This window comes from Ralstonia sp. SA306, assembly GCF_054792405.1.
The window spans coordinates 2847955-2963297 of the sequence record NZ_CP096451.1 but is presented as its reverse complement, the minus strand read 5'-3'; the positions used below and the strand labels follow the sequence as shown (position 1 = coordinate 2963297).

The following is a 115343-nucleotide window of genomic DNA, read 5'->3' as shown; positions in this document are numbered from 1 at the left end:
TACGCGCTCTCGTCTGCATCCTGGAAGCGTCCCCAACGGCTGATGTCATAGACAAGGATCGCTTGGAAGTCTGGGCGACCGGCCGTGACATCTCGGATGAGGCCTTGTAGTGCCTCCCGTCCGTCGATCCGCAGGCCACTCTTGCCTTCATCGGCGTAGGTACGGACAACCTCAATACCTCGTGAGGCGGCGTACTCGCGGATCTTGTCGCATTGGTTTTGCGTCGAGTACTGCTGATGCTCGGTCGACATGCGCACGTACTCCGCAGCCCGAAGCGCTGAAGGCGCGATCGGCGTAGTGCTGGTGTACGGATCGATTGCCATGGCGGAGCACCGGCTAACGAGTGGCGTTGCTCTTCCATGTCGGGAAGCAAGGTTTGCTCCCCCCGGGGCAGCGCACAAGACCAAGTTAGCAGGTGGCCGCAGACCATGCCTCACATCATCTCTTTGCAATCAGCTCTTGAAGGCGCGCGCGGTGGCGGCAGCACTACGATCTGTACCCTCCAGACGTCCATCTTTGCAATTCCATCTTCCGACGCGCGCTGGAGCACATAAGTGCCTGAAGGCAGGAGAGTTTGTGGAGTTGACGCGTACATCTTTGCAATCGCTCGTCGTCGATCGTTTCTTGCCCGTTGCAGAACCCGATTGCGCTCGGCATAGGCCGGATGGGTTTTGCGATAGCTGCGCCAGTAGTCGCGGTGACGTTGCGCCCACCTGACTCGAGCCCTAGCTTGGTTGTCCCGATAGTCGGTGTCCGCACTGAGCTGCCGTTTCTGCCATCGCCGTCGGCGTTCACGCTGGCACGAGGCGGCCGAGCAGAATCGTTGCTTGGGCACTTGAGGGCGTGCAAGAAAGAGGTGGCCGCACGCAGCGCATAAACGGGCAGGTCTCATGACATCACTCCAGATGTCGGGTGAGTATGCCGCCGCAGGCGTCGGCGCTATTAAGCAGGCGTAGAAGACTCGCTGCCCATGCAAGCACGTGCAGGTTCACAAGGATCTGGCGATTTAAAAGCCGTCATGCTTTTCATTGTGGGGCGTGGATAAGAAATTTCCATCTTTTTGGAAATTTTCTGGAGCCCCTATCATGGGCAATTGCAAGGCGGGCGCTAAGAATTCGGAGCGCCCCACCCGCCAGATGACCCGCCGCAACAACTTTGGCGCTGCTGAAGGTGAGTCGCAGTAAGTCTGTCGCGATCGTGTCGACTTCTATGGCGCGAGACTCTGCAAGTCTTTGATTTTTATGGATTCGCAGATGCGCTTTTTGTGGCGGCCTACGGTAGATAGATGTAGGATCCCAAAATAGTTGAGGAAAGTCACAAATAAATGACTCGGCTACGTATCGCATCGGCGCAATCGTAGTCCGCGGCTTGGGCACCTGGGGCCCTGAATTGCTGTATTCCCGGTGCTCACTGCCGTGCTCCGCGAAACATGGGAAGCTCAGAAGAAGGTGTTGACGTCGTCCCGGAGAACCGAGTGGGCCATGCTGAGCAGCATGGCGTCGACGAAAGCACCAGAGCACTATCGCGGATCGCCATTCAATCCCAAGAACTGACCGATGCACTAAAGCGCTTCCCTTGAGGGTGCGGATTCGATGATTTGGTCGCGATGCCGATCAGTGAGGTGGATCAGTCTGGGCGATCTGGCTCCAGCCTCGATCGAACGTGAATGTCCGGGCCTGAGCAACGGGATCTTGAATCCTGAGCACCCGAGCCTTCATCGGGTTAGTCGCATGTTCAACAACGTACAACCAGTAGGCGGCACCGCGCTCGCGGGCCAACTCGAACTGGGTGCGCGATAGTCCCACCGGCCGGTCTTCTAGGCTAGTCGGATGCCGGGGCGAGCGAAGTCAAGGCGTGGCAACAGGTAGTAGACCGTGCCTCACATCATCTCTTTGCAATCAGCTCTCGATGGTGCGTGCGGTGGCGGCAGTACTACGATCTGGACCCGCCAGACGTCCATCTTTGCAATCCCGTCTTCGGACGCGCGCTGGAGCACATAAGTGCCTGAAGGCAGAAGCGTTTTCGGAGCTGACGCGTACATCTTTGCAATCGCTCGTCGTCGCTCGTTTCTTGTCCGCTGCAAGAGCCGATTGCCCTCGGCATAGGCAGGATGGGATTTGCGATAGCTGCGCCAGTAGCCCGGGTGACCTCGGGCCCACCTTGCTCGAGCGCGCGCCTGGTTGTCCCGATAATCGGTGTCTGCCCGGAGATGCTGCTTCTGCCATCGCCGCCGGCGCTCCCGCTGGCACGCGGTGGCCGAGCAGAAGCGTTGCTTCGGCACTTGGGGGCGTGCGAGGAATAGGCGGCCGCACGCGGCGCACAAACGGGCAGGTCTCATGACTCACTCCAGATTTCAGGGCGAGTATGCCGCTACCGGCTGGAGCGCTATTAAACGGGCGTAGAAGACTTGCTGCCCATGCAAACACCCGCATCCGGGAGTCAGTCGATGAAGACCTAAAGGACCTATCAAAGGCGCCATGTCATCTATTGTGTGACGCCGATAGGAAATTTCCATCTTTTCGGAAATTTCTTGAAATCTCAGTCGCAAAAAAATTGCGCAAGCCTTTGATTTGTATGGAGGGGCCAATCAGCTAATTTGTGGACCTACAATAGACGCGTAACCTGAGAAAAAAAGCCTCATAAGTTGAGAAACTTATGGGGTTTTTTTTATGGTAGTTCTGATTTATCGACGTGTGCCTGTGCTTATTGGATTCCGAAACCGCCTTCGTTGAAGGCTTCAGTTCAAAGTTAACAAAACGTGGAATCTGGCAAAGTCGGTGACGGTAGCCTCGTCAACCAGGGCGGCACGCTTGCCGCCGCGGGGAATGTCACTGCAAGCGTGGCCAGCCTGGACAACACCTCGGGCGTGCTCGGCTCTAGCAGCAGCACCTTGAACGTCAACAGCACTGGCGCCATCACGAACGCAGGCGGCAAGTTGGTCGCTGCGCAGGATGTGACGCTCGCGGGCGCGAGCCTTGGCAATCAGGCTGGCGCGGTTTCGGCGCGCAATCTGGCGGTCAACACGGGTGCGGGTGCTGTAGACAACACGGGCGGTTCGATGGCCGTCTCAGGCTCGGCCAACGTCCAGGCTGGCAACCTCGTCAACCGTGGCGGCACACTCGCCGCTACCGGCGATGTGACCACGACGGTCGCCAGCGTGGACAACACCGGCGGTGCGCTAGGCTCCAATACCGGCAACCTGACCGTCAACAGCGCAGGTTCAATTGCCAACGCGAACGGTGGCAAGCTCATCGCCGCGCAGGATGTCACGCTGAATGCAGCAGCGATTGGCAATCAGGCCGGCATCGTCTCTGGCCGCAATCTGTCGCTCAACGCCGGAACAGGGGCCATCGACAACACCAACGGCACGGTGTCGGCATCGGGCGTGGCGAACGTTCAAGCCGGCAGTCTGGTCAACCAGGGCGGCACACTTGCCGCCAATGGCAATGTGCACGCTACCGTAGCAAGCCTGGACAACACCTCGGGCGTGCTTGGCTCCAGCACAGGCAATCTGAAGGTCGACAGCAGCGGTGCCATCACGAGCACGAACGGCAAGCTGATTGCCGCACAGGACGCGACATTCAATGCCGCCAGCTTGAGTAACCAGGGTGGTGCCATCTCGGCGCGCAACCTGTTGGTGAACACAGGCGCCGGCATGGTCGACAACACCAATGGGCAAGTCTCCGCCTCCGGCACGGCAGACCTGACAGCAGGCAGCCTCGTCAACCGTGGCGGTACGCTCGCTTCCGCCGGGGACATGACGGCCACCGTGGCGAGTGTGGACAACACCGGCGGCGCACTCGGTTCCAGCAGCAACAACCTCGTCATCAACAGCGCGGGCAACATCGCCAGCGCAAACGGCAAGATTATTGCCGGGCAGGATGCGACCCTCAACGGTGCAGCCGTGGGTAACCAAGGCGGCACCATCTCCGCACGCAATCTCACGGTCAACACCGGCACGGGAACGGTCGACAACACCAACGGTACGGTGTCCGCCTCCGGCGCGGCCAATGTGACGGCTGGCAGCTTGGTGAACCAACTGGGCACGCTGGCCGGTGCAGGCAATGTCACTGCAAATGTGGCGAGCCTGGATAACGCCTCCGGCGTACTGGGTTCCAGCGCTGGCGCCCTGAACGTGACCAGCACGGGCAACATCGGCAACGCGGGCGGCAAGCTGCTCGCGGCCCAAGACGCTACGCTCGCTGCGGCCAGCATGGGCAACCAGGCTGGTACGGTCTCTGGTCAGAACGTCACCCTCAACACGGGCACGGGTGCACTCGACAACACATCAGGCAAAGTTTCCGCCGCGAACACGCTGCAATTGACTGCCGGCGCGGTAACCAACCAGGGCGGCACGCTGGCCGCGACTGGAGATGTGCGCGCCACGGTAGCGAGTCTGGGCAACACCGCCGGTGGCATTCTCGGCTCCGGCCAAGGCGGGCTGACGCTCACCAGCACAGGCAACGTCGCCAACGCTGGCGGCAAGCTTCTCGCTACGCAAGACATCCAGCTTCAGGCCGCGAGTTTGGGTAACCAAGCCGGCACGGTGTCGGGCCGCAACGTGACCGTCAACACCGGCACTGGGGCGCTGGACAACACCGGTGGTGCTATCGCCTCCACGGCGGCGCTCGATGCAACAGCGGGTGTCATCACCAACGCCAATGGCGGCGTGATGCAAGCCGGCACGACCCTGACGACCCACAGCCAATCGCTGGCCAATACCAAAGGCGCGGTGATTGGCAACGCGGTGTCGGTCAACGCCAATACGCTGACGAACCAGCAAGGCACGATTTCGTCGAACACGACGCTGGACGTGCAAAGCCAGACCTTGACCAACGACCAAGGCAAACTGGTTTCCAACGGTGTGCTGACGGTCAATACCGGCACGCTCACCAACGCCGGCGGCCAGGTCGCCTCCAACAGCGACGTGACGGTAAATGGCGCGACGGTCGACAACTCTGCCGGCCTGATGCACTCCGGTGGCACGCTCGCCGTGTCCGGTGCCAACCTGCTTAACAAGAACACCAACACGGCCACGACCGGCATGGAAGGCGCAAATGTAGCGCTCACCGCCACGACGTCGCTCGACAACACGGCCGGTGTCATTCGCTCGGATCTGAACACGCAGCTCACGGCGCCGTCCATCAACAACACGCAGGGCTCAATTCAGTCGGCTGGGACGGTTGGAGCCAAGGCGACCGCCGCGTTGACCAACACCCAGGGCAACCTGAACGGCACCAAGAGCGTGGGCGTGACGGCTGGCCAGATGAGCGGTGACGGTACCGTGCAGTCGCAAGGCAGTGTGTCTCTGAACCTGCAATCGGACTACAACAACAGCGGCACGCTGGCTGCTGGGCAAGACGTGTCCGTTACGACCACGGGCAACGTCACCAACTCGGGCACGATGTCCGCAGGCCGCAACCTGGCGGTGTCGGCCAACAACATCACCAACACGCAGAGTGGCCAGCTGATTGGCACCGTATCGAACACGCTGACTGCGCAGGGCACGCTGTCCAACGACGGTCTCATCGATGGTGGCGCGACCGTCGTGCGTGCGAACAACGTCGTCAACACGGGCCGCCTGTACGGGGATTCGGTTTCGATTTCTGCCAACACGCTGACGAACACCGTCAACGGCAGTGGCGTGGCGGGCGTCATCGCCAGCCGTGGCGACATGGACCTGGGTGTGCAGACGCTCAACAACCAGGAACATGCGCTGATCTATGCGATTGGCAACATGCGTGTTGGCGGGGCGCTCGACGCGAGCAACCACGCGACTGGTTCGGCTCAGAACGTGACCAATGGCTCGGCCACCATCAACGCCGATGGCAACCTGACCATTGCAGCCGCGCAAATCAACAACCAGAACAATCACTTTGCGACGACCGACCAGACGTCGCCGGGCACGCACGTCGTGTCGTATCGGCTGAATGGGTCGACGCAGGAAATCGACCCGTCGACCATCCGCCTGTTCCACCAGAACACGGGTGAAGCCCAGGCCGGCGCCAACTGGCAGTGGCTCGGAGACGACGACTACAAGGTGATGCTGCTGCCCTCTGCACAGTACCCCTTCGAGCGCTACGGCCCGCCGTTCGACTACAGCTACTACGCCGGCGGCGCGGTTGGCATCGCTTACAAGCCGGAGCAGCCCTGCTGGCAGGACTCTTGTACGGTGTCCAGCTATCCGGAAGAGTTCCTATACAAGACCACGGACCGCATCTGGAGCGTGTTCGGTGTCACGCCGCCGCAAGAGATTGGCACGCAGCCCGACCCGACCACGTACCAGCCCAGCCAGTACCCGCAGTATCAGGCGGATTTGGCTGCGTGGCAGCAACGGCACGATGCCGCCGTGGCGCAATACGGGGTGTTGAACAACGCGATTACCGCGTTCAACGCGAACATACGTAGTCGGCAGGTGGATGCTTTCACCATCTACGACGGCACGCAGCAGGTTACCCGCACCGTAGTCACGCAAAGCGACCCGGGCATGATTACGTCGGGCGGCAGCATGACGCTGAATGCCGGCGTGGTGAACAACGTGGCCAGCCAAATCGTGGCGGGCGGCGACCTGACAGGCAGCAACGTCATCGGTACCCGTCCGAACAACGTCGGCATGACGGGTACGCAGACCGTCACCACCACCGGCACGGCGATGTACACGTACGTCGACGGACGCGATCGCGCCTACAACACCAGCCCCTGGGCGGGGCAAACCATCCAGACCAACTACCAACTGGATGTGAGCCCCACCAACGGCACGGGCCCGAACAGCCAGCCCACGGTTCAGTCCGTTGCTGTGACGACCAAGGCCGGCCTGGGTAATGGCAGCGGCGCGGCCCTTGCTGACTACAAGGCCATTGGCGGCGACACGGTGCAGCCCGGCAGCGCGTCGGTGACGGTGCCGAACAGCGGCATCCTCCGTATCCAGACATCGTCGGTTGCCACACCCGCTGCCGGATCCATTAGTGCCGCGACGACGTCCGTGACGCTGCCCGGCAACGTTGTCATCCGCACCGTGGTGCCAAACCTGACGCTGCCGAACAATGCCCTCTACCGCATCATCAGCGACCCGGGCAGCAGCGTGCTGGTCGAAACCGACCCGCGCTTCACCAACTTGCGCCAGTGGACATCGAGCGACACGATGCTGTCGCAGTTCCGCAGTGACCCGGGTGCCACGCTCAAGCGCATTGGCGATGGCTTCTACGAGCAGCAACTCATTCAGCAGCAAATCATCCGCGCGACGGGGCAGCGCTTTATTGGCGACTACACCAGCAACGAAGATGAGTACAAGGCGCTGCTGGCCAACGGTGCCGCTGCAGGCAAGGCGTTTGGCTTGAACGTCGGCACGGCGTTGACAGAAGCCCAGATGGCGCAGCTCACCAGCGACATCGTCTGGATGGTCAAGCAGACCGTGACGCTTGCCGATGGAAGCAAGCAGGAGGTGCTGGTACCCCAGGTCTACCTGCGTGCCAAGGACACCGACATCACCGGTGGCGGTACGTTGATGGCGGGCAACAACGTGAGCTTCAACGCCAAGGGCGACGCAACGAACAGCGGCACCATCGCCAGCCGCAGCGTGACGGTGGTCACCGCAGACAACATCGTCAACACCGGCACGCTGGCGGGCAGCACGCTGCTGGCGCAGTCTACGCAAGACATCAACAACCTCGGTGGCCATATCCAGGGCGACCAGGTGCTGCTGTCTGCCGGCCGAGACGTGAACCTGACCAGCACGACGGTCCAAACGAAGAACATCACCACCACAGGTACGAACATCAACCAGGTGGCGAGCATCGATGCCGGTGCGCTGTCCATCCAGGCCGGGCGTGACGCAAACCTGGCGGCCGTTGCCGTCAACACGGCGGGCAACGCCACCATCACGGCCAACCGCGATGTCAACCTGACTGCGGTGCGCCAGTCGAATGAAGAGCACGTCGTCTGGGGTGACAAGAACCGCTCGGACCGCTCGTCGTATGCCGATGCGGGTACGCAAATCCAGACCGGTGGGAATCTCGCCATCGGTGCGGGCCAGGATGTGAACGCTACAGCGGCCTACGCGAACGCCACCGGTGGCATCCAGGTGGCAGCGGGCCGTGATGTGAACCTCAATGCCGGCCAGAGTCATCAGGATGTACGTGATGAGCACTACCAGGTGGAGAAGGGCTTCCTCTCCAGCAAGACCACGCACACCATCGACTCGGCTGGGCAGACGAACGCTGTCGGCACGACGCTGTCAGGCGATACGGTGACCGTGGCGGCAGGCCGCGACCTGACGGCCAAGGCAGCCACCATCGCCGGCACAGGTGATGTGAATCTGGCCGCCGGCAACAACCTGACCATCACGACGGCAGATACGGCCACCAGCGAATCCCACTTCAAGGACGTCAAGAAGAGCGGTCTGGGCAGTGCCGGTGCAGGCATCTCATATGGCACTAACCAGACGACCGACACGACCAACGATACGGTGCGCGGCTCGCAGGGCAGCCTGATTGGTAGCACGGACGGCAGCGTCCACATGCAAGCTGGCAAAGACTTGCATATCACGGGCTCCGATGTGGTGGCTGGCCAGAACGTGACCGGCATCGCGCAGAACGTGACCATCGATGCGGCGACCACGGACCGCCATCACGACGAGACCCACGAAACCAAGAGTTCAGGCTTTACGCTCGCGGTGAAGTCGCCGATTCTCGATGCCATCCAGAACGTTCAGCAGCAGGCGGAAGCGGCCGGCAACAGCCAGGACAAGCGTGCGGCGGCACTCCATGGGATTGCCGCTGCCAGCGCGGTTGCGGACCTCGGCGCGACGGCCGGCGCGATGGCAACCAACCCGGAAGCCAAGATTGAACTGAGCTGGGGCTCGCAGTCGAGCAAGACCACCCAGACCGAAGACAGCACCCAGCACAACGGCAGCAACATCAAGGCTGGCGGCACGGCGGCGTTCGTGGCGACCGGTGATGGCACGCCGGGCAGCGGCAATGTCAACATCGTCGGCTCCGACGTCAACGCCAAGAACGTGCTGTTGCAGGCCAACAATCAGGTCAACCTGCGGAACAGCACGGACACGGACAGCACGCGCAGCACCAACGAATCCAAGAGCGCGAGCTTTGGCGTTTCGTACGGTACGGGTGGCTTTGGTGTGTCGGCATCGATGTCGAAGGCGCACGGTGATGCGAACTCGGATGCCCAGACGCAGAACAACACCCACATCAACGCGAGCGACACCGTCACCATCGTCAGTGGCGGTGACACCAACATCGTGGGTGCCAACGTCAATGCCAACAAGGTGCTGGCCGACATTGGCGGCAACTTGAATGTCGCCAGCACACAGGACACCAGCCACAGCACCTCGCATCAGGAGAGCACAAGCGGTGGCTTTAGCGCGAGCATGGGCGGCGGCAGCGCAAGCTTTAGCCACAGCAGCGGCAATGCAAGTGGCAGCTACGCCGGCGTTAATGAGCAATCTGGTATCCAGGCGGGTGCAGGCGGGTTCGACATCAACGTCAAGGGCAATACGGACCTCAAGGGCGCAGTCATAGCCAGCACGGCAACGCCTGACAAGAACCAGTTGACCACGGGCACGCTAACCTTCTCGGACATCCAGAACCATTCTGACTACAACGCGAGCAGTAGCGGTTTCAGCCTGAGCGGCTCGCTTGGCAACGGTGGTGACAACTACAAGAAGCCCGGAGAGACGAAGAGCAGAAATGTCGGCGGGGGTGCGCCGATGCTCAGCCAGAACGACAGCGGCAGCGAGAGTGCCACGACGCGCAGCGCCATCTCGCAGGGCACCATCACCATTACCGATAAGGCAAACCAAAAGCAGGACGTGGCTGGCCTGAGCCGCGATACGACCAGTACGAATGGTACGGTCAGCAAGACGCCGGACCTGCAGAACTTGCTGAATAACCAAGCTGACATGATGTCGGCCGCACAGGCGGCGGGCCAGGCAGTGGCGCAGCGCATCGGGGACTACGCTGACGGCAAGAAGCGGGAGGCTGAAGGACGTCTGGACGCCGCCCAGAAGGCCTATCAACAAGACCCGTCTGATGCGAATCAGGCAGCAATCAACGCAGCACAGTCGGATATCAACAATTGGAAGGAAGGCGGCCTCGCTCGTGCCGGTATGCAGGCTGCAGGCGCTGCTGCGGTGGCGGGGTTGGGCGGAGGCAATGCACTCGCTGCTGGTGCAGGGGCTGGGCTGAGTTCACTCGCGGCGGGCAAGCTCAACGAGTTGTCGAGCGCAATTGCAGGCTCTAGCCCGACAGGCAACAAGAATGTGGACGAGGCGTTGGGCAACATTGTGTCCAACGCTTTGGCGACCACAATCGGCGGAGCGGTTGGCGGGAATGCTGGAGCGTTCTCGGGCTACAACGTGGATCGCTTCAACCGGCAGATTCACCAGAACGAGCAGACACTTGCCAAGAAGCTTGCCGATCAGAGCCACGGTCAATACACCGAATCGCAGGTCGCGGATGCGCTGCGTCTCGCGAACAACAAGGCGCTTGGCGAAAACGCTGGCTCGAATGTGAGCGTTGATATCAGCCAGAATCCGAATGGCTACTATGACGGTGCATACATGCACACGTCGGACGGCAAGACCTTTGTGCAGGATACCAATGCGATTGCCAAGCCCTCCACCGATTTGATGAACTACATTTCGTCGATGACCGGCGGGAACTACACGTGGGACACGATGCCAGCGACGGCTACGAAGCCACTGGGCAGTGGGCAAGTGTTCTCGACAAGTAATCCGTTGCCCGGTAGTGGATGTGCGACTGCGGAATGTCTGGCGGGCGTCGGACCGGCGAATGTCGTGACGACGGCTCCCACAAGAGCGCAACTGGCAGACGTGACGGATAAGGGAGGGACCGCATTGGCATTGGCATCACCTTGGTTGCCTCCTCCCTTCGACGTGGGTGCAGCTGCGATGGCGGGCGCATTCAAGGCAACGAACTATCTATTGAGCCCCCCAACCCTGGGGGCAGTCGCATATGACACAGCAACGATCGTTATAGGCGCGCGCTTGCCTGCAACGGCTGTACCGCAGACTATCTCTGGCATGTTCGGGGCATTGCTACAGCCGGTTGTTGTTCCAAAACTGGACGACTCCATAAAGAAATAATCACCATGTCTAATGAGTGTGTGCAATGTCAATTTTTTTAGATCAAAAACAGAAGCGGGACAATTTGACGAAATTTGAACTTAAGGCGTATGGAATTTTCAGCTACGGATCGGCATTTCTTGCTCTTTCGTGCTTGTACGTCTTCACCATAGTCCCTACTCATCAATTGCAAATATTTGTTGTACTCGTATCGTTTGTTTTGTCGACTGTCAGTGGGATTTTCGGATTTGCAATCAAGCACGACGTTCGCGTTCTTGATTTGAGGCGGTTTGGGAAGAAGTGAGCTGGTTCGATCGACAGCTCCATCCAGATGAACAGGGGTGGACTAAGGAAAATGCGAGGCGCTTTGCTCAGCGACAAGGTATTAGCCAGCAGGGTGCCGAGCAACGGCTGGCCCAGCAAGGCTTTAGGCGGGTAGCACGCCCCATCGTTTTCCCCAATCCTCTTCAGCCAAATGTACCAGCAGTGCTGCAAGGATTTAGCAACCCTATGCTTGGTCTGGCAGGTGCCACCGGCGGCTCGATAGTTCAAGGCACGACTTCCTTTGTGCCTAGCTACGAAAACAAATAGTCGAAAAAAGAAGAGCGTTATGAAGGCGAGAGAGAGCAAAATTGATGCGGCTATTCGAGTACCAGGGCTTCGCGGTGCCGTTGTCCGTATCGGTGGAGTATTGGTTATCTATCTTTTGGTTACCGTCCTCCCCCAGATTTTTTCCTATATGGCGACACACGCCAAATGGAATGCGCTTTCCGAGACGCAGCTTGCGCGGCATCACTCAATCGAAGTTATTTTCCGCGCAATTGTTTTTCTAACGATTGCAGTTGAGCTCGTCCGAGCGGTTCTCGGTTATCTACGACAACGCCGTCACGACGTTTGAGATTGGCTTCATGTGCAAGACATTTCTGGACTCCAACTCTTCTTGCACCTCAACGCAATAGTGTCACGATCGTAAACAGGAAGCCGGCAATTGAGGCGAGGTGTGCCTTGCGGATGAGTGCGACCCACAGCAGTTCGATTTTTTTCCTAGTCAAGTCAATGAACAAGAAGGACTCTCTGTACATCGCAGCGGCACTCCTCACCACCGCCTGCACCGTTCTCCCGCAGCCGACTCATGATGTCACTGTCGAGAACCCAACCTACGACCCAGCCGTCTCCGCCCGTGTCCGTTTTCTGTCGAGTAACGGAGGCGCCGGCGCATCGTTCCGTCCGGGCGAGGGCTGCTACAAAGAAGGCTACGTCGAGGACGACAAGCGTGTGAGCGTCATCGACGGTTTCTGGGCTGCCTGGAAATATTCCTCGCGCAGCGTGACGATCGGCATGCCCCAAAGCCCGCGCCCCGACATGCGCGTGGAAGGTTTGCAGTTTAAGGACTTCATCAAGGAATACGTCGTCCCTGCAGCGAAGCCAATCACCGTCACGATGTCGGTCTCCAACTGTACGCCGCCTGCGGTCACGTTCGTGCCTGAGCCTGGCAAGAACTACGACATCTTCATGCAATTCGGCAACAGGCAGTGCTGGGTTTCGGTAAAACGCATTGATGACAAGGGCACGGACGAGACCGTTCCACTGGCACGTGCGCCGAAATGTCCGGCGTCTTGAGGGCTTGTTGCCGGCCACACGACTGACGCAAGTCCTTCGTTGCCACTGGCCGCTTCGAACGAGAAGCCAACAGGCCGAAATCCCACCGACCCCGTATCCATTTACATCGGCATTCGCTCCCGGGAAGCGAGCGCGATGCTGTGCGAAGCATTTTTAGTAGAAGGAACTGAAGAAGATGCAAGAGAAATTCCGAACCTACCTGTTGGCAGCAGCAGCGGCGGCAATGACCGTCGCCTGCGGCGGCGGTGGAGACGACGGCAGCACCGGCAATAGCGCGACTTCGCAAGGATCTGCAACCACGTCCGATGCCTCCTGCTTCGTGCTCCCCGCTACCGGCAAGACCGCGACCGTGACAGCAACCTCGACAATCCCGGTCCAGGTTGAGATCGCCACGCTGACCGGGCTGGGTACGCAAACGTTCGAGGGCCAGTCTTACCCTGCGCTGGACGAGCGCAACCGCATCGATCAAGTGACCGGTAGCGACGAGCACCACACCCTTTACATGCTGCCCGGCGCCCCGTTCCTGCCGGCAGGGGCTGTAAGCTTTCTGTCCGCTGGCGATACTGACCCGTCGTATCGCTATGCCTACACCTATACGCGGATGACGCTGGAGCAGTTGCGCAACGCAGTGCTCGGCGGCAAGGCGACCTACAACTTCTCGCAGGGGCTGACCTATTCGGGCCTGACTTCGACAGTCCCAACGGTGTCGGACTTCCAGTTGAACACGCCCGTCACGCTGCTGATGCTCGAGCAACGCGCCGGTGGCACCGATCCGCTACCGTCATCCTTCTCGCCACGGTACATGAAGGAGTTGACCATCACTTACGCCGGCCGCGAGGACGTCACGGTAGGCAGCACGACGTATGCACAGGCATGCAAGCTCAATGTCACCGTGCGCCGGTCCAACTTCAGTACTGTTGGCCTGCCTTTCGACATTGACAACGTCGTAACGGGCTCGTCATGGTTCGCCCCAGGTGTTGGCTTGGTGAAGACATCCGTACCCGCGCCGATTCTGGGCAGCGCTGGTTCGCTTTCCGCGAACGTGGCGCCAGCACAGTAACGACCTCGCTAGACAGCTTCGTGCGGCGGCAACGGGCGGTATTGCTGCCATTCCTTGCCGCGCACGAAGCCGCACTCATTGAGGCATTTTCTCTCTCAACGCGTCCACATCATGCTGTCTGCTGTTTCCCGCGCTGCCGCTCTGTTCGTCGGCTCGCTGAGTTCGATTGCGCTTGCGCAGGTCGCAGCTCAGCCCCTTACCGGCCCTGGCCCGGAAGTCCAACGCCTGCAGGAGCAGCAGGCCGAGCAGGCGCGTGAGCGTGCCAACGCACGCCCAGACGTCTTCACGCCACCCGCGTCCGCCCAGGCTATTTCCCTGTCCGCGCTGCCGAAGGAAACGCCATGCTTCCAAATCCAGGGCATCACGCTGGAGGACAACGTCTTCTCGTGGTTGCCGGACCTGCTCAAGCCCGTCAATGGCCAGTGTGTTGGCAAGCAGGGACTGGAGGCTATCGAGCTGCAGGCAAACAACGCTCTGATTGAGAGGGGCTACGTCACCTCGCGGGTGCTTATCCCGAAGCAGAACTTGGCTAGCGGTACGTTGCAACTCAAAGTGTTGGCAGGGCGCATTGGTGCCATCCGCAATGCCTCTGACGACAACATCGGCTGGGCACGGATGGTGTTGCTCGCCGGCCCGGGAGACTTGCTGAACCAGCGCGACTTGGACCAGGCGCTGGAGAGCATTCGTCGCCTGCCAGGTCAGTCGCAGACGAGCTTTGACATCGTTCCCGGCGAACGCGTTGGGGAATCGGACATCGTGCTCAAGCCGGGTACGGACAAGCGCTGGCACGCGTCGCTGTCAGCGGACAACACGGGCCTGAAGTCAACCGGCAAGTACCAGATGAGCGGCTCGCTGGTCATCGACTCGCCGCTGCACCTCTACGACCAGCTGTCGATTTCCGCATCGTCTAATACGGACCGAGGCTCGACCGCCGCTGGCACGCGCTCCTACTCCATCAACTGGAGCGTGCCTGTGGGCTACGCCACGCTATTCGTCGGTGCCAATCGCTCGCGCTACAACCAAACGGTGGCAGGTTTTGAGGAGCCCATTGTCTACAGCGGCAATAGTTCCGAGGTGAATGCCGGTATCAGTGGCGTGCTGCATCGCGACGCGACATCGCGTACCGGCGCGCAGTTCAAGCTCTTCCGCAAAATCAACCGCAACTATCTGGAAGACACGGAGATTGCCGTCCAGCGTCGCGACGTTGTTGGCTATGAGGCCTCGATGTCGCACCGTCACTATCTTGGCCCGGTGGTGCTCGATGGCGGCGTTGCGTGGCGAGAAACATTGCCCGACCACTCCAACGTGCCGGGCGTAGTCGTTGGTGACCCTGGCTACGGTGGTCGCTCACAAGTTGAGACGGCCAACGCGAGCTTGTATTGGCCGTTCAAGCTGGCGAGCCAGGTGTTCGAGTACACCAGCAACTGGTCTATCCAGCACGCTCGCACGCGTGTGCTGCCCAGCGACTACTTCACCATCGGTAACCGCTACACCGTGCGCGGCCTCGACGGCCAACTAACGTTGGCGGCGGAGGATGGGTGGTTCTGGCGCAACGAGCTGGCGTGGCGCGTGGCCGGCCAAGCCGTCTATGCCGGCGTCGACATGGGTAAAGTGCACGGCCCTAGCGCGGAATTCCTGCTGGGCGACAAGTTGGTGGGTGCCGTTGTTGGTGTGCGCGGACGCGTGCCGTCCGGGCCCTACATGGCCTTCAACTACGACGTGTCGTTTGGTTGGCCGCTGTACAAACCGGCGGGCTTCCGCAGTCAACAGCCAGCAGTAATGGCGCAGGTCGGCGTGGAGTTTTAGGAGCCGGCGTCATCAATGAGTTGCGCTTGCCCACTGCACGAGAGCCATAGCCGCAACGAATCGGGCGGGCGCCCGGCATCCTCCGTCGCGTGGGAATCAGCTAACGGCCATGACGCCCATCTATCCGGTACCCGGGCACCCAAGTTACCGTTGCCGGTGCCAGCTCCTGCTCGATCGACGCTTTGTGCTTCTGGCCCAGGTAGTCGTCTTCAATCAAAAACGCGATGGCAGCCGGAAACAACTCCCGCAGCCGTTTGCATGCGTGCGTTTCAGAGAACCACGCTTGCGCTTCTTCTGCGTCGATTACCAGTTTGATGACATCCAGCGCGACGGGCGCTGACTGCGCGATGCCCCGATGCGGTTGCGGGCTATAGGGATAGAAGGTCGGAGTCGTCGCCATGCGCCTAAGTTGTCTATCTCGCCTATCGCGGTCACGTTTCTGGTGAAGCAATATAGCACCGCTGCGCTACCGCTGGTGCATGGCAAGCAGGGGCACGTTCCGCCAAGCAACTGCATGTCCTAAATCGGTGCGACCACGCACCAAGTCCAAGCGCCGCTGCCCTTCCATCCAGCAGCGCACGCCTCGCCCAAGCGCACAGCCCAGGCAACCAACCACCCGCAGCACAGCCAAGAATGCCGCTGGATGCTGCATGGCACAAAACTCGCATAAGCCGTGGGCGACCGGTCAGACCACGACCGTGTCTTTCTCCAATTTCGGCCCATGCACAGCATTCCTTCCTCCGTCGCGCAAGCACTCCAGCAACGCATCCTGAGCGGCGATTACCCCAGTGGCAGCCGCCTGCCGCCGCAGCGTGAGCTGGCGGAAACGCTGGGCGTGAGCCGCGCGTCGTTGCGCGAGGCGCTGACGGTGCTTGAGACGCTGGGCCTGGTCGACATCCTCCCCAGCCGTGGCGTGGTGGTGCGCGGCCAGAAGTTTGGCGCAGAGCGGGCCAGTGCCGAGCGCATGCATCGGCCGTTTGCCACGCCGGCGCTGGGCACGTTGTCGCCGCGTCAGTTGATTGAGCTGCGTCTGGTGCTGGAGCCCGGCTGGACAGCGCTGGCCGCCGCGCGCATGCATGCCGCCGGTCTGCGCCACCTGCAATGGCTGCAGCAGCAGTTGGCCCATGCGCTAGAGCGCAACGATTTGCTGAGCGCGGCAGAGGCGGACTTGCACTTCCACGTGCTGCTCGCGCAGTTGTCCGGCAACCCAGGCTTGATGGCGATGGCGGGGCAGTTGGAGCACGCCATTGGCCACAGCCTGCGCCTGCCCTTTGCCCGCAACGGCGCAGACGACCACCCCGCGCACGAGCACGACGCCATCGTGCAGGCCGTTGCCGCGGGTGATGCCGTCGCCAGCGCAGAGGCCATGCGCGCGCATTTGTTGTCGGCCGCGCGCCGCAGCGGCATTGATTTGAGCGCGCCGCCTGCCACGCCCGAACCTATGCAGCACGAACCGGTTTCCTTTCGCCTCGCCTCGATTTCCTGAATTTCCTGAAGGAGTTTTTTGAATGATCCGCACCCTTGCTCTGCACCTGTCGCGTCACACCTCGCGACGCACCTTCTTCCACGCCGTCATGGCGGCCAGCGCGCTTGTCGCGTTGTTGCCGGGCCGCCCGGCCCATGCCGATACGCTGGCCAACATCCAGAAAGCCGGCGTGATCCGCGTGGCGATTCCGAATGACTTCCCGCCGTTCGGCTCGCTCGGTCCGGACTTGAAGCTGCAGGGCTATGACATCGACATGGCCGGCCTCATCGCCAAGGAACTCGGCGTCAAGGCAGAGCTGGTACCCGTCACCAGCACCAACCGCATTCCGTTCCTGACCACGGGCAAGGTGGATGTCGTCATCTCCAGCCTGGGTAAGAACGCCGAGCGCGCCAAGGTGATCGACTTCTCGCAGGCGTATGCACCGTTCCCCAAGAGCGTGTACGGCCCGAAGGAGGCGTCGATCAAGGCGCCCGCTGACTTGGCTGGCAAGACGATTGGCGTCACGCGCGGCTCGACGGAAGACCTGGCCCTCTCGGCCCTGGCTCCGGCCTCGGCCACCATCAAGCGCTATGAAGACAACAACGCCACCGCGCAGAGCTACCTGATCGGTCAGGTGCAGTTGGTCACGCTCGGCAACATCGTTGCCAACGCGGTGAACGAGCGCACGAAGCTGCGCCAGCTCGATGTGAAGTTCCCCGTGGAAGACACGCCTTGCTACGTGGGTGTGGCCAAGGGCGAGCCCGCACTGCTGGACAAGGTGAACGCCATCATCACCAAGCTAAAAACGGACGGCCGCCTGAACGATCTGTCGCAGCGCTGGATCAAGATGCCGCTGCCGGCCAAGATGTAAGAACCGCGCACGCCTTCGCAACACAGGCCCGGCGCGCGCTTAGGTGTGCCGGGCCACGGATGACATCCATGGCTTATCAATTCGACTTTGGCGCTGTCTTCAGTTACAGCGGCCAACTCGCGCAGGGCGCGGCCTTTACGCTCGCGCTCACGGCGGCGGGCGCGGTGCTCGGTGGCGCCATCGGCATTGCCGGGGGTGTGTGCCGCGCCTGGCGCATCGCCCCGTTTAATGCGCTGTTCAAGGTGTATGTGGAGGGCATCCGCAACACGCCGTTCCTGGTGCAGTTGATGTTCGTGTTCTTCGGCTTGCCCTCGCTGGGTGTGCAGATCAACGAATGGCAGGCGGCGTTGCTCACGGCGGTGGTCAACCTGGGCGCGTACATCACAGAGATCGTGCGTGCCGGCATTCAAGAAACGCCGCGCGGCCAGTTGGAAGCGGCCAATGCGCTGGCAATGAGCCGCTGGGCCATCTTCCGGCATGTGGTGCTGCGCCCGGCGCTGCAGAAGGTGTGGCCGGCGCTGAGCAGCCAGATCGTGATCGTGATGCTGGGCACGTCGGTCGTCTCGCAGATTGCCGCACAGGATCTGACCTTTGCCGCCAACTTCATCCAGTCGCGCAACTTCCGCGCGTTTGAAACCTACCTGGTGGTGACGGCGCTGTACTTTGCGCTGGCGCTGTTGCTGCGTCAGTTGCTGGCCTGGATCGGGCAGCGCTTTGTCGTGGGGCGTCGCGCGCCTGCAGCATCGGCAGCACCGCTTGCCACCACCAACGCAGCGACCACCACCGGAAGTGCAGCATGATCTCCGACATCCCTCTGTTGCCCATTCTCCTCAAGCTGGGGGAAGGGCTGCTCGCTACGCTCATGCTGTCGCTCATGGCCTTTGCGCTGGGCGGCACGGCTGGCCTGGTGGTGCTGTTTGCCCGCGTGGGCCGCAACGCCACGCTGCGGCGCGTGAGCAAGGCTTACATCCAGCTCTTCCAGAACACGCCGCTGCTCATGCAGATGTTCATCGTGTTCTTTGGTGCGTCCATGGCGGGGTTCGACATGTCGCCCTGGACTGCCGCCGCCATCGGCCTGACGCTGTACACCAGTGCCTATCTGGCCGAGGTGTGGCGCGGCTGTGTGGAGGCCATCCCGCGCGGCCAATGGGAGGCGTCTTCCAGCCTGGCGATGGGCTACTTCCAGCAGATGCGTCACGTGGTGCTGCCGCAGGCGGTGCGCCTGTCGATTGCGCCCACCGTGGGGTTCTCCGTGCAGATCGTCAAGGGCACGGCGGTGGCCTCCATCATCGGGTTTGAAGACTTGTCCAAGCTGGGTTCGGTGCTGGCCAATGCCACCTTCCAGCCGTTCCTTATCTACGGGCTGGTGGCCGTTGCGTACTTCGCGCTGTGCTGGCCGCTGTCTCTCTGTGCCTCTCATCTGGAAAAGAAGCTCTATGCCGCTCGTTGATCTCTGCGCCGTACACAAGCATTACGGCAACAACCACGTTCTCAAGGGCGTCGACCTGCGCGTTGAAAGCGGCCAGGTGGTCGCCATCATCGGGCGCAGCGGCTCGGGCAAGAGCACGCTGCTGCGGTCCATCAACGGGCTGGAGGCCATCGACGACGGCCAGATCGTTGTCGACAACGCGGTGCTCAAGGGCTCGCAGGCCACGCCCGCGCAACTGCGCGCGCTGCGCCTGAACGTGGGCATGGTGTTTCAGCAGTTCAACCTGTTTCCGCACCTGACGGCGGGCGAAAACGTGGCGCTGTCGCCCGTGGTGGTCAAGGGCATGAAGAAAGCCGATGCCAACGACCTCGCCCGGCAGATGCTGGTCAAGGTGGGGCTGGCCGATAAGTTCGATGCGTACCCAGACCAGCTCAGCGGCGGCCAGCAGCAGCGCGTGGCCATTGCGCGGGCGCTGGCCATGCAGCCCAAGGTGCTGCTGTGCGACGAGATCACCTCCGCGCTGGACCCTGAACTGGTGAACGAGGTGCTGGCCGTGGTGAAGCAACTGGCGGCCGAAGGCATGACGCTCATCATGGTCACGCACGAGATGCGCTTTGCGCGTGACGTGGGCGATCAGCTCGTGTTCATGCATCAGGGACTGATCCATGAAAGCGGGCCGGCCAAGGAGGTGTTTGCCAACCCCAAGACGGCGGAGCTGGCAGCGTTCATTGGGGCGGTGCAGTAGGCGGCCCTATGCCATTTCTTGCAGCCATTTAGGATTAGGCAGTTTCTAATCACCCCGCCTGGTGCCTTCTGACTATTTTGTTGGTGCGCTCAACATAATGGTTAGGGGCGCCAAATCGGTAATCTGTTCAGTAAGTTTTCTCTCCATCTGTGCTTCATATATCTCAGCAGCGGCAGGAATTTTATTTGCTTATGCTACCGAAGCCCTGAATTTGGGCCGTAGTGAATGCCGTGAAAATCGCACCGCATTTGCTGCGTTGATATTGAAATCACATTCTGGAGATAAAACATGTCGAACGTTCAGACCGCTGCCACGTCGTGGGGGACAGTGCCGTCGATCCGTGTGTACACGGCCAATGGTGGCAAGATCACCGAGCGTTGCTATGACGGGAAGGGGTGGTACACGGGCGCTTTCAACGAGCCCGGCGATAACGTCTCCGTCACCAGCTGGCTGGTCGGCAGCGCTATCCATATCCGCGTGTATGCAACCAGCGGCAGCAATACCACCGAGTGGTGCTGGGACGGCAACAGCTGGACAAAGGGCGGCTACACCGCCACCAACTGATTTTCTGCAGGCTTGATCGTGCGGAATCCTGAAAAGGGGGTTCCGCATAGGTTGGCGTAAAACGAGAGCGTTCGTTTTGCGCCGATTTGCGTTTTGTATGTTCGATGCGCTGGGTTTTTAAAATCTTGGTTGATCGGTATTTGAAAATAATCGAACCATAAAATACTGCCTGCCGCCGCAGGGCATGTCCTGCGTGCAGGCAATGCATCCGCCGTGATGCTGGCGCGCGCCTCCCGGCATTGCGCCGCGCAACTCGGCGCCGAGCCGCACGTAGCGTAAATGCACCCCACACGGGTGTCAGACGCCCGGGGTGCTCTGCGATAATCGCAGCCACTCCAGCTCCCGCCTCACCCTCCCCATGGTTGTCCGCCCCCATCTGCACTGGTTCCGCATGCTTCTGGCATGGCGCGGTTCGGTGCTGCCGCAGCTTCTGCCGCGCCTGTTCCTGATCTTCTTCGTGTCCTTGGTGGCCATTGCGGTGCATGCGCACCTGCTGCCCATCTCGGTCAACCTGAGCACGACGCCGTTCTCGCTCGTCGGCATTGCGCTGGCGGTGTTCCTGGGCTTTCGCAACAACGCGAGCTACGACCGCTATTGGGAGGCGCGCAAGCTCTGGGGCCAGTTGCTCAACACGGCGCGCTCACTCACGCGTCAGGCACTGACGTTGCCGCGTGGCGACGGCCCGAATGGCATGAACGGTGCCGTGGCCGATGCCGACGTGCGCGAGTTCGCGCAGGTGCTGGGTGCGCTGCCGCACGCGCTGCGCCATCAGTTGCGCCACACCGATGCGCGCGAAGACCTCGCCGCGCGCCTGCCTGCGCCGTTGCTCGAACGCGTGATGGCCTCGCGCTACCGGCCCATCGTCATCGTGCAGTGGTTGAGTGAATGGGTGCAGCGTCGCGCGCAAGCCGGCGCACTCGATGGGTATGCCGCCCTGGCGTTCGATCGCAACCTGAACGAACTGTCCAACAGCATCGGCGGGTGCGAGCGCATTGCCGGCACGCCGCTGCCGTTTGCGTACTCCGTCATGATCCACCGCACGGTGTACTTCTTCTGCGCGGCACTGCCGTTCGGGCTGGTGGAAAGCATCGGCAGCTTCACGCCCGTGTTTGCAGTGTTCGTGGCGTACACCTTCATGGCGCACGAGGCCATTGCCTCGCAGCTCGAAGACCCGTTTGGCACGGAAGACAACGACCTCGCGCTCAATGCGCTCTCCAACACGATTGAAGACGCCGTGCGCGACATGCTTGGCGAGCCCAGCCTGCCGCCACGTGCGGGCGTGCGAAGCGGGGTGATCCTGGATTGATGCCGCGGTTGCGGCGCAGCGCTTAAACGGCCATCGCCAGCGGCTGCGCCCACCGCTCCAACGGGGCGGCACTACCGTGAACCGCACCGCAGGCCGAATCTGCGTTGCGCGCCAGCAGGGCGCCCAGCTCCACTCCGAACAGGCTTGCGCATGTTTCGTTCAAGGTGCGTACGTTGCGCAGGCCGGCCCGCCGGGCCACCGCATGCAGCGCTTCGGCTTCACCTTCGGGCTCGGCATTGCCGCACATCAGCGCCAGCTGGTACAGCGCCCACGCGGCGCGTTGCTCGCGCACCAGGGCATGCAGCGCTTCACCTTCAGCAAACAGACGCGCACGCACCTGACGCGGGCAGGCCTGCCAGCACTCGCTGAGCAAGTCCGCTTTCCATGCCTGCGCGGGGTGTTCGAACACCAGCGTGGCCAGTGCGCGTGCCCAGGGCTTGTCATGCTGGATGGCGGCCATGCGGGGGCAGCCTGCGTCGGGCACGGCCTTGAAGCTGATGGCGCATGGCTGCCACACAGTGCCCGGTATCTCGCAGCCGAAATGCGCGAAGGCAGGCACCACAAAGGGGTCACCCGGGCGCACTTCGCGCCGCCCATTGGCATCGCGCAGGCACGCGCTGCCCCGGTCGGCCTGCACGCGCACCGCAAACGGAAAGCGCAGGCGCGAGAGACGGACATGGGCACGGCTGATGAGTGGCATGGCTGACCGATAAGGCGGCGGGTGAAGCGCGACTGTCGCAGGATTCTAAGACTGCGCGCAACAGGGGCAATGTCGCCCGGGTGACAGAGTCCGGCGGCGCTTACAGCTCCGACAAGCCGAAGAGCCGCAGCCGCTCAAGGTCGGTCACGCGGATGGTCTGGTATGACAGCGCAATCATGCCGCCTTCGGCCAGACGCTGCAGCGCGCGGTTGACGCGCTGGCGCGACAGTCCCGTCAGCAGCCCGATCTCTTCCTGCGACAGTTCCAGCACGGTGCTCGTGCGCGGGTACAGCGCGGGGTGGAACAACTGCGCAATCGCTTGCGCCACGCGCGCATCGGCGCTCAGCAGCCGGTCGTTCTGCACGGTGGCAATGAACTGGCCCATACGCTCGTTGAGCTGGCGCACGACAAAGCTGGCAAAGGGCAGGCTCTGGGCGAGCAGCGTGTTGAACACGGGTTCCGGCACCAGCAGCACTTGCGAGGCGCGGATGGCGATCACGTCATAGCGGCGGTCTTCGCGCTTGATGACGCTGCCCTCGCCGCACCAGCCGCCCGCGGGCACGCCCGAGAACGTGCAGCCGCGCCCGTCGGAGGTGTACACCGCCAGCTTGATGAGGCCGGTGTCGACGCCGATCCAGTAGCGAGACGGCTCACCGCGCCGGGCAATGAAGGCGCCGGGCTCGAATGCCTGCAGCACGGTTTCTCGCGCGGCCAGGGCCTGGTGTTCAGGCGCCAGCGCGGTGAACCACGCATGGCCTTCCAGTTGTGTGGCGGGCGTGGGGGCGCGGGTTGCGTTCATGGCAGGCGTGGGCACTCGGTCAAAGGGTGGCGGGGGCGCGTGGGGCTCTGCCGTCGCTTTGTAAGAAACCCGTCAGCCTTGGTGTGGCGCGGGTTTCCGGGCGGTTTGTCATCCAAGTGACAGAGTGCGGGAGCTGGCAGATGATAGCGTTGCCCAACAAAAAGCAACAGCGCCCGGCGCACGGAGACACAGCAATGCCCACGGATTTTGATAGCGGTCTGGCCCGCAACGCGGCCAACTTCGTCCCGCTCACCCCGATCGAATTTCTTGCCCGCGCGGCAGACGTCTATGGTGACCGTCTGGCGATCGTGCACGGCGCCGTGCGCCAGAACTGGCGCGACACCTATGTGCGCGCGCGCCGCCTGGCCAGTGCGCTGGCGCTGGCCGGTGTGGGCCGTGGCGACACGGTGGCGGCGCTCTTGCCGAACACACCGGCCATGGTGGAGGCACATTTCGGGGTGCCGATGGCCGGCGGCGTGCTCAACGCGCTCAACATTCGCCTGGACGCCGCCAACCTCGTCTTCATGCTGCGCCATGGCGAAGCCCGCGTACTGTTGGCCGACACCGAGTTTGCCGACGTGGCCCGTCAGATGGCGCTGGAGATTCCCGGCCTGAAAGTGATTGCCGTGAACGATGCCCTGGGCCCGCAGGCCGAGCCGTTTGGCGACACCGATTACGAATCCTTCCTCGCCTCGGGCGACCCACACTACGCCTGGCAGATGCCGGCCGATGAGTGGGATGCGATCGCGCTCAACTACACCTCGGGTACCACGGGTGACCCGAAGGGCGTGGTCTATCACCATCGTGGCGCCACCATCAACGCGGTATCGAACATCCTGGAGTGGGATCTGCCCAAGCATCCGGTCTATCTCTGGACGCTGCCGATGTTCCACTGCAATGGCTGGTGCTTTCCGTGGACGATCGCGGCGCGCGCGGGCGTGAACGTCTGCCTGCGCAAGTTCGAGCCGAAGCTGGTGTTCGACCTCATGCGCGACGAGGGCGTGACGCACTACTGCGCAGCGCCCATCGTGCACACCGCGCTGGTGAACGCACCGCCGTCGTGGCGTGAAGGCCTGCGCGGGCCGGTGCGCGGCATGGTGGCGGGCGCACCGCCGCCGGCGGCAGTGCTGGCGCAGATGGAAGCCATGGGCTTCGAGCTGACGCACGTCTACGGCCTGACCGAGGTGTACGGCCCCGCCGCCGTCTGTGCCGAGCAGGACGAATGGCGCACGCTGCCCGAGCACGACCGCGCCACGATGAAGGCGCGCCAGGGCGTGCGGTACCACCTGCAATCGCAGGTGGCGGTACTCAACCCGGAAACCATGCAGCCCGTGCCGGCCGATGGCGAGACCATTGGCGAGATCATGTTCCGCGGCAACATCTGCATGAAGGGCTACCTCAAGAACGAGAAGGCCACGCGCGAGGCCTTTGCCGGCGGCTGGTTCCACACCGGCGACCTGGGCGTCTGCATGCCCGACGGCTACATCAAGATCAAGGACCGCAGCAAGGACATCATCATCTCCGGCGGCGAGAACATCTCAAGCGTCGAGGTGGAAGACGCGCTGTACCGCCACCCCGCCGTGCTGGCTGCCGCCGTGGTCGCCCAGCCCGACGCCAAGTGGGGCGAAACACCGTGCGCCTTCGTTGAACTCAAAGACGGAGCCACCGCCACCGCAGAAGACCTGATCGCGCATTGCAAGACATTGCTGGCCGGCTTCAAGGTGCCCAAAGCGGTGTTCTTCGGGCCGCTGCCCAAGACGTCGACAGGCAAGATCCAGAAGTACGAGCTGCGCCGCAAGGTGAACTCCACCTCGGCGATCGACGTGTGAGCCTGTTGCGGGCGACCGCGTGCGCCCGCAACAAGAAGGCCACGGCCAGCGGCTGCACCCACCGCGGCTGGGATGGCGCTACTGGGCGCGCCCGAGCGGGTTGCATTCCGGCCGGGCGGCCGCCTCTGCCGTGTCCCGCACGTTGGACAGACGCAGTACCGAAAACGGGCCGAAGTAGCGCTGCGTCCGTACCAGGCATTCATAGCCCTGCGCTTGGGCATCGTCCGGGGCGTAGGCTTCAAATGTGTCCAGCGTGCCCAGCAGGGCGGTGTGATCGCCGCGCCAGACAACGCGGCTCGGCCTGCCCTCAACGGACTCAACCGGTGCGGAAGCCGCATTCCGCTCGATGCGGGGGCCGGGCAGGGCCCGGAATCCGTGGAACGCGTACGTAGTCTCTTGCGTGGTGCCAACCGGCTCCGGTTCGTCGCTCGTGTTGGTTGCAGCGTCTCTCAGGTGAACGTGCTCAATGCTCACGTTGTCCGGCGCGATGGCCAGCACCAGCAGCGCCACTGCGGCAGCAAGCGCAACACCAACCTGCCGATACATCCCGCCGCGCACTCCCGGCCCGCGCGTCACCCATAGCGAGTAAGCGAGTTGCGGCAGCATCAACAACCCGCCCAGCCACAGCAACGCAGTGCCCGCAGCGTCATAACCGAGATGCCAGTTCAGCGCGGCCAGCCAGCCGATGTCTTTGGACTGGCCCAGCGCGAGGCACAGACCGCCGGTGATGAGCAGCAGGGCGACAACGGCGCTGTACCGGCGCAGGGGTTGGCGGGAGGGTGGGTTGGAAAGCGCGTCCATGGTGTTGTGTCGGGTGTGTTCTTAGAGTTTGCGAAAGAGTTCGCCCCAGATGTCGATCAGAAACGACTGGAAGGCAATGTGGAATGCGAATGCCCAAGCGCTCGCGCCCAGCGCGATGCACACGGTGCATACGATGCCGATGATCCAGGTCGCTTTGCGGCGTCCCGCGCGCTCGTGAGGCGCCTTGCTGCGGATGCGGTATGGATTGGCTTCATCGGCGGTGGGCGCTTCATCGGCTATCCACGCTGTGGGTAACTGTGCTTCGCGACGGAATCGTTCGTACAGAATGGTCGACAGCGGTCCGGGCCAGAAGATGATCCACCAGAAGATGCGGAATGGTCCGATGGCCGGCCACCAGTTACGCTTGCGCAGGCGGCCGATGACGCCCGCCGCAATGTCTTCTGACGAGTCGGTGGGGCTGATTTCCCGCATCGGTCCGAAGTCCAGCAAGGCGTTCTGCCACGTGCGTCCGCCGGGCACGACCTCAAGTTCGGGGAGCGCCTCGGGCGCCTCGTCCATGTAGCGGCGAATGAGTTCCCATAGGCGCTGGCATGCATCCCGGCTGGGGAGGATGCCCTGCACACGCATACGTTGTATCGGCCGGGGGGATGGCCCGGTACTGAATTCCACTAGCACCAACGCCCAGGCCGGGGTTGCACCCATGGTCAACGGGCCGGGCACGGCTGACGCAAATGGGCGCACATGGTTCCAGTCGAGCCGGACGGCCGCCTTGCCTTCCTGTGTGTAGATGCTGCGCGTCCTGCGGTTGAAATGCAGATTTGCGTATCGGCTGAACAGGCTGATCTTGAGCAGGTACACGATGCCGACAAGGCACGCCGGAATCAGTACGGCCGATATCACGCCCGTGACGATCTGCCCGGACAGCGGCTGGTTTTTTTCAAAGAACCCAAGCACCGTCATCGGCACAAGAACGGACAACCCGAACAACAGCGCGAGCGCCATGAACGGGCTGAGCGCTTCAACATCGGACGCGATCTCGTCATAGGCCCACACCATGGAGCGCGTATCGAGCTTGATGATGCTGCGCGGGGGCGGCTCGGGCGCCGCATCGCTATGCTGGGGCAACTCACCTTGCAGCAACGCTTCGGCGCCGCCAGCTGCGCTGGAGGGCGACGGCTGATGCGGCGACAGGTGAGACGGGTTACGCATGCCACCTCTCAACCATGGGCGGGCTCCTTCTCCTGGGCTTCAGCGACCTCGTCAGCGGAACGGCCGTCCACGACGAAATCTTTGTATGCGGCACGATTGGGCCAGTACTGTACCTCCGCGTCGGGCACGCCCTGGATGAGTGCCTTGCCTGTCCGGAAGAGGCCGGCGCCGGGCACCAGCACGTCTGTGATGGCATTCTTCCATCGGCCGGCTTCATAGTTGTCGCCTCCACCAAACCAGATCAGGATGGAGAGCCCCTCGCCTTCCACACTGGCGCGGGCATGCACCTGCTTGGAGGCTTCAGTGTGGATCACGTTTTCCAGATGGAATTCCTTGGCGGTCACTTTGGAACGCCCTGTGCCATCGAGCAGATATCGGGCTATCACGCCGTGCCCGGAAGACTTCGGTGCCTTGATCTGAATGTCCATTTCGGTGGCATCGCCAAACACCGGAATCTCGATCTTGATGGCGTCGGGGTTTCCAAATGCCGAGGCCTTCTCGAGTTTGACCGAGTAGAACAGGCGTAGCAGCGCGTCCAGTTGCTGGCGCGTACTGGAATAGGGGCGCCCCCAGTCGTGCGAACGGACGCCGAGCAAACTACGGTCGGCCCATTTTGCAAACGGGCTGGTGACAAGGTGGTCCGACCAGAAGCCGAAGCCCCACGACGCTACGGTCAACACGCCGGAGGCGATGCCGATCCACATGGCAACCGGGGGCACTTCAGCAGAGACTTCCGCGCCCACTGCCGCGGTTTCTCCCGCCACAGCCAAGCCGGCGGCAACTTCGCCTGCGGCCGTAGTTGCCGCGCGCTTGGCCAGACCCTCCAACGCCGCCTTGGCCACCATGCGTGTGTAGGCGTAGTAGGCAACGCCGCTGGCGATGCCGGCCACGCCGGAAGCGGTCTTCGCCCTGGCGGCGCCGTGGTCGCCTTCTTTCCAAAGCTTGGTCGCATCCCAGATGCCCAGGCTGCCTTCGATGATGGAAACGGCCATCACCAGCCGGCCTGCAGCGGCGGTCAGTCGATAGAACTCCGCCGTCTTGACCCCTTTGTTGGCGATCTGGCTGGCCACATATCGGAGTTCATAGCTCGCCTGCCAGATGGCGACCGCAGATGCCGAAGCTTCCGATATGTCTTTGACTAGAAGCCCCCAGTTGGCATCTCCATGCTGAGCCTCGCTGATATCCACGCCAAGCTCATTCAGGCTCTGACCCAGCGAAGAGATCCGCAACGCCGCAAGGCCCGCAGAGAATGCCCCGTAACCCTTGACGCCTTTCAACGAGGGCGCTTCCTCAAACTTCAGGATTTCACTCTCGGGTATTGCATGCGTTGCGTCTGCCAGTTCGGCCACCTTGCCAAACTGCGCCGGCATAGGTTTGCCCTTGGGCCACTGTTCTCCAAGCACCTCCAGGTACTCGTCGAGTTGCTTGGCCGTCTTGGGTACCGTCGTCATCACCTTGCCGCCGGGTTTGCCCTTCAGGTTGTCGGGCAGCGTTTCTGCGGGAAGCGGACGGTTGTAGGCCGTTTTGGTCGTGCCGACGCTCAGGCCTTTGCCGTCGCCATTGGCGCGTCGCAAGTGGGCAAGGAAACCCGCTGCACCGCCTTTGACCTTGACCTGCAGGATGGCCACGTCTTCCGCAGTCAATGCGGCGGCCTGAATACGCCGGAATGTCTGCCGATACAGCTTGGGGTCCGCCTTGAGCAACTGGCGCATGCGACCACTGACGACTTGCATCAGGCGCTTTGCGTTTTCCGAGTTCAGATGTGCGGCTTCGTTCTTGAGCTCGCGTATTTCCTTGAGATAGGCAATCTGATCGCGCGCCTCAATGTACATCTTGCTGCCTTCGCCAACCTTTCCCTTGTGAGGCAGCAGCTTGTCGAGCAGGTCTTCCTGATTAGCGGCGACGCCTCTCCAGAAAAGCCGCTTGCTGTCGACGGTGTCGAGCTTGAGTTGCGGCAGCAAAATTTTTTGGAATTCGTCGTTGTTGATGCCGCAGCCTTCAAACATGTTGGCAACGCAATGGCCCAGGTGCGCGGCCATCGTCGTGTCCTTGGCGTCGAATACATCCGGGTGGCGCCGTGCCGGCAGGAACTGCATCCAGGCAACGTAGTCGGCGGATCGCTTGTCGAAGTCGGCAGCGGCGTCGGTGCAACGGCGATACTTGGAGAGGTAGTTGGCGTAGTTGTCCTTGTTCAGCTTGCTCTCGACTTTTTCTTTCTGTTCGCCGAACGGTGTGCCTTCAATCAATCCCGCCGTTGCCATCAGATCGCGCTCAGCATCGGTGTACGGTTTTCCTTTCCCGTCCGTATTCCCCATGATGTCGGCCAGCGCGCAGTTGCGGTAGTAGTTCAACTGCGTGGCGATGCCAATGTCATCTTCCAGCGGCAAAAGAAGCCCCTCAATCTTGTACGGAGCATTGTTGCGCTTCATGACGTTCAAGAGCGAGGCTTCCGTGCACGGCGTGGGCCGGCTGTAAGCCTCCACCAGCAAGGTGCGACGATCAACGCGCTGCTGGAACCCCATCACCTGGTTCTTGAGCACGCCGTCGCCAATCAGGCTCAACGGTCCCATGTTGACCATCACGGTCGACTCGCACACCTTCTTCGGCATGATCTTCTTCATGTGGAAGGCAGCGGGGTCCTTGGCCACGTTGTCGCGCACGCGCTTCGTCCAGCGTGCATCCGAGAAGCCGATCCAGGCGGTAGGACGCCTCGTTGGCTCGGCGATGGTGAGCAGCAGTGCATCCGGGGTGTTGGCCAAGCGGGAGCATGTTGCAGGATGACCGCCCATTGCCCCGGCCAAGTCCGGCGCCATGCGTTGCATACGCCCATCGGGCTGCACGGTGTAGATTTCCCACGAGGGGTCTTCCGGATAGTAGACATAGAGCCACCCGGCGCGCATGCGGCGCAGCACATATTGCGATGCTTGCAATGGCCGGCCGGCAAGGTAGCCCTGCTGATCGAGCATGCCAGCTTCCTGTATCCAGTCGGACTCTCCTGGCCGAAAGTACTGTGGCGGCAGGGCAGCGTACAGCGTCACGAGCATCGTCAGGCCCGACTTGTCGCAACTCGGGCACTCGGGCGGCTGCACTGGCAGATTGTTCTCTTTGGCCGCTGCGATGGCCTTTTGCAGCTTGGCGTGGTCAGGCATGGCTGTGTCGCTCCCAGAACGCTGCGTCGAAGCCGGCGAGTGCCGCGATGGGTGAGTCACCCTGGGCACGCGCGGCGAGCATGGCCTCGCGCACGTTGGTGTCTTGATCGAACTGCGGGGAAATCAGAACGCCGTACAAGGCGTAGATGATGCGGTCGAGCTCGTTAGTGAGGCTCCACGCGCTGCTTGCGCGTTCGAGCAACGACAGAATGGCGGCGGCCAATGGAGGCTGCACGACGTTGTGTTCGGCGTCCTGTAATGCGTTCAGTACGGCGTTGATGGTGCCGCTGTTGCGCAGCATCGCCTTGGCGGTCTCCGGCCATGTTGCGTCGGCCAAGGGCGTAGTCGGTGCCGGCGCTGGGTAGCGCTGCAACGCGCCTGCACGGTTCAGCCACCACACGCCGTTGGTGCTGGCTGCGTAGCGCACCAGTGGTTCGGCATCGCCCAAGCCGGTGAGCAGTTCAAATACGCGCGGGTCCCACAGGCGCAGATAGCGTGCGTGTGATCCGGGCCAGCGGTGCTTGGTCTGCATCGCCATCTCGTGCGCAACGTGTCGAGCCTGCTCTGCCGGAAAGACCAGCCATGCGCAAACCGATGAGCCCCGGGTCTCCCTGTCGGGATGGCGGGTGGCTTCGGCCCAGGCGAGGTCGAGCGTGAAATCGATCGTGTCATCGCGACCGAAGCCGCCGAGCGGGAGCAGGTAAGGGCGCTGCTCGGGCCGCATGATGTCAGGCGCGATGGGTAACGGTACTGCTTCGCTGCGACGGCGTGCGTTCGCAAGCGGGTCCGTGATCTGCGGGCTGATCAGTACCCACAGTGACGATGGCGGTGGGCCGTCGAGCAGCGGGTCCACTTGCGCAAACAGGTGGTCCCCCAGGTGTTGGAGCGTGGTGGCGTCGGCCAGGGCAGTGCGCTGGGGGCTCGGGCGTGCCGCCATGCTTTGTGCCAGTTCCTGGAGGATGCTGTTGGCCACGTTACGGTTCCTTGGGCGGCGTCGCGCCCATGTCGTCGAGTGGGGTCAACACGATGGGCGGCGGTATCGCGAACGCGCTCTGCCGGTGTTCTCGCATCACTCAAATGAAGCGTCATTCGAGGTGCCGCCGGTCTGGGCTAGGCGATGGTATTGGAATCGCGCACTGGGCTGGATTAAGAGGTGTTAATAAACCGCAGAAATAGCACCTTTCAGGCGCTGCAGGGCCCAATGGGTGAACGCCGGAATACAAAAAAAAGCCCCTCGCCATCGCGAGGGGCTTTGCATTCGCGCAAACCGATTCAGCTCACCCTCAAGGCACCGCCACAATCGCCATCCCGCGCGGGATGTTGCCGGTGGCGGCTGACCCGCTTGCCACGGCGGTCAGCTTGCCGGTGGTGCTGTTGATGCTGTACGCGCTGACGCTGTTGTCTACGGCGTTGACCACGTAGGCGAAGGTGCCGGCGGGGTTGACGAGCACGGTCACGGGCGCGTTGCCGGTGGGCGTGGTGTCGACCAGCGTGAGCGCGCCGTTGGCCGGGTTGATGCTGAAGACGCTGACGGTGTTGGCCAGCACGTTGGTCACATACATGAAGCCGCCCGACGGTGCGATGGCGATGTAGTACGGGTTGGTGCCTGCCGCCACCGGTGTGCCCGATGCGGTGAGCGCCCCGGTGTTGCTGATGCTGTAGACGTTGATGGTGTTGTCTGCGGCGTTGGTCACGTAGGCGTAGGTACCTGCCGAGTTGACCGCGATGAACTGAGGCGTATTGCCCGTGTTGACCGTGGTGCCCACCTGCGTGAGTGCGCCCGTGGTGGTGTTGATGGCAAACGCCATGGCCGTGCCCGGCGTGGCGCCGCTGTTGGCATTCACCACGTAGGCGAAGGTGCCTGCGCTGTTGATGGCGATCGTGTACGGGTTGGCCCCGGCCGTGATGGGCGCGAGGGCGGTAAGCGCACCGGTGCCCGTGTTGACGGAGAACGCCGACAGCGTGTTGTCTCCATAGTTGCTCGTGTATGCGAACTTGCCGTTGGGCGTGCGCGCAATGCTGTACGGCTGCATGCCCGTTGGCGTGGCAGAACCCACGACCGTGAGCAGCCCGGTATCGGCATTGATGGAGAGCGTAGTGACGGTGTTGTCGATGGCGTTGGCCACGTAGACGTACTTGCCCGCCGGGTCGATGGTCAGCGACAGCGGCCCTTGCCCCACAGGCACCGATGCACCAATGGCCGTGGGCATGCCGGTGGTCAGGTCCAGCGTGAAGGCGGAGATCGTGCCGTCGTTCGAGTTGACCGCATAGCCGAACAGCGGCCGCGGCGCGCAGGCCACCGCAATGGTGGTCACGTTGCTGGTGCCCACAATGCCACTGCCGTTGGTGACAGTGCAGTTCTCACCCGACGGACGCGTACCGACCGTGGCTGCATAGGGCTTGCCCTGCGCGAGCTTGGTCGGAAAGTTGAAGCTGCCGTTGGCATTGACGACAACCGCATCGCCGCCGTTGTCCAGCAGCGTGACGGATTTGCCCGTGGCCAGGCCACTGACGGTGCCACCCACGGAGTAAGTTGCCGGGGCAGGCGCAGGGGCCGGTGTGGGTGACGGCGTAGGCGATGGCGCGGGCGCGTTGTTATTCGTCGGTGGGGTCGTGGCGGTTGCATCGTCGCCGCCACCGCAGGCGGTGAGCCCGAGCGACAGCGCGGCGGCCATCACCAGCGCGGCGCCGTGCATGCCACGTGTGTGCCTGGGAGCGTCGGGTGGGATCGGTGCCGGTGTCGGCTGTGTGTGTGCGCTGTTGCTGCGTTGCGCGTGGGCGATCAAAAGCTCGGCCATGGCTTCCCCCGTTTCTGGTTGTCGCGGTTTGTTGACTCGCGTTTCCTCGAAGCATAGGTACCCGGGTTCGCACGCCGACATAGGCCAATTGACGGACAACGCCCTCGGCTTCATGGACGGAGGCTGCGCTGTAGGTCTCGTGCATGTGATTGGCGCGATACTGGCGGCTCTCGTCCGCTTCTTGCCCCACGCGCTGCCAGCCATGTCCAATGCCAGCCCGAATAACCAAGCCGTCGTGATCCGCCAGCTCTCTTCCGCCAATGCGGCCGATGTGGCGGACTATCGCGCCATTCGTCTGGCTGCGCTCAAGGATGCCCCCGATGCATTCGGCTCAACCTACGAGGCTGAAGTTGGGCTCTCGATGGAAGCCTTTGCCGAGCGGCTGGCCACCACCATTGTGCTGGGCGCCTATGAGGGAGACGGCGGCGACGCGCGCATCGTCGGCATGGCGGGCTTCAAGCAGCAGACGCTGGCGAAGCTTGCGCACAAGGGTTTTGTGTGGGGCTTTTACGTGGCGCCGGCAGCGCGAGGGCGCGGCGTGGGCGTGGCGCTGGTGGAGCGCATCGTGGCGGCGGCAACGGGGTTGGTTCAGCAGCTCACCTTGTCGGTGGTGCAGGGCAACGATGCGGCGCTGGCGCTGTACGAGCGTTGCGGGTTTGAAACCTACGGCGTGGAGCCGCGCGCGCTCAAGTCCACCACCGGCTATGCAGATGAAGTGCTGATGGTGCGCTTCCTGCACGGCTAAGCCTGTAGGTGCAGCGCCTACGCGTGTGCGCAGGCGCTGCTGTACAGCGATCGTCGTACTGGCGCGGTTTCTCGCTGTACCTGTTACGCCGCTGCAACATAGGGCGCCTTCAGCGGCACCGGGTTGCGCAGGCTCACGTTCAGCAGGTTCCAGCTGTTGATGGTGACGATCACAAAGCTCAGCTCGGCGATCTCTTCATCGCTGAAGTGCTCGCGCAGCCCGGCGAACTCTTCGTCGCTGGCATCGCTGTGCGGGGTGTTGGTGACCAGCTCGGCCCAGCGTAGGGCGGCGCGCTCGCGTTCGGTAAAGAACGGGGCCTCGCGCCAGCCGGCCACGGCGTTCAGGTGGCGCGGGTCTTCGCCCATCTTGATGAGGTCGCTCCAGTGCATGTCGATGCAGAAGGCGCAGCCGTTGATTTGCGACACGCGCAGCAGCACGAGGTCGACCAGCCTGGCGCCCAGCAAGTCGCGGCGCAGGCCGTTCGACAGGTTCAGCAGGTTGTTGAACGCCTTCGGTGCGAGTTGGAAGTAAGCGATGCGGGGGGCTTGCGACATGAGAGGCTCCTAAAGGGTTTGGGTTGGTCACCAGGAGCTGTGGCAGGCGTTGGCTTGTGCCTTGCGTCGCTCCATACCTTTAAGACGCCCCGCGCGGCCGGGTTGTGACAGCCCGGCCAAAAAAATGCTTCGCTTTCTTTTATGCGCCGGTGCCGATGTGCGCCAGCTTGTCCGGATTGCGCACCACGTAGATGGCCACGATGCGGCCGTTTTCGATGACGAACGACTGGGCCGATTCCAGCGTGCCGTTGACGTAGCGCAGCAGGCCGGGTTCGCCATTCACGCGGGCGTGCACGTAGCGGACCTCGCCCATGGCGCGCACCAGCTCGCAGTAGATCTTGGTGATCTGGCCGGCGTCTTGAATGATGCGCATGAACGAAGGCACCTTGCCGCCGCCGTCGCCCACCAGTTGCGCGTCGTCTGCCAGCAGGGCGCGGATGGCGTCGCGCTGGCCCGTGCGCGAGGCTTCGGCAAAGCGCTCCAGCAAATCCCGATGCGCATCCGGCGCGACATCAAAGCGCGGGCGTTCTTGCTGCACGCGGTCGGATGCGCGGTGCACCATCTGCCGGCACGCGGCTTCAGTTTTGCCCAGCAGGGCGGCAATCTCTGCGTAGTCCTGGTCGAACACCTGGCGCATCAGAAACGCCGCGCGCTCCTCGGGCGACAGGCGTTCCAGCACCCACAGCAGGGCCATCGACAAATCGCCCGCCAGTTCCACGGCGGCCTCGGGCGTGGGTGCTGCAGATTCCGGTTCGACCAGGGGCTCGGGCAGCCACCAGCCGACGTACGCTTCGCGCTCGGTCTTGACGGCGCGCAGGCGGTCGATCGACAGGCGGGTGACCACCGTCACGAGCCACGCCTCGGCCGATTGCAATGCGGTCTGATCGGTCTGGTGCCAGCGCATCCAGGCGTCTTGCAGCACGTCTTCCGCGTCAGCCCGGCTGCCGAGCATGCGATAGGCAATCGCAAAGAGGCGGGGCCGGGCGGCGGTGAAGGTCGTGTCTTCGCTGTCGGCGCGGAGGGTGCGGTCGGGGCTGGGCTTGGTCATGGCGGGCGTGTCGTCCAGGGATGATGCTCCCTAGACGGGCGGGCGCGATCGTTTGTGACAGTGCGCTGCGATTATGCGGCGTTCGTCACATCCTGCGTGTCGGCCGCACTTATGCTGGCGCTTAGCCAGGGCACCAGCGCCTGCCGCAGCGTCAACAGGTCGATGGGCTTGCCGAGCAGGCGTGCGCCGGCAATGGGCTCTCCAATCTCGGCCTCCGTGCCGTAGCCGGACATCAGCAGCACGTCCATCTGCGGCTGCAGGCGCAGCAGCGTGCGGGCGAGGTCCGCGCCGGATTGGCCGGGCAGGGTGAGGTCGGTCAGCAGCACGTGAACGGGGTGCGCGCGGGCAAGGACAAGGGCGTCTTCGGCATTGGCGGCGGCCATGCATTGCAGGCCAAAGGCGGTGAGCACCTCCTGCATGGCTTCGCGCGAGGCGGTGTCGTCTTCCACCAGCAGCACCGTAGGTGGTTGTGACACGTCCGTCGCCACGGCATGGCCTACCGATGGCGATGCCGATTGCGCGTGGGCCTGCGCGGTGCGGCTGGCAGTGAGCACGTTGCGCACCATGCGCGCCAGGTCGTCACGTCGGTAGGGCTTGCCGAGCAGCGTCACGCCGGGCGGTAGCCGGCCGTCGTGCAGCACCTCGTCACGCGTGTAGCCCGAGACGAGCAGTACCGGCAGGGGCGGCACGCGTTGCGCGGCGCGTATCGACAGTTCGCCGCCCTTGATGGAGCCCGGCATGATCACGTCGGTAAACAACAGGTCGATGGGCGTGTCGCTGTTCATGAGTTCGAGAGCGGCCTCGCCGTTGGCTGCCGTGAGCACGCGGTAACCGAGCTGGCTCAGCATGTCGACGGCGGTCAGGCGCACGTCGGTATCGTCTTCCACCACGAGGATGGTCTCGCGCCCGCCCATGGGCGTGACGATGGTGTCGCGCAGCTCGACGGCATCGTCCGGAACCGCCTCTGTGCAGCGTGGGAAGTAGAGCTGCACCGTGGTGCCCTGGCCAACCGTGCTGTCGATGGCGATATGCCCGCCGCTCTGCTTGACGAAGCCGAACACCATGCTCAGCCCCAGCCCCGTGCCGTGGCCGTCGGGCTTGGTGGTGAAGAAGGGCTCGAAGACGTGTTCGACCACTTCGGGCGGCATGCCCACGCCGGTGTCGGTGACGGAGAAGACGAGGTAGTCGCCGGGGGCGGGCTGATCGCGCCCGTGCGCTGGTCTGTTGCCGAGCGTGACGTTGTCGGCGGCGATGGTCAGCATGCCGCCACCGCGCATGGCATCGCGTGCGTTGATGGCGAGGTTCAGCAGCGCGTTCTCGAGCTGGTTGCGGTCGGCCTGCACGTTCCACAAGTCGTCGGCCAGGCGCGTTTCCACCTTGATGGCTTCGCCCAGCGCGCGGTGCAGCATCTCGCTCATGCCCTGGACCAGCCGCGTCGGGTTGACGACCGCCGGAGAGAGCTGCTGGCGGCGCGCAAAGGCAAGCAATTGCGCGGCCAGCGTGGCGCCACGCTGCACGGCCCGCGTGGCTGCGGCAATCCGATGCTGCACGCGCGTGTTGCCCGGCGCTTCCACCGAAAGCAACTGCAGGTTGCCGGCAATCACCTGGAGCACGTTGTTGAAGTCGTGTGCCACGCCGCCGGTCAGGTTGCCGATGGCTTCCATCTTTTGAGCCTGGCGCAATTGCGCTTCCACTTCAGCGCGGGCAGACAGCGCATCGGCCACGCGCTGCTCCAGCGTTTCGGTCAACTGGCGCAGCGCCTGTTCGGCGGCTTGTCGCTCGCGCTCGGTCTGCACGCGCTCGGTGGTTTCCACCACGATGGCCAGCACGCCAGCCGGGCGGCCGTTGTCGTCGGGCAGCGGGCTGTAGTAGAGATCCATCCACACATCTTCCGGGCGGCCGTTGCGCAGCAGGACGAGTTCCTTGTCCCGGTACGACAGCGTGCCGCCACCCAGGCAGACATCCATGACGTGCCGGTTGAAGTCAGCCACTTCGGGCCAGCCGAGTTCCACCGGGCAACCAAGAAGATAGGGATGACGCCCGCCGGCGAATTCGGCGTAGGCGTCGTTGTAGATCATGTAGCCGTGGCGTTCCCACATCATGACCAGCGGCACGGGCGATGCCAGCACCATTTGCACCGCGGCGTGCAGGCTGCTCGGCCAGTCCTGGATCGGGCCCAACTGGGTGGCGGCCCAATCGAATGCCAGCACGCGCTGCGCCATCTCACCCTTCCACCCGAGGCAGTCATGGTGATGCGCGAGAAACGGCATAAGGTCTCCTCTGTGGCGGGCAGCACAATGCGGCCGAGTCGCGGTCATTCTAGAAAATGGGGAGGCCGGCCGGCGTCGGCATCAGACGGCTCAAAGTGACATTTCGCACGCAGAAAACGTGCCTGAGGCGTCCGGCACGCTTCGCGCTGGCTGTCTATCATGTGCATCCGTGCCCGCGCAGCCGCGCGCTTCGCGCCGGAGTTTTCCCACCACCACACGCCCACACTCGCCAGGAGTTTTCATGAAGTTGATCGGCATGCTTGATTCCCCGTACGTGCGCCGCACGGCCATTTCGCTCAAGCTGCTCGGGCTGCCGTTCGAGCACGCGTCGGTGTCCGTCTTCCGGCATTTCGACCAGTTCCGCGCCATCAACCCGGTCGTCAAGGCGCCCACCCTGGTGTGCGACGACGGCACCGTGCTGATCGACTCCACGCTCATCATCGATTACGCAGAAGCGCTGGCGGGCCGCAGCCTGATGCCAGCCGCCATTGCCGAACGCCAGCACGCACTGCGCGTGATCGGCCTGGCGCTGGCCGCGTGCGAGAAGGCGGTGCAGATCGTCTATGAACACAACCTGCGCCCGACCGAGAAAGTGCACGGGCCGTGGGTCGAGCGCGTGCACAGCCAATTGCTGGCGGCGCTGGAAGCGCTGGAAGCGGAGTGGAAGGATGCGCCGCTACCCGTGGACGCAGGCGAGCTGACGCAGGCAGGCGTCACGGTGGCCGTGGCCTGGGCTTTCATCCAGCTGATGGTGCCGGATCGCGTGCCGGCGGCGGACTACCCGCGCCTGGTGGCGTATTCGGCGGCGGCGGAACAGCTTGGCGTCTTTCGTGAGTTGCCGATGGATGCGGCTTGATGGCAGTTCAGTTCAGGCCACCTGCGGCTCGATGTTGGCCTGACGGTACAGCCCGCCCACCAAGTCCGATTCCGTGACGATGCCGGCCAGTCGGCCATCGGTATCCAGCACCGGAATGTGGTGGTGGCCGGCGCTGGCAAACATCGGCACCAGATCCGACATGGGCGCAGTGGCTGCGATGGTCTGCACGCGCGTTTTCATGTGATCGGCCACGCGCGGCGGCGTGAGCGCGCCGATGCTGAACCAGCGGCGCAGCGTCTGGCGCATGTCTGCCGGGGCCAGGCCGAGCAGGTCGACGCGCGTGACGATCCCCACCACGCGCCGTCCTTCGTCCACCACCGGCAGTGCCTTGAAGCCATGCTGACGCAGCAGTTGCAGCGCGCGGGGGATCGACGTGCCGGCCGAGACCGTGACCACCGGCGTGGTCATGATGTCGGCGCAGGTGAGCGCCTGGAACGTGCGGGTGTAGGCCTGGAGCTGCATCTCGCGCAGCACGGCTTCAATGTCTTCGGGGTCAATGTCGAGCAGCTCGCTCTGGCGGCGCAGCGCGGCGACGATGTCGGCGCGGGTGAAGCCGGCCGTCGTGGGCGGGCGTTCAGCCGCAGGCAGGCGTTGCGCGTGCGGATACCGGTGGCCCGTGGCCGCGTGGTACACCAGCGCGCCCACCAGCAGCAGCGCTGACTGAATCAGGATCGGCTCCAGCACGAAGCGATAGCCCAGCGCATGCACGGCCGGGCCGCCAATCACGGCGGTGAGTGCCACTGCGCCCGAGGGCGGGTGCACACAGCGCAGCGCAAACATGCCAGCAATGGCCGCCGAGATGGCCAGCGCAGACGCAATCACCGGATCATCCACCAGCAGCGCGAACGTCACGCCCACGGTGGCCGCCACCAGGTTGCCGCCGATGATCGACCACGGCTGCGCTAGCGGGCTGGCCGGTACCGCAAACAGCAGCACGGCCGAGGCGCCCATTGGCGCGACCAGCAGCGGGATCAGCGTGGAAGCGCCCGGCACCATCTTCATCATCGTGCCGGTAAAGAGGATGCCGACGAGTGCGCCAACGGCGGAACGGACGCGCTCGCTCCAGCGCACCGTCACGGGTGCAGGAATGAAGCTGTGGAGCCAGCGGCGCAGGGCGGGATGCAGAGGTGATGCGGACATGGTCGACGGGACGGCGATTGCCCGGACCAGGCTTCACCAAAGTCAAAGAGTGCAGCCAGCGATTGTATCACTCTGTGACATAACGCACTGTCAGCGCTGTCATGACGCGGAATGCCCCAATGTAGAGCGCCGATCACGCAGATTTGTCAACGAAACGTCACCGTTTTTTCACGGCGCGTGCCGAGACTGCTGGGCTTTCCAGCGCTCTCTTCGGGTTGCAAGCCCGTCGCACCATGTCCTTCACCGCTCGCCCTGCATTTTCCCGCCCGCGTCTTTGCTCCAGCCTCGTTGCGCTGTTCGGCGCCCTCGCGCTTACGGCGTGCGGCGGCGGTGATGACACGCCCAACAATGGCACGCCAGTTGCCACCACCCAGGCCATTCCCGCGCCGCCGGCAGACCCGGGCTTTGTCGACACGGCGGCGGTGGCCACTGGCGTACCGGCGTTCGTCGACAACATCGCCACCAACCAACGCGGCGATGCGCGCTACGCCACGCTCGGCACCAACGCCGGTGTGCGCCTGTTCACGCGTTTTCTCGACCTGTGGCAGCCGCTCACGGAAATCGTGGATGCGGGGGTGAGCGCGCCGGCCAATGGTTCGTTCCCGGCGGTGGTCGCGTCCACGTGGACGGGCCTGCCCAATGACGGCACGGCCGGCGGCACGCAGCTCAACCTGCCGGTCTTGAACGCAAACGTTCAGTACGTGGTGAATGCGACCACCAACCGCACGCAGGCCCAGGCCGACGCAGCATACTTTGACGACCGCCGCGGCAAGGGCTACAGCGTGAGCGACGGCATGGGGCCGCTGACCACCGCGTGGCGCGCGCTGGCGCAGCAGACCACGTCCATCACCACCGTGCCGGCCGATGCGACCACGGTGCTCTACAACGACAGCGGCAACAACACGGGCGTGGGCACCTCGGGCGGCAATACCGCCTTCGGCAAGGTCGTCGACCTGATCAACACGGTGGGCAACAACGCTTCCACCGAGCCGTCCAAGCGTTTCTACAAATATGCGCGGCCATACCGCTGGAGCAGCAGCGTGGTTGTCGTGCCGACGCTGGTGCCGGCCGAGAGCCCGACGCCCACGACCGACGGCGGCTTCATCAGCGGCCACTCGGCCGAAGCCGTGCGCGATACCGTGGCGATGGCGTATCTGGTGCCTGAACGCTTCCAGCAGATCGTGGCGCGCGGGATGGAGCTGGGCGAGAACCGCATCCTGGCCGGCATGCATTCGCCGCTGGACGTGATGTCCGGCCGCATGATCGGCATCGCTGCGGCCGCAGCCAACCTGGCGGACCCGGCCAATGCCACGCTCAAGGCGGCGGCCTTCTCGCAGGCGCACACCGCTCTGATGGCGCAGACGGGCACGGATGCCACCAGCTTCCCGGCGCTTGCCCAGTCCGGCACGGTCGCCACCGACCGCTTTGCCGACTACGCCACCAACCAGGTCAATTTCACGCGCCGCATGACCTTTGGCTTCACGCAGATCGGCGCGACGACGCTGGCGCCGGTGGTGCCCAAGGGCGCCGAGGTGCTGCTGGAAACGCGCTTCCCGTACCTGAGTGCCGACCAGCGCCGCGTGGTGCTCAAGACGACGGAGCTGGCTTCCGGCTACCCCGTGCTCGACGACGCTGAAGGTTGGGGCCGCCTCAACCTGTTCGCTGCCGCGGACGGCTATGGCGCGTTCAACGGCAACGTGATCGTGTCGATGGATGCAACGCAAGGCGGTTTCAACGCGGCCGATACGTGGCGCAACGCCATCTCCGGCGCAGGCAAGCTCTCGCTACAAGGCAGCGGCACGTTGCGTCTGGCCGGCGCCAACACCTACACCGGCGGCACGCAGGTCGCGGGTGGCGTGCTGGAAGCCGATTCGGCCAACGCGTTCGGCACGGGCGATGTGTACGTGGGCGCCGGTACGCTGGCCGTCAAGGCGCCGGCGGCGGTGGCCATTGCGGGCAAGTTCACGCAACTGCAGGGCACCACGCTGGATCTGGCCATCGGCCCGAACGGTCAGGGCAAGCTGAGCGTGGCGGGCCTCACCACGATTGCCGGCGGCACACTGCACGTGAAGTTCGTGAACGGCTACACGCCCAAGGTGGGCGACACCATCGCCGTGGTGGATGGCGCGGGCAGCAACCGCCAGTTCTCGTCGGTGGTTGTGGATGGCTTCAAGGCCACGGCCATCTATACGGCCACCGGCATCCAGATCCACCTGGACGCCTGATCGCTTACCTGAGCGGCAGCAGCACGTCCGTCACGGCTTCGTGCTCGGGCACATCGGGGTAGAAGCGCACGCGCTGGAACAGCAACGGCGCGTCGCGCAATTCCTCGCCGCTGGCGGGCAGCCAATCGGCATACAGGTACGCAACGCTCTGGCCGAGCGTATCGTCAGAGCCCGTGTGGCGCAGCACGGCGTAGCGGCCGCCTGCCAGCGTTTTGGCCACCACGCCCGTTTCATTGGGCGCAACCGGTGCGGGCGTGGCCGCGCAGATGTCCATGCGGAACGCCTCGGGCGGCACATCGTCGGGGTTGTCGTAGACGATGTTGTACGTGGCCGAAACGCTGGGGTGCAGCCGATGCTCGCGGCGCCAAGCGATGAACGTGCGGATGGTCTGGCCCAGGCGCGCGGGATCGCCGCGGTGCGCGATGGCCCCGACGGGCACGGCTTCGCGTTCGACGATCTCGACGGAATGGGGTTGCGGTTGTGCGGGCATGTGTTGGCTCCTGAGGGCGCGCAGCGCCTGTAGATCGGTGGCCCAGGACGCCCACTGCGGCGCCGCCCGAAATGCCGACGGCGACTGCCCCGCCTGCCTGCGGAACGCCCGCGCAAATGCTTCCGGCCCTTCGTATCCGCACGCCAGCGCGATGTCGGTGATCCGCGCATCGTCGCGATAGGCGAGTTGATGCGCGGCGCGCTTCAGGCGCAGCAACTGCACATAGCGCCCGACGTTCATGCCGAACAGCAACGAAAACTGGCGGTGAAAGTGGTACCTGGAAAACGCGGCCACCTCGGCCAGTGCGTCCACGTCCAGCGTGTCTTCCAGATGCGCGTCGATGTGTGCAAGCACGGCGCGGAAGCGGGCGAGGTAGCGGTCGGTGGCGGTGGTCAATGCGGTGGCTCCTGGGTGGCGATACGGTATCGCCGGCAGGCTTGCTGCGCCTGATCGAAATTGCGCAATTGCCTGCCGTGATCTTGGGCCCGTGCCGCCCGCCATGGGGCGTGGTTGGGCACGTGCGGCGCATACCGGCGCTGCATTGGCGTCCCTAGAGTGGGTCTTGCCGTGGGGGCGTTTCCTTGCGGTGCGCCGGCGCGCATGCCGGTACTTCACGCTCATGGATGACGAGGCCACATCATGGCAGAACAGACGCTCTACACATCGCACAACAACTATTCGAGCCTGCAGACGGAGGGCGGCGGTACCGACACCGAACGCCGCCTGGGCTGGTGCGCAGCCGCCAGCGCGCTCTGGTGCAAGAACACGCTGGACGCTGCGATCGCACCCAAGGATTCCGACCCGAGCAAGCTGCGCGCCGGCATTCTGCAGGTCAAATATCGCTGGGATCCGAACGGCAATGGGCAGGACGTGCTGAACCTGCTGCACAACCTGGAGCTGAACGGCACGCGCGTGGCGGACGATGTCGCGCTGGGTACCATGCTGGATACGGTGGTCGGCACGCCCGGCGTGTATTGGATTGCCGATGAAACGCATGCAATGGCAGTCGACACGCGCGCCGGCCGGCACTTGTTCTATGACATCGAGAACGGGCTGTTCCAGTACGCCAGCAGCGCCGAATTGCGCCAGGGCATTCAGTCGCGCTATGCCAAATCGCGGGAGTGGACGGCTTTCCGTGTTACGCATCAATGAGCGAGCGTAGCGCCCAACAAAAACCGCCCCGGAGGGCGGTTTTCTTTGATGCGAGCGCTGGCTCAGGCAAGCGCCTTGGCCGGCTCACCTGCCAGGCCAGCTGCTTCGCGCAGCAGCAGGGCCTTGTCGGTGGCTTCCCAGCTGAACTCCGGTTCTTCGCGGCCGAAGTGGCCGTACGCGGCGGTCTTTTCGTAGATCGGGCGCAGCAGGTCCAGCATCTGCACGATGCCCTTCGGGCGCAGGTCGAAATGCTCCTGGACGAGCTTGGCGATCTGCTCGTCCGGGATCACGCCCGTGCCTTCCGTGTACACCGTGATGTTGATCGGGCGTGCCACGCCAATCGCGTAGCTCACCTGCACCTGGCACTGGCGCGCCAGGCCGGCGGCCACCACGTTCTTGGCCACGTAGCGCGCGGCATAGGCGGCCGAACGGTCGACCTTCGACGGGTCCTTGCCCGAGAACGCGCCGCCGCCGTGCGGGGCCGCGCCACCGTACGTATCGACGATGATCTTGCGGCCGGTCAGGCCGCAGTCGCCTTGCGGGCCGCCGATGACGAAGCGGCCGGTCGGGTTCACCAGGTATTTGGTATCAGCCAGCATGTGCGAGGGCAGCACCGGCTTGATGATCTCTTCGATCACGGCTTCGCGGATGGCCTCTTGTGACATCTCCGGCGCGTGCTGGGTGGACAGCACCACGGTATCCACGCTGTGCGGCTTGCCATCCACATAGCGCACCGTCACCTGCGACTTGGCGTCCGGGCGCAGCCAGGGCAGGCGGCCGTCGCGGCGCAGTTGCGACTGGCGCTCGACCAGACGGTGTGCGTAGTAGATCGGGAAGGGCATCAGCTCGGGCGTTTCATCGCACGCGTAGCCGAACATCAGACCCTGGTCGCCGGCGCCCTGGTTCAGGTAGTCGTCCGATGCGCGGTCGACGCCCTGGGCGATGTCGGGCGATTGCTTGTCGTAAGCGACGAGGACGGCACAGCCCTTGTAGTCGATGCCGTATTCGGTGTTGTCGTAGCCGATGCGCTTGATGGTTTCGCGCGCAACGTGGATGTAGTCGACATTGGCCGTCGTGGTGATTTCACCCGCGAGCACCACCAGGCCGGTGTTGCACAGCGTTTCTGCCGCGACGCGCGCATATTTGTCCTGGGCGAGGATGGCGTCCAGGATGGCGTCGGAAATCTGGTCGGCGACCTTGTCGGGATGGCCCTCGGAGACCGACTCCGAGGTGAAGAGGAAGTCGTTTGACACGGCTGTTAGCTCCAGATTGGCTATCACGTTGCCAATCCGTTAAGCCACGGCCGGCGACGCTTTAGCGGTATTTAGCAACCTTGCCGAGGTTTGTGGCCAAGCAAGGATTCGCCCCGCAAGTTGTCAGTTAACTCGGCGAATCGCGCTATTATACGCGGCACTTTTCGGGGCCGCAGCAAGGCCTGCCAAGACCCTGTTCCCCTGTCGACTGCGACCAACACATTGCAGCGTACGCACGCATGACCTTCCTCTACTGGCTGTTTTCTCGCCTGCCTCTGTCAGTGCTGCAGGCGCTGGGCGGCTGGCTGGGAGCGTTGGCCGCCAAGGTGCCTGGCCGCTATCGCGACCGGCTCATCGCCAACTTCCGCCACGCCTATCCCGACGTCACGCCCGCCATGCTCAAAGAGGCGGGGCGCTCTGCCGGACGGATGGTGTTCGAGATGCCGTACTTCTGGGTGCGCAAGAACGGGGCGGACGTTGCTCCGTACCTGTTCGACGTTTGCCGAGAAGCTGTTGAGCGCGCGCTTGCAGATGGGCGCGGCCTGATCTTCCTCACGCCGCATTTGGGCTGCTTCGAGGTCTTGCCGCAGGCCTATGCGCGCGAGCATCCGGTCACATCGCTGTTCAAGCCGCCGCGCAAGGAGAGCCTGCGCACCTGGATCGAGAACATGCGCAAGGGGCCTAACATGCACATGGCCCCGGCTGATCCGCGCGGCGTGCGCATGCTGGTGCGTGCACTCAAGCGCGGCGAGGCCGTTGGCATCCTGCCCGACCAGACGCCCACCGGCGGCGAAGGTGTATGGGCGCCGTTCTTCGGCAAGCCTGCCTATACGATGACGCTGGTGCACCGTTTGCATCGGCTGACAGGTGCGCCCGTCGTGGCACTGTTTGCCGAACGGCTGCCGCGCGGCGCCGGCTATCGCTTGCACATGCATGAGCTCGGCGATCTGCCCGACGACGCCACGCAAGCTGCCACCCTCATCAATGCCGCCATCGAACAGTTGATTGCCGTGGCGCCGACGCAATATCTCTGGGGCTATAACCGCTACAAGCATCCCAAGGGCGCGGACGCTCCGCCCGCTGCCTGATACTGCTGCCTTTATGGAACGTTTCTCTGCCAAATTCGGACTCGGCTTTTTATGGCTGCTGTCCTTCCTGCCGTACGGTTTTGTCGCGCGTTTTGGCGAAAGCCTGGGCGGGCTGCTGTACCGCATTCCCAATGGCCGCCGCCGCGTGGTGCTGGCCAACTTGCGCGCCTGCTTTCCCGAGAAGTCCGACGCCGAGCGTGAAGCCATGGCGCACGATGTCTTCCGCAAGGTCTTTCGCAGCTTTGCCGAGCGCTCGTTTGCCTGGTTCGCATCGGAAGAACGCCTGATGCGCGTGGTGAAGATCGACGACCAGGCCAATCTGCCGGCATTGCACGGCCAGCCACACATTCTCGTCACGCTGCATCTGTCGGGCGTAGAGATCGGCGCGCTGGCGCTGACAGACTACCTGCGCACGCACGTCGGCAACGCGGGCTGCTCGCTGTACACGCGCATGGCCAACCCGGTGCTCGACGACGCCATCAAGGCGCTGCGCAGCCGCTTTGGCGCGACCATGGTGTCGCGCAACGAAAACATCCGCCAGATCATGCGCACCATCAAGCGCGGCGAGGCGCTGCAGCTCATCTCCGACATGGATTTCGGCGAGCGTGATTCTGAGTTCGTGCCATTCTTCGGCGTGCCGGCGCTCACGCTCAACGCCATCCCGCGCATGGCGTCGATGACTGGCGCCAAGGTCATCCCGATGTACACCGAGATACTGCCCAATTACGAGGGTTATGCGCTGCGCATCCTGCCCGCGTGGGAGAACTACCCCACCGGCGACCTGACCGCCGATACGCGCCGGATGAATGCCTTCTTTGAAGACGCCATTCGCCCGCGCATCACCGAGTATTACTGGGTGCACAAGCGCTTCAAGCACCGTCCCGAGGGCATGCCGGGCATTTACTGATGCCGGGAGCCGGCCGGGGCAACCGGGGCCGGCTCGCTTTAGAATGGGCGTTTTCCGAACGCTCATCGCCGCATCTGTGCGGCCAGCCATGAAACTGCACTTCACCAAGATGCACGGCGCGGGCAACGACTTTGTCGTGCTCGACGGCATCCAGACCCCGATCGACTTCACGCCCGAGCAATGGGCTGCCATTGCCGACCGCCACTTTGGCGTGGGGGCGGACCAACTCCTGCTGGTCGAGCGTTCGACACGGCCCGATGTCGATTTCCGTTACCGCATCTTCAACCACGATGGCGGTGAGGTGGAGCACTGCGGCAATGGCGCCCGCTGCTTCGTCAAGTTCGTCACCGACCGGGGTTTGACCGATAAGCGCACCGTGCGCGTGGAAGTCATGAACGGCATCGCCACGCTGACAATGCAGGACGATGGCCAAGTGACCGTCGACATGGGCGCACCGGTGTTCGAGGCGGCACGCCTGCCGTTCCTGCCCGAGGGTCTGCCCACCCGCATCGAAGGCGACGACACGCAGCACGCCCTGCAAATCAACGGCCGCACTGAATGGCTGTCGACCGTGTCGATGGGCAATCCGCACGCCGTGCAGATTGTCGACGACACGGAGGCCTTTCCCGTGCTGGAAGACGGCCCCCTGATCGAATCGCATGCCGTGTTTCCACGTCGCGTGAATGCGGGTTTCATGCAGATCGTCGATCGCCATTCCGTGCGCCTGCGCGTGTACGAGCGCGGGGCGGGCGAGACGCTCGCCTGTGGAACCGGCGCGTGCGCAGCGGTGGTGGCCGGCATCCGCCGTGGCCTGATCGATTCGCCCGTCAAGGTGGCCACACATGGCGGCGATTTGACCATCGCCTGGGCGGGCGTTGGCCAGCCGGTCATGATGACGGGCCCCGCCACAACCGTCTTTGAAGGCACGCTGGACCTGGATGCGCTCAAGCTGACCGGCGCCGCGCATTGATACCCCGGATTCCGCGCGGCGGCCTGCCGCCTACGCCAGAGCAACAAGCCAACAAGGAGATACCGTGGCATCCAGCGGCAAGAACCCGATTGACTCCTGGTATTTCGACGGCAGCAGCAAGTTCAAGATTGCCAAGTTTGATCCTGCCGCCAAGCCGTGCACCACGGGCAGTAAGGCGGGCGACCTGGCGCGGCTGGCCGAACTGTCTGCGCGCATTGAGGCACTCCAGGACATTTTCTATGCTGAGCACCGGCGCAAGCTGTTGGTCGTGCTGCAAGGCATGGATACCGCGGGCAAGGATGGCACGGTACGCACCGTGTTCCGTGCGCTCGACCCGCTCGGCCTGCGCGTAAAGGGCTTCAAGGTGCCGACGCCCCTGGAGCTGGCGCACGACTTCCTCTGGCGCATCCATGCGGAGGTGCCGGCCGCTGGCGAGATCGTCATCTTCAATCGCAGCCATTACGAAGATGTGCTGGTCACTCGCGTGCATGGAGATATCGACGCCGCCGAGTGCAAGCGCCGCTACGCTCACATCAACGCGTTCGAGCAGATGCTGGCCGAGACCGGTACCACCATCGTCAAGTGCTTTTTGCATATCTCCAAGGATGAGCAGCGCGACCGGCTGCAGGAGCGCATCGACGATCCGCAGAAGCACTGGAAGCTCGGGATGGCGGACATTGAAGACCGCAAGCTCTGGGATGACTACATGGCCGCCTACGAAGACGCCATCAATGCCACGGCCACCCCGCACGCGCCCTGGCACATCATTCCGGCGAATTCCAAGTCGCACCGCAGCCTGATGGTGGCGGAGATTCTGCTGGCGGTGATGGAGCGGTTGAAGCCGGAGTATCCGGCTGGGAATCCGGCGTATTCGGGGTTGAAGATCGAGTAGGGTGTTGGGTTGTGGGTTTATGAACCACAAAAAACAAAACCCCGGCGAAGTCCATCAACCGGGGTTTCCCAACAGCACAGCAAAACGCGTCAGATCGCGCTAACGCCGTATTTGTCCCGGTAGGCCGCAGCCTTTTCACGGTAGCCAGCCAGCGCCGGGTCGCCAGCCCCATCCAGATAACCCAGCAAGTCATCCAGGTTGGCAATCGACACCACCGGCATTCCATACTGCGCCTGCACCTCCTGCACCGCAGAGCGCTCGCCGATATCCACAGCATTGCCGCTGCGCTCCATCCGATCCATCAGGATCAGCACGGCAGCCGGTGTCGCGCCAGCGGCGCGAATCAGCTCAACCGACTCGCGCACCGAGGTACCGGCAGAAATCACGTCATCGACGATCACCACTCGCCCCTGCAGCTTCGCGCCGACCAGGCTGCCGCCTTCGCCGTGGTCCTTGGCTTCCTTGCGGTTGTACGCAAAGCCCACATTGCGGCCGAGGCCTGCCAGCGCAACGGCGGTGGCCGACGCGAGCGTAATGCCCTTGTAGGCCGGCCCGAACAGCATGTCGAACTCGACACCCGAATCCAGCAGGGTTTTCGCATAGAATTGCGCGACTTGGCCCAGCAGGGCGCCGTCTGCGAACTTGCCGGCGTTGAAGAAATAGGGCGACGTCCGCCCCGCCTTGGTCACGAATTCCCCGAACGACAGCACGCCGGCTTCCACCGCAAAGCGGATGAAGGATTGGCGCAACTCGCTGTTTTGGCTCATCTTTTTTCTCTGGTCTGCAAAAAAGTCCCGCCATGTTACGCATCATTTCCGCCAACCTCAACGGCGTTCGCTCCGCTGCCAGCAAAGGCTTTTTCGATTGGATGGGCAAGCAGGACGCCGATTTCGTCTGTGTGCAGGAACTGAAGTGCGCGCAAGACGACATGACCCCTGAATTCCTGGCGCCGCACGGCTACCACGGAGTGTTCCAGCACGCGGTGAAGAAAGGGTACAGCGGCGCAGGCCTGTACACGCGCCACAAGCCGGACGAAGTCATCGTCGGTTTCGATAACGGCGAGTTCGACGCCGAAGGCCGCTACGTCGAGGCCCGCTACGGCAAGCTGTCGATCATCTCGGTCTACGTGCCGTCGGGCTCCAGCGGCGAAGAGCGCCAGCAGGCCAAGTTCCGTTTCATGGACCTGTTTATGGATCACCTCAAAGACCTGCGCCACGAAAAAGGCCGTGAGGTGGTGCTGTGCGGCGACGTCAACATCGTCCACAAGGAAATCGACATCAAGAACTGGAAGGGCAACCAGAAGAACTCCGGCTGCCTGCCCGAAGAGCGCGCGTGGCTGACCAAGCTGTTCGACGAGGTCGGCTACGTGGACGTGTTCCGCACGCTTGATCAGCGCCCCGAGCAGTACACGTGGTGGAGCAACCGCGGCCAGGCTTACGCGAAGAACGTCGGGTGGCGGATCGATTACCAAATCGCCACGCCGGGTATTGCCGCCACCGCGCGCCACACGTCGATCTTCAAGGACATCAAGTTCAGCGACCATGCGCCGCTGACGATCGACTACGACACCAAGGTGCACTGGTAAGCACTTTATTGCGCTGCCGCAGAAATTTCTTCGTCAGCCGCTACAATGCAAAACTCACGCGCCGGCATGGGGCCGGCGTTGTGCTTTTTGCTCCTCTGTTTTTAGCGAGATCGCCATGGCATTCAAGGTTTTCGTCGACGGTCAGGAAGGCACCACTGGCCTTCGCTTGCTCGACTATCTGTCGCAACGCGACGATATCGAGCTGCTGCGCATCGCCGAAGACAAGCGCAAGGATTCAGCCGAGCGCGCCAAATTCCTGAATGCCGCCGATGTCGCATTCCTGTGCCTGCCGGACGTGGCCTCGCGCGAGGCCGTCTCGCTGGTCAACAATCCGAACACCTGCATCATCGACGCCAGCACCGCATTCCGCACGTCGGATGACTGGGTCTACGGCTTGCCGGAACTGGCCAAGGGCCAGCGCGAGCGCCTGCGCAACACCAAGCGCATCGCCGTGCCGGGCTGCCACGCCAGCGCCTTCGTGCTGCTGATGCGCCCGCTGGTGGAAGCGGGCATCGTGCCGGCCGACTACCCGGTCACCGCGTTCTCGCTCACGGGCTACAGCGGTGGCGGCAAGGCGATGATCGCCGACTACCTCGCCGCCAATAATCCGAAGCTCGACAGCCCGCGCCCGTACGCGCTGGCACTGGCACACAAGCACCTGCCGGAGATGCGCGTGCAGAGCAAGCTGTCGCTCGCCCCGATCTTCACGCCGGTGGTCGGCAACTTCCTCAAGGGCCTGGCCGTGACGATCGGCCTGCACCCGCAGCATCTGGCGCGCAAGGTGAGCCCGGCAGACATCGCCAAGGTGTTGGCCGATTACTACCAGGGCGAGCAGTTCATTCGCGTGGCGCCGGCTGACAATGTTGCGACGCTCGACAACGGCTTCTTCGATGTGCAGGGCGCCAACGACACCAACCGTGCCGACCTGTTCGTCTTCGGCTCGGACGAGCGCATGGTCGTCACCGCGCGCCTGGATAACCTGGGCAAGGGCGCGGCCGGCGCCGCAGTGCAATGCATGAACGTGCACCTGGGCGTGGATGAAGCGACCAGCCTGCACGTGGAAGCGCCGATTCCTGCAGCCGGTGCCGAGCACGCCGTGCGCGAAGCGGCTCCGGGTTTTGCGAGCTGATCGATTGCCGCCTGGGCTGAGAAGAAAAACGCGCCTTCGGGCGCGTTTTTCTTTGGTGGCGCGACTTATTTGCTTTGCGCGCCAGCCGGGATGTTGAACAGCATGCCGCCGCCATTACCGCCCGCCATCACGCTCGGCGTCACGCCGTTCCATTTCTCGATGGCGGCACGTTCGAGCTTCAGGCGTTCCCACGCCAGCAGGCGGTCATCCAGCGACGAAGCCAGCGCTTGGTTGGCAGCAGCCTCGCCTTCAGCAATCGCCACCTTCTTCTTGGCTTCGGCCTGAGCGGAACGTACTTCGTTCTCGGTGCGGATCGCATCCTGAATGGCCTTGGTCTTGGCGCTCACCGCATCGAGCAACGAGCGTGGCGGGCGCAGCGAGCCGACAATGCCGAACTGCTTGATCGACACGCCCAGCGGCGCAAGCCGCGCGTCCAGCTCGTTGGTCAGCCGCGCGACGAACTCTTCCTTCTTGCCGCCGTTCACGTCGTCGAAGTTGTATTCCGAGCCGATGGCGACGATCACGTTGCGTGCCGTGTCGCGCAGGTAGCCGTGCGTGAAGGTCTCGATGCGATCGGCGCGGAAGTTGGTGTAAAACGCCGGCACCTTGTCGCGGTCGAGCTGGTACGAGACGGCCACGTCCACATTCACGGGTACGGCGTCCTTGGTGTTGAACGTCAGCTCTTCGTTGAGTGCGTGGCCTTCATTCACATCTTGCGTCCAGATCACGCGCTGCACGTAGGTCGGGTACTGGATGATCGCCGTCTGCACGGGGTTGTAGAAGACGAAGCCGGTGACGACGTTTTCATGCGTGATGCCGCGATCGACGAGCCGGTTGATCTTGATGCCCGTGTAGCCCGGCGGAATGATCTGCCAGTTCAGCAGGAAAGTTCGCCCAATCGCCAGCGCCGCAACGACGCCGAAGACGAGCGCGAGCAGTTTGACCGACAGCTTGCTTGCCGTGACTTGAGGCATGAGGGTTCCCCTTGCTTGTTGGTTTGCTTCTGAGGTGTGGCTGGCGGGGCGGGCGCGCTGCTTACGCAACGGCCTGCTTGCTGGCGCAGGAATCGTCAGCGATTCCCGTCAGGGATGGCCGCGCCCGGTGGGCGGGTGGTGGCAAGCGAACTTGCCAATGGTGATGAGGCGTTGAGCTTCAATACGGCCGAGATGGCGCATTGCGATGCCCGGATGTTGCAATGCACAAAGTATAGGCCGGTGCCCGATTTTTGCTCCCCTCCGGAAGCACTAGAGTGCGGCTTCGAATGCGCGGGCGTTGTGGAGTCGAATCAGGCGTCGCCGGGGTTGATGCGCGCAGGGTTCCAGCCCAGGGCGTTGTACACGTGATAGCGCGCGATGCCGATCCACTCGTGCAGCGCAAAATCTGTCAGCGCGAAGTTGTACGCCATCGGCAAGGGCGATGCCGCGGCCTGCAGATCGTCGGCGCGCACGGGAACCGGCGCCATGCCGAAGTGCGTGAAATACAGCAGGCTGCGCCGCAGATGGATGGCCGACGAGACGAGCACCGTGCGATCAGCCGCGTATTGCGCAAGCACCGTGCGCGAGAACTGGGCGTTCTGCCACGTATTCATGCTCTTGGGCTCCATCAGCACGTCGGCCTTGTCGACGCCGAGGGCAACGAGTTCGCGGCCATATACCGTGGCTTCCGGCTCGCCGTGATGACGGGCATCGCCGCCGCTGACGAGGATCTTGCAATCGCCGTCGGCTTTGCGGCACGCCTGGTACAACTGCGCGGCTTCCACCAGGCGCGGATACGAGAACAGCCCGGGTTCGACCGCGTCACCCACGCGAAACGTGCCCGCGCCCAGCAGCACGATGGCGTTGCGAGCACCCCATTGGATATGCGGCTCGTTCTCGAAGGGCTTTTCCAGCGAATCCAGCAGCCACGCCGGCACCGGCCCGCAGCCGATCGCCATCACCAGCACGCCGGAGACCACCGCCAGCCCGCGCGCAGCCCGGCGTCGGCCGCGTGCCGCACACACCGCTGCCACGATCACCAGCAAACATAGGATGGTCAGGCTCACAGGTTCCTCCAGGTTGGCGCCCACGCGCGTATGTGAGTGAGGCGCCATCGTAAAGAGGAATGGCCGGTTGCGCGACCCGTCTGCTTACGGGTTTGTTGCGGTGGGGAGCAACCCGTAGCCATGCGCCGCAATCGAGCAGGCCGTCAGCAACGGTGTTCAGCCCCATGCAGACAGGCGGCGCGGTGCTGATCCTGGGCGCCACGGTGGCGGGGATGGCGTTGTCGCGACGGGCGAGGGTGGCCGTACAAACAACAAGCCCGGCGAGGCCGGGGAAGGCTGCGGGGCTGGTTGAGCGGTGAGGCTATGCGCGGTGCTTACTGGACCGACTTCGTGACGTACGAGAAGCTCTTCAGGTACGTGGTCGGCGCCGTGCCCTTGTACGCGTAGCTGATATCGCACTTGACCGTACGTTGGCCATCTACATCCCACCAGCAACGTTCGTCCAAGTCATAGGCCGCCGTTCCGGTCGAGCCGCCTTGCAATTGGCTGTCGCAATTGAGTTTCGAGCGCATCGCGATGCAACCGGATGGCTTGTCTGGGCTGAATCGCGGTAATCCACTGTCGATTATTACCGCCGCACCATCGGCCGCATCGGCGCCTCATCGCCATTATCAACAGGCGCGGCGCCAAGATATTGCATGTTCGATCGATATTCCGGCAGCTTCGCCATCGTCATATGCCGGGCGTCGGCAAACAGCGTGAGCGTTTCAGGCAAATGGCGCGACAGCACGGCCATGCGCGTGCGCCCCGATGGGTGTGTCGATAGAAACTGCTTTTGCTCCGCGCCGCCGATCGAACCCATCTTTTGCCACAGCGTGAGCGCGGCGCGCGGGTCGTAGCCGGCGCGGGAGGCGATGTCCATGCCGACCAGGTCAGCCTCGGTTTCCTCTGCACGCGAGAACGCCAGCAGGTGCATCTTGGCGCCTTCGCCCAGGTCCGTGTCGCCCCGGTTGCCGAAGCCGAACAATTGCGAGATGACGTTGGCGCCCAGGTTGGTGATTTCGCGCTGGCCGGCGCGGGCGCGGGCGTGTTCGCGCAGGGCGTGGGCGATCTCGTGGCCGAGTGCCATGGCGAGTTCGTCGTCCGTCAGCTTGAACTGTTCGAGCAGCCCAGAGAACACGGCGATCTTTCCGCCGGGCATGCAGAACGCATTCACCTGCGACGAGCCGATCAGGTTGACCTCCCACTGCCAGTGCGCGGCGTCGGGGTTCCAGCGCGGCGCCTGCGGTGTGAGCCGCCTGACGATGCCGCGAATGCGGATCAGATCCGGTACGTTGTCGGGCGCAAGCGCGCCTTCGTGGGCCGCGTTGTCGATGATGCCCTGGTATTCGGCCAGCGCCCGCTTGTCGATTTCCTCGGCGGGAATGACGAGCCGGATGTTGGGCGACGTGGTGGTCGCCGCTTCCAGCTTCACGCCGTCGGCGGGCACCGGCAGCGGGCCGTCCATGGCAGTCGCCCACGCAGATAGCGCGAGGCCGATTGCGGTCAGCAGGGAGCGTGTTACGCGGGGCATATGAGTGAGGGGCCGAATCCGTGCGACATAATATCGGCCAACGCACCGCGCCACGCTACGTGGCAACCCGCATTCGCATCGCCTTCGCCTCTGGCCCGCCGCATGACCTTCCACGATTACCTCGATATCTTTCGCAACCGCCGCATCGGCGCGATGCTGTTGCTTGGCTTTGCCTCCGGCCTGCCGCTGGCGCTGACATCGGGCACGCTGCAGGCCTGGATGACGGTGGAAGGACTCGACATCCGCACCATCGGGTTGTTCTCGCTGGTGGGGCAGGCGTACATCTTCAAGTTCCTGTGGGCGCCGTTGATGGACCGGTTTACGCCGCCGCTCATGGGGCGCCGGCGCGGCTGGCTCGTGCTGACGCAGGCTGGGCTGGTGGCGTCGATTGCCGCCATGGCCTTCACGCCTCCGCATGCCGCGCTCTGGGCGCTGGCTGGGCTGGCAGTGCTGGTGGCGTTTTTATCAGCGTCGCAGGACATCGTTTTCGATGCCTACAGCACCGATGTGCTGCATACGAGTGAGCGCGGTGTCGGTGCGGCCGTGAAGGTGCTCGGCTACCGGCTGGCGATGCTGGTGTCGGGCGGCCTGGCGTTGTATCTGGCCGATCGCGTGATGGGCTGGAGCAACATGTACCTGCTGATGGCCGGGCTGATGGCGCTGGGCATCATCGCGACGCTGTGGTCGCCGGAGCCGGAGGTGTCGGCACGCCCGCCGCGCAGTCTGCAGGAAGCCGTGGTCGGCCCACTGCGTGACTTTTTCTCACGCCGGGGCGCTTGGGCGCTGTTGGCGCTGATTGTGCTTTACAAGCTGGGCGACGCGTTTGCAGGCAGCCTGTCGACCACGTTCCTGATCCGCGGCGTCGGGTTTTCCGCCGGCGAGGTCGGCATCGTCAACAAGACACTTGGTTTGGCGGCCACCATCGTGGGGGCGCTGTATGGCGGCACGCTGATGGTGCGGCTGGGGCTGGTGCGCGCGCTGCTGCTCTTTGGGGTGCTGCAGGCGGTGTCCAACCTGGGCTACTGGGTGCTGGCCATCACGCCGCAGCATCTGTGGACCATGGCGGTGGCCATCGGCATCGAGAACATCTGCGGCGGCATGGGCACGGCGGCCTTTGTGGCGTTGCTGATGGCGCTGTGCAACCGGTCGTTCTCGGCGACGCAGTATGCGTTGCTGTCAGCGCTGGCTTCCATCGGCCGCGTGTACGTCGGGCCAACCTCGGGCTACCTCGTGGAAGCCTATGGCTGGCCCGCGTTTTATCTGATGACCGTGGCGTTTGCCTTCCCGGGCCTGGTGCTGCTGTGGTGGATGCGCGGCACGATCGGCCGCTATGAGGCCGAGCAGAACGAACGGGCCTTGGCGGCCAAAGCCGCGTCAGCCTGATTGACTAACCCAAGCGGTTCGAGCGGTCGGCATCAGCAAAGCCGGCCAGCGGCAGCGCCGCATCGATGCCTTTGCCCAGCGCGATGGCCTTGAACAGCTCGCCCATCTCCGCTTCCGACAGCAGCTTCTGCACGGCATTGGCTGCCGGCAGAAACTGCATCGGGTCGGACGGATCTAGCGTCATCAGCAGCTCGCCCACCCCGGCGCTCAACAGAAAGCGCGCCTGGCTCGTATAGCCGAGCAGGTCCAGCCAGGCCTCCTGGCCCGCTTGGGCAATCCCCGAAAAATCGACGTGCGCGGTGATGTCCTGCAGGCCTGGCAGCCAGAACGGATCGTCATGCGCGTGCTGGCGGTAGTGGCACATGAGCGTGCCGTTGGCGCGGTGCGCGTGGTAGTACTCGGCAGCCGGGAAACCGTAGTCGATCAGCAGCAGCAGGCCGCGCTCAAGTGCTGCACCGGCGCTGCGGATAAAGCCCTCGGCGGCTTCGTGCGATTCGGTGACGAGATCATCGGCGCCCGGCAGGGCGGCCAGCTTGGCCGGTACCTCTGACGGATCAACGAGCCGGTCTTCCCATTGCAAGCCGTTTTCGGCGTCGAGCGTCACGCCGCGCTGGTGCCACACGCCGCTGCGCCGCGCCCACAGCGACACGGGCATCGCATCAAGCACTTCATTGCCGATCATCACGCCAGTAAACGGCGCGGGCAACGTGTCATGCCACTGCGCGAGGGCGCCCAGCTCGGGGCCGAGCGCGGTCAGGCGCTCCTGCTGGCGCTGGCGCAGCTCGCCGGAGAGTTCGACGATGCCGTAGCTGTCGGGGCGGGCGCCCAGCGCATCGAGTTCGGTGAGGATGTCGGCGGCCAGCTTGCCGGTGCCGGCGCCAAACTCCAGCACGTGGCGCTGGCCTTCGGGTAATGCCTGAAGCACTTGCGCGATCTGGTGCGCCACGGTGCGGCCGAAGAAGGGCGTCAGTTCGGGCGCGGTGATGAAGTCGCCGCCGTCTTCCACGCGGCGGCCGAACTTGGCCGCGCCGCCGCTGTAGTAGCCCAGGCCGGGCGCGTAGAGCGCCAGTTCCATGTAGCGGTCGAACGGGAGCCAGCCGCCGGCGGCCGCAATGGCGTCGGCGATCACGGCGAACAGTTGCGCGGACTGCGCCTGCGCCGCCTCGTTGGGAAGCGGTAAACTCACGGTTTTGCTCATCGGCGAATTGTAAACAATGGCGCAGACGCCCATCCAGTCAACTGCGGAATCGACCGCAGAATCCGCTACACCGCGGCGCATCGCCCTCGTCACAGGCGCAGGCCGCCGCGTGGGCCGCGTCATTGCCCTGGCCCTGGCCCGTCACGGCTGGGACGTGGCGGTGCATTGCCACCGCTCGCGCACCGAGGCCGACGCCGTGGCCGCCGAGATCATCGCCATGGGCCGTCGCGCCGCCGTGCTGCAGGCCGACCTCTCGGACGAAGCTGCCGCCAGCCGCCTGATCGCCGACTGCATCGCTGCACTGGGTACGCCCACCTGCCTGGTCAACAACGCATCGCTGTTCCAGTACGACGTTGCCACCAGCTTCAGCTACGCGTCGCTCGATACGCACATGCGCACCAACGTGGCGGCGCCGCTGCTGCTCTCGCGCGAGCTGCACCGCGCGCTGACTGCGGATGGCGCCGAAGGCCGCGGCGTGGTCATCAATCTGCTCGACCAGAAGCTCGATAACCTGAACCCGGATTTCCTCTCTTACACGTTGTCGAAGGCGGCGCTGTCGACCGCCACGATGCAGCTTGCGCAGGCCCTGGCGCCTGCGCTGCGCGTGGTGGGTGTGGCGCCGGGCATCACGATGGTGTCGGGCGACCAGTCGCAAGGCAGTTTTGCGCGCGCGCACCAGATGACGCCGCTGGGCCAGTCGTCCACGCCGGAAGACATCGCCGATGCCGTGTGCTACCTGGCTACCGCGCGCGCCGTCACCGGCACCACGCTGTTCGTCGACGGAGGCCAGCACCTGATGCCGCTGGCCCGCGACGTGATGTTCCTCACTGAATAATTCTTCCCCCGGACGCCCCATGCTTTCCCTGCTATCCCACCCGCGCCTGTCGCACTGCCGCCGCATGTTCCTGCGCAACTACGAAGTGCAGATCAACATCGGCGTGCACGAATTCGAGAAGAAGGGCGAGCAGCGCGTCCTGATCAACATCGAGCTGTACGTGCCGCTGGAGCATTCGTCGCCCACGGAAGACAAGCTGCACGAAGTGGTGGATTACGACTTCATGCGCGACACCGTGGCGCGGCGCATGGCGCAGGGCCATATCCATCTGCAGGAGACGCTGTGCGATGACGTGCTGACGGCCATGCTCAAGCACCCGCATGTGCTGGCCGCGCGGGTGTCGACGGAGAAGCCGGATGTGTATCCGGATTGTGAGTCGGTGGGGGTGGAGGTGTTTCGGATTAAAGAGTCGGGCTGACGGCTCTGTTTTTGATGCGGTGGTTTATCCCCTGTTTCATCCCCTGCCGGGGCTGACTCACTTTCTTTGTCTTGCCAAAGAAAGTAAGCAAAGAAAGGCGCGCCCGAGATGGCGACCCATTCCTTGAATTTCAGTCGCGGGGAGGGAAGGGAGGCAAACTCGCTGCGCGCAGACAGGCCTCCCTTCTTTTTCCTCCCCGCAACAGAAATTCAAGGCGCCATCTAGGGCAGGAAGGGAAAACCGTTGGTGTGCCGGTGTTGGCGGCTGCGTTTTTGATCTGCCTAGGCCGCAGTCGCATACTCCCGGCGTTGGGCGTGCAACGCGCCCGCTACGCTGGCCAGCAGGTCCAAGGCCAGATGCGCTGTAATCCCGCCCTTGTCGTGGCGCGGGTTGTATTCCACCAGTTCGAATGCGGCAAAACGTGCATCGCGGGCGCATGCGGCGAGTGCTTGCGCCATGCCCTGCGCGGTGAGCCCGTCTGTTTCGGGCGTGCCGACGCCGGGCGCGACTGCGGGGTCGAAGGCATCCAGATCCAGCGTTACGCCGAAGGCCGCTGTGCCCGTTTTGACTTGGCGGATTGCGTCGGCCATGACGGCGCGCAGGCCGTTGCGTGCCACTTCGGCTGCGTCGATGACGCGCACACCTAGCAGGTCGAGCAACGCGCGTTCGGCGGGCTCATAACTGCGCGCGCCGATCACCACGACGTGTTCTGGCGACAGCTTTGGCGCGGTATCGCGAACCTGCGTGAGGGCCGCGGCGCCGTGGCCGAGCAGCGTCGCCAGCGGCATCCCGTGGATGGCGCCGGAATCGCTCGTCTGGGGTGTGTGGCTGTCAAGGTGGGCATCGATCCAGATCAGGCCCAGCGGGCCCTTCTGCCGCAAGGCGTTTGCTACACCCGACCACGTGCCGATCGCGCACGAGTGATCCCCGCCGACGACGACCGGCACATGCCCCTGGTGCATGCTGTGTGCCGTCGCATCGGCGAGCGCGCGCGAGAAACCAGCCACGCCCGGCAGTGCCGCCAGGCGTGCTGAGCGGCTGTGCCCCGCCGACATCGCCAATTCGATGTCGTGCACGAGCGCGGCGTGCGTGTCCGGGGTCTGCAATCGCCCCAGCGCGCCGGCCTCCAGCAGCGCACGCGGGCCGTCCTTGCAGCCGTCGTCTTGCGCGCCGCAGCCGATGGCCGCGCCGATCAGATCAATGATGGTCATGTCACTCCCCTTGCGAGTTCTTCGTCAAGCCGCCTTGCGGCGCGGCCAGCCGGCCAGCGTCTGGCGGATGGCGTCCAACGCTAGCGCCAGCTCGGCCTCTCCGATGACCAGCGGCGGTGTCAGGCGGACCACGTTGCCGTAGGTGTCCTTGGTCAGCACGCCGCGCTCGGCCACCGCGAAGGCGAAGTCGTGCGCGTCAATGTCGGCATCGAGTTGCAGGCCGATCATCAAGCCGCGCCCGCGCACCTGCCGCACGCCGTGGCCGACGAGCGTCTTCAGTTCGTTGATGAACGCTGCGCCCACGCGCGCGGCACGCTGTGGCAGTTGTTCTTCGATCAGCAAGGCGAGTGCCGCGCGTCCGATGTGCGCTGCGAGCGGGTTGCCGCCAAACGTGGAGCCGTGGTCTCCCGGCTGGAACACGCCGATGACCGCCTCGCGCCCCGCGATGGCTGACACCGGCACCATGCCGCCGCCGAGCGCCTTGCCCAGCACTACCAGATCGGCGTCAACACCTTCATGCCAGCTCGCCAGCACATCGCCGGTGCGGCCCAGGCCCGTCTGCACCTCGTCGCAGACCAGCAGCACGTTGTGCTGGGTGGCGAGTTCGCGCGCGAGTTTGAGGTAGCCCACAGGAGGTTCGACGATGCCGCCTTCGCCTTGCACCGGCTCCATCAGGATTGCGCCCGTGTTGGGTCCGATGGCCGCACGCAGCGCATCGGCGTCGCCAAACGGAATGCGCCGGAAGCCGGCCGCGAACGGGCCGAATCCGTAGCGATATTGATCGTGCGAGGAGAACCCGACGATCGTCGTCGTGCGGCCGTGGAAGTTGTTTTCGAAGACGATGATCTCGGCCGCCTCGGGCGCCAGGCCCTTCACGTCGCGCGCCCACTTGCGCGCAGCCTTGATGGCGGTTTCGACGGCTTCGGCGCCGGTGTTCATCGGCAGCGCGCGGTCCATGCGCGTGATGCGGCAGACGTCGGCCAGGAAGGGGCCCAGCTCGGTATTGTGGAATGCGCGCGACGTGAGCGTCAGCCGGCCGGCCTGCTCCGTCAGCGCTGCAACGAGTTTCGGATGCGAATGCCCGAAGCTGACGGCCGAATACGCCGACATCATGTCCAGGTAGCGCCGATCGTCCGTATCGAAGAGCCACACGCCTTCGCCGCGTTCCAGCATGACCGGCAAGGGCGCGTAGTTGCGTGCGCCGTAACGCTCTTCCAATGCATAGCTCGGATGTTGCATTGCGGTTGTCATGATGGCCTCCTGCCTGGATCGGTCGTTCACTTGCGGCGGATTGTGCGATCTGACAGACTTGAAATCAAATCGAATGTTTTTCGTTTTTCGATCCAAAAATTTGATCAATTGAGGCGCCGCTCACAACGCTCTCCTGACCAGGCGCACGGCGCCAGGGGCGCGTTGTGAGCGGCGACGGCCATGTCGCACTCGCCGCTGCGCTATCTGCATAGCTTCCTGACCGTCGCCAACGAAGGCAGCTTCGTGCGCGCGGCAGACCGCCTGGCCGTGTCGCAGCCGGCGCTGTCGTACCAGATGCGGCAGTTGGAGCAGTGGCTCGGCGTGCCCTTGTTCGAGCGCTCGGGGCGCAAGCTCGTGCTCACGCGTGCCGGCACGTCGGTGCGGGCGTGGTGCCGCGATGCGTTTGCCGGCCTGGACGAACTGCGCGCCGCATTGCACAGCGGCGAGATGGAGCGCGTGTCGCTCAAGCTGGCGAGCGGCTCCAGCTTCGGGCGCTATGTGCTGATGCCGGCGCTGCTGAAGCCATCGCCCGAATCCGACGCGCCGCTTCTCAACGACGTGCGCCTCGAACTCGCCTTCGGCAGCGACGAAGAAGTCTTCGGCCATGTCGAGTCCGGCCGCGCCGATCTCGGCTTCGTCTACACGCCGCGCACGTCACGCCTGTTTGAACACCACGCTGTCTACACCGAAGAATTCGTGCTCGCCTGCAGCGCCCGCGCATTGCGTGAGCAGAGTGCGCCACGCACGCTGGCTGATTGCGCGGCGCTGCCCTTCGTCACCTATGACGAATCCGATGCGGTCTACGGACTGTGGTTCAAGGCGCTGTTCCGGCGCATGCCGGAGACGACCGTCAGCGCCCATCACGTGTCCGACCTGGAAGAGGTCAGCACGTTGGTGGAGGCCGGCATGGGCTGGTCGGTGCTGCCATTGCATGCCATTCAGGATGCCGTGGAGCGCGAGCGCCTGCGGGTCGTGCGCCCCATCGTGGCGCGGCGCTGCCTGAACACCGTGTTCGCCGTGCGCCGCACATCGAGCTTTCCGAGCGAAGCGCAAGACCGCTTGCTTGTGCGCCTTGCGCAGCTTGATGCGGCGGCGCGCGTGTAGGCGCGCAGTCGCCATCCTTCGAGCCGATCCGCAAGGCGCGAAATGCCGCCTTGAAATTAATTAATTCGACAATTAATATCTGCGGAATGGCAACCCGCAAACCTTCCTCTCGCGGCCCAGGCCGCCCCCGTCGCCAGGATGGCGCAACGCAGGACGACCTCCGTGACCGCCTGCTCGACATCGCCGTCACCTTGTTTGCGCGAGACGGCGTCGGCCCGACCACGCTTGCCGCCATCGCTCGCGAAGCCGGGGTGACGGCACCGATGGTGCATTACCACTTCAAGACGCGCGATCAATTGCTCGATGCCGTGGTGGAGGGGCGCATCCGCCCGCTGGTCGACCAGGTGACGGGCCCGGCGCTGGCGATCATCGCCGATGACGCGCATCTTCCGGACCTTGCGCAGACCGTGGCCGGCGTGGCGCAGCGCATGGTGGCGGTGGCCACGGCCACGCCGTGGTTTCCGACGCTGTGGATTCGCGAGATCGCCAGCGAAGGCGGCCAGTTGCGCGAGCGCGTGTTTGCGCGCATCGCGCTGGAGCGCGCCACGTTGCTGGTCGACCGCATTGCCCGTGCACAAGCGGCGGGCGCGGTGAACGCGGCACTGCAGCCGCCGCTGGTGATGGTGTCGGTGATCGGCCTGGCGATGCTGCCGCTGGCGACGCGCGCGCTGTGGGGGCGTCTGCCACTGGCGGATCAGGTGAGCGACGAGGACATCGGCCGGCACGTGGCCGCGCTGCTGCTGCACGGCATTGGCCCCGTCGCGGCGCCTGAGGACGGCGCCGGCAAGAAAGCGAAGCCGAAGCCCAAGCTAAAGAGCAAGGGGCGCAAGTAGGCAAACACGGCAGGCAATCGAATCAATCGCGTCAATTCGAATCCCGCGGAGGGCGGTATGCGGCAAGCGTTGTGCATTGGCAGGGCAGGGTGGTTTGCGGTGGCCTTTGCCGCGGCAATGGCCCTGGCGGGTTGCGCCAAACAAGACGACCACATCTACCAGGGCTATGTGGAGGGCGAGTTCGTCTACGTGGCATCGCCCGTGGGTGGGCGGCTCGAACATCTTGGCGTGCAGCGTGGGCAGAGCGTCAACGCTGGTGCGCCGCTCTTCGCGCTGGAATCGGTGGACGAGACGGCGGCCCGCCAGCAGGCAGCCGCGCAACTGCAAGGCGCCGAAGCCCAACTCGCCGACCTGAATGTCGGCAAGCGTGTGCCGGAGGTGGATGCGGTGCGTGCGCAACTGGCGCAAGCCGTGGCGGCGGACAAGCTCTCATCGACGCAACTGGTGCGAGACGAGGCGCAGTTCCGCGCCGGTGGCATCGCGCAATCGCAGCTCGATGCTAGCCGCTCCACCGCACAGTCCAACGCACAGCGCGTGCGTGAACTGACCAACCAGTTGCGCATTGCCCAGTTGCCGGCGCGCAACGACCAGATTCGCGCGCAATCGGCACAGGTGGAAGCGGCGCGTGCGGCGGTGGCGCAAGCGCAATGGCGGCTCGATCAGAAGGCGCAGAAGGCTACGCAGGGCGGCCTCGTATTCGACACGCTGTATCGCGAAGGCGAGTGGGTTGGCGCGGGCAGCCCCGTGGTACGCATGCTGCCGCCGGCGAACGTAAAGGTGCGCTTCTTCGTGCCGCAAGGCGTGGTGGGCGCGCTCAAGCCCGGGCAAACCGCGCGCCTGCACTGCGATGGCTGCGCGGCCGATATCAACGCCACGGTCACGTACATCGCAACGGAAGCCGAATACACACCGCCCGTCATCTACAGCAACACGACGCGCGACAAGCTGGTCTTCATGGTGGAAGCACGGCCCGCCGTGGCCGATGGTCCAAAGCTGCGTCCGGGCCAGCCCGTGGAGGTGATGCTGCCATGAGCGCTGCCAGCCACGACGGTCAACCGCACACACGCAACGGCGGCTACGCCATCGACGTGCATGGCCTGAACAAGCACTTTGGCGACAAGCATGTTGTGAAAGACCTCTCCATGCAGGTCGCGCGTGGTGAGATCTTCGGCTTCCTGGGCCCCAACGGCAGCGGCAAGACCACGTCGATCCGCATGATGTGCGGGCTGCTGACGCCCGACAGCGGCAGTGGCTCGTGCCTGGGTTACGACATCCTCAAGCAGTCGGCGCAGATCAAGCGGCGCGTCGGCTATATGACGCAGCGGTTTTCGTACTGGGACGATCTGTCCATTCGCGAGAACCTGGATTTCGTTGCACGCCTGTACGAGATGCCCAATCGACGCGAGGTGGTTGACCACGCGCTGGAACATCTCGGGCTGGCGTCGCGTGCCAAGCAACTGGCGGGCTCGCTGTCGGGCGGCTGGAAGCAACGTTTGGCGCTGGCCGCGTGCATGCTCCACAAGCCCGAACTGCTGCTGCTCGATGAACCCACCGCCGGCGTCGACCCGAAAGCGCGCCGCGATTTTTGGGAAGAGCTACACCGCTTGGCGGCGGAGGGCATCTCGGTACTCGTCAGCACGCACTACATGGACGAGGCCGAGCGTTGCCACAAGCTCGCCTACATCGCGTATGGCGAGCTGCTCGCACAAGGCACCGCCGATGAGGTGATTGCCGGCCAGCACCTGTCGACGTGGTCGATCTCGGGAGGCAATCTGGTTGAGCTGGGCCGCAAGCTGGAAGGGCAGCCCGGCGTGGATCAGACCGTCGCGTTTGGCTCGGTGCTGCACGTGACTGGCGCGGATGCGCACGCGCTGGAGGGCACGTTGCGCAAGCTCGCAGGTGAGTCCGGCATGCGCGCCGAGCCGATCAACACCGGCCTCGAAGACGTGTTCATCCACATGATGAAGCGCTCCTCAGACAATTACGGAGCGCAGCCATGAGGCCAGACGGCAATCAATTTTCGCTGGTGCGCTGGTGGAGCGTGGTGCTCAAGGAATTTCTGCAACTGCGCCGCGACCGCGTGACGTTCGCCATGATGATCGGCATTCCGATCATGCAACTGTTCCTCTTCGGCTTTGCCATCAACGCCGACCCGAAGCATCTGCTGACTGGCGTCATTGCCGCAGACCAGAGCGAGTTCACGCGCAGCTTCCTGGCCAGCATGCGCAACTCCGACTACTTCGACTTGGCGACCACGCTGACAGACGAAACCGCCGGGCGCGAAGCGTTGGCCAAAGGCCAGCTTCAGTTTGTCGTATCAATCCCGCCGGACTTCACGCGCAAGCTCGTGCGCGGCGAGAAGCCCTCGCTGCTCGTGGAGGCCGATGCCACCGACCCCGCCGCGACCGGCCTGGCCGTGGCCTCGCTCTCGCAACTGGTGCAGGGCGTCGTCAGCAAGGATATGAAGGGCGCGTTGTCACAACTGGCCGGAGGCGCGGGCGCAAACGGTGCGGCGCCGCCATTCGATGTACGCATCCACAAGCTCTACAACCCGGAAGGCATCACGCAGTACAACATCATCCCCGGCCTGATGGGCACCATCCTGACGATGACCATGGTGATGATGACGGGCCTGGCCATGACGCGCGAGCGCGAGCGCGGCACGATGGAAAACCTGCTCGCCACGCCGGTGCATCCGCTGGAGGTGATGACGGGCAAGATCGTGCCGTACATCTTCATCGGGCTGGTGCAGGTGACCATCATCCTGCTGATGGCGGTCTTCGTTTTCCACGTTCCGTTTGTCGGCAGCGTGTGGATGGTCTACGTGTCGGCGCTGCTGTTTATCGTGGCGAGCCTGACGGTGGGGATCACGCTGTCGTCGCTCGCGCAGAACCAACTGCAGGCGACGCAGCTGACTTTCTTCTACTTCCTGCCCAACATCCTGCTGTCGGGTTTCATGTTTCCGTTCGTGGGCATGCCCAAGTGGGCGCAGGCAATCGGCAACCTGCTGCCGATGACGTACTTCAACCGGCTCACGCGCGGCATCCTGCTCAAAGGCAATGGCTGGTTTGAGCTGTGGCCGAGCATTTGGCCGCTGATGGTGTTTACGGTGGTGGTGCTGGGGGTTGCGTTGCGGTTTTATCGCAAGACGCTGGATTGAGGTGGGGTATGCGGACGCTGCGGATTTCGTGTTGTCAGGAAGATGGTGGTGCATCCCTTGTTTCGTCCCCTGCCGGGGCCGACTTACTTTCTTTGTCTTGCCAAAGAAAGGTAAGCAAAGAAAGGCGCGCCCGAGATGGCGACTTCTCCTTGAATTTATGTCGCAGAGAGGGGAAGGGAAAAACTCGCTGCGCTCAAACAGTTTCCCTTCCTTTTTCCTCTCTGCAACAGAAATTCAAGGCGCCATCTAGGGCAGGGTGCGGCCACACCGTCTGGGCGCCGGGGTTGGCGGCGCGGCGAGCGTTGGCGAGTGGTGGGCGGGCGATTGGTGTGCTTTTGATCGCCGCGTTGTATCTGAGCGGCTGTGCCGTCGGTCCCGATTTCAAGACGCCAGGCGGGCCTGCGGCCGTCGGCTACTCGGCGCAGCCCGTGTTGCGGGAAACCGCATCCGCGCCTGTTGTGGGCGGCGAAGCGCAGCATCTTGTCGATGCCAACGTGCCGGCCGATTGGTGGCACCTGTTCCGATCGCCCGCGCTTGATGCGCTGGTGGACGAGGCGTTGCGCGCAAGCCCGTCCGTCATGCAGGCGGAAGCCCGCTTGCGTCAGGCACAGGCCGAAGCCGAGGCGCAGTTCGGCTATGTGATGCCGTCGGTGGATGGCACCGTGTCGGCGGTGCGTCAGCAGATCAACCCCGAGGCGTTCGGGTTCAATACGCCCAAGCCGGGGCCGTTCACGTTGTATTCGGCGTCGCTGTCGGTGTCGTATGCGCTGGATATTTTTGGCGGCGTGCGACGCGCGCTGGAGGCATCGCGCGCGCAGCTCGATACGCAGCGTTATGAAATGGAGGCGGCGCGCCTGTCGCTGGCCGGTAATGTGGTGACGGCGGCGGTGCGGATTGCGGCGCTGGATGCGCAGATTGCGGCCACGCAGCGATTGGCGGCCGAGCAGCGCAGGCAGTTGGAGATCACGGAGCGCCGCCTCAGCCTTGGTGGCGTCGCGCAGGTCGATGCGTTCTCGCAGCGTACGCTCGTCGCGCAGACCGATGCCACGCTGCCACCGCTCATGCAGCAGGCTGCGCAGCAGCGGCATCGTCTATCGGTACTGCTGGGCCGTGAACCTGGTGCCGGTTTGCCCAATTTGCCTCCGCTCGACGCGCTGCATCTGCCCGACCCGCTGCCGGTGTCGCTGCCATCGACGCTCGCGCAGCGGCGCCCCGACATCCGCGCCGCCGAAGCGATGTGGCACGAAGCCAGCGCCAACGTGGGCGTGGCCACGGCCAACCTGTTCCCGCGCATCACTTTGTCTGCAGGACTGGGTTCGGAAACCACCAGCTTCCGCAATCTGCTGGGCGCCGGATCAAGCATCTGGAACCTCGGCGCCGGTCTCACGCAGCCGATCTTTCACGGCGGCACCCTGCGCGCCAAAAAGCGCGAAGCCGAAGCCGCCTACGATGCAGCGGGCGCCGCCTACAAGCAAGCCGTATTGCAAGGCTTGCAGGAAGTGGCCGACGCCCTGCACGCCGTGCACAACGACGCCCAAACGCTGCAGGCCAGAGCCCTGGCAACCGACCAGGCGCAACAGACCCTGCACGCCGCCGAAGCCCGCCACGCTGCCGGTGGCATCAGCACGCTAACGCTGCTGGACGCCCAACGCCAGGTCGATCAGGCCACGCTGCAGCAGGTACAGAGCCAAGCGGATCGGTTGCTGGATTCGGCCGCGCTAATGCAGGCATTGGGCGGCGGCTGGCAGTAGGAAAACGACAAAGCAGCCCAAGTCGGCAACACTAGCGGCCAGATGGTTTGGCCGTACCCTGCCCTAGATGGCGCCTTGAATTTCTGTTGCAGGGAGGAAAAGAGGGGAGGCTGTTTGAGCGCAGCGAGTTTGCCTCTCCTCCCTCCCTGCGACATAAATTCAAGGAGTCTGTCGCCATCTCGGGCGCGCCTTTCTTTGCTTACTTTCTTTGGCAAGACAAAGAAAGTGAGTCAGCCCCGCAAGGGGATGAAACAGGGGCCAACAGAAAGCACAAACAATCAGCCCACCGCCGGCCGCAGCAACCGCTGCTGATAAGCCTGCAAATGCGCAAACGCCACCCGAAGCAACGAAACATCTGTCCCCAATGCCCGCCCGCGGCGCAACATGTCCCCCACGATGTGATCGGCCTCAACGCGCGCACCACTCTCCAGGTCCCGCAGCATCGATGCCGTCAGCGGCGACCCAGCCTGCGTCAGCACATTGAGCCCGCGTTCGCGCGCAGCCTGCCGATTCGGATACCCCGAAGCCGCCGCCACACGCTCGCACGCTGTGAACATCGCCTCGTTCAACGCAGCGCCCTCGTCCGTGGCAACAATCTCGCCCACCGTCGCCCGCATCAGGCAAGTCATTGCCGCCAGCGAAGTGAGAAAGGTGAACTTTTCCCACATGTCCTGCATGACGTTTTCAGCCAGCACCGAATCAAAGTTGGCCGTGGCAAACACGTCGCGAATCGCCTCGGTGCGCTCGCGCGGCGCATGCGGCGTGCGCTCGCCAAAGGTAATGGAGTGCACGGCCGGGCCCTGGCCGTTGCTCAGGTGCAGCACCGCCCCGTCCGGCGCGCTCGTTGCACTGATGTGGCACAGCCCACCGAGCACGCGCGATTCACCGAACGCGGCATCAAGCCGTTCCAGATGCGCCAGCCCGTTCAGCACCGGCAACACCACCGTGCGCTCGCCCACCACGGGGCGGATTGCGGTGATGGCGTCTTCCAGGTCGTAGGCCTTGCAGCTCAGCAGCACCAGATCGGCACGGCCCCAAGTCGCGGCCTGGTCCGCGGTGATGGTCTGCACGGGCAATTGCGCATCGCCGTGCGGGCTGCGGATCACGAGACCGTGTTCGCGCAACCGCGCCGCGCGTGCTGGCCGCACCAGGAAGGTCACGTCTGCGCCCGCCTGGGCGAGCCGGCCGCCGAAATAGCCGCCGGTGCCACCGGCGCCAAGCACCAGAATCCGCATTGCTGTCGTCATGGGGTTCGTTTCCATCGAGGAGAAGATAGGCAAACGATTCTAGGCCTGTTCGCCCGACCCTGCAGACGGCGCACCGCGCGCGCTAAAATGCTGATTTTCCTCACGATTTGACGCCCGTTCGGCCATTATTCAGCGCTGGCGGGGTCGAGATGCCATGACGTTTTCCAATAATTTCCACCGCCTAGAAACCCGTCTGCAGTCGCAGGTCGGCCGCGCCATCGGCGACTTCAAGATGATCGAAGACGGCGACACCATCCTCGTGTGCCTGTCCGGCGGCAAGGACTCGTACACGATGCTGTCGGTCCTGATGGCGCTGCAGAAGCGCGCCCCGGTCGATTTCAAGCTGATCGCGATGAACCTCGATCAGAAGCAGCCGGGCTTTCCGGAAGAGGTCCTGCCCAACTACTTGAAGAAGCTGGGCGTGGAGTATGTGATCGTCGAGGCGGACACGTATTCGATCGTCAAGGAGAAGGTGCCCGAGGGCAAGACCACGTGCTCACTGTGCTCGCGTCTGCGCCGCGGCGTGATCTACCGCACCGCCAAGGAACTGGGTGCCAACAAGATCGCGCTGGGCCACCACCGCGACGACATCGTCAACACGTTCTTCCTGAACATGTTCTTCGGCGGCAAGATGAAGGCGATGCCGCCCAAGCTGGCCACCGACAACGGCGAGCACATCGTCATCCGCCCGCTGGCCTACTGCGCAGAGAAGGAGATCGCCTCCTACGCCCGCGCGATGGAATTCCCGATCATCCCGTGCAACCTCTGCGGCTCGCAGGAAAACCTGCAACGCAAGAAGGTCAAGGAGATGCTGCTGGAGTGGGAGCGCCAGACGCCGGGCCGCATCGACAACATCTTCGCTTCACTGCAAAACGTGGTGCCGTCGCACCTGGCCGATACCGATCTGTTCGACTTCAACGGCCTGACCACGGGCCTGGCGAAGATCGGTGAAGACGCGCTGTTTGGCCAGACTGCTTACGACCAGGCCCCGCTGGTGTTTGCCGGCTCGCATGACGATCGCATCGAGTTCGTGCGGTTTGAGCGCAAGCCAGGGGACAAGCCCGCCGACCAAGCCGTGCCCGGCGAGACAGCCGCAAGCTGAGCGCGGCCCCGTCACACAGGTGGCGCACGCTGCCCACATGCGCCCCGGCGCGCCATGCCGAGCGTCCACCGTCCGCCTGACCGGCGGGCGGGCTAACCGTCTCGGTAATGGCGCGGTTGCAACAATTCCACCGTTTGACCGGTTCAGGGGGAGGGTGGGCCCCATGCTAGAATTTTTGCATCTGTGTCTTATACGCCGCAAAAGCGCCCCGCAGAAGGGTTTGCAGGCGGTCCGGCCATCCTGAGGGGAGGTGGCGGGCGGTGGGTTTCAGGCAGCCATTCCAGGCGCCGGCAATCCGTCGCAGGCTATCGCTTCGAGTCACTCTAGGAACCTCCTTGTGAATATCGTCATCTTGGCTGCAGGCATGGGCAAACGCATGCGCTCCGCCCTGCCGAAAGTGCTGCACCCCCTGGCCGGCAAACCGCTGCTGGCGCACGTCATTGAAACCGCCCGCACCATGTCGCCGACGCGGCTGGTGGTGGTGGTCGGCCACGGCGGCGATCGGGTGCGCGAGATGGTCGGCGCGTCCGACATCGCCTTCGCCACGCAAGACAAGCAACTGGGCACGGGCCACGCCGTCATGCAGGCCGTGGAGCAGCTCGACGAAAGCGTGCCCACCCTGGTGCTCTACGGTGACGTGCCGCTCACCCGCGCCGAAACGCTGAGTGCGCTGGTCGGCGCCGCCGGCAACGACCATCTGGGCGTGCTGACCGTGCACCTGGGCGACCCGACCGGCTACGGCCGCATCGTGCGCGACGCCGCTGGCCGCATCACGCGCATCGTCGAGCAGAAAGACGCCAACGAAACGCAGCTCGCCATCCATGAGGTGAACACCGGCATCCTGGTGTGCCCGACCGCCAAGCTCAAGAACTGGCTGGCGACGCTGTCGAATGACAACGCGCAGGGCGAGTATTACCTGACCGACGTGATCGAGCGTGCCGCCAGCGAAGGCGTGCCCATTACCTCCGCGCATCCGCTGGCCGAGTGGGAAACGCTGGGCGTGAACAGCAAGGTGCAACTGGCCGAGCTGGAGCGCATTCACCAGCGCAATCTCGCGCAGCAACTGCTGGAAGACGGCGTGACGCTGATCGACCCGGCCCGCATCGACGTGCGCGGCAAGCTCACGTGCGGCCGCGACGTGGTGATCGACGTCAACTGCATCTTCGAGGGCAACGTCACGCTGGCGGATGGCGTGCGCATCGGCGCCAATGCGGTGATCCGCGATACGGCCATCGAGGCCGGCGCAGAGATCCTGCCGTTCTGCCACATCGAGCGCGCCAAGGTTGGCGCCGACTCGCGCATCGGCCCGTACGCGCGCCTGCGCCCGGGCACCGAGCTGGCCGAAGACGTGCACATCGGCAACTTTGTCGAGGTAAAGAACAGCCAGGTCGCGGCGCACAGCAAGGCCAACCACCTCGCCTACGTGGGCGACGCCACGGTGGGCTCGCGCGTCAACATCGGCGCGGGCACCATCACGTGCAATTACGATGGCGCAAACAAATTCCGCACCATCATCGAAGACGACGCCTTCATCGGTTCCGATACGCAGCTCGTGGCGCCGGTGCGCGTGGGCAAGGGCGCGACGCTGGGTGCTGGCACCACGCTGACCAAGGACGCGCCCGAGGGCAAGCTGACGGTCTCGCGGGCGCGCCAGGTCACCATCGACAGCTGGCAGCGCCCGGTCAAGCAGAAGAAGGAAGGCTGACAGGGTTTCTCCTGCGCCGAACAGCGGATGCCGCTTCGGCGCGCGAGCATCGATACTGAATTACCGAGTGCGGCGCACATTCAACGTGCTGCCACACCCCAACTGGAGAAATCAACATGTGCGGTATCGTTGGCGCGGTTTCCACGCGCAATATCGTTCCCGTCCTGATCGAAGGCCTGCGCCGCCTGGAATACCGCGGCTACGACTCCTGCGGCGTTGCCGTTCAGCGTGATGGCCAGCTAGAGCGCGCGCGCACCGTGTCGCGCGTGGCTGATCTGGATGCCCAGGCACAGACGAGCCACCTGGACGGCGCCATCGGCATCGCGCACACGCGCTGGGCCACGCATGGCCGGCCGGACACGGTCAACGCCCACCCGCACTTTTCGGGCGACACCATCGCTCTGGTGCACAACGGCATCATCGAAAACTACGAGTCGCTGCGCGAAGAACTCAAGGCCGTCGGCTACGGCTTTGAATCGCAGACGGATACCGAAGTCGTTGCGCACCTGATCCACCAGGCTTACACGTACCCGAGCAGCGCCACGCGCGGCGACCTGTTCGCCTCGGTGCGTGCGTCGGTCAAGCGCTTGCATGGCGCCTATGCGATTGCCGTGTTTGCCCGTGACAACCCCGACGTGGTGGTGGGCGCGCGCGCCGGCTCGCCGCTGGTGGTGGCAATCGGCGAGAACGAATCGTTCCTGGCGTCGGACGCGCTGGCCGTGGCCGGCACCGCCAGCCGCATGGCCTACCTGGAAGAAGGCGACGTGGTGGAACTCACCCGCGACGGCTTCACCGTGGCCGATGCAAACGACAAGATCGTCGAGCGCGAAGTGAAGGAAGTCGGCACCTACGCTGCCGCCGTGGAACTCGGCCCCTTCCGCCACTTCATGCAGAAGGAAATCTTCGAGCAGCCGCGCGCCCTGGGCGATACGCTTGAAGGCGTGCAAGGGTTTGGCCCCGATCTGTTTGGCCCCGAGGCGGCCCAGGTGCTGCCCAAGGTCGATAGCGTGCTGATTCTGGCTTGCGGCACGAGCTACTACTCGGGCTGCACGGCCAAGTACTGGCTCGAATCGATCGCCAAGATCCCGACGCAGGTGGAAGTCGCCAGCGAATACCGCTACCGCGAGACGGTGCCCAACCCGAACGCGCTGGTCGTCGTGATTTCACAATCGGGCGAAACCGCCGACACGCTGGCCGCGCTGCGCCACGCACGCGAACTCGGCCACACGCACACGCTGGCGATCTGCAACGTCGCGACCAGCGCCATGGTGCGCGAGACGCAGCTCAAGTTCCTCACGCGCGCGGGCACCGAGATCGGCGTGGCGTCCACCAAGGCATTCACCACGCAGCTGGCAGCGCTGTACATGCTGGCACTGACGTTTGCCAAGCTGCGCGGCCATCTGAATGCGGAGCAGGAAGAAGACGCGCTGCGTCATCTGCGCCATCTGCCGTCGGCGCTGAATGCCGTGCTGGCGCTGGAGCCGCAGATCATCGCGTGGTCGGAAGAGTTTGCCCGCCGTGAAAACGCGCTGTTCCTCGGTCGCGGTCTGCATTACCCGATCGCCCTGGAAGGCGCGCTCAAGCTCAAGGAAATCTCGTACATCCACGCCGAGGCCTACCCCGCCGGCGAACTCAAGCACGGACCGCTGGCGCTGGTGACCGAGCAGATGCCGGTCGTGACCGTCGCCCCGAACGACGCGCTGCTTGAAAAGCTCAAGTCGAACATCCAGGAAGTGCGCGCGCGCGGCGGCAAGCTGTACGTGTTTGCCGACGCCGATACGCAGATCCAGTCGAGCGACGGCATCCAGGTGATCCGCATGCCGGAGCATTACGGCCAGCTCTCGCCGATCCTGCACGTGGTGCCACTGCAATTGCTCGCGTATCACACGGCACTGGCGCGCGGCACGGACGTCGACAAGCCGCGTAACCTGGCGAAATCGGTGACTGTCGAATAAGTTTTGGCCGGCGCAGAAACAGACTTAGCGATTTGAAATAGTTGTTGCGTCGCGTTTCCGAAGTTGTTGCGCCGCCGTCCTGGAATCCCTTATAAACATTGGATTTGTGGGCGGCGCAACAACTAATTGAAACTCTAGGTTGGCGAGGGAGACGTCCGGGTTTGCGTCTGCTGTTCTTCTCTGCCAAGCCCGTCTTGTGCGCTCACGCGCGCCCCGGCGCTTCCCAACCTCAGCCTCCAACTTCACTCGCGCGTCGAGATACGTATATCCCCCTCCGTAGCGTCGAAACCGTGCCGTCTTGCACGAACGGCGGCCGACACTTTGGGGTAGCTCGTGCGGATGACAATTGAATGTTGTTCAGGCCTGCTCTCAGCGGCTCTGAGGTGGCGTGCGTCTCGAACCCCCACTAGGTCTTCTAAGCGCATAGTTTTTCATGCCGCCCGGGTACTGCGCCGCTTAGGCTTGCTCAACGCTGTGTTGCTACCGACCGCTTGAGACTCAGCCAACTGCTCTCGAGGGTCAGAGAAATCTATCCCTATACCGGCCCCGCGAACGCGCTCGAACGCGGCGAGCCCAATCTCTGCTGGGATACCGTGGCCGCCCAATACGCACGCCACGGTTTCCTCATGTAGCGTTTGGCCAAGCCGATAGCCGGTAGCCGGTAGTGTCGCAAGCAGATTTGTGGATCTCGGTCTGCACCTTCCAGTAGGCTGGCGTGAACAGCGCTTCATGCCTCCCCCAGGGCACCCCGGGTAGGACTTCGCTGTCGATAGGCGGCAGCGTTATGCGTTCGTAGCGCTCGTCAATGAATAGTTCGGCGATTTGCATGTGATGCCCTCCATTGTTGCTGACGTGCAGGTATGGCGCGGAAGATGTTGCTCCGCGGCTGGCATTGGCCAGGATGCCGCTCTCGCTAGCGTGCGTTAGTGAGGCGCTACGATGCAAGGGACCAAGATCTGACTTAAGAAACTTTCAGATCGGTTCCCATCCGATGGGGGATGCGCACCACATTGTGTTCCTCTACCATCCCGCCCCAAGTCCAAGAAGGGGCGCCTGACATCTTCCATTGATGGCCATGCAGCGACCCCGCTAAACAACAGGTTTGGGGAGTTCTGCAATGCGCGAGCCGGTATCGGCCAATGCGCGGCCCGCGCTTGCGCAGCCGCGTGCCGCTGTACAACAAGAACAAGGCATTCCGGGCGGTGACGATACCCTTGTCAGTCGTACTGACCGCGCCAGGCGCTCGGTTCTCGCCCGCACCATTGCAGGTGCTGTTGCCGTCCTCAGCTGGCTGGGCCCCGTACAAATTTCGTGGCAGGCCGCTCAACAGAGCGCGGCGATCATTGCGACACATGGCAACGATGCCAGCGAGTCACTTCGCAACCTGATCGCGTCGTGGCAAACCACGGGCCGCATTCTCGTTCGTTGGGGTATCCAGCAGGCCGAAGCCGCGCCAATTACCGACCCCACCGCCCCCATCCGTTTCACGCCCGCCATTACCCAGACGACGACGGGTGTCCCGACCATTAACATCACGACGCCGAACCAGGCGGGCCTGTCGTACAACCTGCTGCAGTCGCTGACGGTCGACAATGGCGTCGGCTTGGTGATGAACAACAGCCTCGCCGGCGGCGGTACATTCCTGGGCGGCAACGTCGCGGGCAACCCGAATCTCGCTTCCTCCGGCCCAGCGTCAACCATCCTGACGCAGGTCACGGGCACCGCACCGATCCGTATCAACGGCACGGTCGAAGTCTTCGGCGCGCCGGCAAGCGTCATTTTTGCGGCACCCGCGGGCGTGTATCTCCAGGGCGCGGGCTTTACGAACACGCCCGCAGTGAGCCTTGTCACCGGCACGCCGCAGTTCCTGAACGGCAGTGGTGCCCCGGTCGGCTTCGACAAGGCAACGGCGATCGGCTACACGGTCAACAGCGGCCGCATCCAGATCGACCCCGCGGCGGGTAGCCCCAATGGTGCGGGCATCGAGGGCACAGTGGGGGCGATCAATCTGATCGGCCAGACGATCGGCGTTAACGCGCCGCTGTACGCCGGCAATCAGATCAACCTCATCGCCGGTAACCAGCAAGTGACGCCCGTGGCCACGGGCACCGGCCGCGCCGGCTCCGATTGGCAGGTCAGCAGCACCGGCCAGAACAACGCCGCTATCAGCGCGACCGCACAGAACGGCCTGGCCATCGACGCCACGGCGTTCGGCGCCATGACCGCAGGGCAGATCAAGCTCATCAGCACGGCGCAGGGGTTGGGCGTGCGGGCGGCGGGCGATTTGGCTGCCAACACGTCCAACGTCAATATCGACGCGAACGGCAACGTCACGGTCGGTAATGTCTACGGGCAGCAAAACGTCGGCATTGTCTCGACCGGCGCGGTCTCCACGACGGGCACGGCGAAGGCGCAGCAAGACGTATCCGTTTCTGCAAGCGGTGATGTCAATGTTGGCGGTGCCACGCAGGCGGGCAACAATCTGGCCCTGAACGCGGGTGGCAATCTCACAGGTTCCGGCAATCTCTCGGCAACAAAGGCACTTGCCGCGACGGCGGCCAACAGCGTCAATCTGACCGGCAATCTCAACGCCACCTCCATCACCACCACGGCCCAAGGTCTGGACGGCACAGGCGACGTTACGCTGGGCGGCACCGTCTCCGCGCCGGGCGCTATTGCGCTGACAGCGGCGCGCGACGCGAGCGTCGCGGGGCAACTGACCGGTGGCAGTACCACGACGATCAACGCAGGTCGAAATCTGGCGGTAGCTGGCGCCATTGGCAGCGTTGGCGACCTCACACTAGCGGCCGCCAACGGCACGCTGTCCACGACAGGCTCGGTCACAAGCCAGGGCAACCTGAACGCCAGCGCGGGACAAGACGTGAGCCTCGGTGGCACCACGGCCGTGAATGGCAACGCGACCATCCACGCTGCGGCCGGCAACATCACAACGGTCGGTACGCTTGATGCGGCGAAGGACATCGCGCTCACCGCTGGGCAGAACGCGACGCTCGGCGGCGGCGCCCAGGCCCGCGGTAACCTGAACGTCACCACTGGCAACACCGTCAGCGGTGCCGGCAATCTCACCGCGAGCCAAGCGATTGGCATTCAGGCGGGCGGCAGCATCGGCGTCAACGGCGACGTCAAAGCGAGCCTGATCGCGATGCAGGCGGCGGGTCATGACGGCATCGGCGACATCACGCTGGGTGGCAACGTCAGCGCACCGGGCGCGATTGCACTCTCGGCCGCGCGTGATACCACCATCAACGGCAGCGCGGTCTCTGACAGCGACCTGAACCTCGCGACGCAACGCAATCTCACTGTTGGCGGCACGGTCGGCAGCACTACGGGCAACGTCAGTCTGACAGGGCGCACCGGCGCTGTGACCACCAGCGGTGCTGTCCTGACCCCCGGCAACCTGAACGTCACCTCCGGCACCGACACGCACCTGGGCGGTCTTGTCAGCGCAGCGGGCACCGCCACCGTCAACGCGGGCAGCAACCTGACCACGTCGGGCCAGATCGGCAGCAACGGCACGCTCACGTTGAGCGCAGGGCAGAACCTGACGGTGGGCGGCCAAGTCGGCAGCGGTGTCGATGCCAACTTGCAGGCGGGCAACGCGGTTGCCGTGAGCGGCGCGGTATCCAGTACGGGCAACACCAGCGTGACGGCAGGCCAATCCGTCACGCTGGCAGGCGACGTCGCCGCTGGTGGCAATGCGTCACTCTCTGCCAGCCAGACGACTACGGGCACGGGTAACTTGAGCGCCGCCCAGACGGCCACCGTCACCGCAGGCAGCATTGACCTTGGTGGCCAAGTCAAGGGCAACCAGGTCAACTTGACCGCCAATGGCACCGGCATTTTGGGCGACGTGCACCTGGGCGGCGCTGTCAGCGCACCGGGGACCGTCTCAGTCTCCGCCACGCGTGATGCGACCTTGGATGGCGGAGCGGCGGCCGGCACTGACCTGCAGGCCACGGCCGGACGCAACCTGACCGTCAACGGCACAGCCGCCAGTGTCGGGGGAAATGTCAGCCTGAACGCGCAGACCGGGCAACTGACCAGCACCGGTTCTGTCCTCGCCTACAACGGTAACGTCAACGCCAGCGCGGCCCAGGACTTGAACATCGGTGGCGCCGTCTACGCTGGGAAGAACGCGACGCTTGCGTCGCAGGCCGGCAGCACCACCGTTTCGGGCAACCTGGCGAGCCAGGGCAAGACCAGCATCAGCAGCGGGCAAAACACAACCCTGACCGGTCAGCTGCAAACAGGTTCCGACCTGCAAGCCGGTGCCACTAAGGCGCTCACTGTTGGTCAACTGAACTATGTCGGCGGCAATGCGACACTGCGTGGTGCAAATATCACGGTCGGCTCGCAAGCGAACCAGGCCAATGTCGTGCAAGGCACGCTGGATGCGGTTGCCACCAACGGTTTGACGCTCACCGGTAGCAGCAATGCAGCCAACCTGACGCTGGGTGGTGCGGCCGTCAACAACCAAGGCTCGACGCTTGCCACCCAGCAGGCCACCGTCACCACCGGTACGCTCAACAACACTGGCACGCTCGCGGCGAACCAATTGACCGTCAACGCGACCGATGTGGTGAACCGCGGAACCGTCGGCGGCCAGACCGTCAACCTGACCGCGACCAATAGCGTCGATAACGCGAATGGCCTCGTGGTTGGCACGCAGACACTCAACGTCACTACCAACACGCTCAAGAGTAACCAGGGCGGTACGTTCTTCGCGGGAGACCTGAGCGGGCAATCCCCAACCACGGGAAACATGACCTTCACGGTCAACGGCGGCGCGGGCAGCTTCAACAACGCTGGCGGCCAAGTACTGGCGGGCAACAACCTGACGGTCAACACCCCGAATCAGGGGTTCGATCCGTCGGCGGCCGCCACCGGTACGCTCAATGCCAACAACCTTCTGACGGTGTCGGTCCAGTCGATCAACAACACGCAGACGTGGAACGTGCAGGGTTCCAACGTGGCGATCAATGCCGCGCAGGGCATCACCAATAGCGGCACGATTCAGAAGGCGGGCGACCTGTCGTTGTCCACTGCCGGCACGTTGGCCAATAGCGGTCAGATCGTGGGCGGCGCCAATGTGTCGCTGTCGGCCGGCAATCTCGCCAATTCCGGGACGATTCACGCTGATGGCAATCTGGCGCTCGCCGGCAATATCCAGAACAGTGGGACGACTGAGGCGCTGGGCAATATCACCGTCACCGGTTCCAACTACGACAACCGGGGCGGCAAGACCCAAGCCAATGGCGACCTCAAGTTTGACCTGAGCGGCACGCTGAACAACGTCGCCAGCACGATCGGCGCCAACGGCAATATTCATATCGCCGCGCAGAACGTTATCAACGATCGTAGTGGCCCGGTGGATGCCGGCAGCAGTTTCGGCAAGGTGCTCAACGACTCACTGCTGAACTCGACGATCATTGGCAGCTACGCACCGTGGGTGAGCACCGGCAGCTGCGACACCTGCTCCAGCCCGTATGCGCCCGGCCCGACCACGAACCTGACAATTGGCGATCTGGCACGCACGCCGGACGGCGCATCCGTGCAGTTGGCGACGGGTTACATCGGCGTCTATTCGGGGGGCGGCGACAATGGCGCCTCGCTCGGCTATGTCGACATGTGGCATCTGCTGCCGGCGGGGGCTCAATCGGGCACGCAGTCTGTAGCGCTGCCGACTGTAGACCGCACCATCATCCGCCAAGCCGACGGCACCGCCGGTCAGATCGTCGCCGGCAAGGCGATGGACATCACTGCCGCCAGCCTTTCAAACAAGGGCGGCTTGATTCAGGCGGCGGGCAATGTCACGCTCAACGTAGGCACGCTGGACAACAGTCGTTCTGCAACGCTGACCAGCAGCGTGACGGATGTCGTGAATGCGGGCGAGTACGCGGCGTTCATCGCGCAGCTCCAGCACATGGGGCAGAGCGGCTCCAATGGCGTTGTTGATCCGTTCCAGCCGCGCCAACTGCAGTACGGCCAGCCGCAGGGTTATCCGTCGAGCTGCGATAGCTGCACCACGCCGGCACCGACGGCGTCCCAGGTGACCTTGAACCAGGATGCCTCCGGCAACACGACATCGGCGCCGAGCCAATCCTCGGTGACGCAGACGCTGGGCAAGGCGGGACAGATTCTGAGTGGCGGCAATCTCTCGCTCACCGGAAACGGTGACCTGGTGAACGCGGGGGACATTGCAGCCGCCGCCAAGGTCACGATCACGACGCCCGGCACGTTCACCAACCAAGGCGCCTATATCAGCCAGGTCACCACTACGCCGGGCTGCCTGCCGGGAGCCGCTACCTGTAAGGAAGGTGGCGCTCATGTGGATACCCTCGCCTGGCAACAGACCCCCAATACCGTAGCAGCTGGTGACACGCTGACCGTCAACGCCGCGAACATCCAGAACAACAATGGCACGTTGGCCGCTGTCGGCAATGTAACGTTGACGGCCACCAATGGGCTGACGAACACGTCCGGCGCGATCCAGTCGACGGCGGGTGATGTCACCATCAGTGCACCGACGGTGGTCAACACGACCATGGCACCCGTGACGCTGCACAAGAGCTACGGGAACATGAACCCGAGCTACGCGGGTGGCTGTAACGCCGGGGGCACCTACAAGGAAAGCCAGTGTGCATCGGATGAGATGACACAGGCGGGCCCCGCGGGCGTCATCTCGGCCGCACGCGACGTCAAGCTGTCGGGTACTACGCTGACCAACAACGGGGCGCTGATTACCGGGGGCCGCAATGTCACGGTCAGCATGGCCGGTGGCATTGACAACACCAGCATCGCGCTCAACGCCAACTGGCATGGGTTGTGGGTCGAAGAGACGGGGCTGTTCAGTTCGGATATCCGCCACAACACCAGTGGCGTTGCGGTGCTCGGCAACTTGGCTTCCGGGATTCAAGCCGGCAATGCACTGTCGGTGACCTCCGGTGGACAAGTGCTGAATACCGGCAACTTGCTGGGCAGCACCGTCGACGTGAGCGGAGCCGCGCTAACCAACGGCATTACGAATCCGAATCAACCGACACCGCCGACCGTGGCAGGCAGGCAGGTGATCTCGTTGGCGCCGCCTCCGGGTCCGACTGGAGCGCTGCAGGCAGCAAGCACTGCGGGTAGTGGCCCGACGGCTCAATCGGGAGGCGCGGCTCCGACCACGTCCGGTGCGTCCGGTGGTGCGCCGCAAGCGAATGTGGCTCCCGTGCAAGCGCCGGTCTGGAGTTTCCAGCCGGCAATCGTAACGACGCCTGCGGCACCCGGCAGCTCGCAGGTGACCTGGCACTTCAACGCGCCGGCGGCTGGCAATACGACCAGTGCGCCGACTCCCAGCGTCAACGGCGCGACCTATCTGAACCAGAACCCGGCGACCTCGGTGTTGGCGGGCGTGACGCCGAATTCCCTCTTGGCGCAGTTGCCAGCCAATCTGCAGCCGGGCAGCACACCGTTCTACTTCGATCCGTTTACCGAAGACCAGAAGCTGTTGCAGGCCGCTCAGCAGCAAACCGGCCAGAGCAGCTTCATCAGCGGCCTGACGTACGACAACCAGAATCAGCTGTCCGTCACGGATCAGGAAAAGCTGATCCTGTACAAGGACGCAGCTGATTACGCAAAGGCACACAACATCCAGCTCGGCCAAGCGCTGACGCAACAGCAGATCGCCGAGTTGGATAAGCCGATGTTGTGGTACGTCACACAGCAGGTGCCAGACCCGAACTGCAATACGGTCGCCAGCACCGCTTGCCCGATGGTGAGCGCACTGGTGCCGCAGCTTTACTTGCCGGCAGGCTACGCGGATGCCATCACCCAGCCGGCGGGTGGCGTGATCGCGGGGCAGAACGTCAACCTGAACGTCGATGGCACGCTGCGCAATAGCGGCCAAGTCACCGCCAGTGACACGCTCAACGTCAAGGCCGGCACGATCGATAACGCGCCGAATGTGGTGGACATCGGTACGTCGGCCTACAAGGTGGATGGCGGATGGCTGCAGGTGACCGGCACGCAGGTGCAGCCGGGCGGGTTCATGAGCGCGGTGAACCTGAACGTACAGGCCAATGCCATCAATGCGGTCAACGATGCATTCGTTGTGCGCAACGCGGATGGGTCGGTCGATCAGACCCGGACTGATGCGCTGATTTCGCAACTGCAGGCGAATCTGGGCGGGAACTACACAGCCGGAACGGTCAAGGACGACATCCACCAGGACTTCATTAAGGAGCAGAGTGCTCTGCCGACCTTTGTGGTGATGGTGATCGCACTGGTGGCCGCAGTAGTGACAGCGGGCGCCGCTGCTGCTGCAATCGCCGCGGCGCAGGTTGCCGCAGCAGAAGCGGGTATGGCTACGTTGATCGCCACAGGTTCGGTCGAAGCCGCTACTGCCGCGGGCGGGATCATGGCCAGTTCCGTGTTTGCGGCCGGAGGCATGGCGAATCTTGCGATTGCCGGGGCGCTTGGCGGAATGGCGGCGAGCGCAGTCTCTCAGATCGGTCTGAATGGTCGCCTTGATCTTGGGCAGACGTTGATTGCTGGCGCTGCCGGGGCTATCACCGGTGGTGTCACGGGGTACTTTGGGGCGAACTACGGTATCGATCGTCTGCTCGCATCGACTGCAGCAGGTTGCGGTACTGCGGCTATGTCGGGTGGTGACTGTAAGTCGGGAGCCATCTCCGGTTTTGCTACTGCGGCGATTGCATGGGCGGGCGATGCGATGCGGCAGAATCAGGTCGAGTCGTCGCGCCAGTTCAAAGGCATAGCCGACGAGAATGCTCCAGAGAAAGGCTTGGTTACTAATGTGAGCGGACCTAGTCAGGGTATTAATGGTGATGGCGTGAAGCTGGCGGGCACTCGGGTCAGTTTCGATGATCTCCGAACAGTCGGGAATGTAGTGCCGGGTCCGGACGGCACCATGTTGTTTGAGGGAACGCAGATCAATCCGCTCACGGGAAAGGTCTATACGCTTGACGGAGCGTTGACTCACTTTGGCGGGGCCACGGGCGGGGCTCAAGGATTGGCGGGAACGTTGGGAAGTTACTCCTATTCGTCAGGGACCGTTGTTGACAAGTTGCTTGAGTCTTTTGCTGGGCCTCATGATTTTATGGGTAGTATTTTTGCTTACGATAAGATCGGAAATTTGAAGGAGGGGATGAGCGCTCTTCAAAGGAATCTTTTCGAAATTCAAACGGATATCGATATTCCATTGTCTGCGCCATTTGCTGGGACGACATTCCTAAATCAGTACGGATTGGATTGGTCGACATTTAGGCGTCAATTTAACCAGTCTCAGGAAAAAAGATGAGACCCATTTCAATTGTTTCATCAATCGCAATAGTCGTGGCATGTTCCGGCTGCCTGCATGCTCCGCCCAACTATCCCGGCAGTGGAGCCGGGAATCCCGATCCCGTCAAATACGCCGGTGAATCGTGCGTGGACCTATCAGGTAGGTACGAAGGTACTGGCGAGATAATTGATGGAGACCCCGGTTCACTACAACGAGATCGGATTTCGCGACTCGACAGAGCTTTTCCCTTTTCAGATAACCAACAGTTGGCCGATGTGCGTGCCGCCGCTGACCGTGGCGACGGGTTCAAGGCGTATCCGGTCCAGGGAGTGGTTGAGAAGAATTCTGACCGAACGTTCCGCGTGACTTTCATCTATCCGAACAGTCGGAAAGCGGTCTTTTCCCCTTCATTTGAAGATACTAGGAAATATGTTTGTACGGGTAGTAAGGGAAAGATCGTGTGGGGTGGTGGGGGGCAGCAAAGCAGATCGGAGCTTGGTCCCAATCAGACTGATTTTATGGCGGCGCTTTACCTCGACGAAGGGGGAAATTTGATTGCCGAAGATCGCATGCAAGTGCATATGAGATTGAGATTGTTCGATATACCCACTGGGACGGCGCAGCATTACACGGTCTATCGATTCAAGAGGTTGCCGTGAATAACCAAGATCGAAACGATGCTTAAGGAACAGAATAAGAATGCGCTTAGAAGCTATCGAACCTGATCTTGCGGGAAAAATTAGAACGTGTGACAGTGGTCGGCAGCGGAAGGTCGTGTTGTTAGCGTGCCAGTTCGCCATGAACGCTGCTCCAGTCAACAATGCAGTTGTGACGCGGGCATTGTCGGCGCTGGAGCACGATCAGCGCTTTACCGGTGAACAGATTGCGGAATTGAATCGCCTGCTGCAGGAGCTTGATGAGAGATATTTTGATCTACAGGATCAAGCCGACGATGATGCGGAAAAGCAAATTGAGGCGCTTCATTGTTTTGGGCAGGCGCGGGCGGTGTCGGCTTTGCTTTTCAGTCAAGACCCGGACCCTGTGGTGGCCTCGATGGAGGCGGTGTATGAGGCGTCCACCACAACAGATAATTCAGTGGACCTGTTTGACGCAGCCATTCAGCAGTTGTCCGGCCAGTAGCTCAAATAGTGTGCGCATTTTTCGCTATCTAGGTTTGCATCGCAGTCGGGAGCGCCTTGAGCTTACGCCGAAGCGGTGAGGCCTTGCCCGGCCCCCTTCCAGCTCATCATGGCTTGGCGAACGGGTGAACCGACGTCGAGCGAGTTTAAAAACCCTATTTGCGCCGATGCCAACTTCAACTGTTTTCGTTCACCCAACAAAGCGGGAGCGCAAAGTGAAGGCAGGCTTCTATTGGGCTGCGTTGTTGTTTGGAACCGCTTGGGCGTACTCGGAGGGGTTGATTGCGCATGGCGGCCGACTGGTTGCCACAGACGCGATGGCTGCCCTGATCGCTCTCTATGGAGACCAAACCGGTCACCCATTGGCGATTGCCGGTGCTTTGCTGCTGTTCATCGCCAAAAACTTCTACTGCGCAATCCGTGGGAGCCATTGGGTGCGGAGATCGTTACTTCAGCAAGGCTACAGGGCACTCATACAGCGATCCGGTAGCCAAGTCAGCGTCGTGTGACGCGCGATGTAGAGGCCAAGTGCCACCACATCAACAAAAAGAGCAGTTTCAGGGGGAAGTTTCCGTGCAGTCACAACACCGTCCAGCCACGCTGGCCGCGCTCATTGGCCTATGCGCCGTTTTCGTGCCACCGGTCGCCGTGGCGGCCGGCGTCGTTACCGATGGCGGCACAGCCACGTCGGTAAGCACCGGCACCAACGGTCGCCAAACCGTCAACATCGCCCCCAGCGTTGGCGGTGTCTCACACAACACCTACACGTCGTTCAACGTGGGCACGGCAGGCGCCGACCTGAACAACACCACGGTCGCCGCCCGCACCATCGTCAACCAAGTCACGAGCACTAACCCATCACTCATCCAGGGCAATATCGCCGTGCTAGGCCCGCGCGCTAACGTGATCATTGCCAACCCGAACGGCATCACGGTAGACGGCGGCTCGTTCACCAACACCGGCAACGTTGCGCTCACGACGGGCCAGGTGTCCTTCAACGACTTCACCAACGGCACCGGCCAGTTGCAACGCAACGTGGTGCTCAACACCAGCTCGGGCGCGATCAACATCGGCCCGGGTGGTCTCGCTGGAGCGATGCTCAACCTTGAACTGATCGCCAAACAGGTGCGCGTGGCTGGTGCCGTGCAGAACAGTTTCACCAACCCCAATAGCAAGGTCCGTATCGTCGCCGGGGATAGCCGGGCAGAAGTCGACACCAGCGTCTCGCCCACCGACAACCTGGACCCCTGGGTCAGCTACAGCAGCACGGGCAGCGGTACGCCGCTGGGCTACGCCATCGATATTGCGTCGGGCGGATCGCTGACCGGTGGCCGCATCGAACTGATCGCCACCGACCAAGGCGCTGGTGTGCGCCACGCTGGAGCCGCCTTCGCCACAGCAGGGGATTTCGTGGTCAGCGGCTCCGGGGATCTGCAACTCGCCAGCGGCACAGTGCAGGCGGCCAACGACGTGCTGATTGGCTTCGCCGGTCTGACGGGCAACGGCGCCCTGACCGCCGCCCGCAACCTTCAGATCGCTTCCAATAAGGTGCACCTTGACAGCAGCACCCTGTCGGCGGGCACGGCCGTCCAGGCTGGCAGTATCGTCATCGGCAGCACAGGCCAAGTTCACACCGAGCCCGTCACCATCGACCACAGCACGCTGAGCGCAACCGGTGGCGTTGGTCTGTTCGATGCAGGTGCCGGCGTCTCGATGACGGCGACCCAGTTGAACGCCACGCAGAACGTGATCGCGCAGGTCATTTCCCTGACGCTAGGTTCCGATGCGTCTGGCACGAGCCAGTGGACTTCGCAACAGGGCACGTTAGCGATCACCGCGCCCGGCGCAGTGCAGCTCACCGGCAGCAAGATCGATGGCGTGGGTGGCACATCCGTTCAGGCGGGTTCAATCGCACTGATGTCCGGAAACGGCAACGCGAGCACCGCGCAGTCCTCGGGAGGCGACGTTACGCTCAACGCCACGGCTGGCTACAGCCAGACCGATTCCAGCGTCATCGCCGCAGGCAACGCCACGATTCACGGCAGCAGCGTCGCCATCGCGTCGTCTGCGTTGCCGGCCGCCGTCGCGGCCACGGCTGGCGGCGTACTGATCCAGAGTGATACCGATCTGACGAACACGGCGGGCCTGATCCAGGGCCAGACGCGCAATACCGGTGCAGCAGCCTCCGAGGGTGCCGTCACGCTGCTCGCCGGCGGCACGATTCGCAACGATGCGTCGGCAGGTACGCAGGGCATCCTCTTCGGCAAGAACGACGACGTGGTGCTGCGCGCCGGTGGCGACATCGTCAACCACCAGAGCCGAATTTTGTCGAACGCCAAGCTGACTCTGGCTGCCCAGGGCGATGTGCAGAATCTGCTCGACAAGACCATTGGCGCGAACAGCGAACAGCCGGCGACCTGGACCAGCAGCGGCACCCGCTGGCTCTTCTTGCGCAACCACAGCACGGGCTTTGACGTGGACTACGGCAGCATCCCGGCAGTCGGGCAGGTTCCGTACCTCGTCTCGCAAACCGGTACTACGATCACCGGGCGCAACGTCAGCAACATTGGCGGGCAGATGCTGGCCAACGGCAGCGCCGACATCAGCATCACGGCCGCGAACGTCTTCCATAACGAAGCGCTGGCCAGCGGCTCAGCGCACTTCAGCCGCAGCTGCATGATCTTCTGCCGCAGCAGCGCATCGAGCACCATTGCGACCACGGGCGGCGCGATCTCCGCTGGCGGAAATCTGACGATCCATGCGGGAACGCTCGCCGAGAACATCGGCGGCCAGGTGCTTTCGGTTGGTGACATGACGGTCACGGCGCCCAAGGTGCGCGCAGTCGGCATCACAGGCTACACCGCACTCGCCCGTGACCGCGGCTTCAAGGCGTTCTTTGGCGACAACTGGGCGCGCCTGTACGCCGCCGATGTGGGCGGCAACTGGCTGACCATTGGCGGGGCGTTGACGATCAACGGCCAAGGTCAGATCGAAGGTGGCACCTTTGACGGGCAGACCGTCACGGCCAGCAACGGCATCGTGACGCTGCGCGCCAGGTCGCGTCAGCCGGTGGCCATTGATTCGCACGTGGGCTTGACCTCGTGGCTGTGGCAGTGAGGCGATGCACATGTTGCTGAAATTCACGCCGCTGGCCCTGGCAGCACTGCTGCTTGCAACGACCACCCACGCCCAGACCCCGCCGCTCGAAGACCCGGCCCAGCGTGCCTTGCGTGAACGCCAGGAGGCCGAGCGCCGCCGCGAGGCCAACCAACCTCCGCCGCAAATTCAGGTGCCGCAGGCTGTGCCGGACGCCGCGAACGTCGAATCCGTGGCTGAGCCCGGCACCACCTTTGCCATTCACCGGATCCAATTGAGCGGCAATACGGTGCTGGACGACGCCACGGTGGCGGGCATCACACGGCCGTTTGTCGATCGCGATCTGGGCACCAACCGCATCAACCTGCTGCTTCGCAGGCTCACCGAAGCGTTCGTGCAACGCGGCTTCGTCACCACGCGCGCCTACTTGCCGCCGCAGAACCTCAAAGAGGGCGTTCTGACCATCGCCGTCGTGCCGGGCAAGGTGGAGAGCCTGCAGATCAACGGGAAGACGGTCCGGACCTCCGTGCCGAACCAGCCGACCGCCAGCGGTACGCAGAACGGTGGCTGGCTGACCGACGCCGGTACCGCCTGGTCCATGCCCACCGTGGGTGAGACGCTAAAGCTGACTGACCTGGAGCAGGGCGTCGACCAGATCAACCGCCTGCGCCGCAACCAGGCCGAGGTGCAGATCCTGCCCGGCCAGAGCCCTGGCGCCTCGGTCATTGCGCTGACCAACCAGCCGGGCGACCGCTTCCGTTTCAACGTGGGAACGGACAACTACGGCAGCCGTGCCACCGGCACCACGCGTTTGCGTGCCGGCATCGATGCAGACAATGCGCTCGGCTTCCAGGAGGCGCTGTCGCTGTCCTACATCGGCACGACCGACACCAATGCCGCCATTGCCTCGGCGGCGGTGCCGTTCGGCTACAACACCTTCAGCTATACCGGCTCGTTCTCGGAGTACAACAACCTCATCGGCGATACGGCGCTCGTCTACGGCCGCACCTTTGCGCACACCTTTGGTTGGAACCGCGTAATCGAGCGCGACCAAGCCGGGCGCACCGCGTTCGACGTTACGCTCACGCACCGGCGCACTGAGCGCGAGGTCAACAATCTGCTGCTCGATCCGCAGTTTCTGACGGTGGTGCGGGTCGCCATCAACGGGCTGCGCAAGTTCGCCGTGAACAACCAAGGCGGCTATGCCACCTGGGAAGTCGGTGTCACGCGCGGCATGCGCACGCTCAGCGCTAGCCAGGATGCCCCAGATATCAGACGTGACGAAGCGCACGGCCAGTTCTGGAAGCTCGATGGCAACGCAAGTACCCAGTTGCCCCTTCCGAGCCTTGGCAAGGCTGCGTTGGCGTACCGCGGCCAGGTGTCTGCGCAGTGGTCGAATGTGGCGCTGTTCGGTTCGGAACAGATCTTTGCGGGTGGCATGAGCTCGGTTCGGGGCTTCCGCGAGGGCCTCATCAGCGGAGACCGGGGACTGACCTTGCGCAACGAAGCCGTGTGGGCGAATGCGCCTTCGGCTGGGGGCGTGCGGATCGAGCCCTACGTCTTCCTGGATGGCGGCCAGACGCAGTTGGTGGCCACGCAGCACTGGCAGTACCTGGCGGGTACCGGTGTAGGGGTGCGGCTATCGGCGGCTTATGGCAAGAATGTGCTGACCAGTGAGTTGCTGCTTGGCCGTGCGCTGGTGCAGCCGGCCGAGCTCGGCGCCAAGCCGACGGTCCTGTTGGCGACCTTGAACTGGACTTATTGAGCAACGGGTACGCCAATCCGACACCTAGGATCATGAACATGAAGATTCCCAAAGGCGCAATGATCAAGGCTGCATACCGTTCAGCCTTTCAAATTCCATTGCGTCACCCTTTGCTTACGGTGCTCACCACCGTTGGTCTTCTGATGCTGACCGTAGCGGGTACCAACGGGGAGTTCCGACCCTGGTTTTTCATGACGCTGCTCATGATGGCGCAGACACTAGTAACGGTGCCGCTGCAAGTGGCCGGATATCGACTCGTCCTGCGCCGAGAGACGAATAACCAAGCGTGGTCGCTTCAGACGGTCGCCTTCTGTCTTCTTGCGGTGTTGTCGGGCGCAGGGTTCATGTTGATCGCCAAGCTGCGATTGATGTTGGGCTTGATCGGTGCGGTTGGTCAGTTTGGGCTCTATTACCTGTACTACCGCCTCATTCTGGCTTTGCCCGCTTTGGCGACGGATGCTGGACGTTCCCCTCTACGCCTTTCGTGGAATGCGACGGCTGGGCGCGTCTGGTCGATCTTTGTCGTCATGACCGCTGGCACGGCACCCATCATTGTGGCGTCCGTGCTGATGCTGACAACGGGACAGGTCTCTATGGTTGGCGTTTCTCAGACGCCGATTGGATCGGTGTTACAGGCGGCGATCGCAGTGATCTCAACGTTCCTGGTCGTGGGGACCATTTCGGCGATCTATCAGAACTTGCTGGGCGGGTTGGATTTCCCTAGTGGACCTGATGAGGTAGCACCGAGCGACGCTGTCCCACTTGGCTAAATGGCACGCGCCGCTATTGTCGACGCCGACTTTGCACTGAACTTATTGACAAGGATTTCTGACATGAACACAACGATCCACCGCTTCGCCATAACTGCATTGGCCGCAGCATCGATTTCATCCGCATGGGCTGACGCCCTGCCGGCGGGTGCTGTGGCCGTCGTCAACGGCACGCAGATCACGCAAGCCCAGTTGGACCGAGCGATTGCACAGACCGGCGTGGCCGCGAATCCGAACGTCGTACAAGCGCTCAAGCAGCAGCTGATCGCGCGTGAACTGTTCCGCCAGCAGGCTGCCAAGAATGCCGCCTACGAAAAGCTGCCGGCGGTGAAACAAGCCGTACAGGAGGCGCATGACGCGGCCATCACTCAGGCTTGGCTGAAAGACAACATCAAGCCCGCGCCGGTGACGGATGCGCAAGTCAAAGCGCGCTATGACGCGATCGTCTCCAGCCTGGGCGACAAAGAATACAAGCCACGTGTGATCCAGGTGGGCGACGATGTCACCGCCGCGCAGGTCATCGCGCAACTGAAGCAGAGCGGCGATTTCGCCAAGTTGGCACAGCAGTACAGCACGGCGCCGAACAAGACACGTGGCGGCGAGATGGATTGGGTGAGCTTCAAGGTGCCGGCCGAAGAGGGCAAGACGCAGAACTTGCCGCTGGCACTTGCGCGCGAGATTTCCGCATTGCAACTGGGTGCGACCAGCGCTGCCCCAGTCGAAGTGGGTAACCAGCGCTACATCGTGAAGCTCGATGCGATGCGGCCGACGCAAGTGCCTGCATATGACGCCGTAAAGCCGGCCATTAAGCAGGCGTTGGAGACGGCGGAACTCGAACGCGCCACGGTACAGGTAGTCGGAAACTTGCTGAAGACTGCCAAGGTCGTTCAGTGAGGCCCGTCAACTGCAAATCTCGGTGACGCGGTCCGGTAGCCGGTCATGGATGGCAACCGGCCGGCATTAACGGTCAGCACAACCTTCACGCACAAGGAGCGCGCGTGCAACAAGTTTTGAGTAAAACCTTTGGTGGGCTCTCCCGCCCGTATTACTTCCGACATTTTGTATTCGGCCTGATCTTTCCCGTCTTCATCTTCTGGATGTTGTCGCACGCGAAGCCATCGTCCGGGCAGCACGCGTTCCCCTTCACGCTCGTGATTATCGCGATCCTCAATACCGTTCTCTATCCCTACGCACGGTTCGTCTACGAGGGCGTGATTGGCTTCTTGATGGGCTCGAACGTGTTGTTCGTCAATGCCTTCATCGCCCTGTGGTGGAAGTTGGTCACGATGGCACTTTGCTGGAGTCTGGCGATCTTCATCGCCCCGATCGGCCTCGGCTACCTGTACTTCCATCACAGCAGGGCACGATAGCCCGTTGGCTACTGAAGGAATCGCTTTGGGACAGAAAGCAATGCCTCCCATGATTTGGCACGGCGGTGACTGGTTCCAGTCGACACCGCCGGTCGCGAGACCATCGCAGCAGGGAGCGGCTCCGGCACCTGATCGGGCTGCGAGACGTGAGCTTTGGGCGGCCCGCGCCTAGCAGCGCAGCGCAGAGCTGACGAGCAGCATGAACCTGCATGAGCGTATGCCGTTGCTTGCGCGGCTTGTTGGCCTCGGTCTTGATCCACGCGGAGAGCTTGGCGGCGTGGCCTTCTTATATCAAAGTGATTTAAGTACTCTGCATGCGAATCAAAAATGATTCGATAGATAGGCTGTTCGTGGCGAAAGCAAATTGGGTGGACGGACGATCCCAGAGGAGGTGGTCATATTGCAAGAGGAGTTCCATGGCCGTCGCTGGCAACGAGTTCTGGTGTGCAGTGATCCCGTGCTAGCGCAAATAGGTGACAAACTGATCCAGCTTCGTCACACGTGCAAGCTTGCTGCCTCACTGAAAGATGCCTTTCTTTTCGAAAGTTTGACATCGTTGCAAATGGTCGTGAGGCATGGGGGCTGAGCCCAGCGCGGTTGCAGAGGCTAGCCGGGCTCCGAAGCCTTAACGGGCGTGGATGTATGCGGTAGTTTTGTACCTAGGAGATGCGCTACCGTTCAACAAACACAAGATGTGTGGCGAGGAAATGAAAGCGTTTCAATCTCGCTGAAATAGTTTGGTTTCTGGGGGGTAAGCCCCTCCAGAAACCTCTGTACTGCAAGGCTTTAAACACCACTTAATGTTTGCGGGCGCGCCAGCTTCGCGCAGTGCTTTTCACCCCCGCTTAGCACCCTGGTTTTTCCTCCGCTCGCGAGCATGTTATGTGGCACGTGCGCTCCCTTCAGTAGTGGAGCGATACATCTCGCGTTTCGTGATGTGTACGCCAGAATGACCTCAACGAGCGCCGGCTACGAATCATCGACGTGTGTCAACTTCCATCGCTAATAGTCGTCCCTCCGTCCACGACGATGTTTTGACCCGTCATAAAACCACCCGCTGGGCTAGCAAGCATGACGGCCACACCTGCGATTTCGTGCGGTTCTCCCACGCGCCGCAACGGGGTCAATGACAGTCGCCGGCTCATGAAGGTGCTGTCGGCAATCAATTCCGCAGCAAACGGCGTGCGGATGAGGCCTGGCGAGATGGCATTCACTCGCACGCCGTGTGGGCCCCACTCAACTGCCAGGTTACGCGCCAGCTGCGCGAGGCCAGCCTTGGAAATTCCATAGAGGCCTATCCTTCGATTGCCGCGGAGTCCTGCGATGCTCGACATCAAGATCACGCTTCCAGAGCCGCGCTGTGCCATGTCCGGAATGACAAGCGAGGTCAACCGAGCGGCGCTATGGAGATTCACTTCCATTACCCGCAGCCAAGTGTCGTCTGTAACGTTACTGAATGGGCCTGCCGGCCCCTGGATTCCAGCGTTGCAGACGAGCGTATCGATGCGGCCATGGCGCTGCAGAACCTCACCAACCAATTGCTCAACCTGGCGCTGGTCGGATACATCGCAAGCAATACCGAACGCATTCAGGCCGCTCTGACACAGGCGAGTCGCCGTCTCAGAACAGGCTGCCTCATCCAGGCCTGAAACAATAACGGTGGCGCCCTGAGTAGCGAGTGCCGTCGCGGTGGCGAAGCCCAGACCGCTCGTGGCGCCTGTAATCAGTGCCACGTGGCCGGAAAGATCAAACAGACTGCGCGCTTCGGTTTTCATACATCATGTGTCAAGTAGGTCGAGCGCTCACGTGTGCCCCTTTCATAGCGAGTCTCGTCAACGATCTGGAACGCTTCTGACCCGCATGGATGATGCGTCGATGCTCAGCGTTCTATTAAAAATATGTCGCCGAAGGCAGCCATGTGGGCTGGCTGAACCGTTTCAGCCCTCCATCAGCGCCCGTTCGATCAACGCCTCGACAGTGCCGTCGTGTTGAAAGCCAGCCGCGACAGCGCGACGATCGATCAGCGGTGGCTGGCGGCCAAACAATCGCTCGATCCCATCCTCGGGGGCATAGCTGATTTGCATCGGGCCGAACCTATGCGCCAGCGCGTCGACTAGCGCACCAACCTCCAATCGCAGCACGGGGGGCGTCCAGACGCGCTCCGCGTGTAGACCGTCCGAAGACAACCGCGCAGCATGTACCAAGTTGTCGACGCAGCAGACACGCGACATCCACCATGCTGTTGCCGATGGCGAGACAGGACATACATAGGGTTGCCCGTGTTGAGCGGCGCGAAAGATCGCACTCATGAAGGCGGAACCATGTCCTAGGGACAATCCGGGCCGCGCCACGATGCCCGGGAAGCGTAACGAGCGGCCATCGACTGAGCCGCGACGCGTCCAATCGGCCAACAATTGCTCGCCAACCAACTTGTGCACGCCGTAACTGATGGTGGGGTGTACCGCCGAATGCTCGTCCATATGCGACGGCAGAGGGACTCCATAAACCGCGACACTGCTGGCAAAGACGACTCGCGGCACGGTCCCATGAACGTTCGGCTGTTTCGCGAGGCATTCGAACAACGCCAGGGTGCCATGCAAATTAATACGGTCGCCCAGATCCCGATTGGCTTCGGCCTGTGCGCCCGGCACACTCGCCAAGTGAAAGACGAGATCCACGGGCTTTGACAGCACAGCATCAAGTGTGTGCGGCGCGCCAAAGTCTCCGTTGATGACAGTAACGCGCGCATCTGCGGGGATGGCGTCGATATGCTGGTCCACAAGCATTAACTCTGTGACGTCGCCTGTGGTAGCGACCCCAGCGCGCAATAACCGGCGAACCAACGCTGATCCTACGAAACCATTGGCACCCGTCACCAAGGCTCTCATCGTTGCTCCTCTTTTGCACTAGCTGCACCCGCTTGAACAACACGCTGCTCAATGATGCCGAACGGCATCTCACCTTCTGCGTCGCGCGCCATCATCCTGACCCGATCGCCGAAGCGCATGAAGCCAGTCTTGGCTTCGCCTTCATCGATGATCTCGATCACACGCCGCTCTGCAATACATGCCGATCCAGCTGTGCGGCTCACATTCGATACCGTGCCGGAGCCGATGATGGTTCCAGCGGACAGTTGGCGTGTACGCGCGGCATGTGCAATGAGGTCGCCAAAGCTGAAATTCATTTCGCTGCCACATGGATGACCAAACCAGTGACCATTCCACTCGATATGCAGACGCAGTTGCACGCGGCCTTCGCGCCAATTTCCGCCCAACTCGTCGGGCGTGATGGCGACCGGCGCAAAGCTGGTCGACGGTTTGGCCTGTAGAAACCCAAAGCCGGTCTTCATCTCGCGTGGCCCAAATGCGCGCAGGCTCCAATCGTTGATCTGCACGAGCAGGCGGATGTGCTCCAAGGCCTGCGTGGCAGAGACGCCCATCGGTACGCGACCGACAACCACACCAAACTCGCCTTCGAAATCGATACCGTCGGCCTCACTGGGCAACGGCACATCCTGCGTCGGGCTGAGAAAGTCGTCGCTCGCACCCTGGTACATCACGGGGATGGTGGCGAAATCTGGAATCGGCGGCGTATTGAATGCGCGCTCCATCAGTCGACCGTGGTTGAGAAACGCCGATCCATCGCACCATTGCGGACTACGCGGCAGCGGTGCCAGACACGCAGCAGCATCGAATGCACGCGCATCGGCAATACGCCCCGCATTGAGATCGTCGTAGCGCGCCTGCAGCTTGGGGGCGACATCCTCCCAACGCTCCAGTGCATCGATCAACGTGGCGGCAATTGGGGCGGCATCGATAGCGCGCTGAAGATCGCGCGACACCAACACAAGGCGACCATCAGTTCCGCCGCCGGGCAATGTGGCGAACTTCATCGCGCCTCCGGTTGCGTCCGGGCCTGCAATGCCTCGGCGATGGCCGGGTCGTACACGCCGTCGATCAGCACGAAGAGCATCCTGCACGGCCGGCTGGAGCGGTTGGCCCAGGCGTGATTGGTGCCACGTTGAATGACCACGCTTCCCGGCGCAAGCGCCACCTCGGAATCATCGAGTACTAGCGTCATCTCGCCATCGATCACCACGCCGTAGTCGATCGATTCCGTGCGATGCATCAGCGGATGCGGCGAATCGGCGCGCACGGTAGATGCATGTGCATCGCCCACCTGGGTGAACGCTTCCTGCATCCGGGTCGCGCCACGCGCCAGGAACTCCGAGGTATCGGGCGGAATATCGACAAATCGAAAGCGCGTGCCTTGCTTTGGCGGCGGCAACATCAGCGCGCCCACGGTGGGATCCGCACCGTTGTCGATCGGCACCGGGTTGCCCGACGTGCTCCACACTTCGTGGAACACCGTGCCGGGAATGGCAGCAATTTCCACCACGGTCGGCAATGGCCCTTGCGAGACGATCACCGCGCGCCCGTCGGCGTCGTGGCCCGTCACGATACGTTGAATTGTTGGAAAGCTCATGCAATGTCCTGTTCAGCGTTGAAGATGGCGACCGCGCGCGTCCACCCCGCGGATGCCCCGCGAATCTTGTGCGGAAAGCAACTGATGACAAATCCATGCGGAGGCAGGGCCTCGAGGTTGTGCAGCTTCTCCAGGTGGCAGTAGCCAATGTCGCGACCGGCCTTGTGCCCTTCCCAGATCAGTGAGGTATCGCCCGTCTCGGCGATCTTCTTGGCGGTGTAGGAGAACGGTGCATCCCAGCTCCACGCATCGGTTCCGGTCAGGCGCACGCCGCGTTCGAGCAGGTACATCGTCGCCTCGTAGCCCATGCCGCAGCCTGCGTTGACGTAGTCGTTGTGCCCATAGCGCGCGCCCGCCCGCGTGTTGACCACGACGATGTCGAGCGGCTGCAGCGAGTGGCCGATGCGTGCAAGCTCTGCCTCCACATCGGCGGCTGTCACCACGTAGCCGTCGGGAAAGTGCCGGAAGTCGAGTTTCACGCCGGGCTGGAAGCACCATTCCAGCGGAACTTCGTCGATGGTGATCGACGGTTTGGCCTCGCCAAGGGTGGCGTCCATGGTCGAATGGAAGTGCCAGGGCGCATCGAGATGCGTGCCGCTGTGCGTGGTGAGCGTGACCCACTCGGCCGCAGCGGCTTCGCCATCGGGGTAGTCCTCGGGCTTCGTGCCGGGCAGCATGGCCATGAACTCGGGCAAGGTATCGGCATGCTTCTGGTAGGTGATCTTCGGTGCCAGCGGCGGCGGGTCGGAGAGCACGTCGTTCTCCAGATAGATGGACAGATCGACAAAGCGTCGAGTTGGCTTCATGCGGAGGCTCCTGCTGGCACAGCGCGGCGTTCAAGACGTGAGAAACACAGCATGGCGGCAATGGCCATCAAGACAGCAGCGATGCCAAGGCTGCCGTAGCCAAGAAACTTGACCAGCGTGCCGCCAAGGATCGGCCCGACGGCGGCGCCAGTCATCAGCATGGCGGGCGTGGCGGCAACGGCGCGTCCGGTGACGTCCAACCGGGCCAGCACACCAAACGCGAAGGTGTGCGTGAAGATCATGACGGCAACGAACACCGCGCCAGCCGCCGCATACGGGGCCAGCGTGGAACTCTGCGTAATGACGAGCGCAAGTGTTGCCTGCGCGAGCGGCCCACCCAGCACAACCCGCCGGGCCGGCACATGCAACTCCAGGAACCCCGCCAGTGGCGCTGGCAGCAGGTTCACCAACCCCGTTGCGATCAATACGGAGGTGACGGCGGCCAGGCCGAAACCTCGATCCACGCCAATGCGTTCGACAAAACTGAACACCATGGCCTGAGTCACTGCCATGCAGGCCACGCCCAGCATGCCGCTCCATACGGTTGGCGAAAAGCTTGGTTCGGCTGTGGACATCTCAAGGTGCGGCGCCTTAAGGGCCGGAAACGCCATCGCGCACACCGCGGCCGCAACCGCCATCACACCCGCGAAGACGCGGAACAGGATCGGTCCACCGTGCAACGCTACCAAGCCCGGTGTCACACCCAGAAAAGCGATGGCAAAGCAGCCCAGCGCCAAGCCCGCCGCAGCAAACAACCGATGCGGATTGCGACTGCGCCCGATCGTGCCGTGCGTAAAGCTCAGGCTGCATCCCACGGCGAAACCCGCAACCGCATGCAAACCCGCCATGGCCGCATAACTGTCGCCCACGGCGGCCATGCTGAGAAACGCCAGCATGGCCACCCCAAAGCCGGCGGATACGGAAGCGCGGGCTGGCAGACGATTCAGGCGCGGCGCGAAGACGACGCTGCTTGCCACGGCCGCCGCCAAAAACAACGTTACCAAGCCACCCGCCTCTTGCGGGTCGAGGTGATAGCTTCCGATCAGGGTGCCAACCCATACCGGCAAGGCGACCATGTCGACCATGCCGGCGCAATGTGCAGCCAGTAGCGCGAACGTGCCCCGGCCGCCCAATCGCGCTGCGCCGCTGGTCTCAAGATTTGATTCCATGGTGGTCTCCGCCGCGTCAGATGGTCTTTGCCAGGCTCATGAGCGTGTCGCGCATGATGCGGGCGTGCTCGGCCTTGTCACCGCCGGCAATCTCGATCTCGCCCAGGCGGCCCGAGTTTTCCACCACCATGCGGCAACGGTCCCAGCGGCGATCCTGGAAGGCTTGCAGTGCGGCATCGAGCGTGGCAGCGCGTTCCAGTTCCTCGGCTAGCACGATGGCGTCTTCCAGGCCGATACCGGCACCGGCCGCCATGTGCGGTGTGGTGGCATGGACCGTATCCCCGATCAGCACGATGCGGCCGCTGAACCACGGGCGCGGCATCAATAGGCTCTCCAGCGGGCGATAGTTGATGAGCGACTGTGCCGAGATCTGCGCGCGGATGGTTTGCATCAACGGCGCGCTGAACGGTGCGAGCAGATCCGACAGCATCTGCGGCCAACGTTGCGGGTCGATGTACTCGTTCGCCTCGCGGTCTTCGGTCACGAACAGGTACATCTCGTCTTGCGATACGGGGTTGACGCCTGTCTTGACCTTCTGCCCGAGCCACATCGTTGCGCACGTAATGTCTGCGGGGCGAGGAACCACGGCACGCCAGACACCCTGGCCGGTGTACTGCGGCGTGGGTGCATTGGGAAACTCTGCCTCGCGCACCTTCGAGTACAACCCATCGGCGCCGATCACGAGGTCGTAGCGACCTTGCGTGCCATCGGTAAAGGCAACGTCCACCCCGTCGGCGCGTTGCTCAATCGCCGTGAATGTGCAGCCCAGGCGCACCTTTACGCCCGCAGCGACTGTCGCCTTGGCCAGGATGTCAGCCAGCGCCGGACGCATGATCGCGCCGCCGCCCGGCACATCCGGCCCGGCCACACGCGGCGTGGGTAACTGCCCCAGCGCCTGGCCGCTCGCTGTGAAAAGATTGACGCCATCGCCACAATAGCCGCGCTCTCGGAATGCATCGAGTACGCCAATAGTTTTCAAGGCGCGCAGCGTTGGGCCGCCGATGCTGATGCCGGCGCCATAGGCCCGCCATTTCGCATCAATCTCGACCATGTCGACCTGCATGCCGAGCTTGGCGCATTGGATGGCTGCGGCCATGCCGGAAAAGCCGCCCCCGATCACGAGGATCTTCTGCACTGGGGATGTCATTGTGGTGTCTCCTTGTTGTCTGGCATCAAGAACACGGTGCCGCTTCCGGCAACCTCGATCTTGACGGGCTCCAGCGCTTGTCCCAGGCAGGGGCCAAGAACGCAAACACCGGAGCCGATATCGAATTGCGCGCCATGCGCATGGCAGACGATGCGGGTGCCGTCGCCATTGAGGTAGGCATCTTTGCGCCATGCCATTGGCGTTCCACCCTGATGCGGGCAGGCATCGCGGTAGGCATGAAGCGCCTCGCCTCGCCGCACCACGAAGACAGTGTCCCGGCCGATACCGCGCGGGTCAAAGCCACGCGAATGGCCATCGATCAACTCATGCAACTGGCATAGCGGTACGCGGTTGGATGTCGACATGGCTGAGTTCCGATCCCTCAGGATGCGGCGTGCGCCGCATCGGTTGCCGGCGGACCGCCCGGTGCCCAGTTCTCGCGATGCTGGAACAGGAACAGTTGCGAGGTGTCCGCCCCCATGGGGGCTTCGCGTGCGATCCAGTCGGTATCGTGCAAGTCCATGTCGGCGTCGTATTCCACATGGCAGCCGAGCGGGCTGTTGAAGTACCAGAACCAGTTCGAGCCGAAGCGATGGCGCCCCGGGCCCCAGAACGATTGATAGCCCTTCTCGACCAGTCGCGCCCCGGCCTGCATCACCTCGGTCGGGCCGCCCAGATGAAACGTGAAATGCTCACAGCCCTTCATGAACGGCGGCGTCTCGATCATGAATAGCGTGTGGTGGTCGAGCGTGCCGGCGGGGCGCAGGAAAGGCCCCACGCCGACAAAGCGATCGGTGCAGACAAAGCCCAGGCGCTTGACGTAGAACGCCTCCGCCTTCGCGGCATCCGGCACGAAGTAGACAACGTGCGAGAGCGTGCGGGCCTGCACCACGGCATCGTCGTCCACGCCTACAACGTTCGCCGGCCGCTGCGCAGGTGCGCCCGGTGCGTTGACACGCTCCGCCGGTAATTCCAGCGGGCGGCGAACCGTCACCTGAAACGCCAGTGCAAAGCCCGCATCGTCCACAGTGTGGATGGAGCCATCCGCATGGCGTTCGACGGGGCGGTCTTTCTGCAGCTCTGCGGCAATCGCCTCCAGCGTCTGCTGGTCGGCCACGCCGTAGATGGTCTGGCGCAGGAAGCTCGCGGTGCCGAGCGAGGGCGGCAAGGTCGCATCGTCCTTGTGCGCAATGCGGATGGACGTGCCGTCCAGCGCCTCGAAGCTGCCGCCGGCGGCTGTCACGCCAACCGGCTTCAGGCCGTAGTCGGTCAGATATTGCGCGCACGCGGCAACGTCGTCGACGCCAAACAGCAGTGCATCGGGTCCGATGATGTTCATGGAAGTCCTATCGGTCATGGGTTGATGATCAGGGGGCCGTCCGGCCGCCCAGTGTTTCTGCGACCCAGTCGGCGATGTAGGCACCAGCGTTGGCCGAGTTATCGAAACTGCTGTGCTGCACGCCGCCTTCGCGGTCGGTAAAAATCTTCAGCTCGCGCTTGGGGCTGTTGACGAGTTGCTCATACGTGCGGTGGGCCCAGTGCACGGGAATTTGCGAGTCCTTCTCGCCATGGGTGACGAGGAACGGCACACGAATGCGGTCAAGCACGCCATCCAGATGCACGTGTTCGGCAATGCGCATGAAGGTGTCCATGTCGGGCGCGCCCCACACCCAGCGCACGTGTTCCCAGTAGTGCGGCACGGGAAAGCTTCCCTCGCGCGCCAGGCGCTTTTTCTGCACGTCGCGCCAGTCATGGTTGGCGCCCCACACCACGCCGCACGCAAAGCGCGGCTCGAAAGCCACCGCGCGCGGACAGTAGTAGCCGCCGAGTGAAACGCCTTCCAGGCCGATGCGTTTCGGGTCGATGTCATCGCGCGTTTCCAGCCAGTCGACGATCTTGCTGGCCCACACTTCGGTGTTGTAGACCGCATGCATGTCGTGAAGGCGCAAGGCCTCGCCCGTACCAGGCTGATCAACCACGAGCGACGACACCCCGCGCCGCGCCAGCCACTGCGGCAGCCCGACGCGGTACTTCATCTCCTTGGTCGAGTCCAGCCCGTTGATCTGCACGAGAATCGGGGCCCGCCCGGTCACGCCCTCCGCACGAACATAGAGCGCTGAGAGATGCGCATCGCCATACGGGATCTCCACGCGTTCGCAGTTTTCGCCCGTCGCGGCAATGCCCTTGGCAAACACCGCCAGAAAGCGCTTGTACAGCTCAAGACGGCCTTCCGCGCCGTGCGCTTGCAAGCGCTCGCCGGTGAGGTAGTACGTGGCGGCACGGTTGTACTTGTCGCCGGCGGACAGCGTGCGCCCTCGCGCTTCGTCCTCCGCGGCCAGCTCGCACAGCTTGTCGGCCATGCGCGACCACGTTTCGCGAAACGCGCGCGTACCGGCGGCATCAGGCTGCGTGGCTGCCTCCTGCAATGGTGCGCACATCGCCTCAATTTCGCCGATGCGCGCCCCCATTTCGATGGCAAGATCGACGGACAGATTCCAGACGTAGTTCGTAGGGAAATAGCGGAACATCCCGATTCCTTTGATGCGTTTTCAGATGCCGTTGCCCGGGCCAGGCGGCTTCGCCCACAGCGGGATGGCGATGTTCAGCCACACTGCGCTGCTCTTGGACGTGTTGGCTGCATACACTCCTTGCTGATAGTTGATGTTGATATTGAAGGCGCCCGCGTCGTACGCAATGGATGGCCCTAGTGCCAAGCTGCGGGCACGGTTGTTGGCGACGGTCGCGCCATTCACCTTGTCGTCGGTGAACTGGTTCAGATAGCCGCCCACTACGCCGACTTTCCATTTGCCGAAGTTCCACCCCGCCGTGAAATCCGCCACATAGGCCGAACCCGAGCGGTATCCGGTATCGCCGTTTTCCCGGTTGATGAGAAAGCGGTTGGTCATGCCGACGTCAATGCCGTTTGGCACGTTGTAACGAAACGAGAAGACCGGCTGCCATGATGTGTAGCCCACCGCCACGCTCGGACGGTCCTGGTTGTATGCACCGTTGGCGAGCGCGATATCAAAGCCCGTGACGATGGCGAGGTTGCGCGTGACCGACCACTTCAAGATGGCAGGCGATATCGTGATATTCGACAAGCCGTTATGGCGTTGGCTCTGCCCGACAATGTCCGTATGCAGCGAGACCACCGGCACAACCAGTTGGGAATACAGGCCCGCACCCAGCACGGTGACCGGATACGCCGCCAGCAAGCGCGTCGTCATCGACGGTGCCGAGATACTGAACGGAATCGGCAGTTTGTTGCCGCTGTTGTCGTATAACCCGTTGGAGTGGCTGTAACTGAACTGCTCCAGCACGAACAACCCAGGGATCGGCGGCATGGCTGCGATGCTGGTGCCCGCAGCACCGGCCGGATACGGCGAAACGCCCCCTTCAAATGCATTCGCGGTGTTCGACGCGCCAGCGCGGCCAGCGTCATGCAGCCTGCGGCAGTGCACGCCGCGGCTAGTCGTTTGTTCATGTTGTCTCCTCACTTTTCGACACCTCGTTTCGGGTGTCTGTCTTGTCGTTGAATGCGCGTAACCAAGCCGCTGCCAGCGTCTATTTGGGGCGCACATCATCCTGGGTTGTGCACCGCAATTCGCGTGTGTGCCAGGACGGGTTTAGATTAAGATGCGCTCGCGAATGGCTCAAATTGATTGTTTCCATCCGCTGTATTGGCGCCCTGAATACTTTCAGGGGAAACCCTAGCGCGAGACCACAAGACCACGCTGCGGGGGCTCCCCCAGTCGCTTCGGGAGAAGACCTTCAACGGAGACGGCGCCCATGCGCTTTAACAAGCTCAACCTAAATCTGCTCGTCGCTCTCGACGCGCTCCTGACCGAACAGAACATCAGCCGCGCCGCAGAGAAGGTCTATCTGAGCCAGGCCGCGATGAGCAATGCGCTGGCGCGGTTGCGCGAGTACTTTGACGACGAGCTGCTGGTCCAAGTCGGCCGCAAGATGGAACTGACGGCACGGGCAGAAGGCCTGAAAGACCCCGTGCGCGACATCCTTGTTCGGATCGATGCCACCGTCGCCGCACAACCGGCTTTCCTGCCACGCCAATCGGATCGGATCTTCCGCCTCCTGGTCTCGGACTACACGACGATGACCCTGATGCCGCATCTGCTGCGGCTCGCATACCACCAGGCACCGGGCGTCCGCTTTGAACTGCGCCCGCAGGTCGCCTACCCCGAGCGTGCACTGGAGCGCGGTGAAGTCGACCTGCTTATCATCCCCAAGGACTACTGCCCGGCCGAGCATCCAGCCGAGGTCGTGTTTGAGGAAACCTTTTGTTGCGTGCTGTGGGACCAAAGCCCGCTGGCCAGGGGTGAACTGACCGCCGAGCGCTACATGGGCGCCGGCCACATCGTCGTGCAGCCGGGGGACGAACACTCCGCGCTGGAGCAATGGTTCATGCACAAGCTGGGCATCGTCCGGCGGATAGAGACCACCACATTCAGCTTTGTGGCACCGGCGCACCTGTTGATCGGCACCGACCGGATTGCCACCATGCACAAGCGGCTCGCCGCGCAGGCCGTCCGCAGCCTACCCATCACGATTCGCCCGGTGCCGGTGCCCATTCCTCTCATGGAGCAATCCATGCAGTGGCACAAGCACCGCAGCGCCGATCTTGGCCTGCGCTGGCTGCGTGCGCTCATCAAGGAAGCGGCAGCGGCCATGGACGCTGCCGCGCCTGGTGCATCGCTGTCGGCATCACAATCCACACCGCAGAAATGAAGCCCACACCTTCGCCAAAGCCCGGCAAGGTGGCCATGCCGGACATGCTCAGCACGCTACCGATCATCGACCCACGCTGGTTGCTGTTTGTGCGCGTTGCCGCATCAGGGAGCCTGAGCAAAGCCGCCGCGATGCTCGACATGCCGCAGTCCATGGTCAGCCGCAACATTGCCCAGCTTGAGCAGCAGTGTGGGCAGCGCCTGTTTCGCAGAACCGGTCGCGGTGTCGTGCTCACAGAGTTTGGTGAACAGACACTGCCGCGTGTCGCCCGTCTTGTGGATGAGGCCGACGCTCTTGCCGATGACATTCGCAATGCGCGTGGCCAACCCGTTGGGGAGGTGCTGGTCGGCTTGCTGCCTTCAGCGGTCGGGCAATTTGCAGCGCCGCTGTTCGCCGCCGTGCGCGAGCAACTGCCCGGCGTGCGGCTACACCTGGTGGAAGGTGCCAGCGCGCAGCTTGAGGAGCAATTGCGGGACGGCCGGCTCGACATGGGCATTGTTCTGCGGGAAGACGAGGCGAGCATTGGTGACGCACACGTGCTTGCGCGCGTACCTCTGCATCTGGTTGGCCGACGTGGGGACGCCCTGGTCAGCAAGAGCGATGTCGCGCTGACCGCGCTGGCCGGTGTTCCTCTTGTCGTACCCAGTCGCCCTCATCTGTTGCGTGCACGGCTGGATCGTCTGGCCGCAGACCACTCCTTGCCACTGCAAGTGGCGGTAGAGGCCGATTCCGTCCGCCTGCAATACGAGATTGCCGCAGCCGGCGGCGGCTACGCTATCGCATCGGTGCAGCCCGGCATGCTGGATGCGCGGCTGGCGTCGTCGCAGATCGTCCAGCCTCTGCTTGAGCGCTTCGTGGTCTTGGCGGAATCCCCGCTCCGACCCCACACGCGGGCCACGCTGGAAGTGCGCCGCCTGATCCATCGCGTGGCGGAGTCTCACATCACCTGAGCGGCATTTTCCGCAGCTATCGATCTGGTGCATAGCTGCTTTCGCTGCCAGGCAGTACCTCGCGCAGGTGCGGCCTTCTATAGTCGGCTGGCCGTTGACTTCCACGCCCAGCGCCATGTCCGACCTGCAACCGAGCGAACTGCTCGCCCCCACGTTGTTCCTGAGCGATGCCGATGTCGCATCGCTTGCCGACTGGCCTTCGGCCGTCGCTGCCCTCGCCCGGGCCTACGCCAAACCCACGTCCGACGCCATGGTGCCGCCGCGCTCGATGGCACGCGGTGACGGTATCTGGCTGCGCAGCCTGACCGCCGTGTCGCCGGCCGGCGGCCACATGGGCTGCAAGCTGATCGCGGCATCCCCGCGTGCGCGCCGGGCAAGTTACCTGATCTCGTTGTTTGATCAGCAGACCATGGCCCTGAGTGCATTGGTCGATGGCAACAGGGTCACCGGCTTGCGTACGGCAGCGACCGCGGCGTTGGCGGTGGACCTGCTGGCACCCAATCGGCCGCTGCACGTGGCGATCATTGGCGCTGGCTTTGAAGCACGCAATGCGCTCGATTGCCTGCGTGCGGTGCGCACACTGCAATCCGTGCGCGTATACAGCCCCACGCCTGCGAGCCGCGAGCGCTTTGCCGAATCGTTTCGCACCGCACTGGACATCGCCGCATCGGAGTCGCCTGAAGCGGCTGTGGATGGCGCGGATATCGTCATCTGTGCCGCGCGCAGCCGGGACGAGTCACCCGTCCTGCACGGCGCATGGCTGTCGCCGGGCGCCACGGTGGTCTCGCTGGGTTCCACGCTGCCGGAACAGCGCGAAGTCGACGAGGAAACGATGGCGCGCGCCGCCTGCATCGTGGCCGACATGCCACAGGAAGTCGCCCACGATACTGGCGATGCCATCGCCGCCTCGCGTGCAGGCGTGCCCATCGCCAGCAAGCTGGTGCCGCTGTCGGCGCTCGCTGCGGGAGAGATCAAGCCCCGCCAGGCTGACAGCGACATCGTGCTCTACAAGTCTGTCGGGTCCGCGCTTCAGGACGTCGTCATTGCCGAGATGCTCTTTGCACACGCCAAGGAGCAAGGGCGCGGCGTGCCCCTGCCGGCCAGCATTGTTCCGATCGCCAAATAAATCACCCCCACATTCCCAAGGAGACGCCAACTATGGCCACCTACAAGAAATCCGACGCCCGCGCCTGGGCGCGCGAACACCTGATCGGCTGCTCGGCCGTCACGATACCCAGCTACAGCGCCGACTTGAAGCGCCTGAACGAACACGGCATCCGGCACGACATTGAATTGGCAACCAAGCTTGGATACAGCTACACGTTGCTGTGCAGCGAAGTTGCCATCACGCCCGAAGAAAACGCCCAGTTCACGGCCTGGGCACGCGAGACTGCAGGCAACCGGCTTGGCCTTTTCTTCCATGCAGCGTTCGGCACGCTGGCCGAAAACATTGAAGCCGTAAAGCTGGCCGAGAAAGCTGGCGCCGACATCGTCCTGCTGTCGTACCCGCCCCAGTTCTGGCCGACGAGCGAGGAAGAAATCTACAACTACACGAAGACCTTCTGTGACGCGACCGACCTTGCGGTGATGCTGTTCCCGATCCCGCTGTGGGGCTTCGAGCGTGTACATCCGGCGGGCATGCCGGTCAGCCTGGTGCGCCGGCTGCTCGACGATTGCCCCAACATCGTCGCGATCAAATCCGAGCAAGGATTTCCGCTGCCGGCTGGTATCTGCGAGATGTACCACCACTTCCGCAACGAGGTCGTCATCAGTTGCCCGATCGAAGGCGACGCGATTCCGCTGATGAGCCTGATGGAGTTGCAGTTCTCAGGCACCAGCAACACTGCGTGGATGGGCGACTACTACCCGAAGGCGTTTGAACTGGCACGCACCGGCCGGTGGGAAGAGGCCATGGCGATGTACTGGAAGGTCAATCCAGCACGCAGCGCCAACGGCGCGGCCGCGCAAACCTACGCGGGCGGCACCGGCGTGCTCAATCGCACCATGTGGAAGTACCAGGACTGGCTCGCCGGCTTTAACGGTGGCCCCCTGCGCGCGCCAGCCATGCGCGTGCCGGATCGCCTGATGAAGATGCTGCGCCAAGGTCTGGTGGCGTCGGGCCTGCCCGTCACATCGGACCCGGATGAAGCCTTCATGGCCGGCCGCTTCCCCTGCTGAAGGAGCACACCCGTGAAGCACCTTCTGAAAGATCCCACGCTGTGGCGCGAAGCCGCTTTCATTGCCGGCGAATGGGTGGAAAGTACACCGCACGGTCGTTACGCGCTGCACAACCCGGCCGATCAATCGTTGCTCGTAGAGCTGCCGCGCTGCCGCGAAGAGGACGTACGCCGCGCCATCGATGCGGCGCATAGCGCCTTTACCACCTGGCGCCGCACCACCGCCAGGCATCGTGGTGAAGTTCTGCGCCGGTGGTACGAATTGACGTTGGCGCATCGTGAAGATCTCGCAACGCTCATCACGCTGGAAGAGGGCAAGCCGCTGGCCGAAGCCCGTGGCGAAATCGACTACGCCGCATCGTTCCTGCGTTGGTTTGCCGAAGAGGCAACGCGCGTGCGCGGTGATGTGATTCCAGGCGCCAAGGAAGCGCAGCGCATTGTCGCGCTGCGCGAACCGATCGGGGTATGCGCAGCCATCACGCCGTGGAATTTTCCCGCCGCAATGATCACGCGCAAGGCGGGGCCGGCGCTCGCCGCCGGCTGCACGATGGTGCTCAAGCCCGCCAGCCAGACACCGATGACCGCGTTGGCACTTGCCGAACTGGCACAGCGTGCGGGTGTTCCGGCCGGTGCCTTCAGCGTAGTGACGGGCAATGACACGCGAGCGATCGGCGGTGAGCTGACGGCCAACCCGCTGGTCCGCAAGCTCACCTTCACGGGCTCGACCGAAGTCGGTCGTGTCTTGCTGGCCCAAGCCGCACAGACAGTGAAGAAATGCTCGATGGAACTCGGCGGCAACGCACCATTCATTATCTTTGACGACGCCGATCTTGATGCCGCAGCCGATGGCGTAGTGGCAGCCAAGTTCCGCAACACGGGGCAGGCGTGTATCAGCGCAAATCGCGTGCTGGTGCAGTCCAGCATTTACGATGCGCTTGCCGAACGTGTGGCCGAACGCGTAGCCCGCCTGCGTACGGGTAACGGCCTGGAAGCAGACGTGCAGCTTGGCCCGCTGATCGACGCGGCGGCTGTGCGAAAAGTTGAAGAGCACGTGGTCGATGCCCTGGACAAAGGCGCGCGGCTTCTACACGGTGGCAACCGGCATGCGCTCGGTGGCAACTTTTTCGAGCCGACCGTACTAGCCGACGTTACGCACGATATGCTGATTGCCCGCGAGGAGACCTTCGGCCCCGTGGCGCCTCTATTCCGTTTCGATACCGACGATGACGCCATCGCCATGGCCAACGACACCGAATACGGACTTGCCGCGTATTTGTACAGCCGCGACGCTGCCCGCATCTGGCGTAATGCTGCCCGCATCGAGTCGGGCATGGTCGGCATCAACACCGGCCTGATCTCCAACGAAGTCGCGCCATTCGGTGGTGTGAAGCAAAGCGGCCTGGGGCGCGAAGGTTCGCACCTCGGTATCGACGAGTTCCTGGAGGTCAAATATCTCTGCTGGGACGGCCTCGACGCCGCTTGAGTCCGATGGATAGCCCAACCTCAACTCACAAAGGACAACGATGATCAAGATGATCGCTGCGGTCTGCCGCCGCCCTGGTATGACGCATGCCGAATACGTGGCCTATGTACAGCACGTGCATGGCGCGATCTCGAACGAGAACCCCGTCACCCTGCGGCGCTACGTGCAGAACCACGTCTTCGATGCGGCGTTCGGATCGACCGCCGAACCCGAACATTCGATGACGGTTGCACGGGATTCGGTGACGGAACTGTACTGGGACAATGCGCAGGACATGTCCGCCACCTTTGCACATGAACACGTGCGTACAAAGGTTGGGCCTGATGCCGCCAACTTCGCAGACGCCAGCGTTTCGCTCAGTTTGGTGGCGGTGGAAGCGGAGCAGCCGGTTGTGACTCCGAAACGCGCATGTGGGGCCAAGGTTCTGCACTACCTGCGGGCTGCAGAAGGATTGTCACTACCCGAGTTCTTTGATCGATGGTCGCGGGCGCACGAGCTGGCCTTGGCCGCCGAGCCGCTTGCCGCAGCCGCATTGCGACGCTGCGTACATAACAGGCAGGTTCCGGAATTCAATGCCATGCTGGCCTACTTCAGTGGCACGGATGTGCCCGTCTACGAAGGTGTTGCCAGTCTCTGGTTCGATGATGTGTCGTCCGTTGGCGCATTCCGCGCCTATGAACGCGCGCTGCTCGCGATCAACGCTAACGCCACCACCACGTTCTACCGTCCGGCCCAGTCCTTCTTCCTCTACGCGACGGAAGTACCAATTTACGAGCGCAGCTAGCATCAAGAACCATGCTCTTGCATTGGCCCGGCCTGACGGCCATGTGGCGTGGGTCGATGACGGAACGGCGCGGGGGCTGCAGGAGGCGTTGCAGCGGTGGTTCGGCCCGGCGGCGGCCTGACAACTGCCCCGCTGGCGGCACGGCCAGGTGGAGGGCGGCGTCTATCCAGGTGTTTGAAGCGGCTGGCGTGATTGGGGTGGCCGGTATGCTGCATGGCAACTCAATCACCGACTCTTTGGAGACCCGCATGTTCAACGTCCTCTGCAAGCTCGTCCTGCTCGCCGTGTATGGCGTTGCGTTGGCCAGCTATGCCACACCGCTGCCGCTGTCCGCCGATGCCATCGGCTGGTTGCGCGTCGCGGCCTTGGCGTTGCTGGCGGCGCATGCGCTGGAGGTGGTGTTCTGCTTCCGGAAGGTGTCGCTGCACAAGGGCCCGTTGCTCGACAGCGTGTTGCTGACGTTGCTGTTCGGTTTTCTGCACTGGAAGCCGATGGCAGACGTTGCACGGCAAGCTCGCTGATCGCCGCCGATAAAGCCTGACTAGCCGCAACGGCAGCGCAGACCTACTCTAGTTCCAGTCGTCCCCTGATTGACTCGATTGGACTTCTTTGCTGCAACGCAGCATTGATCATGGACAGAGTGGAACGAACGGCGTTTGTCTTTGCCGGCGGCGGCAGCCTCGGCGCCATCGAGGCCGGCATGCTGCGCGAGCTGGTGGCCTCGGGCGTGGTCCCGGACATGGTGGTGGGCGCCTCGGCGGGCGCCATCAACGCAGCCTTTTTTGCGTGCAACCCGCACGCGGCGGGCACGGCCCAGCTTGAGGCGCTATGGCGCGGTGTGCGGCGCGCCGATGTGATGCCGTGGTCCTGGCGTGCGATGTTCAGCATGCTGGGGGGCCTGGGTGGGCAACGGGAGCACCTAGTCGATGCATCTGGCCTGCAGCGCCTGCTGACGCGGCATTTCGGGCAGACCCTGCTGGAGGCGGCCACGCTCCCCCTGCATGTTGTGGCCACCGACATGCAAACTGGCGCCGAGGTGGTGCTGTCTTCCGGCGCCATCGTGCCAGCGGTGCTTGCCAGCGCCGCCATTCCGGGTGTGTTTCCGCCGGTGCGCATTGGTGATCGCCTGTTGATCGACGGGGGCGTCGCCAACAACACGCCAATCTCCGCCGCCATCCGGCTGGGCGCCACACGTGTCGTCGTATTGCCAGCGGGGTTTGCGTGTGCCGACCGCCGCGCCCCGCGCAGCGCCATCGAGCACGCTCTGAACGCCTTGTCACTGCTGGTGGCGCGTCAGCTTGTGCAAGACCTGGAGCGCTGGGCCGGGCAGGTGCCCATTGCCGTGGTGCCGCCGCTGTGCCCCCTCGACGTGTCGCCCTACGACTACGCCCGCTGCGGAGAACTCATCGACCGCGCCGCTGCCGCCACTGCGGCATGGCTGGCGGCCGATGGTCTGGCGGGCACCGGCATACCGGGCGCGCTGCGTGAGCACCATCACGACGCGACCCAGGCCAGTTGTAGTGCCAAGGTTTGATGCCACGGCAAAGTAGGGCCGGGAAATTTCAGCGTGGCGTCGAAACTGAATCTGTGCGGGCGCAATGTTGAACACGCGCGCCGCTGCCCTCAGGCTGCAGCCGTTATCCACGGAGCACGAGGACCGTCAGGTCGCGGGGGCCGATGGGAAGGTTGGGAATGGAGGGCATCTTGCCGAGTGCCTAGCTCGCGCGCACGGTTGCCCAATCGAGCCCGAACCGTGCGAGGTATTTGCGGAGCCGGTCGGCATCGTTCACCTTGGCCTTCTCGGTGCGCGACACGTCGAAGAGCCGGCGCCCGGCGTCCGACAGCGATGCCGATTCGCGGCACACGGCAATCACGTTCTCCAGTTGCATGCGGTCGAACAGGTCGATCGACGCAACCTCGTCGCCGATCAGATCCGTCAAGGCGTCGCCCTTGCCTGCGGAATCCGGGTCGGCCCACGTGCGTTGCAGACGGGAGATTTCGTCCGTGACATCAGCTTCGGTAATGCGCCCGCCCTCGGCCAGCGTTGCCAGCCGCGTGACGCTGGCCGACAGCTCTCGGAAGTTGCCCGTCCAGCGTGCCTGGGGCGAGGTGACGAACTTCAGGTAGATGCGTCGCGCTTCGGTATGGAAGCGCACCTGCTCGCCGTGCTCGCGGGCAAAGCGGGCTAGCTCGAAATCGAGGTTCGGTTCCAGGTCTTCCGGGCGATCGGCCAGTCCGGGCAGATCGAACGTCCACAGGTTGATCCGCGCGTAGAGGTCTTCGCGAAAGCGGCCCTCGGCCACCCATTGCCGCAGGTCGCGCACGGTGCCGGCGATGAGCTGGAAATCGCTTTCGACTTCGCGGTCGCTGCCAAAGGGGAGGAAGCGCTTCTCTTCGATGGCCTTGAGCAGCATGGCTTGTTCGTCCAGGCCAAGTTCGCCGATCTCATCGAGGAACAGCAGACCGCCGTCCGCGCTGCGCAGCAGGCCTGCGCGTTCGGTTTGCGCGCCCGTGAACGCGCCTTTCACGTGGCCGAAGAGCGCTGACATGGCGCTGTCACCGCGCAACGTGGCGCAATTCACCTCGACAAAGCGGCCTGCCAGTTGATGGCGCGCCTTCTTCATCTCGTACACACGGCGCGCGAGGAACGATTTACCGGCACCGGTCGGCCCGAACAGCAGCATTGGCGCCTTCGAGCGCGAGGCCACGCGCTCGATCTGCTCGATCATCCGGTTGAACGCGGGGTTGCGCGTGGCAATGCCGGATTTGAGCAGCGATACCGTGTCTTCGCGCTCGCGCGCAAAGCGCGTGGCGATCTTGTCGTAACGCGAGAGGTCCAGATCGATGACGCTGTAGCTACCGGCGGTGTTGCCAAGCACCTTCTTGCGCGGCGGCGCAGTCTGGATGAGCTGGGCCGGCAGGTAGCGTGCTTCGGCCAGCAGGAACCAACAGATCTGCGCGACGTGCGTGCCCGTGGTGATGTGGATGAGGTAGTCCTCGGCCTCGGTGTCGAAGGCATAGCCGCGGGTGAAGTCGTGCAGCGTGCTGTAGACCTCTTCGAAGTCCCACGGGTCGCGTAGTGCCACTTCCACACTGCGCACCTCGGTCTCGGGCGATACGGATGCGATGTCATCGCGCAGGCGTTCGAACAGACTGCGGCTGCGCGCGTCGTGCAGCAGCTCAAGACGGTGGATGACCATGTCGTCCTGCTGGCACAGGCCGACGGTCGGGCGCCAGCGCTCCCAGCGCTGAGCGCCCTTGCCTACATAGTCGAGCGTGGTACCGACGAAACCGATGGCGACGTTCTTAAGCATCGTGCGTGACTATCCAAAAATATAAATAAATATATCAATAGATCGAAATTTCCTGAAGTTTAGCGTGCTTACATCTGCGTTGGATGCTCGCGAATTCAATGAAATCAAGGGGATACGCGGGCCCGCACTCGATTGAAAGTGACCTGGCATACCCATTGCACTAGAGGAGGTATCAACAACACAACGCGAGATGCCAAATGGCTAATCAGCAACTGTTTCAGACCTTGCTCGCGAAGACGGTCCAAACCAACGCGACCGACGCGATCAACCGGGCTGGCGCCCCGGCGTATGCAATGTCGCCCCAGCACCAGCTGGCGCAATTGGCGATGACGGGCTGCCTGAACCACACCTTCTACGCTGCGGCCGAAACGCAACTGGCCGACGTGCTGCAGCTGGCGCTGCAAGTCGACGACGCCTTCATCGCCAAGACCGCGGTGTACAGCCGCGAGCGCGGCCTGATGAAAGACATGCCAGCCCTGCTGACCGCCATGCTGGCGGCCAAGGGCAGTGCACTGCTGCCGACGGTGTTCGGCCGCACGATGGACAGCGGCAAGATGCTGCGCAACTTCGTACAGATCGTGCGTAGCGGCGCAACGGGCCGGAAGTCGCTCGGCAGCCGCCCGAAGAAGCTTGTGCAGACGTGGCTGAACACCGCCACGGAAGCCCAGCTCCTGCAGGCCGCCCTGGGCAACACACCGTCCTTGGCGGATGTTGTGAAGATGGTGCACCCGAAGCCGGCCGAAGCCTGGCGTGCCGCGTTCTTTGCATGGCTGATCGGCAAGCCGCATGACGCTGCACAACTGCCGCCGCTGACGCGTGAGCTGTGCGCCTTCCGTGCCGGTGAGTCGAAGGTGTTGCCGGACGTGCCGTTCCAACTACTGACCAACGCGCCGCTGAATGCGGCGCAATGGGCAGTGCTGTCGGAGCGCATGGGTTGGCACGCGCTGCGCATGAACCTGAACACGTTGGCCCGCCAAGGTGCGTTCAGCCTGCCGGGTGTGACCAAGCGTGTGGCCGCGCGCTTGGCGGATGCGGCACAGGTGCGCAAGGCGCGTGTGTATCCGTACCAACTGCTGGCGGCTTACCGTTCAGCGGTTGATCCGGTACCGCTGGCCGTGCGTGAAGCGTTGCAGGACGCGCTCGACGTGTCGCTGGTCAACGTGCCAAAGCTTGAGGGCAACGTGGTCGTGTGTCCGGACGTATCCGGCTCGATGGGCAGCCCGGTAACGGGCTGGCGTCAGGGTGCGACGTCGGCCGTGCGCTGCATCGACGTGGCTGGGCTGGTGGCGGCTGCCATCCTGCGCTCGCATCCGACGGCACGTGTGCTGCCGTTCGAGCAGCACGTGGTGGATGTACGCCTGAACGCCCGCGATTCGGTCATGACCAATGCCGACAAGCTGGCGGCCATCGGTGGTGGTGGGACGAACTGCTCAGCGCCGCTGGCCAAGCTGGTGGCTGAGCGCGCCAAGGTCGATGTGGTGATCGTGGTGTCGGACAACGAGTCGTGGGTGGATGCCACGCGCCGCGGTGCGACGCAGACGATGCTGCAGTGGGATTTGCTCAAGCTGCGTAACCCGCACGCCAAGCTGGTCTGCATCGACCTGCAGCCGTACAGCACCACGCAGGCGATGGAGCGTGAGGACATCCTCAACGTCGGTGGTTTTGGCGATGCGGTGTTCGACGTGATCGCGCAGTTCGCGTCTGGCAGTTTCGGTGCGGGCCAGTGGGTCGAAGCCATCGAGGCGACGGTGTTGTAGGCCGTCTGTGTAGTGAACAACAACGTTTTACCGGCGCGTCACGAATGCTGAAGAGCTTGTCCTGACGCGCCAGGTGCGAATGCCTGCGGGTGTACATCGGTAGCTAGTCGGTTCAAATCCGGCCCGCGCGAAAGCGTGAGACCACTCGCTCCCCTAGTCGCACCACCTTTTGTTTTTCGGCGAATGCCGGTGGAACTACATCCTGTCACGATCGAGGTCGCGGGTTCGAATCCCGTCGGTCCCAAATCAGGGGGACCGTAGCTCAGTGGATAGAGCGCGTGTTTCGCCAAACCTAGTCGCCGTCCCCAATGCGGAGGCATCATGTGTAGTGGAAAGCAGAAGCGCGCGCAGATCATGGCGCGGCGCCAAGTGCGGCGCGAGCGCGAGCGGATTGCGCGTCTGCCGGCCCCGGCGCCCGTGCCGCCACGGCCACGCGGTAGCGTGCTGGTAGACGCATCGCAACTCGTGCACCGCGGGTTCTCTTGGCCGGCGTTCATGCAGCGCGGTTACTACATCGATACCTGGTACGCCTGTGTCGATTGCGGCAAGCATGAAGTCTGGAGCGCAGCTCAACAGAAGTGGTGGTATGAAACCGCCAAAGGCAACCTGGATTCGATCGCCGTCCGATGCAAACCGTGCCGAGTGACACGACGCAGCGGACGCACGATCAGCAAGAAGAACAACGACAACAACAACGGAATGAAAGCATCATGAGTACCTACAACACCCTCCACGTCGACAACGGCGCCGATATCAAACTGTGGACCAACGGCGTGCCGGTTGAAGACGACGCCCGCAAGCAACTGATGAACACGGCCAAGATGCCGTTCATC

At 63.4% G+C, this 115343-nt stretch carries 92 protein-coding genes and 1 pseudogene (2 of these 93 only partly in view); 56 read left to right on the top strand and 37 right to left on the bottom strand.

What is annotated here, in order from left to right; all coding sequences use genetic code 11:
- A protein-coding gene (locus M1D44_RS14080) for a recombinase family protein (protein ID WP_439004582.1) crosses the window boundary here: on the bottom strand, positions 1 to 323 show its 5' end (the start). It extends 1243 nt beyond the left edge of the window; 323 of the gene's 1566 nt are visible here — the first part of the coding sequence; its start codon is at positions 321 to 323; its stop codon lies off the left edge, out of view.
- Between the two features lie 2435 nt (positions 324 to 2758).
- On the opposite strand from M1D44_RS14080, the gene M1D44_RS14075 reads away from it, so the two are divergent.
- The 5 genes from M1D44_RS14075 (at position 2759) to M1D44_RS14055 (ending at position 15587) form a co-directional block, all read left to right on the top strand.
- Positions 2759 to 11122, top strand: coding sequence for a hemagglutinin repeat-containing protein (locus tag M1D44_RS14075; RefSeq protein ID WP_439004581.1), 8364 nt, complete (start codon positions 2759 to 2761; stop codon positions 11120 to 11122).
- Positions 11123 to 11711: 589 nt separating this feature from the next.
- The gene (locus M1D44_RS14070; RefSeq protein WP_439004580.1) at positions 11712 to 11999 is read left to right on the top strand and encodes a hypothetical protein; all 288 of its coding nucleotides are present in this window, start codon (positions 11712 to 11714) and stop codon (positions 11997 to 11999) included.
- Positions 12000 to 12157: 158 nt separating this feature from the next.
- Positions 12158 to 12721, top strand: a complete 564-nt coding sequence (locus M1D44_RS14065) for a hypothetical protein (protein ID WP_439004579.1) — start codon at positions 12158 to 12160, stop codon at positions 12719 to 12721.
- Between the two features lie 175 nt (positions 12722 to 12896).
- Positions 12897 to 13781 carry a hypothetical protein gene (locus M1D44_RS14060; RefSeq protein ID WP_439004578.1) on the top strand — a complete coding sequence of 295 codons (885 nt, stop codon included), beginning with the start codon at positions 12897 to 12899 and terminating at the stop codon, positions 13779 to 13781.
- A 111-nt stretch (positions 13782 to 13892) separates the two neighbouring features.
- A complete protein-coding gene (locus M1D44_RS14055; RefSeq protein ID WP_439004577.1) occupies positions 13893 to 15587 on the top strand; it encodes a ShlB/FhaC/HecB family hemolysin secretion/activation protein in 1695 nt (564 codons plus the stop codon).
- 100 nt (positions 15588 to 15687) lie between these two features.
- On the opposite strand, the gene M1D44_RS14050 is transcribed toward M1D44_RS14055, so the two are convergent.
- Positions 15688 to 15987 carry a hypothetical protein gene (locus tag M1D44_RS14050; RefSeq protein WP_439004576.1) on the bottom strand — a complete coding sequence of 100 codons (300 nt, stop codon included), beginning with the start codon at positions 15985 to 15987 and terminating at the stop codon, positions 15688 to 15690.
- A 321-nt stretch (positions 15988 to 16308) separates the two neighbouring features.
- Between M1D44_RS14050 and M1D44_RS14045 the strand changes: the two genes are divergently transcribed.
- The 7 genes from M1D44_RS14045 to M1D44_RS14015 all read left to right on the top strand — a co-directional run bounded on the left by M1D44_RS14045 (position 16309) and on the right by M1D44_RS14015 (position 21967).
- The gene (locus M1D44_RS14045; RefSeq protein WP_024976980.1) at positions 16309 to 17073 is read left to right on the top strand and encodes a FadR/GntR family transcriptional regulator; all 765 of its coding nucleotides are present in this window, start codon (positions 16309 to 16311) and stop codon (positions 17071 to 17073) included.
- Between the two features lie 22 nt (positions 17074 to 17095).
- Positions 17096 to 17923, top strand: coding sequence for a transporter substrate-binding domain-containing protein (locus M1D44_RS14040; protein WP_316852863.1), 828 nt, complete (start codon positions 17096 to 17098; stop codon positions 17921 to 17923).
- A gap of 68 nt (positions 17924 to 17991) precedes the next feature.
- Positions 17992 to 18723: an amino acid ABC transporter permease gene (locus M1D44_RS14035; RefSeq protein WP_024976978.1), complete on the top strand. Its 732-nt coding sequence runs from the start codon at positions 17992 to 17994 to the stop codon at positions 18721 to 18723.
- Positions 18720 to 19373: an amino acid ABC transporter permease gene (locus M1D44_RS14030; protein ID WP_037031833.1), complete on the top strand. Its 654-nt coding sequence runs from the start codon at positions 18720 to 18722 to the stop codon at positions 19371 to 19373. Before M1D44_RS14035 ends, M1D44_RS14030 begins: the two co-directional genes overlap by 4 nt.
- Entirely contained in the window at positions 19360 to 20097 is a 738-nt protein-coding gene (locus M1D44_RS14025) for an amino acid ABC transporter ATP-binding protein (protein WP_112186259.1), read from the top strand. Before M1D44_RS14030 ends, M1D44_RS14025 begins: the two co-directional genes overlap by 14 nt.
- A 288-nt stretch (positions 20098 to 20385) precedes the next feature.
- Complete coding sequence (locus M1D44_RS14020; protein WP_024976975.1) at positions 20386 to 20661, top strand: fucose-binding lectin; 276 nt, start codon at positions 20386 to 20388, stop codon at positions 20659 to 20661.
- A gap of 358 nt (positions 20662 to 21019) precedes the next feature.
- Positions 21020 to 21967 carry a bestrophin family protein gene (locus M1D44_RS14015; protein WP_024976974.1) on the top strand — a complete coding sequence of 316 codons (948 nt, stop codon included), beginning with the start codon at positions 21020 to 21022 and terminating at the stop codon, positions 21965 to 21967.
- A 22-nt stretch (positions 21968 to 21989) separates the two neighbouring features.
- Here M1D44_RS14015 and M1D44_RS14010 read toward each other — a convergent pair whose 3' ends face one another.
- Both M1D44_RS14010 and M1D44_RS14005 read right to left on the bottom strand, forming a co-directional pair.
- A complete protein-coding gene (locus M1D44_RS14010) occupies positions 21990 to 22667 on the bottom strand; it encodes an AraC family transcriptional regulator (RefSeq protein ID WP_316852862.1) in 678 nt (225 codons plus the stop codon).
- 100 nt (positions 22668 to 22767) lie between these two features.
- Entirely contained in the window at positions 22768 to 23466 is a 699-nt protein-coding gene (locus tag M1D44_RS14005; protein ID WP_024976972.1) for a Crp/Fnr family transcriptional regulator, read from the bottom strand.
- Positions 23467 to 23660: 194 nt separating this feature from the next.
- On the opposite strand from M1D44_RS14005, the gene M1D44_RS14000 reads away from it, so the two are divergent.
- Positions 23661 to 25295 (top strand): acyl-CoA synthetase, encoded by a 1635-nt coding sequence (locus M1D44_RS14000; protein ID WP_024976971.1) that lies wholly within the window; start codon positions 23661 to 23663, stop codon positions 25293 to 25295.
- A 78-nt stretch (positions 25296 to 25373) separates the two neighbouring features.
- On the opposite strand, the gene M1D44_RS13995 is transcribed toward M1D44_RS14000, so the two are convergent.
- The 5 genes from M1D44_RS13995 to M1D44_RS13975 all read right to left on the bottom strand — a co-directional run bounded on the left by M1D44_RS13995 (position 25374) and on the right by M1D44_RS13975 (position 33213).
- Positions 25374 to 26096, bottom strand: coding sequence for a hypothetical protein (locus tag M1D44_RS13995; protein WP_112186255.1), 723 nt, complete (start codon positions 26094 to 26096; stop codon positions 25374 to 25376).
- A gap of 21 nt (positions 26097 to 26117) precedes the next feature.
- Positions 26118 to 27266 carry a hypothetical protein gene (locus tag M1D44_RS13990; protein WP_024976969.1) on the bottom strand — a complete coding sequence of 383 codons (1149 nt, stop codon included), beginning with the start codon at positions 27264 to 27266 and terminating at the stop codon, positions 26118 to 26120.
- A gap of 8 nt (positions 27267 to 27274) precedes the next feature.
- On the bottom strand, positions 27275 to 30415 hold the full coding sequence (locus M1D44_RS13985; protein WP_439004575.1) for a toxin VasX: 3141 nt from the start codon (positions 30413 to 30415) through the stop codon (positions 27275 to 27277).
- Positions 30408 to 31388 (bottom strand): hypothetical protein, encoded by a 981-nt coding sequence (locus tag M1D44_RS13980; RefSeq protein ID WP_024976967.1) that lies wholly within the window; start codon positions 31386 to 31388, stop codon positions 30408 to 30410. The genes M1D44_RS13985 and M1D44_RS13980 overlap by 8 nt, the downstream gene beginning before the upstream one ends.
- A gap of 310 nt (positions 31389 to 31698) precedes the next feature.
- Positions 31699 to 33213 (bottom strand): lactonase family protein, encoded by a 1515-nt coding sequence (locus M1D44_RS13975; protein WP_316852860.1) that lies wholly within the window; start codon positions 33211 to 33213, stop codon positions 31699 to 31701.
- Between the two features lie 202 nt (positions 33214 to 33415).
- Here M1D44_RS13975 and M1D44_RS13970 point away from each other — a divergent pair, with 202 nt between their 5' ends.
- Positions 33416 to 33958, top strand: a complete 543-nt coding sequence (locus M1D44_RS13970; protein WP_112186589.1) for a GNAT family N-acetyltransferase — start codon at positions 33416 to 33418, stop codon at positions 33956 to 33958.
- A gap of 83 nt (positions 33959 to 34041) precedes the next feature.
- Here M1D44_RS13970 and M1D44_RS13965 read toward each other — a convergent pair whose 3' ends face one another.
- The 3 genes from M1D44_RS13965 to M1D44_RS13955 all read right to left on the bottom strand — a co-directional run bounded on the left by M1D44_RS13965 (position 34042) and on the right by M1D44_RS13955 (position 37830).
- Entirely contained in the window at positions 34042 to 34512 is a 471-nt protein-coding gene (locus M1D44_RS13965) for a carboxymuconolactone decarboxylase family protein (protein ID WP_024976964.1), read from the bottom strand.
- A 139-nt stretch (positions 34513 to 34651) separates the two neighbouring features.
- Positions 34652 to 35560 (bottom strand): RNA polymerase sigma-70 factor, encoded by a 909-nt coding sequence (locus M1D44_RS13960; RefSeq protein ID WP_316852859.1) that lies wholly within the window; start codon positions 35558 to 35560, stop codon positions 34652 to 34654.
- Positions 35561 to 35631: 71 nt separating this feature from the next.
- A complete protein-coding gene (locus M1D44_RS13955; protein ID WP_316852858.1) occupies positions 35632 to 37830 on the bottom strand; it encodes a response regulator in 2199 nt (732 codons plus the stop codon).
- A 241-nt stretch (positions 37831 to 38071) separates the two neighbouring features.
- Between M1D44_RS13955 and M1D44_RS13950 the strand changes: the two genes are divergently transcribed.
- Positions 38072 to 38686 carry a glutathione S-transferase gene (locus M1D44_RS13950; RefSeq protein ID WP_316852857.1) on the top strand — a complete coding sequence of 205 codons (615 nt, stop codon included), beginning with the start codon at positions 38072 to 38074 and terminating at the stop codon, positions 38684 to 38686.
- Between the two features lie 12 nt (positions 38687 to 38698).
- Here the strand turns inward: M1D44_RS13950 and M1D44_RS13945 are convergent, their stop codons facing one another.
- Positions 38699 to 39847 (bottom strand): HPP family protein, encoded by a 1149-nt coding sequence (locus tag M1D44_RS13945; protein ID WP_316683910.1) that lies wholly within the window; start codon positions 39845 to 39847, stop codon positions 38699 to 38701.
- 233 nt (positions 39848 to 40080) lie between these two features.
- Here M1D44_RS13945 and M1D44_RS13940 point away from each other — a divergent pair, with 233 nt between their 5' ends.
- The gene (locus M1D44_RS13940; protein WP_316852856.1) at positions 40081 to 42072 is read left to right on the top strand and encodes a phosphatase PAP2 family protein; all 1992 of its coding nucleotides are present in this window, start codon (positions 40081 to 40083) and stop codon (positions 42070 to 42072) included.
- 4 nt (positions 42073 to 42076) lie between these two features.
- Here M1D44_RS13940 and M1D44_RS13935 read toward each other — a convergent pair whose 3' ends face one another.
- Positions 42077 to 42958: an AraC family transcriptional regulator gene (locus M1D44_RS13935; RefSeq protein ID WP_204360066.1), complete on the bottom strand. Its 882-nt coding sequence runs from the start codon at positions 42956 to 42958 to the stop codon at positions 42077 to 42079.
- Positions 42959 to 43201: 243 nt separating this feature from the next.
- Here M1D44_RS13935 and M1D44_RS13930 point away from each other — a divergent pair, with 243 nt between their 5' ends.
- Positions 43202 to 43714 (top strand): hypothetical protein, encoded by a 513-nt coding sequence (locus M1D44_RS13930; protein WP_024976957.1) that lies wholly within the window; start codon positions 43202 to 43204, stop codon positions 43712 to 43714.
- 62 nt (positions 43715 to 43776) lie between these two features.
- Here the strand turns inward: M1D44_RS13930 and metK are convergent, their stop codons facing one another.
- Positions 43777 to 44967, bottom strand: coding sequence for a methionine adenosyltransferase (gene metK / locus M1D44_RS13925; RefSeq protein WP_024976956.1), 1191 nt, complete (start codon positions 44965 to 44967; stop codon positions 43777 to 43779).
- Positions 44968 to 45206: 239 nt separating this feature from the next.
- On the opposite strand from metK, the gene M1D44_RS13920 reads away from it, so the two are divergent.
- The 4 genes from M1D44_RS13920 (at position 45207) to M1D44_RS13905 (ending at position 48824) form a co-directional block, all read left to right on the top strand.
- A complete protein-coding gene (locus M1D44_RS13920; protein WP_316852855.1) occupies positions 45207 to 46055 on the top strand; it encodes a lysophospholipid acyltransferase family protein in 849 nt (282 codons plus the stop codon).
- A 13-nt stretch (positions 46056 to 46068) separates the two neighbouring features.
- Positions 46069 to 46962 (top strand): lipid A biosynthesis lauroyl acyltransferase, encoded by an 894-nt coding sequence (locus M1D44_RS13915; RefSeq protein ID WP_024976954.1) that lies wholly within the window; start codon positions 46069 to 46071, stop codon positions 46960 to 46962.
- 88 nt (positions 46963 to 47050) lie between these two features.
- Positions 47051 to 47932 (top strand): diaminopimelate epimerase, encoded by an 882-nt coding sequence (gene dapF / locus M1D44_RS13910; protein WP_316852854.1) that lies wholly within the window; start codon positions 47051 to 47053, stop codon positions 47930 to 47932.
- A gap of 64 nt (positions 47933 to 47996) precedes the next feature.
- Positions 47997 to 48824, top strand: a complete 828-nt coding sequence (locus tag M1D44_RS13905; protein ID WP_024976952.1) for a polyphosphate kinase 2 family protein — start codon at positions 47997 to 47999, stop codon at positions 48822 to 48824.
- An 89-nt stretch (positions 48825 to 48913) separates the two neighbouring features.
- Here the strand turns inward: M1D44_RS13905 and pyrE are convergent, their stop codons facing one another.
- Positions 48914 to 49591, bottom strand: coding sequence for an orotate phosphoribosyltransferase (gene pyrE, locus M1D44_RS13900; protein WP_024976951.1), 678 nt, complete (start codon positions 49589 to 49591; stop codon positions 48914 to 48916).
- Between the two features lie 32 nt (positions 49592 to 49623).
- On the opposite strand from pyrE, the gene M1D44_RS13895 reads away from it, so the two are divergent.
- Entirely contained in the window at positions 49624 to 50409 is a 786-nt protein-coding gene (locus M1D44_RS13895) for an exodeoxyribonuclease III (RefSeq protein ID WP_024976950.1), read from the top strand.
- A gap of 115 nt (positions 50410 to 50524) precedes the next feature.
- Positions 50525 to 51538: an N-acetyl-gamma-glutamyl-phosphate reductase gene (argC, locus tag M1D44_RS13890; protein ID WP_112186238.1), complete on the top strand. Its 1014-nt coding sequence runs from the start codon at positions 50525 to 50527 to the stop codon at positions 51536 to 51538.
- Between the two features lie 65 nt (positions 51539 to 51603).
- Here argC and M1D44_RS13885 read toward each other — a convergent pair whose 3' ends face one another.
- The 4 genes from M1D44_RS13885 to M1D44_RS13870 all read right to left on the bottom strand — a co-directional run bounded on the left by M1D44_RS13885 (position 51604) and on the right by M1D44_RS13870 (position 55092).
- On the bottom strand, positions 51604 to 52512 hold the full coding sequence (locus tag M1D44_RS13885) for a prohibitin family protein (protein WP_316852853.1): 909 nt from the start codon (positions 52510 to 52512) through the stop codon (positions 51604 to 51606).
- Between the two features lie 311 nt (positions 52513 to 52823).
- On the bottom strand, positions 52824 to 53579 hold the full coding sequence (locus tag M1D44_RS13880; RefSeq protein ID WP_024976947.1) for a YdcF family protein: 756 nt from the start codon (positions 53577 to 53579) through the stop codon (positions 52824 to 52826).
- 314 nt (positions 53580 to 53893) lie between these two features.
- On the bottom strand, positions 53894 to 54091 hold the full coding sequence (locus tag M1D44_RS13875) for a hypothetical protein (RefSeq protein WP_024976946.1): 198 nt from the start codon (positions 54089 to 54091) through the stop codon (positions 53894 to 53896).
- A 56-nt stretch (positions 54092 to 54147) separates the two neighbouring features.
- A complete protein-coding gene (locus M1D44_RS13870; protein ID WP_024976945.1) occupies positions 54148 to 55092 on the bottom strand; it encodes a M48 family metallopeptidase in 945 nt (314 codons plus the stop codon).
- 102 nt (positions 55093 to 55194) lie between these two features.
- Between M1D44_RS13870 and M1D44_RS13865 the strand changes: the two genes are divergently transcribed.
- Positions 55195 to 56475 carry a muropeptide transporter gene (locus tag M1D44_RS13865; RefSeq protein ID WP_316852852.1) on the top strand — a complete coding sequence of 427 codons (1281 nt, stop codon included), beginning with the start codon at positions 55195 to 55197 and terminating at the stop codon, positions 56473 to 56475.
- Positions 56476 to 56479: 4 nt separating this feature from the next.
- Here the strand turns inward: M1D44_RS13865 and M1D44_RS13860 are convergent, their stop codons facing one another.
- Positions 56480 to 57673 (bottom strand): class I SAM-dependent methyltransferase, encoded by a 1194-nt coding sequence (locus M1D44_RS13860; protein WP_316852851.1) that lies wholly within the window; start codon positions 57671 to 57673, stop codon positions 56480 to 56482.
- A gap of 16 nt (positions 57674 to 57689) precedes the next feature.
- Here M1D44_RS13860 and M1D44_RS13855 point away from each other — a divergent pair, with 16 nt between their 5' ends.
- Positions 57690 to 58508: an SDR family oxidoreductase gene (locus M1D44_RS13855; protein ID WP_024976942.1), complete on the top strand. Its 819-nt coding sequence runs from the start codon at positions 57690 to 57692 to the stop codon at positions 58506 to 58508.
- Between the two features lie 19 nt (positions 58509 to 58527).
- A complete protein-coding gene (locus tag M1D44_RS13850) occupies positions 58528 to 58926 on the top strand; it encodes a dihydroneopterin aldolase (protein ID WP_024976941.1) in 399 nt (132 codons plus the stop codon).
- A gap of 281 nt (positions 58927 to 59207) precedes the next feature.
- Here M1D44_RS13850 and M1D44_RS13845 read toward each other — a convergent pair whose 3' ends face one another.
- Together M1D44_RS13845 and rocD are read right to left on the bottom strand one after the other, a co-directional pair.
- The gene (locus M1D44_RS13845; RefSeq protein ID WP_316852850.1) at positions 59208 to 60137 is read right to left on the bottom strand and encodes an arginase; all 930 of its coding nucleotides are present in this window, start codon (positions 60135 to 60137) and stop codon (positions 59208 to 59210) included.
- Positions 60138 to 60161: 24 nt separating this feature from the next.
- Positions 60162 to 61388 carry an ornithine--oxo-acid transaminase gene (gene rocD / locus M1D44_RS13840; RefSeq protein ID WP_316852849.1) on the bottom strand — a complete coding sequence of 409 codons (1227 nt, stop codon included), beginning with the start codon at positions 61386 to 61388 and terminating at the stop codon, positions 60162 to 60164.
- A gap of 180 nt (positions 61389 to 61568) precedes the next feature.
- Here rocD and M1D44_RS13835 point away from each other — a divergent pair, with 180 nt between their 5' ends.
- The 6 genes from M1D44_RS13835 (at position 61569) to M1D44_RS13810 (ending at position 68236) form a co-directional block, all read left to right on the top strand.
- Positions 61569 to 62492 (top strand): LysR family transcriptional regulator, encoded by a 924-nt coding sequence (locus M1D44_RS13835; RefSeq protein ID WP_024976938.1) that lies wholly within the window; start codon positions 61569 to 61571, stop codon positions 62490 to 62492.
- Positions 62493 to 62578: 86 nt separating this feature from the next.
- The gene (locus tag M1D44_RS13830) at positions 62579 to 63325 is read left to right on the top strand and encodes a TetR/AcrR family transcriptional regulator (RefSeq protein ID WP_024976937.1); all 747 of its coding nucleotides are present in this window, start codon (positions 62579 to 62581) and stop codon (positions 63323 to 63325) included.
- A 57-nt stretch (positions 63326 to 63382) separates the two neighbouring features.
- On the top strand, positions 63383 to 64357 hold the full coding sequence (locus M1D44_RS13825) for an HlyD family secretion protein (protein ID WP_316852848.1): 975 nt from the start codon (positions 63383 to 63385) through the stop codon (positions 64355 to 64357).
- On the top strand, positions 64354 to 65325 hold the full coding sequence (locus tag M1D44_RS13820; protein WP_024976935.1) for an ABC transporter ATP-binding protein: 972 nt from the start codon (positions 64354 to 64356) through the stop codon (positions 65323 to 65325). The genes M1D44_RS13825 and M1D44_RS13820 overlap by 4 nt, the downstream gene beginning before the upstream one ends.
- Positions 65322 to 66485, top strand: coding sequence for an ABC transporter permease (locus M1D44_RS13815; protein WP_024976934.1), 1164 nt, complete (start codon positions 65322 to 65324; stop codon positions 66483 to 66485). The genes M1D44_RS13820 and M1D44_RS13815 overlap by 4 nt, the downstream gene beginning before the upstream one ends.
- 8 nt (positions 66486 to 66493) lie before the next feature.
- Entirely contained in the window at positions 66494 to 68236 is a 1743-nt protein-coding gene (locus M1D44_RS13810; protein WP_316852847.1) for an efflux transporter outer membrane subunit, read from the top strand.
- Between the two features lie 278 nt (positions 68237 to 68514).
- On the opposite strand, the gene panE is transcribed toward M1D44_RS13810, so the two are convergent.
- Positions 68515 to 69471, bottom strand: a complete 957-nt coding sequence (gene panE / locus M1D44_RS13805; protein ID WP_024976932.1) for a 2-dehydropantoate 2-reductase — start codon at positions 69469 to 69471, stop codon at positions 68515 to 68517.
- Between the two features lie 166 nt (positions 69472 to 69637).
- Between panE and ttcA the strand changes: the two genes are divergently transcribed.
- From ttcA to glmS, 3 genes are all read left to right on the top strand, one after another.
- Positions 69638 to 70585 carry a tRNA 2-thiocytidine(32) synthetase TtcA gene (ttcA, locus tag M1D44_RS13800; RefSeq protein ID WP_024976931.1) on the top strand — a complete coding sequence of 316 codons (948 nt, stop codon included), beginning with the start codon at positions 69638 to 69640 and terminating at the stop codon, positions 70583 to 70585.
- Between the two features lie 337 nt (positions 70586 to 70922).
- Entirely contained in the window at positions 70923 to 72290 is a 1368-nt protein-coding gene (gene glmU, locus M1D44_RS13795; RefSeq protein WP_316852846.1) for a bifunctional UDP-N-acetylglucosamine diphosphorylase/glucosamine-1-phosphate N-acetyltransferase GlmU, read from the top strand.
- Positions 72291 to 72406: 116 nt separating this feature from the next.
- Positions 72407 to 74245, top strand: coding sequence for a glutamine--fructose-6-phosphate transaminase (isomerizing) (glmS, locus tag M1D44_RS13790; protein WP_024976929.1), 1839 nt, complete (start codon positions 72407 to 72409; stop codon positions 74243 to 74245).
- 624 nt (positions 74246 to 74869) lie between these two features.
- Here glmS and M1D44_RS13785 read toward each other — a convergent pair.
- Positions 74870 to 75073 carry a hypothetical protein gene (locus M1D44_RS13785; RefSeq protein ID WP_024976928.1) on the bottom strand — a complete coding sequence of 68 codons (204 nt, stop codon included), beginning with the start codon at positions 75071 to 75073 and terminating at the stop codon, positions 74870 to 74872.
- A 289-nt stretch (positions 75074 to 75362) separates the two neighbouring features.
- Between M1D44_RS13785 and M1D44_RS13780 the strand changes: the two genes are divergently transcribed.
- The 9 genes from M1D44_RS13780 (at position 75363) to M1D44_RS13740 (ending at position 92023) form a co-directional block, all read left to right on the top strand.
- Positions 75363 to 83570: a two-partner secretion domain-containing protein gene (locus M1D44_RS13780; RefSeq protein WP_316852845.1), complete on the top strand. Its 8208-nt coding sequence runs from the start codon at positions 75363 to 75365 to the stop codon at positions 83568 to 83570.
- Positions 83567 to 84211: a hypothetical protein gene (locus tag M1D44_RS13775; RefSeq protein WP_316852844.1), complete on the top strand. Its 645-nt coding sequence runs from the start codon at positions 83567 to 83569 to the stop codon at positions 84209 to 84211. Before M1D44_RS13780 ends, M1D44_RS13775 begins: the two co-directional genes overlap by 4 nt.
- Positions 84212 to 84350: 139 nt before the next feature.
- Positions 84351 to 84692, top strand: a complete 342-nt coding sequence (locus M1D44_RS13770; protein WP_316683888.1) for a hypothetical protein — start codon at positions 84351 to 84353, stop codon at positions 84690 to 84692.
- Between the two features lie 572 nt (positions 84693 to 85264).
- The gene (locus M1D44_RS13765) at positions 85265 to 87808 is read left to right on the top strand and encodes a filamentous hemagglutinin N-terminal domain-containing protein (protein ID WP_316852843.1); all 2544 of its coding nucleotides are present in this window, start codon (positions 85265 to 85267) and stop codon (positions 87806 to 87808) included.
- 10 nt (positions 87809 to 87818) lie between these two features.
- Entirely contained in the window at positions 87819 to 89552 is a 1734-nt protein-coding gene (locus M1D44_RS13760) for a ShlB/FhaC/HecB family hemolysin secretion/activation protein (RefSeq protein ID WP_316683885.1), read from the top strand.
- A 38-nt stretch (positions 89553 to 89590) separates the two neighbouring features.
- Positions 89591 to 90322, top strand: coding sequence for a hypothetical protein (locus M1D44_RS13755; protein ID WP_316852842.1), 732 nt, complete (start codon positions 89591 to 89593; stop codon positions 90320 to 90322).
- Between the two features lie 63 nt (positions 90323 to 90385).
- A complete protein-coding gene (locus M1D44_RS13750) occupies positions 90386 to 91216 on the top strand; it encodes a peptidylprolyl isomerase (RefSeq protein ID WP_316683882.1) in 831 nt (276 codons plus the stop codon).
- A gap of 104 nt (positions 91217 to 91320) precedes the next feature.
- Entirely contained in the window at positions 91321 to 91692 is a 372-nt protein-coding gene (locus tag M1D44_RS13745; protein ID WP_316683880.1) for a hypothetical protein, read from the top strand.
- 199 nt (positions 91693 to 91891) lie between these two features.
- Entirely contained in the window at positions 91892 to 92023 is a 132-nt protein-coding gene (locus tag M1D44_RS13740; protein ID WP_268747344.1) for a hypothetical protein, read from the top strand.
- Positions 92024 to 92681: 658 nt separating this feature from the next.
- Here M1D44_RS13740 and M1D44_RS13735 read toward each other — a convergent pair.
- The 11 genes and pseudogenes from M1D44_RS13735 to M1D44_RS13685 all read right to left on the bottom strand — a co-directional run bounded on the left by M1D44_RS13735 (position 92682) and on the right by M1D44_RS13685 (position 102783).
- On the bottom strand, positions 92682 to 93467 hold the full coding sequence (locus M1D44_RS13735) for an SDR family NAD(P)-dependent oxidoreductase (RefSeq protein ID WP_024976919.1): 786 nt from the start codon (positions 93465 to 93467) through the stop codon (positions 92682 to 92684).
- A 162-nt stretch (positions 93468 to 93629) separates the two neighbouring features.
- Positions 93630 to 94580, bottom strand: a complete 951-nt coding sequence (locus tag M1D44_RS13730; RefSeq protein ID WP_316852841.1) for an NAD-dependent epimerase/dehydratase family protein — start codon at positions 94578 to 94580, stop codon at positions 93630 to 93632.
- A complete protein-coding gene (locus M1D44_RS13725) occupies positions 94577 to 95584 on the bottom strand; it encodes a fumarylacetoacetate hydrolase family protein (RefSeq protein ID WP_316852840.1) in 1008 nt (335 codons plus the stop codon). Before M1D44_RS13725 ends, M1D44_RS13730 begins: the two co-directional genes overlap by 4 nt.
- Positions 95581 to 96177: a cupin domain-containing protein gene (locus M1D44_RS13720; protein WP_024976916.1), complete on the bottom strand. Its 597-nt coding sequence runs from the start codon at positions 96175 to 96177 to the stop codon at positions 95581 to 95583. The genes M1D44_RS13725 and M1D44_RS13720 overlap by 4 nt, the downstream gene beginning before the upstream one ends.
- Positions 96174 to 96983 carry a cyclase family protein gene (locus M1D44_RS13715; RefSeq protein WP_316683871.1) on the bottom strand — a complete coding sequence of 270 codons (810 nt, stop codon included), beginning with the start codon at positions 96981 to 96983 and terminating at the stop codon, positions 96174 to 96176. Before M1D44_RS13715 ends, M1D44_RS13720 begins: the two co-directional genes overlap by 4 nt.
- A complete protein-coding gene (locus M1D44_RS13710; RefSeq protein WP_316852839.1) occupies positions 96980 to 98152 on the bottom strand; it encodes an MFS transporter in 1173 nt (390 codons plus the stop codon). The genes M1D44_RS13715 and M1D44_RS13710 overlap by 4 nt, the downstream gene beginning before the upstream one ends.
- Before the next feature lie 16 nt (positions 98153 to 98168).
- Positions 98169 to 99299 carry an FAD-dependent oxidoreductase gene (locus tag M1D44_RS13705; protein WP_316683869.1) on the bottom strand — a complete coding sequence of 377 codons (1131 nt, stop codon included), beginning with the start codon at positions 99297 to 99299 and terminating at the stop codon, positions 98169 to 98171.
- Positions 99296 to 99664: a Rieske (2Fe-2S) protein gene (locus M1D44_RS13700; RefSeq protein ID WP_316852838.1), complete on the bottom strand. Its 369-nt coding sequence runs from the start codon at positions 99662 to 99664 to the stop codon at positions 99296 to 99298. The genes M1D44_RS13705 and M1D44_RS13700 overlap by 4 nt, the downstream gene beginning before the upstream one ends.
- Before the next feature lie 17 nt (positions 99665 to 99681).
- Positions 99682 to 100638, bottom strand: a complete 957-nt coding sequence (locus M1D44_RS13695; RefSeq protein ID WP_112186221.1) for a VOC family protein — start codon at positions 100636 to 100638, stop codon at positions 99682 to 99684.
- Between the two features lie 28 nt (positions 100639 to 100666).
- Positions 100667 to 101827 (bottom strand): alpha/beta hydrolase family protein, encoded by a 1161-nt coding sequence (locus tag M1D44_RS13690; protein ID WP_316683868.1) that lies wholly within the window; start codon positions 101825 to 101827, stop codon positions 100667 to 100669.
- Between the two features lie 21 nt (positions 101828 to 101848).
- Positions 101849 to 102783 (bottom strand): annotated as a pseudogene (locus tag M1D44_RS13685) (SphA family protein).
- A 305-nt stretch (positions 102784 to 103088) separates the two neighbouring features.
- On the opposite strand from M1D44_RS13685, the gene M1D44_RS13680 reads away from it, so the two are divergent.
- The 9 genes from M1D44_RS13680 (at position 103089) to M1D44_RS13640 (ending at position 110973) form a co-directional block, all read left to right on the top strand.
- Entirely contained in the window at positions 103089 to 104045 is a 957-nt protein-coding gene (locus M1D44_RS13680) for a LysR family transcriptional regulator (RefSeq protein WP_024976908.1), read from the top strand.
- Positions 104042 to 104995 carry a LysR family transcriptional regulator gene (locus tag M1D44_RS13675; RefSeq protein WP_235193190.1) on the top strand — a complete coding sequence of 318 codons (954 nt, stop codon included), beginning with the start codon at positions 104042 to 104044 and terminating at the stop codon, positions 104993 to 104995. Before M1D44_RS13680 ends, M1D44_RS13675 begins: the two co-directional genes overlap by 4 nt.
- A gap of 115 nt (positions 104996 to 105110) precedes the next feature.
- Positions 105111 to 106121 (top strand): ornithine cyclodeaminase family protein, encoded by a 1011-nt coding sequence (locus M1D44_RS13670; RefSeq protein WP_024976906.1) that lies wholly within the window; start codon positions 105111 to 105113, stop codon positions 106119 to 106121.
- Positions 106122 to 106153: 32 nt separating this feature from the next.
- Positions 106154 to 107173: a dihydrodipicolinate synthase family protein gene (locus M1D44_RS13665; protein ID WP_024976905.1), complete on the top strand. Its 1020-nt coding sequence runs from the start codon at positions 106154 to 106156 to the stop codon at positions 107171 to 107173.
- Positions 107174 to 107185: 12 nt separating this feature from the next.
- Positions 107186 to 108655, top strand: a complete 1470-nt coding sequence (locus tag M1D44_RS13660; protein ID WP_112186218.1) for an NAD-dependent succinate-semialdehyde dehydrogenase — start codon at positions 107186 to 107188, stop codon at positions 108653 to 108655.
- Between the two features lie 40 nt (positions 108656 to 108695).
- Entirely contained in the window at positions 108696 to 109439 is a 744-nt protein-coding gene (locus tag M1D44_RS13655) for an EthD domain-containing protein (RefSeq protein WP_316852837.1), read from the top strand.
- Positions 109330 to 109560 (top strand): aromatic-ring hydroxylase C-terminal domain-containing protein, encoded by a 231-nt coding sequence (locus M1D44_RS13650; protein ID WP_343228964.1) that lies wholly within the window; start codon positions 109330 to 109332, stop codon positions 109558 to 109560. Before M1D44_RS13655 ends, M1D44_RS13650 begins: the two co-directional genes overlap by 110 nt.
- 127 nt (positions 109561 to 109687) lie before the next feature.
- A complete protein-coding gene (locus M1D44_RS13645; RefSeq protein ID WP_112186577.1) occupies positions 109688 to 109960 on the top strand; it encodes a DUF1145 domain-containing protein in 273 nt (90 codons plus the stop codon).
- A 110-nt stretch (positions 109961 to 110070) separates the two neighbouring features.
- Positions 110071 to 110973 carry a patatin-like phospholipase family protein gene (locus M1D44_RS13640; RefSeq protein WP_037031825.1) on the top strand — a complete coding sequence of 301 codons (903 nt, stop codon included), beginning with the start codon at positions 110071 to 110073 and terminating at the stop codon, positions 110971 to 110973.
- Positions 110974 to 111154: 181 nt separating this feature from the next.
- Here the strand turns inward: M1D44_RS13640 and rtcR are convergent, their stop codons facing one another.
- A complete protein-coding gene (rtcR, locus tag M1D44_RS13635) occupies positions 111155 to 112753 on the bottom strand; it encodes an RNA repair transcriptional activator RtcR (protein WP_316852836.1) in 1599 nt (532 codons plus the stop codon).
- Between the two features lie 197 nt (positions 112754 to 112950).
- Here rtcR and M1D44_RS13630 point away from each other — a divergent pair, with 197 nt between their 5' ends.
- The 3 genes from M1D44_RS13630 to M1D44_RS13620 form a co-directional block, all read left to right on the top strand.
- Positions 112951 to 114510, top strand: coding sequence for a vWA domain-containing protein (locus M1D44_RS13630; RefSeq protein WP_316852835.1), 1560 nt, complete (start codon positions 112951 to 112953; stop codon positions 114508 to 114510).
- A gap of 321 nt (positions 114511 to 114831) precedes the next feature.
- Positions 114832 to 115224: a zinc-ribbon domain containing protein gene (locus tag M1D44_RS13625; RefSeq protein ID WP_316683861.1), complete on the top strand. Its 393-nt coding sequence runs from the start codon at positions 114832 to 114834 to the stop codon at positions 115222 to 115224.
- A protein-coding gene (locus M1D44_RS13620) for an RtcB family protein (RefSeq protein ID WP_316852834.1) crosses the window boundary here: on the top strand, positions 115221 to 115343 show its start. 1092 nt of this gene lie beyond the right edge of the window; only the first 123 of its 1215 coding nucleotides appear in the window; the start codon lies at positions 115221 to 115223; its stop codon lies beyond the right edge, outside the window. Before M1D44_RS13625 ends, M1D44_RS13620 begins: the two co-directional genes overlap by 4 nt.

Excerpts from the sequence above, each read along its gene's own strand:
- M1D44_RS14070 (WP_439004580.1), top strand. The coding sequence starts at position 11,712 with ATGAAGGCGAGAGAGAGCAAAATTGATGCGGCTATTCGAGTACCAGGG.
- M1D44_RS14065 (WP_439004579.1), top strand. The coding sequence starts at position 12,158 with ATGAACAAGAAGGACTCTCTGTACATCGCAGCGGCACTCCTCACCACC.
- M1D44_RS14060 (WP_439004578.1), top strand. The coding sequence starts at position 12,897 with ATGCAAGAGAAATTCCGAACCTACCTGTTGGCAGCAGCAGCGGCGGCA.
- M1D44_RS14055 (WP_439004577.1), top strand. The coding sequence starts at position 13,893 with ATGCTGTCTGCTGTTTCCCGCGCTGCCGCTCTGTTCGTCGGCTCGCTG.
- M1D44_RS14050 (WP_439004576.1), bottom strand. The coding sequence starts at position 15,987 with ATGGCGACGACTCCGACCTTCTATCCCTATAGCCCGCAACCGCATCGG.
- M1D44_RS14045 (WP_024976980.1), top strand. The coding sequence starts at position 16,309 with ATGCACAGCATTCCTTCCTCCGTCGCGCAAGCACTCCAGCAACGCATC.
- M1D44_RS14040 (WP_316852863.1), top strand. The coding sequence starts at position 17,096 with ATGATCCGCACCCTTGCTCTGCACCTGTCGCGTCACACCTCGCGACGC.
- M1D44_RS14035 (WP_024976978.1), top strand. The coding sequence starts at position 17,992 with ATGGCTTATCAATTCGACTTTGGCGCTGTCTTCAGTTACAGCGGCCAA.
- M1D44_RS14030 (WP_037031833.1), top strand. The coding sequence starts at position 18,720 with ATGATCTCCGACATCCCTCTGTTGCCCATTCTCCTCAAGCTGGGGGAA.
- M1D44_RS14025 (WP_112186259.1), top strand. The coding sequence starts at position 19,360 with ATGCCGCTCGTTGATCTCTGCGCCGTACACAAGCATTACGGCAACAAC.
- M1D44_RS14020 (WP_024976975.1), top strand. The coding sequence starts at position 20,386 with ATGTCGAACGTTCAGACCGCTGCCACGTCGTGGGGGACAGTGCCGTCG.
- M1D44_RS14015 (WP_024976974.1), top strand. The coding sequence starts at position 21,020 with ATGGTTGTCCGCCCCCATCTGCACTGGTTCCGCATGCTTCTGGCATGG.
- M1D44_RS14010 (WP_316852862.1), bottom strand. The coding sequence starts at position 22,667 with ATGCCACTCATCAGCCGTGCCCATGTCCGTCTCTCGCGCCTGCGCTTT.
- M1D44_RS14005 (WP_024976972.1), bottom strand. The coding sequence starts at position 23,466 with ATGAACGCAACCCGCGCCCCCACGCCCGCCACACAACTGGAAGGCCAT.
- M1D44_RS14000 (WP_024976971.1), top strand. The coding sequence starts at position 23,661 with ATGCCCACGGATTTTGATAGCGGTCTGGCCCGCAACGCGGCCAACTTC.
- M1D44_RS13995 (WP_112186255.1), bottom strand. The coding sequence starts at position 26,096 with ATGGACGCGCTTTCCAACCCACCCTCCCGCCAACCCCTGCGCCGGTAC.
- M1D44_RS13990 (WP_024976969.1), bottom strand. The coding sequence starts at position 27,266 with ATGCGTAACCCGTCTCACCTGTCGCCGCATCAGCCGTCGCCCTCCAGC.
- M1D44_RS13985 (WP_439004575.1), bottom strand. The coding sequence starts at position 30,415 with ATGCCTGACCACGCCAAGCTGCAAAAGGCCATCGCAGCGGCCAAAGAG.
- M1D44_RS13975 (WP_316852860.1), bottom strand. The coding sequence starts at position 33,213 with ATGGCCGAGCTTTTGATCGCCCACGCGCAACGCAGCAACAGCGCACAC.
- M1D44_RS13970 (WP_112186589.1), top strand. The coding sequence starts at position 33,416 with ATGTCCAATGCCAGCCCGAATAACCAAGCCGTCGTGATCCGCCAGCTC.
- M1D44_RS13965 (WP_024976964.1), bottom strand. The coding sequence starts at position 34,512 with ATGTCGCAAGCCCCCCGCATCGCTTACTTCCAACTCGCACCGAAGGCG.
- M1D44_RS13960 (WP_316852859.1), bottom strand. The coding sequence starts at position 35,560 with ATGACCAAGCCCAGCCCCGACCGCACCCTCCGCGCCGACAGCGAAGAC.
- M1D44_RS13955 (WP_316852858.1), bottom strand. The coding sequence starts at position 37,830 with ATGCCGTTTCTCGCGCATCACCATGACTGCCTCGGGTGGAAGGGTGAG.
- M1D44_RS13950 (WP_316852857.1), top strand. The coding sequence starts at position 38,072 with ATGAAGTTGATCGGCATGCTTGATTCCCCGTACGTGCGCCGCACGGCC.
- M1D44_RS13945 (WP_316683910.1), bottom strand. The coding sequence starts at position 39,847 with ATGTCCGCATCACCTCTGCATCCCGCCCTGCGCCGCTGGCTCCACAGC.
- M1D44_RS13940 (WP_316852856.1), top strand. The coding sequence starts at position 40,081 with ATGTCCTTCACCGCTCGCCCTGCATTTTCCCGCCCGCGTCTTTGCTCC.
- M1D44_RS13930 (WP_024976957.1), top strand. The coding sequence starts at position 43,202 with ATGGCAGAACAGACGCTCTACACATCGCACAACAACTATTCGAGCCTG.
- M1D44_RS13920 (WP_316852855.1), top strand. The coding sequence starts at position 45,207 with ATGACCTTCCTCTACTGGCTGTTTTCTCGCCTGCCTCTGTCAGTGCTG.
- M1D44_RS13915 (WP_024976954.1), top strand. The coding sequence starts at position 46,069 with ATGGAACGTTTCTCTGCCAAATTCGGACTCGGCTTTTTATGGCTGCTG.
- dapF (WP_316852854.1), top strand. The coding sequence starts at position 47,051 with ATGAAACTGCACTTCACCAAGATGCACGGCGCGGGCAACGACTTTGTC.
- pyrE (WP_024976951.1), bottom strand. The coding sequence starts at position 49,591 with ATGAGCCAAAACAGCGAGTTGCGCCAATCCTTCATCCGCTTTGCGGTG.
- M1D44_RS13895 (WP_024976950.1), top strand. The coding sequence starts at position 49,624 with ATGTTACGCATCATTTCCGCCAACCTCAACGGCGTTCGCTCCGCTGCC.
- argC (WP_112186238.1), top strand. The coding sequence starts at position 50,525 with ATGGCATTCAAGGTTTTCGTCGACGGTCAGGAAGGCACCACTGGCCTT.
- M1D44_RS13885 (WP_316852853.1), bottom strand. The coding sequence starts at position 52,512 with ATGCCTCAAGTCACGGCAAGCAAGCTGTCGGTCAAACTGCTCGCGCTC.
- M1D44_RS13875 (WP_024976946.1), bottom strand. The coding sequence starts at position 54,091 with ATGCGCTCGAAACTCAATTGCGACAGCCAATTGCAAGGCGGCTCGACC.
- M1D44_RS13870 (WP_024976945.1), bottom strand. The coding sequence starts at position 55,092 with ATGCCCCGCGTAACACGCTCCCTGCTGACCGCAATCGGCCTCGCGCTA.
- M1D44_RS13865 (WP_316852852.1), top strand. The coding sequence starts at position 55,195 with ATGACCTTCCACGATTACCTCGATATCTTTCGCAACCGCCGCATCGGC.
- M1D44_RS13860 (WP_316852851.1), bottom strand. The coding sequence starts at position 57,673 with ATGAGCAAAACCGTGAGTTTACCGCTTCCCAACGAGGCGGCGCAGGCG.
- M1D44_RS13855 (WP_024976942.1), top strand. The coding sequence starts at position 57,690 with ATGGCGCAGACGCCCATCCAGTCAACTGCGGAATCGACCGCAGAATCC.
- M1D44_RS13850 (WP_024976941.1), top strand. The coding sequence starts at position 58,528 with ATGCTTTCCCTGCTATCCCACCCGCGCCTGTCGCACTGCCGCCGCATG.
- M1D44_RS13845 (WP_316852850.1), bottom strand. The coding sequence starts at position 60,137 with ATGACCATCATTGATCTGATCGGCGCGGCCATCGGCTGCGGCGCGCAA.
- rocD (WP_316852849.1), bottom strand. The coding sequence starts at position 61,388 with ATGACAACCGCAATGCAACATCCGAGCTATGCATTGGAAGAGCGTTAC.
- M1D44_RS13835 (WP_024976938.1), top strand. The coding sequence starts at position 61,569 with ATGTCGCACTCGCCGCTGCGCTATCTGCATAGCTTCCTGACCGTCGCC.
- M1D44_RS13830 (WP_024976937.1), top strand. The coding sequence starts at position 62,579 with ATGGCAACCCGCAAACCTTCCTCTCGCGGCCCAGGCCGCCCCCGTCGC.
- M1D44_RS13825 (WP_316852848.1), top strand. The coding sequence starts at position 63,383 with ATGCGGCAAGCGTTGTGCATTGGCAGGGCAGGGTGGTTTGCGGTGGCC.
- M1D44_RS13820 (WP_024976935.1), top strand. The coding sequence starts at position 64,354 with ATGAGCGCTGCCAGCCACGACGGTCAACCGCACACACGCAACGGCGGC.
- M1D44_RS13815 (WP_024976934.1), top strand. The coding sequence starts at position 65,322 with ATGAGGCCAGACGGCAATCAATTTTCGCTGGTGCGCTGGTGGAGCGTG.
- M1D44_RS13810 (WP_316852847.1), top strand. The coding sequence starts at position 66,494 with ATGCGGACGCTGCGGATTTCGTGTTGTCAGGAAGATGGTGGTGCATCC.
- panE (WP_024976932.1), bottom strand. The coding sequence starts at position 69,471 with ATGCGGATTCTGGTGCTTGGCGCCGGTGGCACCGGCGGCTATTTCGGC.
- ttcA (WP_024976931.1), top strand. The coding sequence starts at position 69,638 with ATGACGTTTTCCAATAATTTCCACCGCCTAGAAACCCGTCTGCAGTCG.
- glmS (WP_024976929.1), top strand. The coding sequence starts at position 72,407 with ATGTGCGGTATCGTTGGCGCGGTTTCCACGCGCAATATCGTTCCCGTC.
- M1D44_RS13785 (WP_024976928.1), bottom strand. The coding sequence starts at position 75,073 with ATGCAAATCGCCGAACTATTCATTGACGAGCGCTACGAACGCATAACG.
- M1D44_RS13780 (WP_316852845.1), top strand. The coding sequence starts at position 75,363 with ATGCGCGAGCCGGTATCGGCCAATGCGCGGCCCGCGCTTGCGCAGCCG.
- M1D44_RS13775 (WP_316852844.1), top strand. The coding sequence starts at position 83,567 with ATGAGACCCATTTCAATTGTTTCATCAATCGCAATAGTCGTGGCATGT.
- M1D44_RS13770 (WP_316683888.1), top strand. The coding sequence starts at position 84,351 with ATGAACGCTGCTCCAGTCAACAATGCAGTTGTGACGCGGGCATTGTCG.
- M1D44_RS13760 (WP_316683885.1), top strand. The coding sequence starts at position 87,819 with ATGTTGCTGAAATTCACGCCGCTGGCCCTGGCAGCACTGCTGCTTGCA.
- M1D44_RS13755 (WP_316852842.1), top strand. The coding sequence starts at position 89,591 with ATGAAGATTCCCAAAGGCGCAATGATCAAGGCTGCATACCGTTCAGCC.
- M1D44_RS13750 (WP_316683882.1), top strand. The coding sequence starts at position 90,386 with ATGAACACAACGATCCACCGCTTCGCCATAACTGCATTGGCCGCAGCA.
- M1D44_RS13740 (WP_268747344.1), top strand. The coding sequence starts at position 91,892 with ATGAACCTGCATGAGCGTATGCCGTTGCTTGCGCGGCTTGTTGGCCTC.
- M1D44_RS13735 (WP_024976919.1), bottom strand. The coding sequence starts at position 93,467 with ATGAAAACCGAAGCGCGCAGTCTGTTTGATCTTTCCGGCCACGTGGCA.
- M1D44_RS13730 (WP_316852841.1), bottom strand. The coding sequence starts at position 94,580 with ATGAGAGCCTTGGTGACGGGTGCCAATGGTTTCGTAGGATCAGCGTTG.
- M1D44_RS13725 (WP_316852840.1), bottom strand. The coding sequence starts at position 95,584 with ATGAAGTTCGCCACATTGCCCGGCGGCGGAACTGATGGTCGCCTTGTG.
- M1D44_RS13720 (WP_024976916.1), bottom strand. The coding sequence starts at position 96,177 with ATGAGCTTTCCAACAATTCAACGTATCGTGACGGGCCACGACGCCGAC.
- M1D44_RS13715 (WP_316683871.1), bottom strand. The coding sequence starts at position 96,983 with ATGAAGCCAACTCGACGCTTTGTCGATCTGTCCATCTATCTGGAGAAC.
- M1D44_RS13710 (WP_316852839.1), bottom strand. The coding sequence starts at position 98,152 with ATGGAATCAAATCTTGAGACCAGCGGCGCAGCGCGATTGGGCGGCCGG.
- M1D44_RS13705 (WP_316683869.1), bottom strand. The coding sequence starts at position 99,299 with ATGACATCCCCAGTGCAGAAGATCCTCGTGATCGGGGGCGGCTTTTCC.
- M1D44_RS13700 (WP_316852838.1), bottom strand. The coding sequence starts at position 99,664 with ATGTCGACATCCAACCGCGTACCGCTATGCCAGTTGCATGAGTTGATC.
- M1D44_RS13695 (WP_112186221.1), bottom strand. The coding sequence starts at position 100,638 with ATGAACATCATCGGACCCGATGCACTGCTGTTTGGCGTCGACGACGTT.
- M1D44_RS13690 (WP_316683868.1), bottom strand. The coding sequence starts at position 101,827 with ATGTTCCGCTATTTCCCTACGAACTACGTCTGGAATCTGTCCGTCGAT.
- M1D44_RS13680 (WP_024976908.1), top strand. The coding sequence starts at position 103,089 with ATGCGCTTTAACAAGCTCAACCTAAATCTGCTCGTCGCTCTCGACGCG.
- M1D44_RS13675 (WP_235193190.1), top strand. The coding sequence starts at position 104,042 with ATGAAGCCCACACCTTCGCCAAAGCCCGGCAAGGTGGCCATGCCGGAC.
- M1D44_RS13670 (WP_024976906.1), top strand. The coding sequence starts at position 105,111 with ATGTCCGACCTGCAACCGAGCGAACTGCTCGCCCCCACGTTGTTCCTG.
- M1D44_RS13665 (WP_024976905.1), top strand. The coding sequence starts at position 106,154 with ATGGCCACCTACAAGAAATCCGACGCCCGCGCCTGGGCGCGCGAACAC.
- M1D44_RS13655 (WP_316852837.1), top strand. The coding sequence starts at position 108,696 with ATGATCAAGATGATCGCTGCGGTCTGCCGCCGCCCTGGTATGACGCAT.
- M1D44_RS13650 (WP_343228964.1), top strand. The coding sequence starts at position 109,330 with ATGAACGCGCGCTGCTCGCGATCAACGCTAACGCCACCACCACGTTCT.
- M1D44_RS13645 (WP_112186577.1), top strand. The coding sequence starts at position 109,688 with ATGTTCAACGTCCTCTGCAAGCTCGTCCTGCTCGCCGTGTATGGCGTT.
- M1D44_RS13640 (WP_037031825.1), top strand. The coding sequence starts at position 110,071 with ATGGACAGAGTGGAACGAACGGCGTTTGTCTTTGCCGGCGGCGGCAGC.
- rtcR (WP_316852836.1), bottom strand. The coding sequence starts at position 112,753 with ATGCTTAAGAACGTCGCCATCGGTTTCGTCGGTACCACGCTCGACTAT.
- M1D44_RS13630 (WP_316852835.1), top strand. The coding sequence starts at position 112,951 with ATGGCTAATCAGCAACTGTTTCAGACCTTGCTCGCGAAGACGGTCCAA.
- M1D44_RS13625 (WP_316683861.1), top strand. The coding sequence starts at position 114,832 with ATGTGTAGTGGAAAGCAGAAGCGCGCGCAGATCATGGCGCGGCGCCAA.